Source organism: Thioclava litoralis (genome assembly GCF_045278885.1).
GTDB classification, from domain to species: Bacteria; Pseudomonadota; Alphaproteobacteria; order Rhodobacterales; family Rhodobacteraceae; genus Thioclava; species Thioclava litoralis.
Genome location: NZ_CP135443.1, coordinates 619,921 through 730,136, shown reverse-complemented (window position 1 = coordinate 730,136; position 110,216 = coordinate 619,921). Strand labels below are relative to the sequence as shown.

117 protein-coding genes, 3 tRNA genes and 3 pseudogenes (2 of these 123 only partly in view) are annotated in these 110,216 nt (G+C 59.9%); 89 read left to right on the top strand and 34 right to left on the bottom strand.

Translation table 11 applies throughout. The annotated features are described in order from the left end of the window. The 6 genes in view from RPE78_RS03550 to RPE78_RS03525 are tightly spaced (at most 45 nt apart) and all read left to right on the top strand, a layout consistent with a single transcriptional unit that may run on beyond the window. Positions 1-1,099, top strand: the 3' portion of a protein-coding gene (locus tag RPE78_RS03550; protein WP_406721244.1) for a sensor N-terminal transmembrane domain-containing protein. 608 nt of this gene lie to the left of the window's left edge; only the last 1,099 of its 1,707 coding nucleotides appear in the window; the start codon falls outside the window, past its left edge; the stop codon is at positions 1,097-1,099. 6 nt (positions 1,100-1,105) lie between these two features. Continuing rightward, positions 1,106-1,531, top strand: coding sequence for an HPr kinase/phosphorylase (locus RPE78_RS03545; protein WP_406721243.1), 426 nt, complete (start codon positions 1,106-1,108; stop codon positions 1,529-1,531). Then, a complete protein-coding gene (gene rapZ / locus RPE78_RS03540) occupies positions 1,528-2,451 on the top strand; it encodes an RNase adapter RapZ (protein WP_339108120.1) in 924 nt (307 codons plus the stop codon). The genes RPE78_RS03545 and rapZ overlap by 4 nt, the downstream gene beginning before the upstream one ends. After that, entirely contained in the window at positions 2,448-2,870 is a 423-nt protein-coding gene (locus RPE78_RS03535) for a PTS fructose transporter subunit IIA (RefSeq protein ID WP_339108119.1), read from the top strand. Before rapZ ends, RPE78_RS03535 begins: the two co-directional genes overlap by 4 nt. Beyond that, positions 2,851-3,120 carry an HPr family phosphocarrier protein gene (locus tag RPE78_RS03530; protein WP_339108118.1) on the top strand — a complete coding sequence of 90 codons (270 nt, stop codon included), beginning with the start codon at positions 2,851-2,853 and terminating at the stop codon, positions 3,118-3,120. The genes RPE78_RS03535 and RPE78_RS03530 overlap by 20 nt, the downstream gene beginning before the upstream one ends. 45 nt (positions 3,121-3,165) lie before the next feature. Beyond that, positions 3,166-4,095, top strand: coding sequence for a lysophospholipid acyltransferase family protein (locus RPE78_RS03525; protein WP_406721613.1), 930 nt, complete (start codon positions 3,166-3,168; stop codon positions 4,093-4,095). A 30-nt stretch (positions 4,096-4,125) separates the two neighbouring features. Here the strand turns inward: RPE78_RS03525 and RPE78_RS03520 are convergent, their stop codons facing one another. After that, a complete protein-coding gene (locus RPE78_RS03520; protein ID WP_406721242.1) occupies positions 4,126-5,001 on the bottom strand; it encodes a 3-hydroxybutyryl-CoA dehydrogenase in 876 nt (291 codons plus the stop codon). A 163-nt stretch (positions 5,002-5,164) separates the two neighbouring features. On the opposite strand from RPE78_RS03520, the gene RPE78_RS03515 reads away from it, so the two are divergent. After that, the gene (locus RPE78_RS03515) at positions 5,165-5,986 is read left to right on the top strand and encodes a DUF6473 family protein (protein ID WP_406721241.1); all 822 of its coding nucleotides are present in this window, start codon (positions 5,165-5,167) and stop codon (positions 5,984-5,986) included. Between the two features lie 53 nt (positions 5,987-6,039). Here RPE78_RS03515 and RPE78_RS03510 read toward each other — a convergent pair whose 3' ends face one another. From RPE78_RS03510 to RPE78_RS03490, 5 genes are all read right to left on the bottom strand, one after another. Continuing rightward, the gene (locus tag RPE78_RS03510) at positions 6,040-6,960 is read right to left on the bottom strand and encodes an electron transfer flavoprotein subunit alpha/FixB family protein (protein WP_406721240.1); all 921 of its coding nucleotides are present in this window, start codon (positions 6,958-6,960) and stop codon (positions 6,040-6,042) included. Beyond that, entirely contained in the window at positions 6,960-7,718 is a 759-nt protein-coding gene (locus tag RPE78_RS03505; protein WP_339108113.1) for an electron transfer flavoprotein subunit beta/FixA family protein, read from the bottom strand. The genes RPE78_RS03510 and RPE78_RS03505 overlap by 1 nt, the downstream gene beginning before the upstream one ends. Before the next feature lie 156 nt (positions 7,719-7,874). Then, complete coding sequence (locus RPE78_RS03500; RefSeq protein WP_406721239.1) at positions 7,875-8,447, bottom strand: cob(I)yrinic acid a,c-diamide adenosyltransferase; 573 nt, start codon at positions 8,445-8,447, stop codon at positions 7,875-7,877. A gap of 49 nt (positions 8,448-8,496) precedes the next feature. Then, positions 8,497-9,336 (bottom strand): SDR family NAD(P)-dependent oxidoreductase, encoded by an 840-nt coding sequence (locus RPE78_RS03495; RefSeq protein ID WP_339108110.1) that lies wholly within the window; start codon positions 9,334-9,336, stop codon positions 8,497-8,499. A gap of 112 nt (positions 9,337-9,448) precedes the next feature. Next, entirely contained in the window at positions 9,449-10,003 is a 555-nt protein-coding gene (locus tag RPE78_RS03490; protein WP_406721238.1) for an SH3 domain-containing protein, read from the bottom strand. A 158-nt stretch (positions 10,004-10,161) separates the two neighbouring features. Between RPE78_RS03490 and parC the strand changes: the two genes are divergently transcribed. After that, entirely contained in the window at positions 10,162-12,420 is a 2,259-nt protein-coding gene (gene parC / locus RPE78_RS03485) for a DNA topoisomerase IV subunit A (protein ID WP_406721237.1), read from the top strand. A gap of 89 nt (positions 12,421-12,509) precedes the next feature. Here parC and RPE78_RS03480 read toward each other — a convergent pair whose 3' ends face one another. Continuing rightward, on the bottom strand, positions 12,510-13,361 hold the full coding sequence (locus RPE78_RS03480) for a DUF533 domain-containing protein (protein ID WP_406721236.1): 852 nt from the start codon (positions 13,359-13,361) through the stop codon (positions 12,510-12,512). Positions 13,362-13,773: 412 nt separating this feature from the next. Here RPE78_RS03480 and tuf (RPE78_RS03475) point away from each other — a divergent pair, with 412 nt between their 5' ends. From tuf (RPE78_RS03475) to RPE78_RS03385, 19 genes are all read left to right on the top strand, one after another. Further along, positions 13,774-14,949 (top strand): elongation factor Tu, encoded by a 1,176-nt coding sequence (gene tuf / locus RPE78_RS03475; protein WP_339108092.1) that lies wholly within the window; start codon positions 13,774-13,776, stop codon positions 14,947-14,949. A gap of 249 nt (positions 14,950-15,198) precedes the next feature. Beyond that, a tRNA-Trp gene (locus tag RPE78_RS03470) sits at positions 15,199-15,274 on the top strand. Between the two features lie 117 nt (positions 15,275-15,391). Then, positions 15,392-15,574, top strand: coding sequence for a preprotein translocase subunit SecE (secE, locus tag RPE78_RS03465; protein WP_339108106.1), 183 nt, complete (start codon positions 15,392-15,394; stop codon positions 15,572-15,574). A 202-nt stretch (positions 15,575-15,776) separates the two neighbouring features. Beyond that, positions 15,777-16,319 (top strand): transcription termination/antitermination protein NusG, encoded by a 543-nt coding sequence (gene nusG, locus RPE78_RS03460; protein ID WP_339108105.1) that lies wholly within the window; start codon positions 15,777-15,779, stop codon positions 16,317-16,319. Between the two features lie 84 nt (positions 16,320-16,403). Further along, positions 16,404-16,856: a 50S ribosomal protein L11 gene (gene rplK, locus RPE78_RS03455; RefSeq protein ID WP_339108104.1), complete on the top strand. Its 453-nt coding sequence runs from the start codon at positions 16,404-16,406 to the stop codon at positions 16,854-16,856. Positions 16,857-16,859: 3 nt separating this feature from the next. Continuing rightward, positions 16,860-17,558: a 50S ribosomal protein L1 gene (gene rplA, locus RPE78_RS03450; RefSeq protein WP_339108103.1), complete on the top strand. Its 699-nt coding sequence runs from the start codon at positions 16,860-16,862 to the stop codon at positions 17,556-17,558. 337 nt (positions 17,559-17,895) lie between these two features. Continuing rightward, positions 17,896-18,408 (top strand): 50S ribosomal protein L10, encoded by a 513-nt coding sequence (rplJ, locus tag RPE78_RS03445; RefSeq protein WP_339108102.1) that lies wholly within the window; start codon positions 17,896-17,898, stop codon positions 18,406-18,408. A 72-nt stretch (positions 18,409-18,480) separates the two neighbouring features. After that, a complete protein-coding gene (gene rplL, locus RPE78_RS03440) occupies positions 18,481-18,852 on the top strand; it encodes a 50S ribosomal protein L7/L12 (protein ID WP_339108101.1) in 372 nt (123 codons plus the stop codon). A 240-nt stretch (positions 18,853-19,092) separates the two neighbouring features. After that, the gene (gene rpoB / locus RPE78_RS03435) at positions 19,093-23,229 is read left to right on the top strand and encodes a DNA-directed RNA polymerase subunit beta (protein WP_339108100.1); all 4,137 of its coding nucleotides are present in this window, start codon (positions 19,093-19,095) and stop codon (positions 23,227-23,229) included. 56 nt (positions 23,230-23,285) lie between these two features. After that, positions 23,286-27,518, top strand: coding sequence for a DNA-directed RNA polymerase subunit beta' (gene rpoC, locus RPE78_RS03430; protein WP_339108099.1), 4,233 nt, complete (start codon positions 23,286-23,288; stop codon positions 27,516-27,518). A gap of 181 nt (positions 27,519-27,699) precedes the next feature. Next, positions 27,700-28,434, top strand: a complete 735-nt coding sequence (locus RPE78_RS03425) for a glycosyltransferase family 2 protein (protein WP_339108098.1) — start codon at positions 27,700-27,702, stop codon at positions 28,432-28,434. Further along, complete coding sequence (locus tag RPE78_RS03420) at positions 28,431-28,739, top strand: lipid-A-disaccharide synthase N-terminal domain-containing protein (protein ID WP_339108097.1); 309 nt, start codon at positions 28,431-28,433, stop codon at positions 28,737-28,739. The genes RPE78_RS03425 and RPE78_RS03420 overlap by 4 nt, the downstream gene beginning before the upstream one ends. Then, complete coding sequence (locus RPE78_RS03415) at positions 28,729-30,135, top strand: ArnT family glycosyltransferase (RefSeq protein ID WP_406721235.1); 1,407 nt, start codon at positions 28,729-28,731, stop codon at positions 30,133-30,135. Before RPE78_RS03420 ends, RPE78_RS03415 begins: the two co-directional genes overlap by 11 nt. Continuing rightward, on the top strand, positions 30,125-30,877 hold the full coding sequence (locus RPE78_RS03410; protein ID WP_339108095.1) for a phosphatase PAP2 family protein: 753 nt from the start codon (positions 30,125-30,127) through the stop codon (positions 30,875-30,877). Before RPE78_RS03415 ends, RPE78_RS03410 begins: the two co-directional genes overlap by 11 nt. Before the next feature lie 208 nt (positions 30,878-31,085). Continuing rightward, positions 31,086-31,457, top strand: a complete 372-nt coding sequence (rpsL, locus tag RPE78_RS03405) for a 30S ribosomal protein S12 (protein WP_096433949.1) — start codon at positions 31,086-31,088, stop codon at positions 31,455-31,457. 21 nt (positions 31,458-31,478) lie between these two features. Continuing rightward, positions 31,479-31,949: a 30S ribosomal protein S7 gene (rpsG, locus tag RPE78_RS03400; RefSeq protein WP_339108094.1), complete on the top strand. Its 471-nt coding sequence runs from the start codon at positions 31,479-31,481 to the stop codon at positions 31,947-31,949. A gap of 20 nt (positions 31,950-31,969) precedes the next feature. Continuing rightward, a complete protein-coding gene (gene fusA / locus RPE78_RS03395) occupies positions 31,970-34,093 on the top strand; it encodes an elongation factor G (protein WP_339108093.1) in 2,124 nt (707 codons plus the stop codon). A gap of 68 nt (positions 34,094-34,161) precedes the next feature. Then, positions 34,162-35,337, top strand: coding sequence for an elongation factor Tu (gene tuf / locus RPE78_RS03390; protein ID WP_339108092.1), 1,176 nt, complete (start codon positions 34,162-34,164; stop codon positions 35,335-35,337). A gap of 171 nt (positions 35,338-35,508) precedes the next feature. Further along, a complete protein-coding gene (locus tag RPE78_RS03385; protein ID WP_339108091.1) occupies positions 35,509-36,501 on the top strand; it encodes a zinc transporter ZntB in 993 nt (330 codons plus the stop codon). 58 nt (positions 36,502-36,559) lie between these two features. Here RPE78_RS03385 and RPE78_RS03380 read toward each other — a convergent pair. Beyond that, positions 36,560-37,125 (bottom strand): annotated as a pseudogene (locus tag RPE78_RS03380) (type 1 glutamine amidotransferase domain-containing protein). A gap of 335 nt (positions 37,126-37,460) precedes the next feature. Between RPE78_RS03380 and rpsJ the strand changes: the two are divergent. The 30 genes from rpsJ to RPE78_RS03230 all read left to right on the top strand — a co-directional run bounded on the left by rpsJ (position 37,461) and on the right by RPE78_RS03230 (position 53,898). Beyond that, positions 37,461-37,769: a 30S ribosomal protein S10 gene (gene rpsJ / locus RPE78_RS03375; RefSeq protein ID WP_339108089.1), complete on the top strand. Its 309-nt coding sequence runs from the start codon at positions 37,461-37,463 to the stop codon at positions 37,767-37,769. A gap of 12 nt (positions 37,770-37,781) precedes the next feature. Then, the gene (rplC, locus tag RPE78_RS03370; protein ID WP_339108088.1) at positions 37,782-38,501 is read left to right on the top strand and encodes a 50S ribosomal protein L3; all 720 of its coding nucleotides are present in this window, start codon (positions 37,782-37,784) and stop codon (positions 38,499-38,501) included. Next, the gene (gene rplD / locus RPE78_RS03365; RefSeq protein ID WP_339108087.1) at positions 38,498-39,118 is read left to right on the top strand and encodes a 50S ribosomal protein L4; all 621 of its coding nucleotides are present in this window, start codon (positions 38,498-38,500) and stop codon (positions 39,116-39,118) included. Before rplC ends, rplD begins: the two co-directional genes overlap by 4 nt. Next, on the top strand, positions 39,115-39,411 hold the full coding sequence (locus RPE78_RS03360) for a 50S ribosomal protein L23 (RefSeq protein WP_339108086.1): 297 nt from the start codon (positions 39,115-39,117) through the stop codon (positions 39,409-39,411). Before rplD ends, RPE78_RS03360 begins: the two co-directional genes overlap by 4 nt. 305 nt (positions 39,412-39,716) lie before the next feature. Continuing rightward, positions 39,717-40,556 carry a 50S ribosomal protein L2 gene (gene rplB / locus RPE78_RS03355; RefSeq protein ID WP_339108085.1) on the top strand — a complete coding sequence of 280 codons (840 nt, stop codon included), beginning with the start codon at positions 39,717-39,719 and terminating at the stop codon, positions 40,554-40,556. 3 nt (positions 40,557-40,559) lie between these two features. Beyond that, entirely contained in the window at positions 40,560-40,838 is a 279-nt protein-coding gene (gene rpsS / locus RPE78_RS03350) for a 30S ribosomal protein S19 (protein WP_339108084.1), read from the top strand. A 5-nt stretch (positions 40,839-40,843) separates the two neighbouring features. After that, complete coding sequence (rplV, locus tag RPE78_RS03345) at positions 40,844-41,224, top strand: 50S ribosomal protein L22 (protein ID WP_339108083.1); 381 nt, start codon at positions 40,844-40,846, stop codon at positions 41,222-41,224. Beyond that, positions 41,224-41,937: a 30S ribosomal protein S3 gene (rpsC, locus tag RPE78_RS03340; RefSeq protein WP_339108082.1), complete on the top strand. Its 714-nt coding sequence runs from the start codon at positions 41,224-41,226 to the stop codon at positions 41,935-41,937. Before rplV ends, rpsC begins: the two co-directional genes overlap by 1 nt. A gap of 13 nt (positions 41,938-41,950) precedes the next feature. Beyond that, on the top strand, positions 41,951-42,364 hold the full coding sequence (rplP, locus tag RPE78_RS03335) for a 50S ribosomal protein L16 (protein WP_339108081.1): 414 nt from the start codon (positions 41,951-41,953) through the stop codon (positions 42,362-42,364). Positions 42,365-42,574: 210 nt separating this feature from the next. Next, positions 42,575-42,778, top strand: coding sequence for a 50S ribosomal protein L29 (gene rpmC / locus RPE78_RS03330; protein ID WP_339108080.1), 204 nt, complete (start codon positions 42,575-42,577; stop codon positions 42,776-42,778). Positions 42,779-42,789: 11 nt separating this feature from the next. Beyond that, complete coding sequence (rpsQ, locus tag RPE78_RS03325; protein ID WP_339108079.1) at positions 42,790-43,023, top strand: 30S ribosomal protein S17; 234 nt, start codon at positions 42,790-42,792, stop codon at positions 43,021-43,023. 96 nt (positions 43,024-43,119) lie between these two features. Continuing rightward, positions 43,120-43,488: a 50S ribosomal protein L14 gene (rplN, locus tag RPE78_RS03320; protein WP_406721234.1), complete on the top strand. Its 369-nt coding sequence runs from the start codon at positions 43,120-43,122 to the stop codon at positions 43,486-43,488. Next, positions 43,488-43,793 (top strand): 50S ribosomal protein L24, encoded by a 306-nt coding sequence (gene rplX / locus RPE78_RS03315; RefSeq protein ID WP_339108077.1) that lies wholly within the window; start codon positions 43,488-43,490, stop codon positions 43,791-43,793. Before rplN ends, rplX begins: the two co-directional genes overlap by 1 nt. After that, positions 43,793-44,350, top strand: coding sequence for a 50S ribosomal protein L5 (gene rplE / locus RPE78_RS03310; RefSeq protein ID WP_339108076.1), 558 nt, complete (start codon positions 43,793-43,795; stop codon positions 44,348-44,350). The genes rplX and rplE overlap by 1 nt, the downstream gene beginning before the upstream one ends. 18 nt (positions 44,351-44,368) lie before the next feature. Then, entirely contained in the window at positions 44,369-44,674 is a 306-nt protein-coding gene (rpsN, locus tag RPE78_RS03305; RefSeq protein ID WP_339108075.1) for a 30S ribosomal protein S14, read from the top strand. Between the two features lie 11 nt (positions 44,675-44,685). Next, positions 44,686-45,084 (top strand): 30S ribosomal protein S8, encoded by a 399-nt coding sequence (gene rpsH / locus RPE78_RS03300; RefSeq protein ID WP_339108074.1) that lies wholly within the window; start codon positions 44,686-44,688, stop codon positions 45,082-45,084. Between the two features lie 11 nt (positions 45,085-45,095). After that, positions 45,096-45,629: a 50S ribosomal protein L6 gene (gene rplF, locus RPE78_RS03295; RefSeq protein ID WP_339108073.1), complete on the top strand. Its 534-nt coding sequence runs from the start codon at positions 45,096-45,098 to the stop codon at positions 45,627-45,629. Positions 45,630-45,640: 11 nt separating this feature from the next. Then, on the top strand, positions 45,641-46,000 hold the full coding sequence (gene rplR, locus RPE78_RS03290; RefSeq protein ID WP_339108072.1) for a 50S ribosomal protein L18: 360 nt from the start codon (positions 45,641-45,643) through the stop codon (positions 45,998-46,000). Positions 46,001-46,155: 155 nt separating this feature from the next. After that, positions 46,156-46,710, top strand: a complete 555-nt coding sequence (gene rpsE, locus RPE78_RS03285) for a 30S ribosomal protein S5 (RefSeq protein WP_339108071.1) — start codon at positions 46,156-46,158, stop codon at positions 46,708-46,710. 12 nt (positions 46,711-46,722) lie between these two features. Continuing rightward, positions 46,723-46,908, top strand: coding sequence for a 50S ribosomal protein L30 (rpmD, locus tag RPE78_RS03280; protein ID WP_406721233.1), 186 nt, complete (start codon positions 46,723-46,725; stop codon positions 46,906-46,908). An 87-nt stretch (positions 46,909-46,995) separates the two neighbouring features. Continuing rightward, positions 46,996-47,322, top strand: coding sequence for a ribonuclease E inhibitor RraB (locus tag RPE78_RS03275; protein WP_339108069.1), 327 nt, complete (start codon positions 46,996-46,998; stop codon positions 47,320-47,322). Positions 47,323-47,325: 3 nt separating this feature from the next. Next, positions 47,326-47,718, top strand: coding sequence for a hypothetical protein (locus tag RPE78_RS03270; protein ID WP_406721232.1), 393 nt, complete (start codon positions 47,326-47,328; stop codon positions 47,716-47,718). 150 nt (positions 47,719-47,868) lie between these two features. Then, positions 47,869-48,339 carry a 50S ribosomal protein L15 gene (rplO, locus tag RPE78_RS03265; protein WP_339108067.1) on the top strand — a complete coding sequence of 157 codons (471 nt, stop codon included), beginning with the start codon at positions 47,869-47,871 and terminating at the stop codon, positions 48,337-48,339. Between the two features lie 112 nt (positions 48,340-48,451). Further along, a complete protein-coding gene (secY, locus tag RPE78_RS03260) occupies positions 48,452-49,813 on the top strand; it encodes a preprotein translocase subunit SecY (RefSeq protein WP_339108066.1) in 1,362 nt (453 codons plus the stop codon). A gap of 13 nt (positions 49,814-49,826) precedes the next feature. Next, complete coding sequence (locus RPE78_RS03255; protein ID WP_339108065.1) at positions 49,827-50,414, top strand: adenylate kinase; 588 nt, start codon at positions 49,827-49,829, stop codon at positions 50,412-50,414. A 181-nt stretch (positions 50,415-50,595) separates the two neighbouring features. Beyond that, a complete protein-coding gene (gene rpsM / locus RPE78_RS03250) occupies positions 50,596-50,964 on the top strand; it encodes a 30S ribosomal protein S13 (protein WP_339108064.1) in 369 nt (122 codons plus the stop codon). 15 nt (positions 50,965-50,979) lie between these two features. Continuing rightward, a complete protein-coding gene (gene rpsK / locus RPE78_RS03245) occupies positions 50,980-51,369 on the top strand; it encodes a 30S ribosomal protein S11 (protein ID WP_339108063.1) in 390 nt (129 codons plus the stop codon). A 117-nt stretch (positions 51,370-51,486) separates the two neighbouring features. Beyond that, positions 51,487-52,503, top strand: a complete 1,017-nt coding sequence (locus RPE78_RS03240) for a DNA-directed RNA polymerase subunit alpha (protein ID WP_339108062.1) — start codon at positions 51,487-51,489, stop codon at positions 52,501-52,503. A 156-nt stretch (positions 52,504-52,659) separates the two neighbouring features. After that, complete coding sequence (gene rplQ, locus RPE78_RS03235) at positions 52,660-53,079, top strand: 50S ribosomal protein L17 (RefSeq protein ID WP_339108061.1); 420 nt, start codon at positions 52,660-52,662, stop codon at positions 53,077-53,079. Between the two features lie 273 nt (positions 53,080-53,352). Continuing rightward, on the top strand, positions 53,353-53,898 hold the full coding sequence (locus tag RPE78_RS03230; protein WP_406721231.1) for an autoinducer binding domain-containing protein: 546 nt from the start codon (positions 53,353-53,355) through the stop codon (positions 53,896-53,898). Here RPE78_RS03230 and RPE78_RS03225 read toward each other — a convergent pair. Beyond that, positions 53,895-55,229, bottom strand: a complete 1,335-nt coding sequence (locus tag RPE78_RS03225) for a replication-associated recombination protein A (protein WP_406721230.1) — start codon at positions 55,227-55,229, stop codon at positions 53,895-53,897. The two genes, RPE78_RS03230 and RPE78_RS03225, sit on opposite strands and share 4 nt — an antisense overlap. Before the next feature lie 160 nt (positions 55,230-55,389). Between RPE78_RS03225 and crcB the strand changes: the two genes are divergently transcribed. The 8 genes from crcB to RPE78_RS03185 all read left to right on the top strand — a co-directional run bounded on the left by crcB (position 55,390) and on the right by RPE78_RS03185 (position 62,924). Continuing rightward, a complete protein-coding gene (crcB, locus tag RPE78_RS03220) occupies positions 55,390-55,764 on the top strand; it encodes a fluoride efflux transporter CrcB (RefSeq protein WP_339108059.1) in 375 nt (124 codons plus the stop codon). Next, positions 55,761-56,816 (top strand): RluA family pseudouridine synthase, encoded by a 1,056-nt coding sequence (locus tag RPE78_RS03215; RefSeq protein ID WP_339108058.1) that lies wholly within the window; start codon positions 55,761-55,763, stop codon positions 56,814-56,816. The genes crcB and RPE78_RS03215 overlap by 4 nt, the downstream gene beginning before the upstream one ends. Then, complete coding sequence (locus RPE78_RS03210; RefSeq protein WP_339108057.1) at positions 56,816-57,478, top strand: HAD-IA family hydrolase; 663 nt, start codon at positions 56,816-56,818, stop codon at positions 57,476-57,478. The genes RPE78_RS03215 and RPE78_RS03210 overlap by 1 nt, the downstream gene beginning before the upstream one ends. Further along, complete coding sequence (locus RPE78_RS03205) at positions 57,475-58,188, top strand: ATP12 family chaperone protein (RefSeq protein ID WP_406721229.1); 714 nt, start codon at positions 57,475-57,477, stop codon at positions 58,186-58,188. The genes RPE78_RS03210 and RPE78_RS03205 overlap by 4 nt, the downstream gene beginning before the upstream one ends. A 219-nt stretch (positions 58,189-58,407) precedes the next feature. After that, the gene (locus tag RPE78_RS03200; protein ID WP_406721228.1) at positions 58,408-59,424 is read left to right on the top strand and encodes an amino acid ABC transporter substrate-binding protein; all 1,017 of its coding nucleotides are present in this window, start codon (positions 58,408-58,410) and stop codon (positions 59,422-59,424) included. 130 nt (positions 59,425-59,554) lie between these two features. Further along, positions 59,555-60,808: an amino acid ABC transporter permease gene (locus tag RPE78_RS03195; protein WP_406721227.1), complete on the top strand. Its 1,254-nt coding sequence runs from the start codon at positions 59,555-59,557 to the stop codon at positions 60,806-60,808. Between the two features lies 1 nt (position 60,809). Then, entirely contained in the window at positions 60,810-62,126 is a 1,317-nt protein-coding gene (locus RPE78_RS03190) for an amino acid ABC transporter permease (protein WP_406721226.1), read from the top strand. A 15-nt stretch (positions 62,127-62,141) separates the two neighbouring features. Next, a complete protein-coding gene (locus RPE78_RS03185; protein WP_339108052.1) occupies positions 62,142-62,924 on the top strand; it encodes an amino acid ABC transporter ATP-binding protein in 783 nt (260 codons plus the stop codon). 297 nt (positions 62,925-63,221) lie between these two features. On the opposite strand, the gene RPE78_RS03180 is transcribed toward RPE78_RS03185, so the two are convergent. Beyond that, positions 63,222-63,743, bottom strand: coding sequence for a histidine phosphatase family protein (locus RPE78_RS03180; RefSeq protein ID WP_339108051.1), 522 nt, complete (start codon positions 63,741-63,743; stop codon positions 63,222-63,224). Positions 63,744-63,873: 130 nt separating this feature from the next. After that, positions 63,874-64,767, bottom strand: coding sequence for an acetylglutamate kinase (argB, locus tag RPE78_RS03175; protein WP_406721225.1), 894 nt, complete (start codon positions 64,765-64,767; stop codon positions 63,874-63,876). A gap of 134 nt (positions 64,768-64,901) precedes the next feature. Here argB and RPE78_RS03170 point away from each other — a divergent pair, with 134 nt between their 5' ends. Next, positions 64,902-65,630 (top strand): SDR family oxidoreductase, encoded by a 729-nt coding sequence (locus RPE78_RS03170; protein ID WP_339108050.1) that lies wholly within the window; start codon positions 64,902-64,904, stop codon positions 65,628-65,630. A gap of 87 nt (positions 65,631-65,717) precedes the next feature. Here RPE78_RS03170 and RPE78_RS03165 read toward each other — a convergent pair whose 3' ends face one another. Beyond that, a complete protein-coding gene (locus tag RPE78_RS03165; protein ID WP_339108049.1) occupies positions 65,718-65,921 on the bottom strand; it encodes a SlyX family protein in 204 nt (67 codons plus the stop codon). Positions 65,922-66,085: 164 nt separating this feature from the next. Here RPE78_RS03165 and hisS point away from each other — a divergent pair, with 164 nt between their 5' ends. From hisS to hisG, 3 genes are read left to right on the top strand one after another with little or no spacing between them, the layout of a single operon-like run. Next, positions 66,086-67,588: a histidine--tRNA ligase gene (gene hisS / locus RPE78_RS03160; RefSeq protein ID WP_406721224.1), complete on the top strand. Its 1,503-nt coding sequence runs from the start codon at positions 66,086-66,088 to the stop codon at positions 67,586-67,588. Then, positions 67,588-68,658, top strand: a complete 1,071-nt coding sequence (locus RPE78_RS03155) for an ATP phosphoribosyltransferase regulatory subunit (RefSeq protein WP_406721612.1) — start codon at positions 67,588-67,590, stop codon at positions 68,656-68,658. Before hisS ends, RPE78_RS03155 begins: the two co-directional genes overlap by 1 nt. Continuing rightward, positions 68,655-69,362, top strand: a complete 708-nt coding sequence (hisG, locus tag RPE78_RS03150) for an ATP phosphoribosyltransferase (protein ID WP_406721223.1) — start codon at positions 68,655-68,657, stop codon at positions 69,360-69,362. The genes RPE78_RS03155 and hisG overlap by 4 nt, the downstream gene beginning before the upstream one ends. A 27-nt stretch (positions 69,363-69,389) precedes the next feature. Here the strand turns inward: hisG and RPE78_RS03145 are convergent, their stop codons facing one another. From RPE78_RS03145 to RPE78_RS03120, 6 genes are all read right to left on the bottom strand, one after another. Continuing rightward, complete coding sequence (locus RPE78_RS03145; protein ID WP_406721222.1) at positions 69,390-70,331, bottom strand: 2-hydroxyacid dehydrogenase; 942 nt, start codon at positions 70,329-70,331, stop codon at positions 69,390-69,392. A gap of 9 nt (positions 70,332-70,340) precedes the next feature. Next, positions 70,341-71,480: a rod shape-determining protein RodA gene (gene rodA, locus RPE78_RS03140; RefSeq protein WP_339108044.1), complete on the bottom strand. Its 1,140-nt coding sequence runs from the start codon at positions 71,478-71,480 to the stop codon at positions 70,341-70,343. A 17-nt stretch (positions 71,481-71,497) separates the two neighbouring features. After that, on the bottom strand, positions 71,498-73,444 hold the full coding sequence (gene mrdA, locus RPE78_RS03135) for a penicillin-binding protein 2 (RefSeq protein WP_406721221.1): 1,947 nt from the start codon (positions 73,442-73,444) through the stop codon (positions 71,498-71,500). Positions 73,445-73,525: 81 nt separating this feature from the next. Further along, a complete protein-coding gene (locus RPE78_RS03130) occupies positions 73,526-74,065 on the bottom strand; it encodes a rod shape-determining protein MreD (RefSeq protein ID WP_339108042.1) in 540 nt (179 codons plus the stop codon). Then, positions 74,058-74,984 (bottom strand): rod shape-determining protein MreC, encoded by a 927-nt coding sequence (gene mreC, locus RPE78_RS03125; RefSeq protein WP_339108041.1) that lies wholly within the window; start codon positions 74,982-74,984, stop codon positions 74,058-74,060. Before mreC ends, RPE78_RS03130 begins: the two co-directional genes overlap by 8 nt. Before the next feature lie 130 nt (positions 74,985-75,114). Beyond that, entirely contained in the window at positions 75,115-76,152 is a 1,038-nt protein-coding gene (locus tag RPE78_RS03120; RefSeq protein WP_339108040.1) for a rod shape-determining protein, read from the bottom strand. A 285-nt stretch (positions 76,153-76,437) separates the two neighbouring features. On the opposite strand from RPE78_RS03120, the gene RPE78_RS03115 reads away from it, so the two are divergent. Beyond that, on the top strand, positions 76,438-77,436 hold the full coding sequence (locus RPE78_RS03115) for an acyltransferase family protein (protein WP_406721220.1): 999 nt from the start codon (positions 76,438-76,440) through the stop codon (positions 77,434-77,436). A 68-nt stretch (positions 77,437-77,504) separates the two neighbouring features. Here the strand turns inward: RPE78_RS03115 and RPE78_RS03110 are convergent, their stop codons facing one another. Beyond that, positions 77,505-79,064: a 2-isopropylmalate synthase gene (locus RPE78_RS03110; protein ID WP_339109537.1), complete on the bottom strand. Its 1,560-nt coding sequence runs from the start codon at positions 79,062-79,064 to the stop codon at positions 77,505-77,507. Positions 79,065-79,426: 362 nt separating this feature from the next. On the opposite strand from RPE78_RS03110, the gene RPE78_RS03105 reads away from it, so the two are divergent. Genes RPE78_RS03105 through RPE78_RS03095 form a run of 3 tightly spaced genes read left to right on the top strand, consistent with a single transcriptional unit; the run spans position 79,427 to position 82,302 of the window. Then, the gene (locus RPE78_RS03105) at positions 79,427-80,071 is read left to right on the top strand and encodes an SDR family NAD(P)-dependent oxidoreductase (RefSeq protein WP_339108038.1); all 645 of its coding nucleotides are present in this window, start codon (positions 79,427-79,429) and stop codon (positions 80,069-80,071) included. 4 nt (positions 80,072-80,075) lie between these two features. Continuing rightward, a complete protein-coding gene (locus RPE78_RS03100; RefSeq protein WP_339108037.1) occupies positions 80,076-80,780 on the top strand; it encodes an SDR family oxidoreductase in 705 nt (234 codons plus the stop codon). Continuing rightward, the gene (locus RPE78_RS03095; RefSeq protein ID WP_406721219.1) at positions 80,770-82,302 is read left to right on the top strand and encodes a cryptochrome/photolyase family protein; all 1,533 of its coding nucleotides are present in this window, start codon (positions 80,770-80,772) and stop codon (positions 82,300-82,302) included. Before RPE78_RS03100 ends, RPE78_RS03095 begins: the two co-directional genes overlap by 11 nt. On the opposite strand, the gene yihA is transcribed toward RPE78_RS03095, so the two are convergent. The 8 genes from yihA to rpmH all read right to left on the bottom strand — a co-directional run bounded on the left by yihA (position 82,299) and on the right by rpmH (position 89,133). Continuing rightward, a complete protein-coding gene (gene yihA, locus RPE78_RS03090; protein WP_406721218.1) occupies positions 82,299-82,949 on the bottom strand; it encodes a ribosome biogenesis GTP-binding protein YihA/YsxC in 651 nt (216 codons plus the stop codon). The genes RPE78_RS03095 and yihA overlap by 4 nt on opposite strands. Continuing rightward, positions 82,949-83,707 (bottom strand): MOSC domain-containing protein, encoded by a 759-nt coding sequence (locus RPE78_RS03085; RefSeq protein ID WP_406721217.1) that lies wholly within the window; start codon positions 83,705-83,707, stop codon positions 82,949-82,951. The genes yihA and RPE78_RS03085 overlap by 1 nt, the downstream gene beginning before the upstream one ends. Beyond that, positions 83,704-85,545, bottom strand: a complete 1,842-nt coding sequence (gene yidC / locus RPE78_RS03080) for a membrane protein insertase YidC (protein WP_339108033.1) — start codon at positions 85,543-85,545, stop codon at positions 83,704-83,706. The genes RPE78_RS03085 and yidC overlap by 4 nt, the downstream gene beginning before the upstream one ends. Before the next feature lie 125 nt (positions 85,546-85,670). After that, entirely contained in the window at positions 85,671-87,158 is a 1,488-nt protein-coding gene (locus tag RPE78_RS03075) for an EAL domain-containing protein (RefSeq protein ID WP_406721216.1), read from the bottom strand. Positions 87,159-87,277: 119 nt separating this feature from the next. Continuing rightward, a complete protein-coding gene (ttcA, locus tag RPE78_RS03070) occupies positions 87,278-88,159 on the bottom strand; it encodes a tRNA 2-thiocytidine(32) synthetase TtcA (RefSeq protein ID WP_339108031.1) in 882 nt (293 codons plus the stop codon). Beyond that, the gene (yidD, locus tag RPE78_RS03065) at positions 88,146-88,427 is read right to left on the bottom strand and encodes a membrane protein insertion efficiency factor YidD (RefSeq protein WP_339108030.1); all 282 of its coding nucleotides are present in this window, start codon (positions 88,425-88,427) and stop codon (positions 88,146-88,148) included. The genes ttcA and yidD overlap by 14 nt, the downstream gene beginning before the upstream one ends. Further along, a complete protein-coding gene (gene rnpA / locus RPE78_RS03060) occupies positions 88,424-88,948 on the bottom strand; it encodes a ribonuclease P protein component (RefSeq protein WP_406721215.1) in 525 nt (174 codons plus the stop codon). Before rnpA ends, yidD begins: the two co-directional genes overlap by 4 nt. Before the next feature lie 50 nt (positions 88,949-88,998). After that, entirely contained in the window at positions 88,999-89,133 is a 135-nt protein-coding gene (rpmH, locus tag RPE78_RS03055; protein WP_339108028.1) for a 50S ribosomal protein L34, read from the bottom strand. A 277-nt stretch (positions 89,134-89,410) separates the two neighbouring features. Here rpmH and RPE78_RS03050 point away from each other — a divergent pair, with 277 nt between their 5' ends. From RPE78_RS03050 to RPE78_RS03010, 9 genes and pseudogenes are all read left to right on the top strand, one after another. Next, entirely contained in the window at positions 89,411-90,802 is a 1,392-nt protein-coding gene (locus RPE78_RS03050; RefSeq protein ID WP_339108027.1) for a HAMP domain-containing sensor histidine kinase, read from the top strand. Between the two features lie 104 nt (positions 90,803-90,906). After that, positions 90,907-90,983, top strand: a tRNA-Arg gene (locus RPE78_RS03045). A gap of 56 nt (positions 90,984-91,039) precedes the next feature. Then, positions 91,040-91,116 (top strand) — tRNA-Arg (locus tag RPE78_RS03040). Positions 91,117-91,267: 151 nt separating this feature from the next. Beyond that, a pseudogene (locus tag RPE78_RS03035) lies at positions 91,268-91,609 on the top strand (TniQ family protein); the annotation flags it as partial. A gap of 38 nt (positions 91,610-91,647) precedes the next feature. Further along, positions 91,648-92,703, top strand: coding sequence for a TniQ family protein (locus RPE78_RS03030; RefSeq protein ID WP_406721214.1), 1,056 nt, complete (start codon positions 91,648-91,650; stop codon positions 92,701-92,703). Between the two features lie 29 nt (positions 92,704-92,732). Continuing rightward, positions 92,733-93,056 (top strand): hypothetical protein, encoded by a 324-nt coding sequence (locus RPE78_RS03025; RefSeq protein ID WP_406721213.1) that lies wholly within the window; start codon positions 92,733-92,735, stop codon positions 93,054-93,056. 259 nt (positions 93,057-93,315) lie between these two features. Next, positions 93,316-94,344, top strand: coding sequence for a DUF4123 domain-containing protein (locus RPE78_RS03020; RefSeq protein ID WP_406721212.1), 1,029 nt, complete (start codon positions 93,316-93,318; stop codon positions 94,342-94,344). Positions 94,345-94,357: 13 nt separating this feature from the next. Next, complete coding sequence (locus RPE78_RS03015; RefSeq protein WP_406721211.1) at positions 94,358-94,978, top strand: hypothetical protein; 621 nt, start codon at positions 94,358-94,360, stop codon at positions 94,976-94,978. Between the two features lie 11 nt (positions 94,979-94,989). Continuing rightward, positions 94,990-96,396 carry a phospholipase effector Tle1 domain-containing protein gene (locus tag RPE78_RS03010; protein ID WP_406721210.1) on the top strand — a complete coding sequence of 469 codons (1,407 nt, stop codon included), beginning with the start codon at positions 94,990-94,992 and terminating at the stop codon, positions 96,394-96,396. A gap of 594 nt (positions 96,397-96,990) precedes the next feature. Here the strand turns inward: RPE78_RS03010 and RPE78_RS03005 are convergent. Continuing rightward, positions 96,991-97,251 (bottom strand): integrase core domain-containing protein, encoded by a 261-nt coding sequence (locus tag RPE78_RS03005; RefSeq protein ID WP_406721209.1) that lies wholly within the window; start codon positions 97,249-97,251, stop codon positions 96,991-96,993. Positions 97,252-97,389: 138 nt separating this feature from the next. Between RPE78_RS03005 and RPE78_RS03000 the strand changes: the two are divergent. Further along, positions 97,390-97,560, top strand: a pseudogene (locus RPE78_RS03000) (IS110 family transposase); the annotation flags it as partial. Positions 97,561-97,909: 349 nt separating this feature from the next. On the opposite strand, the gene RPE78_RS02995 reads toward RPE78_RS03000, so the two are convergent. The 5 genes from RPE78_RS02995 to RPE78_RS02975 all read right to left on the bottom strand — a co-directional run bounded on the left by RPE78_RS02995 (position 97,910) and on the right by RPE78_RS02975 (position 102,717). Beyond that, positions 97,910-98,815, bottom strand: a complete 906-nt coding sequence (locus tag RPE78_RS02995; RefSeq protein ID WP_406721208.1) for a plasmid partitioning protein RepB C-terminal domain-containing protein — start codon at positions 98,813-98,815, stop codon at positions 97,910-97,912. Beyond that, the gene (locus RPE78_RS02990; RefSeq protein ID WP_406721207.1) at positions 98,812-99,717 is read right to left on the bottom strand and encodes a plasmid partitioning protein RepB C-terminal domain-containing protein; all 906 of its coding nucleotides are present in this window, start codon (positions 99,715-99,717) and stop codon (positions 98,812-98,814) included. The genes RPE78_RS02995 and RPE78_RS02990 overlap by 4 nt, the downstream gene beginning before the upstream one ends. Further along, positions 99,717-101,207 carry a recombinase family protein gene (locus RPE78_RS02985; RefSeq protein ID WP_406721611.1) on the bottom strand — a complete coding sequence of 497 codons (1,491 nt, stop codon included), beginning with the start codon at positions 101,205-101,207 and terminating at the stop codon, positions 99,717-99,719. The genes RPE78_RS02990 and RPE78_RS02985 overlap by 1 nt, the downstream gene beginning before the upstream one ends. Positions 101,208-101,458: 251 nt before the next feature. Then, positions 101,459-102,217, bottom strand: a complete 759-nt coding sequence (locus RPE78_RS02980; protein ID WP_406721206.1) for a hypothetical protein — start codon at positions 102,215-102,217, stop codon at positions 101,459-101,461. 221 nt (positions 102,218-102,438) lie between these two features. Further along, the gene (locus tag RPE78_RS02975) at positions 102,439-102,717 is read right to left on the bottom strand and encodes a YMGG-like glycine zipper-containing protein (protein ID WP_339108011.1); all 279 of its coding nucleotides are present in this window, start codon (positions 102,715-102,717) and stop codon (positions 102,439-102,441) included. Positions 102,718-102,917: 200 nt separating this feature from the next. Here RPE78_RS02975 and RPE78_RS02970 point away from each other — a divergent pair, with 200 nt between their 5' ends. The 4 genes from RPE78_RS02970 to RPE78_RS02955 are packed head-to-tail and all read left to right on the top strand — an operon-like array spanning position 102,918 to position 106,145. Beyond that, positions 102,918-103,733, top strand: coding sequence for a UDP-2,3-diacylglucosamine diphosphatase (locus RPE78_RS02970; RefSeq protein WP_339108010.1), 816 nt, complete (start codon positions 102,918-102,920; stop codon positions 103,731-103,733). Further along, on the top strand, positions 103,730-104,851 hold the full coding sequence (locus RPE78_RS02965) for a ceramide glucosyltransferase (RefSeq protein ID WP_406721205.1): 1,122 nt from the start codon (positions 103,730-103,732) through the stop codon (positions 104,849-104,851). The genes RPE78_RS02970 and RPE78_RS02965 overlap by 4 nt, the downstream gene beginning before the upstream one ends. 5 nt (positions 104,852-104,856) lie before the next feature. Beyond that, entirely contained in the window at positions 104,857-105,444 is a 588-nt protein-coding gene (locus tag RPE78_RS02960) for a VTT domain-containing protein (RefSeq protein ID WP_339108008.1), read from the top strand. Beyond that, positions 105,429-106,145 carry a glycosyltransferase family 2 protein gene (locus RPE78_RS02955; RefSeq protein WP_406721204.1) on the top strand — a complete coding sequence of 239 codons (717 nt, stop codon included), beginning with the start codon at positions 105,429-105,431 and terminating at the stop codon, positions 106,143-106,145. Before RPE78_RS02960 ends, RPE78_RS02955 begins: the two co-directional genes overlap by 16 nt. 85 nt (positions 106,146-106,230) lie before the next feature. On the opposite strand, the gene ccrA is transcribed toward RPE78_RS02955, so the two are convergent. Next, positions 106,231-107,523: a crotonyl-CoA carboxylase/reductase gene (ccrA, locus tag RPE78_RS02950; RefSeq protein ID WP_406721610.1), complete on the bottom strand. Its 1,293-nt coding sequence runs from the start codon at positions 107,521-107,523 to the stop codon at positions 106,231-106,233. Between the two features lie 443 nt (positions 107,524-107,966). Here ccrA and RPE78_RS02945 point away from each other — a divergent pair, with 443 nt between their 5' ends. Together RPE78_RS02945 and RPE78_RS02940 are read left to right on the top strand one after the other, a co-directional pair. Then, complete coding sequence (locus RPE78_RS02945; RefSeq protein ID WP_406721203.1) at positions 107,967-109,967, top strand: methylmalonyl-CoA mutase family protein; 2,001 nt, start codon at positions 107,967-107,969, stop codon at positions 109,965-109,967. A gap of 95 nt (positions 109,968-110,062) precedes the next feature. After that, a protein-coding gene (locus RPE78_RS02940) for an ATP-dependent RecD-like DNA helicase (RefSeq protein ID WP_406721202.1) crosses the window boundary here: on the top strand, positions 110,063-110,216 show its beginning. It continues 1,400 nt past the right edge of the window; 154 of the gene's 1,554 nt are visible here — the first part of the coding sequence; its start codon is at positions 110,063-110,065; the stop codon falls past the right edge of the window.

Genomic DNA, 110,216 nt, shown 5'->3' with positions numbered 1-110,216 from the left:
GAGCCCCGGTGTGACCCGCATGGATACCCGTCGTGATATCAGTGGCGCGACAATTTTCTCTGTGGCAACGGGGATCTATCAGGATAACCGCATTGTGGGGTCGATCGCGCTGACCTCGGCTGCGGGCGAAATCGACCATCTGGTGCGGGTCGAGCGCGAGCAGGTTCTGCAGATGTTCGTGATCGCGATCATCGTGTCGATCGGGTTGTCTCTGGTGCTTGCGTCAACGATTGCCAACCCGATTTCCGATCTTGCCGCCGCCGCCGAGATCGGCAGCGAGCGTCATGCCCGCAAGATGAGCCCGTCGCGCGTGCGCATCCCCGATCTGTCGGCCCGCCCCGATGAGATCGGTCGCCTTTCCGGTGCGTTGCGCGGCATGGTCACGGCACTTTACGACCGTATCGACGCCAATGAACAATTCGCCGCCGATGTCAGCCACGAGATCAAGAACCCGCTTGCCAGCCTGCGCTCTGCCGTGGCGTCGCTGCGCATGGTGAAAAAGGAAGAGCATCGCGAGAAGCTTCTGGATGTGATCGACCATGACGTGCGTCGTCTGGACCGGCTGGTTTCCGATATTTCCAATGCCTCGCGCCTCGATTCCGAATTGGTGAAAGAGGAAGAAGAAGCCTTCGACCTGATTCATACGGTCGATAACCTCGCGCAGTATCTCGGGGCTCAGGCGAAGGAAAAAGGGGTTGATTTCATCACCGACCTGCCGTCGGACCCGATCATTATTAATGGCCTCGAAGGGCGTCTGGCGCAAGTCTTCGTCAACCTGATCACCAATGCGATTTCCTTCAGCGAAGAGGGGGATGCCGTGCGGGTCTGGGCGCGCAAGCGTGATAACCGCGTGCTGGTGGTGGTTGAGGATACGGGGCCGGGTATTCCGGAAGAGGCGCTGTCGAAAGTGTTCAAGCGGTTCTATTCGCAGCGGCCCGAGGGGCAATTCGGCGACCATTCCGGTCTTGGGCTGGCGATCTCGAAGCAGATCGTGGAGGCGCATGGCGGTGTGATCTGGGCCGAGAATATCCGTCCCACCGATGCCGATGTTACCTCCGAGCCTCTGGGCGCGCGCTTCGTTGTCGGCCTGCCGTTCTAAGCCCAGATGAGTGTTCGCCACAATCTGCATGCAAGCTGTGTGGCCCTTGATGCGCAGCACGCTGTGCTGATTATGGGCGCGTCCGGCAGCGGGAAATCGACGCTCGCACTGCGGCTTATGGCCTTCGGGGCACATCTTGTCGCGGATGACAGAACCGACCTCCGATGCGAATCTGGACAGATACTGGCATCGGCGCCGTTGGCGATCCGCGGGCGCATAGAGGCGCGCGGCGTCGGGGTTCTATCTGCGGATGCGTTGAGTGATGCAATTCTCTCTCTGGTTGTGGACCTTGACCGGATCGAGACAGAAAGGCTTCCGCCGCAGCGCAATATCTCTCTCTACGGGGTCTCTCTGCCTCTTGTGCTGCAGGCGCAACATAGTCATCTTGATGCAGCGATCTGGCAATTTCTGAAAGCCGGGAGAGTGGCGTGACCGAAGCGGCCCATTGTGGAACAGACGAGCGAAGCCAGCGTGTTGTGCTGGTCACCGGCCCTTCGGGAGCGGGGCGCTCGACTGCGATTGCGGCGCTTGAGGATCTTGGTTACGAGACCATCGACAATCTTCCGCTTTCGATGGTGCCGCGTGTGCTGGACGGGCCGGTGCTCCAGCCGATTGCGTTGGGAATCGATGTCCGGAACCGCGAGTTCAGTGCAACCCGTCTGATCGAGCTGATCGACCGCCTGACGCGCGAACCCGAGATCCAGCTCGAAGTGCTTTACATGGATGCGGACGCAGCCGTTCTGCAGCGCCGTTACTCCGAGACGCGCCGCCGTCATCCGCTGTCGCCCGATGATGCGCCCGAAGAAGGCATCCTGCGCGAGATTGATCTGTTGGTGCCGATCCGTGTGCGGGCGGATATCCTGATCGACAGTTCCACGATGACGGTCCATGATGCCCGCGCCGAGATCAATCGCCTGTTCGATCAGCGCAAGACGGCAGGATTGGCGGTCTCGGTGCATAGTTTCAGCTATAAGCGTGGGGTGCCGCGCGGGCTTGATGTGATGTTCGATTGCCGCTTTCTGGCCAATCCGCATTGGCAACCGGAATTGCGGCCCAAGGACGGGCGTGACCCGTCTGTGGCCGCACATGTGGCCGCAGATCCACGCTATCGTGACTTCTTCGACAAGGTGATGGGGCTTCTTCTTTTCACTTTGCCTGCCCATGTTGAGGAAGGGAAAACACATTTGGCCGTAGGCTTTGGATGTACAGGGGGCAAACACCGCTCGGTTGCCCTGACGGAAGCTGTCTCTGGTGCTCTTGCAGAGGCGGGGTGGCACGTGTCTAAACGCCACAGAGAATTGGAACGGCGGGGGGTAGAGCTGCCCGCATCTGGAACGGGAAACGGCGCTTGATCGGGATCGTGATTGTCGCTCATGGTGGATTGGCCCGCGAGTATCTCGCGGCGGTGGAGCATGTCGTGGGGCCGCAGATGGGCATCCGCGCCATCACGATCGAGGATGGCCATGACCGCGCAGAAAAGCAGATCGAGATTCGGGCTGCGGCGGATTCTGTGGATAGCGGCGACGGAGTTGTCGTGGTGACCGATATGTTCGGCGCGTCCCCGTCCAATCTGAGCCTGAAAGCCTGCGAGAATTGCGAGCGCGAGATCATTTATGGTGCCAATTTGCCACTATTGATCAAGCTTGCGAAGTCCAGAAGCCTTGGTGTGCATGCCGCTGTCGAAGCGGCTCTTGATGCAGGGCGTAAATATATCAATAGTTACTCTGCCTATGGGAGCAGGGAAGGAATGCATGGCGCATCAGGAGCTTAAGATCATAAACGAGAAGGGGCTGCATGCGCGTGCCTCTGCCAAATTCGTTGAGGTCGTTGAAAGGTTCGACGCCCGTGCCGAGGTCTCGAAAGACGGGATGAGTGTTTCGGGGGATTCTATCATGGGGCTGTTGATGCTGGCTGCTTCACGTGGAACGTCCATCGAAGTTCAGACAAGCGGACCGGAAGCCGACGCGCTGATGCAGGCGCTTTCCGCCCTTGTGGGCGACTATTTCGGCGAGGGGTTCTAGCCCGCGCGTCGCGCAGTGCAAACCAAGAGGTCTGTCATGAACCAGATGCCGCAATCTGAGTTGAAAGGGGCCGGGGTGACGGGGCAGTCTTCTGTCTTGCAGCGCGACAGGACTGCCGAAGACATCCGGACGGACGAAGGGTTCCAGACGGTTCAGAAGCCCTATGACAAGCGCCGCCTGTCCTATGCGGGCACCTTCAGCAATCCGTTCAAACGTTTGGTGATCCGGCTTGTCGAGTGGGCCACAGCCAAGGTGCAGATCCTGCGTGTCATACGGCAGTTCGAAGCGCGCGGTATCCCTGCGGGGCAAGCCTTCTGGGCGCAGGCGTTGGAGATCATGGGGATTACGGTGACGACGCCCGCCGAGGAGATCGCGCGTATTCCGGCCACGGGGCCCTTGGTGATCGTGGCCAATCATCCGCATGGTCTGGTGGACGGGATGGTGCTGGCCGAGGTGATCGGGCGGGTGCGCGGGGATTACAAGATCCTGACACGCAATTTGCTGACCGGTCTTCCCGAGATCGCGCAATTCATGATCCCCGTGCCCTTCGCCCATGAACCGAATGCGCGCGAGGAGGGGTTGAAGATGCGGGCCGACGCCATGCTCCATCTCAAGCGTGGCGGCTGTATCGTGTTGTTTCCGGCAGGGTCTGTGGCGGCCTCCGACAGTTTCTTCGGCCCGGTGGTCGAGAAAGAGTGGAACCCCTTTACCGCGAAAATGGTGGCGCGTTCGAAAGCGCAGGTGCTGCCGGTCCGCTTCCCGACGCATAATTCGCGGCTTTACCAGATTGCCAATCAGCTTTCCGCGACGTTGCGTCAGTCTTTGCTGCTTTACGAGATCCGCGCGGCGTTTCACAAGCCGCAGCGCCCTATTATCGGGCATGTCAAACAGCCCGACGAGATGGCAGAGGCGCTTGGCAATCCGCGTCAATGGCTTGCGGATATGCGCGAGGAGACGCTGTCCCTGCGCGGGTAAAGGAAAGCCCGGCATGACCCGGGCTTCGTGTCAGCGTGTCGGGACCGGCGTTTCGCCGCGATAATCATAAAAACCGCGACCCGATTTGCGGCCCAGCCATCCGGCTTCGACATATTTCGTCAGCAGCGGGCAGGGGCGGTATTTGGTATCGGCCAGCCCGTCATGCAGCACGTTCATGATGGCGAGGCAGGTGTCGAGACCGATGAAATCCGCCAGCTCCAGCGGCCCCATCGGATGTGCCGCGCCCAGTTTCATCGACTGGTCGATCGAGATCACATTCCCCACGCCCTCGTAAAGCGCATAGACCGCCTCATTGATCATCGGGATCAGGATGCGGTTCACGATGAAGGCCGGGAAATCTTCGGCGCTTGCATGGGTTTTGCCAAGCTTCTCAACAACTTCCTTCAGCGCGCTGAAGGTGACATCATCGGTGGCGATGCCGCGGATCAGCTCGACAAGCTGCATCACCGGCACAGGGTTCATGAAATGGACCCCCATGAATTTCTCGGGCCGGTCGGTGCGCGAGGCGAGGCGCGTGATCGAGATCGACGAGGTGTTCGAAGCCAGAATCGTATGCGGCGCGAGATGCGGTAGCAGATCTTCGAAAATGGCGGATTTGACCGATTCGCGTTCGGTTGCGGCCTCGATGATCAGATCCATCGGCCCCAGATCGGTCAGGGTGAGCGTTGTCGAAATCTTGGACAGAGCCGCGTCGCGTTCTTCGGCCGTGATTTTTTCACGTGAAACCTGCCGGTCCAGATTCTTGCGAATCGTCGCAAGGCCCTTATCCAGCCCGTCTTGTGAAATATCGTTCAGCAGAACCTCAAACCCGGCAAGCGCGAAGACATGGGCTATCCCGTTGCCCATCTGCCCTGCACCTACGATGCCAACTGTCTGAATCGTCATGGCGATCCCCCTCTCATTTCTGCAACTGCACAGTAGGGTGCCAAAGGCTTTCGCCGCAAGGGGAAAGCTTATGGTCAATCCGGTGTGCCAAATTTTCACCTTAGTGGTTTGGTAAGGGGTTTGTAGCAGACTGCTCTCGGGTGATTAGAGACTGAGGTGGGAGATGGCCTTCGAATATCCGGGCGATGGAGCCCTTGATTACTTCCCGTGCAGATACGGAAAGTCCAAGTTGTTGTTTCGTGGGCCGCGGCGTCGGCTTGACGTTCCGTTCGTATCCGCGATTGGCGGGTCTGAAACCTATGGTAAGTTCGTAGAGACGTCTTGGCCGGAACTGGTCGAACAGAAGATCGGTATGCAGGTCGTGAATTTCGGCTACCTCAATGCTGGTATCGACGTATTTCTACACGAGCCGCAGATGACCGAAATTCTGCAAAAATCGCATGTCAGCGTGATCCAGCTGATGGGCGCGCAGAATATGTCGAACCGGTTCTACGCCGTGCATCCGCGCCGGAATGACCGTTTCTTGCGCGCTTCAAATCTGATGCGCGCGGTCTTCAACGATGTGGATTTCACCGAATTCAACTTTACGCGCCATATGCTGACAGCCCTGCAACGCCGCGCACCCGATCGGTTCGACTCGCTGGCGCAGGAACTGCAGATGGCGTGGGTCTCGCGGATGAACAAGCTGCTGGACCGCATTCCGGGACGCAAGGTACTGCTATCGCTGCATGATTACGGCGATCCGGCACAGAATGATCCGTTGGGGCCAGAGCCGTTGATGGTGACGAAAGATATGCTGGATCAGGTGCGTGCCCGCGCCGATGTCGTGGTCGAGATAGAGCCGTCGATGCAGGCGCGCCGCTCGGGGACCGAGGGGATGCATTTCGCCGCGATGGAAGAGCCCGCAGCTCTGACCATGCCGGGACCGCAGGTGCATGACGAAATCGCCGAGGCGCTTGCCCCGGTTCTGGCAAAGATGATCTGATGCAAAAAGGGGGGCGTAAGGCCCCCCTTTCTAGCTTTCGCTGATCTAGTGGGTCAGATTTTCGAGGTGAGTTCCGGAACAGCCGTGAAGAGATCCGCCACCAGACCGTAATCGGCCACTTGGAAGATCGGTGCTTCTTCGTCCTTGTTGATCGCGACGATCACCTTCGAATCCTTCATCCCCGCCAAGTGCTGGATCGCACCCGAAATGCCGCAGGCGATATAAAGATCGGGGGCAACGACCTTGCCGGTCTGACCCACTTGCCAATCATTCGGCGCAAATCCCGAGTCGACGGCGGCGCGCGATGCACCAACTGCCGCGCCCAGCTTGTCGGCCAATGCGGAGATAATCGCGAAATCCTCTTCCGACCCAACGCCGCGGCCACCCGAGACCACGATTTTGGCAGAGGTCAGTTCGGGACGGTCGCTTTCGGCAACGCGGTCCTCGACCCAAGCGGACAGGGCTTTGTCGCCCGTTGCCGCACCGGCTTCGATAGCAGCTCCTCCGCCTGCCGGAGCCGCTTCGAAAGATGCGGTGCGCACGGTCAGAACTTTGGTCGCATCCTTCGACTTCACGGTCTGGATGGCGTTTCCGGCATAGACGGGGCGTTCGAACGTATCGGCATCGATAATGGCCGTCACATCCGAGAGCACCATCACGTCCAGCAGGGCGGCCACGCGCGGCAGTACGTTTTTGGCCGAGGCTGTCGAGGGCGCAACGATATGGCTGAACCCGCCCGCCATCGCGACGATCAGATCGGCCAGCGGTTCGGCGAGACCGTGGGCATAGGCCGCATCATCGACATTCACGACCTTGCTGACACCCGACAGTCCGGCCACGGTGGAGGCATCCACACCTTCACCCGCGACCAGAACGGTCACGTCGCCCAAGGCCACAGCCGCCGAAAGCGCCTTTGCGGTGGCGTCCAGCGCGACCTCTTTGCCTGCGATTTCTGCAATCAGAAGAACAGCCATTACAGAGCCCCCGCTTCTTTGAGTTTCGTCACCAGCTCGTCGACCGACCCGACCTTCACGCCTGCGGCGCGGCCTGCGGGCTCGGCAGTTTTGACGATTTCGAGACGCGGCGCGACATCGACGCCGTAATCGGCCGCGGTTTTCGCTTCCAGCGGCTTTTTCTTTGCCTTCATGATGTTGGGCAGCGACGCATAGCGCGGCTCGTTCAGGCGCAGGTCGGCGGTAATGATCGCGGGAAGCTTGACCTTGATGGTCTGCAAGCCGCCATCGACCTCGCGCGTCACCTGTGCCTCGTCGCCGGTGATTTCCACCGAGGACGCGAAGGTGGCCTGCGACCAGCCCAGCAGGGCCGAAAGCATCTGGCCCGTAGCATTCATATCATTATCAATGGCTTGTTTGCCAGCAATCACCAGGCCGGGGGCCTCTTCGGCCACCACTTTGGCCAGAATTTTGGCGACAGCGAGCGGCTCGATATCGGTGTGAACATCCTCGGCGGCCTCAACAAGGATCGCACGATCCGCGCCCATGGCGAGTGCGGTGCGCAGCGTGTCCTGCGCCTGCTTGACGCCGATCGACACCACGACGATCTCCGTCGCCGCACCCTTTTCCTTCAGGCGGATCGCCTCTTCCACGGCGATTTCGTCGAATGGGTTCATCGACATTTTGACATTCGCCAGATCGACACCGCTCCCATCCGCTTTCACACGGACTTTCACGTTATAATCGATCACGCGCTTGACGGGTACGAGGACCTTCATATGCGTGGTGCTCCCTTAGTTTTCTGGCCCTTACGGGGCTTAAATTGGAGTTCGGGGTTATTGTTACAACGCGGCGCTGCAGAGAAACAGGGGAAAACCGACCCACCTTAGTCTCGCTGCGGCATGGAGTCGCGTCTGCTATACGGAATGTTCCTGCTACCGGTTCGCGCCGGGAACCCAGAGGATATCGCTGCGCCCTTGGTCATTGGCCATCCGCGCCGCGGCAAAGAGCCAATCCGATAGACGATTGAGATATTTGACAGAATGTGGGTTGACCTGTTCCACCTCCATCAGGGCCACGGCTTCGCGTTCCGCGCGGCGGGCCACGGTGCGGGCATGGTGGAGATGTGCCGCGCAGGCCGTGCCGCCGGGGAGGATGAAGCTGCGCAGGGGCTCCAGCACGGCGGTCATTGCGTCAATTTCGGTCTCCAGCCGGTCGGTCTGGCTTTGGAGGATACGCAAAACCTCGTAGCCCGCTTGCTCATCGCGCTCCGGATCGGGCCGCGCCAGATCGGCACCGAGGTCGAACAGGTCGTTCTGGATGCGCGCAATCTGGTCCTGCAGATCGCCTTGGGCATGGAGCCGCGCCAGCCCGAGCACGGCGTTCAGCTCATCGACCGTGCCATAGCTGTTCACGCGCGCAGAGGATTTCGCGACGCGTTGCCCGTCGACCAGCGCGGTTTGTCCGCCATCGCCGGTGCGGGTGTAAATCTTGTTCAAGACGACCATCTGGTTCCTCTTTCCGAACAGGGTGTTACGTCGGGCGCATCTTAGGGCGTCAACCTTTGCTTGCAAGCCAATCAAGGGCACGCACCGGCAAAAATCGGCGGGCAATGGCCATAATATGGGTCGGAACCGTGATCGCATAGCGTGCGCGTGGATGCTGCGCGGTAAGCGCGGTCAGGATTTTCCGTGTCACGGCAGAGGCCGGAAGCTCGAATCTATCGGGGCCCTGTTTGGGTTCATAAAGGCGTTTGAGCAGGCTCGCTTCGTATTGTGCGCGGCGCGGCGAGGCGCGCCAGTCGATCCAGCGTTCGAAATGCGGGATCGAATTGGCGCGGATGCGGGAGGTAATGGGGCCGGGTTCGATCAGCACGAACTTGATGCCGGTGTCCTTCATTTCCTGCCGCATCACATCGGTCAGCCCCTCAAGGGCGAATTTTGTTGACACATAGGCCGCCCGCCAGCGCACGCCCACTAGGCCAAGCACCGAGGAACATTGCAGAATACGCCCCTCGCCATTCTCGCCCTGCTGGCGCATCACCTTGATCGCGCGGCAGGTCAGATCATGCAGGCCGAAGAGGTTGGTCTCGAAGATCTCGCGCAGTGCGCCTGCGGGCAGGTCTTCGGCGGCACCGGGGCAGGCGAAGGCCGCATTGTTGTAAAGCGCATCCAGCCGCCCGCCGGTCAGCTCCAGGGCCTGTGCGAAACCGCGTGCGATAGAGGTGGGGTCGGCCATGTCGAGTTGCACGCATTGCAGCCCCTCGGCACGCAGCCTGTCGCAGTCTTCGGGTTTGCGGGCACTGGCGATCACGGTCCAGCCTGCCGCTTTCAGCCCATGCGCCGCATCATAGCCGATGCCGGAAGAGCAGCCTGTGATCAGGATCGTTTTGGCCATGCCGGTTCTCCTTGAAATGACGGAAACTGCGTAGGCACTCCTGCACAGGGGCGCAAGAAAAAGCCGCAGCCTGTGGGACTGCGGCCTTGTGCCTGCTGTCTGGAACGGCGGATTAATTGGCGGGCGAGAGGAAGCGTTTGGACACCCATCCCTCGATGCCATCGCCTTCGATGCGGATTTTTGCCCAGCCGCCGTTCTGGGCAATCATCTGGACTTCCTCGCCGCGTGTGACCCCGTCGACGCGCTGATACGAGGCCGCAGGCCCCGACCGCACATTGAGCGCGCCAGCCGTCACCCGCCAGACCTGCATATCGGCCGAAGTCTCCTGACCAAAGGTGCTGGCTGCCTCGGCGTGGAGGTCGCGATACTCGGGCGAGCTGCGCAGGGCAGGGCCGGGCATCGGTTTCGGAAAGGCGCGGGTAATGGCGGCGGATTTCGGCGTATGTACCGGCGCGGCGGCGTCTTGCGGGACCGTGGCTGCCGCCGCAGGGGTGACAAGCGCGGCATTCACTGTTTCATCGGTCAACACGGCGGCTTGGATCAGCCCGCTTGCAGCCTGCGCGCCTGTGGCCGGTGCCTGTGCGATCTGTGCCGGTTTATCCTCGCGGCCCGCAATCACCATGACTAAAAAAAGAGCGACTAACGTATTGAACGTCAATTTCAACATTTAACAATTCCCCCTGTCCGCGGGTCTGGCAGAACCCACGGATGATAACATGCCCGTGATTGCGCTTTCGGGGCTAACGCGTCAAGGCCGTTCGGGTTCCGCAGCAGTTTGAAATTGCGGCTGGACCGAAAGCCGCTGCCGCTTTAGAGATTTGGCCCATGAGCGAGCATGATGATGAGATTCCTTCGGCGCTGTCCTCCGAGCCGTTAAGCCGTGCAATCGGCGACCGGTATCTGACCTATGCGCTATCCACGATCATGCACCGGGCGCTGCCCGATGCACGAGACGGGCTGAAACCCGTGCATCGCCGCATTCTTTATGCGATGCGCGAATTGAAACTGTCCTCGACGGGGGGCTTCCGGAAGTCGGCCAAGATTTCCGGTGACGTGATGGGCAACTATCACCCTCACGGCGATGCGGCGATCTATGATGCGATGGCGCGTCTGGCGCAGGATTTCGCCATGCGCTATCCGCTGGTCGACGGTCAGGGCAACTTCGGCAATATCGACGGCGATAACCCCGCCGCCTCGCGCTATACCGAGGCGCGGATGGCCAAGCCCTCGGAAAGCCTGTTGGAAGGGCTGGCCGAGAACGCCGTTGATTTCCGCCCCAATTATGACGGCACGCTGGAAGAGCCGGTGGTTCTGCCCGCCGCCTTCCCGAACCTGCTGGCCAATGGGGCTTCGGGGATTGCCGTGGGGATGGCGACCAATATCCCGCCGCATAACCTTGACGAGCTGGTCGAGGCCTGTCTGGCGATGATTGCCAAGCCCGCGATCGAGGATGACGCGCTGATCGACTTTATCCCGGGCCCGGATTTCCCGACCGGCGGCGTGATCGTCGAGCCGCGCGAGAATATCCTGACCGCCTATCGCACGGGGCGCGGCGCGTTCCGTCTGCGGGCGAAATGGGAGATCGAGGACCTTGGTCGCGGCCAATGGCAGGTGATTGTCACCGAGATCCCCTATCAGGTGCAGAAATCCAAGCTGATCGAGCGTCTGGCCGAGGTCATCCAGACCAAGAAGGTGCCAGCGCTGGCCGATGTGCGCGATGAATCCGCCGAGGATGTGCGCATTGTGCTCGAGCCCAAGACCAAGACGGTCGCGCCCGAGATGCTGATGGGGATGCTGTTCAAGAATTCGGATCTCGAGGTCCGGTTCTCGATGAATATGAACGTGCTGATCGACGGGCGGGTGCCCAAGGTCTGCTCGCTCAAGGAGGTACTGCGGGCGTTTCTGGATCACCGCCGCGATGTGCTATGCCGTCGTTCGCAGCATCGTCTCGACAAGATCGCCCACCGCCTTGAGGTTCTGAACGGCTATATCATCGCCTATCTCAACCTTGACCGCGTGATCGAGATCATCCGCACCGAGGATGAGGCCAAGCCCGCCCTTATGCGCGAGAATTGGGCCGTGACCGATGGCGCGCCTGTCTTCCTGACGGAAGTGCAGGCCGAGGCGATCCTGAATATGCGCCTGCGGTCCTTGCGCCGCCTCGAAGAGATGGAGCTGCGGCAGGAACGCGATAACCTTCTGGCCGAACGGGCAGGTCTTGAAGAGCTTCTGGGCTCGGAGAAGCTGCAGTGGAAGGCCATCGGCACCGAGCTGAAGGATATGCGCAAGCAATTCGGCAAGGGGACTGCGATTGGTGCCCGCCGCACCAGCTTTGCCGATGCGGGCGAGGTCGAGGAGGTACCGATCGAAGCGATGATCGAGCGCGAGCCGATCACCGTGATCCTGTCGCAGATGGGCTGGATCCGCGCGATGCGGGGCCATAATGCGCTTGATGCCGAAGTGAAGTTCAAGGATGGCGATGGCCCGCGCTTTGCGCTGCATGCCGAGACGACCGACCGCATTGTGATGCTGGGCGCGAATGGTCGTGCCTATACCGTGCTGGGGGCCAATCTGCCCGGCGGGCGGGGTATGGGCGAGCCGGTCCGTCTGATGGCCGATATCCCGAACGAGGTGGAGATCACCCATGTTCTGGTGCCGAAAGAGGGCGAGAAATATCTGCTGGCCTCGACGGCGGGGGACGGGTTCATCTGTCCGGCAGAAGAGCTGATCGCCCAGACCAAGAGCGGCAAGCAGGTGCTGAATGTGAAAGCCCCTGACCAGACCGCGGCCTGTGTGCCGGTGTCTGGGGATATGGTGGCCGTGGTGGGCGAGAACCGCAAGGTGCTTGTCTTCCCGCTGGGCGAGCTGCCTGAAATGGCGAAGGGCAAGGGCGTGCGCCTACAGAAATACAAGGATGGCGGCCTGTCCGACATACGCACGTTCACAGCCGCCGAGGGCCTGAGCTGGAAGGATCCGGCAGGGCGCACCCGTACCGAGACAGATCTTTCGGAATGGGAAGCCAAGCGGGCGACGGCCGGGCGTATGGCCCCGCGCGGGTTCCCGCGCGACAATAAGTTCAACTGATCGGGGAGGAGGCGTCACGGTGCCCCTTTACCGCATGAGCCATAAAAAAGGCGGCCTTTCGGGCCGCCTTTTCGTTGATGTCGGGTGGATCAGGCGGCCACGGCCAGAGGGGCAACGCCCAGCTCGGTATGGACCTTTTCGATGACGGCCTCGGGCAGACCGAGCGCATTTGCGAATTCTTCGAGGTAAGCGGTGTCTTTCGCACAGTCAGGGTCTGCGGCCATTACCGACACGGCATAGGCCTGCGGCTCCAGACCCGACGGGATCTTCGAGGTCAGGCGCTCAATATCGATAGGGGCCTCCAGCACGTGTTTGACAAAGGCGCGTTCTTCGCCATGCATGCCGTCAAGCTTGGACAGAAGTCTTTCACGCTCGGTCTGGTCGATGACCTCATCGGCCTTGGCGGATTGCAGCAGTGCTTTCACCAGAACAGCGGCCGCGACATTCTGCGCGGGGGAGGGCTTTTTCCACGGTTCTGCACCGCTGGCGAAAGCCGAGTTCAGCTCTTCACCGAAGGACCGTTCCGAGGTGACGCGCTGCGCCGGTGTCTTGCCCAGACATTCACTGCTGGTCGCATCGGAGAGCTGTTCCAGCAGTTTGCCAAGCCCGCCACGCGCGCCGCACATATTGCGCGACAGTTGCGAGATCGCATCGCTCATTCCGCCACTGCCGGCAGAGCTGGAGCGATGGCGCACCAGCGAGGCGCTGCGGCCCAGACGTTCCAGCATGGCGCCCATGCTGTTGCCGCTGAACTGGCCAAGGTGATTCACTTTGCCGCCCAGCAGATTGGCAATGCGCTCTTCGCCGGTGCCGTCAACGTCACCATTCAAGAGACCACCAGAGCCACCAATCTCACCCCTGCCCGCACGGGCAAGATTGGAGCCGCCTTTTGCTTGGGACATTCCCAAGGCAACTTTGGCGAGTGTTCCGACGAATGACATGATGGCCTCCTGCAGTATCAGATATGACGAGTGTATGACGTAGCTTACGAAAAGTCAGGGGGAGGGGTTCCTCTCCTGTGGGACTGTGACTTGCGGGCTACGCAAGAATTCGCCACTCGAGCGTATGAAATGAACAATTTGCACAAATATCATGCCGGATTTCACATTTTGTGCAATCTTCCTGACGCAGGGTTCGGCCCTGCCGTGCGCTTTTGTCGCGCTTGGCCGATGATGGCGGACCCCGTTGGGAAGACGGCGCGGGAAGCTTCTGTATGCTCCGGCAGGAAAACTATGGCTGAAAGCCGCGCGAATGCACTTATCCCGCTTGATTTTTCTGCTGTGGGGAAATATCTAGCCCGCGATATTGTCACGGGCCTTCAGCCGGCCCCCCAAACCAGAGGCGTCCCGCGAGATGGCAAAGGAAAAGTTTGAACGTAACAAACCGCACGTCAACATCGGCACCATCGGCCACGTTGACCACGGTAAAACCACGCTGACCGCTGCAATCACCAAATATTTCGGTGACTTCAAAGCCTACGACCAGATCGACGGCGCACCGGAAGAAAAAGCACGCGGCATCACCATCTCGACCGCACACGTCGAGTACGAGTCGGAAACCCGCCACTACGCGCACGTCGACTGCCCCGGCCACGCTGACTATGTGAAAAACATGATCACCGGTGCGGCACAGATGGACGGCGCGATCCTGGTTGTGAACGCAGCTGACGGCCCGATGCCGCAGACCCGCGAGCACATCCTGCTGGGCCGTCAGGTTGGCATCCCGTACATGGTCGTTTACCTGAACAAGGTTGACCAGGTGGATGACGAAGAGCTGCTGGAACTGGTGGAAATGGAAGTTCGTGAACTTCTGTCGTCCTACGACTTCCCCGGCGACGATATTCCGATCATCAAGGGTTCGGCTCTGGCCGCTCTGGAAGGTCGCGATCCGGAAATCGGCGAGAACTCGATCCGTGAGCTGATCGCAGCTGTCGACGAATACATCCCGACCCCGGCACGTGCTGTTGACCAGCCCTTCCTGATGCCGATCGAAGACGTGTTCTCGATCTCGGGCCGTGGTACCGTTGTGACCGGTCGTGTCGAGCGCGGCGTGATCAACGTTGGCGACGAACTGGAAATCGTTGGTATCCGCGACACCAAGAAAACGACCTGCACCGGTGTGGAAATGTTCCGCAAGCTGCTGGATCGTGGTGAAGCAGGCGACAACATCGGCGCCCTGCTGCGCGGTATCGACCGTGAAGGCGTCGAGCGTGGTCAGGTTCTGTGTAAGCCGGGTTCGGTCAAGCCGCACACCAAGTTCGAAGCAGAAGCCTATATCCTCACCAAAGAGGAAGGTGGCCGTCACACGCCGTTCTTCGCGAACTACCGTCCGCAGTTCTACTTCCGCACCACGGACGTCACCGGGACCGTTACGCTGCCGGAAGGCACCGAGATGGTTATGCCGGGCGACAACCTGAAGTTCGAAGTCGAACTGATCGCACCGATCGCAATGGAAGACGGTCTGCGCTTCGCAATCCGCGAAGGCGGTCGTACCGTTGGCGCAGGCGTTGTGTCGAAAATCCTCGCATAATCCTTCGGGAGAATGCGCGATACGGAAGGGCGGCCTTTGGGCCGCCCTTTTGCTTTGCGCCCCTTGTGGTCTGGCGGGGGAGGGGCGCTGCCCCTCTTGGGGCCGGGGCGGCCCCAATTCACCCCGGGATATTTCAAGCAGCTGGAAAGGGTTGACCTGTGGCGGGGAAGAAAATGACACCGAGGAGCGATTCCTTGAAAATGTCTCTTGATTTCCCTCTTGGGGGTCTGTATCTCCCGCTCACGGCCTAGGGGTATAGCTCAGTTGGTAGAGCATCGGTCTCCAAAACCGAGGGTCGCGGGTTCGAGTCCCTCTGCCCCTGCCAGTCCTTTCCTTCGATGAAGTGCTCATGTTGGCGGGCTGGTGACGGTCGGCGCTACAGGAGTGTAGCGGCGCGTGAATGTAGCCAGCCTGTTTCGGGCGACTAGAGGAAGATGGCATAATGGCAAATCCCCTTCGGTTCTTGCAGCAGGTGCGTTCGGAAACCGGCAAGATTTCTTGGCCGTCGCGTCGCGAGGTGGTGCTGACCTCGGTTATGGTTCTCGTCTTGACGGCGCTGACGGCGTTGTTCTTCTCGGGGGTCGATTTCGTAATTCGACTGGGAGTCGGCCAGCTGATCGGCTGATCTTCCAATAGGGTGGAGCGGGCTTGAAAAAGCCCTGCGACGTCTGTATGGGAGCATGACTCTCCGGAAAAGGGCGTGCATCGATTCGGATCGTGCGCGCTCGTTTTGTTTCGGTGTCGGGGTCGGGCCGCAGGGCAACGGCGCGACAAAATGGGAATTCGCGGCGTCTTGGGCGTCGAATGAGGAAAAGGCAGGCTCGAGCATGGCGAAGCGTTGGTATTCGGTGATGGTTCTCTCGAATTTCGAGAAGAAGGTTGCCGAGCAGATCCGGCAGTCCGTTGCCGAGAAGGGCCTTGAGGACGAGATCGAGGAAGTTCTCGTTCCGACCGAAGAAGTGATCGAAGTGCGCCGTGGCAAGAAAGTCACCTCGGAGCGCCGCTTCATGCCGGGCTATGTGCTGGTGCGGATGGATATGACCGATCAGGGCTATCACCTGATCAACTCGACCAACCGCGTGACGGGCTTCCTTGGCCATCAGGGCAAGCCGATGCCGATGTCGGATGCGGAAGTGAACCGCATGCTGAACCGCGGTGGGAGTGCTTCGGCCGAGAAGGCCGAGCCGCGCAGCCTGATCACCTTCGAGGTGGGCGAGAATGTGAATGTGACCGACGGGCCCTTCGAAGGCTTCTCGGGTATGGTCGAGGAAGTTGACGACGTTGCGAGCCGCCTGAAAGTGACGGTATCGATCTTCGGTCGTCCGACCCCGGTCGAGTTGGAATTCACTCAGGTGCAGAAAATCGCCTGAGCGAGTGTGGGAGGTGTCGGGAATGAGCCCGCGCCGTGACCACTAAACTTGCCCTTCGGGGCAGAGTGATGAAGGAGCAGCCAAATGGCTAAGAAAGTGGTTGGGCAGCTGAAGCTGCAAATCGCAGCGGGTTCCGCGAACCCGTCCCCGCCCGTCGGTCCCGCACTGGGTCAACGCGGCATCAACATCATGGAATTCTGCAAGGCGTTCAACGCCAAGACGCAGGAGATGGACAAGCAGGCGAAGATCCCGACGGTCATCACCTACTATGCCGACAAGTCGTTCACTTTCGAAGTGAAGCAACCGACCGCGTCGTTCTTCATCAAGCAAGCTGCTGGCCTGAAGCCGGTTGGCAAGCGTAACCGCCCGAAGGGGTCGGTTGCACCGGGTCGTGAAGTTGCAGGCACCATCACCGCAGCCCAAGTCCGTCAGATCGCGGAAGCGAAAATGTCGGACCTGAACGCCAACGACATCGAAGGCGCGATGAACATCATCCTCGGCTCCGCGAAGTCGATCGGTATCGAGGTGAAAGGCTAAGTCATGGCAAAGCTCGGTAAACGCACCAAAGCCGCACGCGAAGCATTCGCAGGCAAAGAACTGATCACCGTCGAGGACGCAGTTGCACTGGTGAAAACCAATGCAAAAGCAAAATTCGACGAGACGCTCGAAATCGCAATGAACCTTGGCGTTGATCCGCGTTACGCAGACCAGATGGTCCGTGGCGTTGTGACCCTGCCGAACGGCACCGGTAAAACGGTTCGTGTTGCTGTTTTCGCACGTGGCCCGAAAGCTGACGAAGCCAAGGCTGCAGGCGCGGACATCGTTGGCGCAGAAGACCTGATGGAAACCATCCAGTCGGGCAAGATCGAATTCGATCGCTGCATCGCGACCCCGGACATGATGCCGATCGTCGGCCGTCTGGGTAAGATCCTCGGCCCGCGCAACCTGATGCCGAACCCCAAAGTCGGCACCGTGACCATGGACGTGAAAGCGGCCGTGGAAGCTGCCAAAGGTGGTGAAGTCCAGTTCAAAGTCGAAAAAGCCGGTGTGATCCACGGCGGCATCGGCAAAGTGTCCTTCTCGGAAGAGCAGCTGGCACAGAACGTTCGCGCGTTCGTGGAAGCTGTTGCAAAAGCCAAACCGGCTGGTGCAAAAGGCAACTACCTGAAAAAGGTCTCGATCTCCTCGACCATGGGTCCGGGCGTGTCGATCGACCTGACTTCGGCAACCGGCAACTAAGCACGGTCCGGAAAGATAGGGGAGGGGCGGTCTTCGGGCCGCCCTTTCTTTTTATATGTTGAGCGAAAATTAAAGCTTCACAAGTGTTGCGTGACGGTGTAGGAACGCAGCCTGTTGCACCTCTGGCCTGATGGTCATGGTGGAACGATTCGTCCGAGACGGTGGGTGGGGTGCAAGCCTTATAAATCCTGCCTGAGACGGGAAGGACCAGATTTCCAAGGTGCTTTGCATGAAGCCCCAAAGGTGATCTTGGACGGACCGTTGCGGACCCCGAGTCGGGGCAGCTGCCCCGGCAAAATGAGCCGGAGGGTCAAACCTCCCAACTTGGAGTGTAACTGTGGATAGAGCCCAGAAAGAGAAAGTGGTCGACGAGCTCGGCCAGATCTTCGAAAGCTCTGGCGTCGTGGTGGTTGCCCACTACGAAGGCCTGACGGTTGCTGAAATGCAGGACCTGCGCGCGAAAATGCGTGAAGCGGGCGGGTCTGTGCGCGTTGCCAAGAACAAGCTCGCCAAGATCGCCCTTGCGGACAAGCCGTGCGAAAGCATCGCTCAGTACCTCACGGGCATGACTGTGCTTTCCTATTCCGAAGATCCGGTCGCAGCTGCGAAAGTGATCGTGGAATACGCCAAAGGGAACGAGAAACTCTCGATCCTCGGCGGCGCTATGGGGAATGATGCACTTGACGTCGCCGGTGTTAAAGCCGTTGCAGCTATGCCGTCGCGTGAAGAGCTTATCGCTCAGATCGTGTCGTGCCTGGGTGCACCCGCTTCGAACATCGCCGGTGCCATTGGCGCGCCTGCTTCGAACATCGCGGGCATTCTCTCGACCATCGAAGAGAAAGCTGCGTAAGCAAACTGTTATGGCCTTCGTTGTGGCTTGAAGCCCGACGTTGGAAAACCCAAATCTTAGGAACTGAGTAAAATGGCTGATCTGAAAAAACTCGCCGAAGAAATCGTTGCTCTGACGCTGCTGGAAGCGCAAGAGCTGAAAACCATCCTGAAAGACGAGTACGGCATCGAGCCGGCAGCCGGTGGCGCCGTCATGATGGCTGGCCCGGCAGCAGCTGCTGAAGCGGCTGAAGAAAAAGACGAATTCGACGTCGTTCTGGTTGACGCTGGTGACAAGAAAATCAACGTCATCAAAGAAGTTCGCGGCATCACCGGTCTTGGCCTGAAAGAAGCCAAAGAACTCGTTGAAGGCGGCGGCAAAGTCAAAGAAGGCGCCAACAAAGCGGAAGCCGAAGAAATCAAGAAAAAGCTCGAAGAAGCAGGCGCAAAAGTCGAACTCAAGTAATTGGGTTCGGTGCGTATGCATCGAGTTTGACACTAGGCTGGGTCCGGAGTTTCCGGGCCCAGCCGAACCTGTCTCGGAGAGTGCTTTTGCTGAAAAGTGTTCTCCAAGGCGGCGTTCGCGGCTCGGGAGCTGACCGGTGGGACGGTTGGCAGGTATGGAGCCGCCCCCCTTATCGCCAGGCGTTGCGCAATGGGCCCCGACATTGCGCCGCACGCGAAAAGACGAAAGGTGACGACGAGCATGGCTCAAGCTTACGTTGGTCAAAAGCGCATTCGCCGCTACTACGGTAAGATCCGCGAAGTCCTCGAAATGCCGAACCTCATCGAGGTTCAAAAAGCATCCTATGATCTGTTCCTGCGCTCCGGCGAAGGGGAGGGGCATCTGGATGGCGAAGGCATCAAGGGTGTTTTCCAGTCGGTTTTCCCGATCAAAGATTTCAATGATAATGCGATTTTGGAGTTCGTGAAATACGAGCTCGAAAAGCCGAAATACGACGTTGAGGAATGCCAGCAGCGCGACATGACCTACAGCGCCCCGCTGAAGGTCACCCTGCGCCTCATCGTATTCGATGTCGACGAGAACACCGGTGCGCGTTCCGTGAAGGACATCAAGGAACAAGACGTGTTCATGGGCGACATGCCCCTGATGACCAAAAACGGGACCTTCGTCGTGAACGGGACCGAGCGGGTTATCGTCAGCCAGATGCACCGTAGCCCGGGCGTGTTCTTCGACCATGACCGCGGCAAGACCCATTCCTCGGGCAAGCTGCTGTTCGCATGCCGGATCATTCCGTATCGCGGGTCGTGGCTCGATTTCGAATTCGACGCCAAAGACCTCGTGTTCGCACGGATCGACCGCCGCCGGAAACTGCCGGTGACGACGCTGCTCTATGCGCTTGGTATGGATCAGGAAGGCATCATGGATGCCTATTATGACACTGTAACCTACACCTCCAAAGGGCGTCAGGGCTGGGTCACCAAATTCTTCCCCGATCGTGTGCGTGGCACCCGTCCGACCTATGATCTGGTCGATGCGGATTCGGGCGAAGTGATCTGCAAAGCGGGCGACAAGATGACCCCGCGTATGGTCAAGAAGATCAAGGACGAAGGTCAGATCACCGATCTTCTTGTGCCCTTCGACCATATTCTGGGTCGCTTCTGCGCCAAGGATATCGTCAACGACCAGACCGGCTTCATCTATATCGAAGCAGGCGACGAGCTGACCGCGGAATATGACCGCGATGGCGATCTGGTGGGTGGTTCGGTCAAGACCCTGATCGATAATGGCATCACCGAGATTCCGGTGCTGGACATCGACAACGTCAATGTCGGTCCCTATATCCGTAACACGCTGGCCGCCGATAAGAACATGAACCGCGATGGCGCGCTCATGGATATCTACCGCGTTATGCGTCCGGGCGAGCCGCCGACCGTCGAGGCCGCGTCGAATCTGTTCGATTCGATGTTCTTCGACAGCGAGCGTTACGATCTTTCCGCTGTTGGCCGCGTGAAGATGAATATGCGTCTGGATCTGGATGCCCCCGATACCCAACGGACGCTGCGTCCGGCAGATATCGTGGCCTGCATCAAGGGTCTGGTGGAGCTGCGCGACGGCAAGGGCGAGATCGACGATATCGACCACCTCGGCAACCGTCGTGTCCGTTCGGTCGGCGAGCTGATGGAAAACCAGTATCGCGTCGGTCTGCTGCGCATGGAGCGTGCGATCAAGGAACGTATGTCCTCGGTCGAGATCGACACCGTGATGCCGCAGGATCTGATCAACGCGAAACCGGCAGCGGCGGCTGTGCGTGAATTCTTCGGCTCCTCGCAGCTGTCGCAGTTCATGGACCAGACCAACCCGCTTTCGGAAGTCACGCATAAGCGTCGTCTCTCGGCCCTCGGCCCGGGCGGTCTGACGCGTGAACGTGCAGGCTTCGAGGTGCGCGACGTTCACCCGACCCATTATGGCCGGATGTGTCCCATTGAGACGCCGGAAGGTCAGAACATCGGTCTGATCAACTCGCTGGCAACCTTCGCCCGTGTGAACAAATACGGTTTCATCGAAACCCCGTATCGCAAGGTTGAAGACGGCAAGGTCACGGATGACGTGGTCTATATGTCGGCTACCGAAGAGATGCGCCACACCGTGGCTCAGGCAAACGCTGACCTCGACGAGGAAGGCCGCTTCAAGAACGAACTCGTCTCGACCCGTCAGGGCGGCGAATTCATGCTCAACCCGAACGAAGCGGTCGATCTGATCGACGTTTCGCCGAAGCAGCTTGTTTCGGTCGGTGCGGCACTGATTCCGTTCCTTGAAAACGACGACGCGAACCGCGCCCTGATGGGGGCGAACATGCAACGTCAGGCCGTGCCGCTGATCCGTGCCGAAGCGCCCTTCGTGGGTACCGGTATGGAAGCGACCGTGGCACGCGACTCGGGGGCTGCGATCTCGGCGGACCGTTCGGGCATCATCGACCAGGTCGATGCGGCACGTATCGTTATCCGTGCGACCGAAGACCTCGAGCCGGGCGATCCGGGCGTCGACATCTACCGTCTGCGCAAGTTTAAACGTTCGAACCAATCCTCCACCATCAACCAGCGCCCGCTGGTGAAAGTGGGCGAGTCGGTCGTGAAGGGTCAGGTTATCGCTGACGGTCCCTCCACCGATCACGGCGATCTGGCCATCGGCCGGAACGTGGTCGTGGCCTTCATGCCGTGGAATGGCTACAACTACGAAGACTCGATCCTGATCTCCGAGCGTATCCACAAAGACGACGTGTTCACCTCGATCCATATCGACGAATACGAAGTTGCGGCCCGCGATACGAAGCTTGGTCCGGAAGAGATCACCCGCGATATCCCGAACGTCGGTGAGGAAGCCCTGCGCAACCTCGACGAAGCCGGCATCGTCTATATCGGTGCCGAAGTCGGCCCGGGTGACATTCTTGTCGGTAAGATCACGCCGAAGGGTGAAAGCCCGATGACGCCGGAAGAAAAACTTCTGCGCGCCATCTTCGGTGAGAAAGCGTCCGACGTGCGCGATACCTCGCTGCGTCTGCCGCCGGGTGCCTATGGGACCATCGTGGAAGTCCGCGTCTTCAACCGTCATGGTGTGGACAAGGACGAACGTGCGCTGCAGATCGAGCGTGAGGAAGTCGAACGTCTGGGTCGCGACCGCGATGACGAGCTCGCCATTCTCGAGCGCAACATCTACGCCCGTCTGCGTTCGATGATCATCGGCAAGACTGCGGTCAAGGGCCCCAAAGGCATCAAGCCGGGTTCCGAGATCACGGTTGACCTGCTGGCAACCCTGTCGCGCGGCCAATACTGGCAGCTCGCACTGGAAGACGAAGCCGACGCGAAAGAAGTCGAGGCTCTGAACGACCAGTACGAGGCGCAGAAGAAGGCGCTGGATCTGCGTTTCGAAGACAAGGTCGAGAAAGTCCGTCAGGGCGACGATCTGCCTCCGGGCGTGATGAAGATGGTCAAGGTCTTCGTGGCTGTGAAGCGCAAGCTTCAGGCAGGCGACAAGATGGCAGGCCGCCACGGGAACAAGGGTGTTGTGTCGAAAGTCGTTCCGGCTGAAGACATGCCGTTCCTGGCCGATGGTACGCCGGTCGACCTCGTTCTGAACCCGCTGGGCGTGCCTTCGCGGATGAACGTCGGTCAGATCCTTGAAACCCATATGGGTTGGGCCTCGCGCGGTCTGGGCCTTCGCATCGACGAGGCGTTGAAAGACTATCGCAAGTCGGGCGATCTGACGCCGGTGCGCGAAGCGATGCGCTATGGCTATGGCGACGAGACCTACGAGGACGCCTTTGCCGAGATGGAAGACGAGCGTTTCGTGGAAGCGGCAGAGACCGTACGCACGGGGGTTCCGATTGCCACGCCGGTCTTCGACGGTGCGAAGGAAGAAGACATCAATGACGCGCTGCGTCGTGCGGGCTTCGACACTTCGGGTCAGTCGGTGGTCTTCGACGGTCGGACCGGTGAGCAATTCGCTCGTAAGGTCACCGTGGGCGTGAAGTACTTCCTGAAGCTTCACCACCTCGTCGACGACAAGATGCACGCGCGTTCGACCGGTCCGTACTCGCTTGTTACCCAGCAGCCGCTGGGTGGTAAGGCGCAGTTCGGTGGTCAGCGTCTCGGGGAGATGGAGGTCTGGGCTCTGGAAGCTTATGGCGCCGCCTACACCCTGCAAGAGATGCTCACCGTCAAGTCGGATGACGTGGCAGGCCGGACGAAGGTCTATGAATCGATCGTCAAGGGCGAGGACAACTTTGAAGCCGGCGTGCCGGAATCCTTCAACGTTCTCGTCAAAGAGGTCCGGGGCCTTGGCCTCAACATGGAACTCCTGGATGCGGAGGATGACGAGTAAGGGGGCCTCCCCCTTACTTTCCCCCGCCTCTGCTGCCCCCTAACAAGGATTTTCAGATGAACCAGGAAATCACGACCAATCCGTTCAACCCGCTGGCACAGCCCAAGCAGTTTGACGAGATCAAGGTGTCGCTGGCATCGCCGGAACGGATCCTCTCGTGGTCCTACGGCGAGATCAAAAAGCCGGAAACCATCAACTACCGCACGTTCAAACCCGAGCGTGACGGTCTGTTCTGCGCCCGTATCTTTGGCCCGATCAAAGACTACGAATGCCTTTGCGGCAAATATAAGCGCATGAAATATCGCGGCGTTGTCTGCGAGAAATGCGGTGTGGAAGTCACACTGCAAAAGGTCCGTCGCGAGCGTATGGGCCATATCGAACTGGCCGCGCCCTGCGCCCATATCTGGTTCCTCAAGTCGCTGCCCTCGCGCATCGGCCTGATGCTGGACATGACGCTGCGCGACCTCGAGCGTATTCTCTACTTCGAAAACTATGTCGTCATCGAGCCGGGTCTGACCGACCTGATGTATGGCCAGTTGATGACCGAAGACGAATATCTCGACGCGCAGGACCAGTATGGCGCAGATGCTTTCACCGCCAATATCGGTGCTGAAGCGATCCGCGAGATGCTGGCAGGGATCGATCTGGAAGCGACCGCAGAAACCCTGCGCGAAGAGCTGAAAGAAGCGACCGGCGAGCTGAAGCCGAAGAAGATCATCAAGCGTCTGAAGATCGTCGAGAATTTCCTCGAGTCGGGCAACCGTCCCGAGTGGATGGTGCTGACCGTTCTTCCGGTGATCCCGCCGGAACTGCGTCCGCTTGTGCCGTTGGATGGTGGCCGCTTCGCGACCTCGGATCTGAACGATCTCTACCGTCGTGTGATCAACCGGAACAACCGTCTGAAGCGCCTGATCGAACTGCGTGCGCCCGATATCATCGTGCGTAACGAAAAGCGTATGCTGCAGGAATCGGTCGATGCGCTGTTCGACAACGGCCGTCGTGGCCGCGTGATCACGGGCACCAACCGTCGCCCGCTGAAATCGCTGTCGGATATGCTCAAAGGTAAGCAGGGCCGCTTCCGTCAGAACTTGCTCGGTAAGCGCGTCGACTTCTCGGGTCGTTCGGTTATTGTGACCGGTCCGGAACTCAAGCTGCACCAGTGTGGTCTGCCGAAGAAGATGGCTTTGGAACTCTTCAAGCCCTTCATCTATTCGCGCCTCGAGGCCAAGGGCCTGTCGAGCACCGTGAAACAGGCGAAGAAGCTTGTCGAAAAAGAGCGTCCGGAAGTTTGGGATATCCTCGACGAGGTCATCCGCGAACACCCCGTCTTCCTGAACCGCGCACCGACGCTGCACCGTCTTGGCTTCCAGGCGTTCGAACCGACGCTGATCGAAGGCAAGGCCATCCAGCTGCACCCGCTCGTCTGCTCGGCGTTCAACGCGGACTTCGACGGTGACCAGATGGCTGTGCACGTCCCGCTGAGCCTTGAAGCCCAGCTGGAAGCGCGCGTCCTGATGATGTCGACGAACAACGTTCTGTCGCCCGCAAACGGCGCGCCGATCATCGTTCCGTCGCAGGATATGATCCTTGGTCTTTACTACCTGACCATGGAGCGCAAAGGCATGAAGGGCGAAGGCATGGTCTTCGGCTCGATCGAAGAGATGGAGCACGCGCTGAACGCGGGTGAGCTGCATCTGCATGCCAAGATCCACGCCCGCGTGAAGCAGATCGACGAGACCGGCAACGAAGTGTTCATCCGCTTCGAGACCACTCCGGGCCGTCTGCGCCTTGGGTCGCTCTTGCCGCTGAACGCGAAAGCACCCTTCGATCTGGTGAACCGTCTTCTGCGGAAGAAAGACGTGCAGAATGTCATCGACACCGTCTACCGTTATTGCGGCCAGAAAGAGTCGGTGATCTTCTGTGACCAGATCATGTCGATGGGCTTCAAGGAAGCGTTCAAGGCAGGGATCTCGTTCGGTAAGGACGATATGGTGATTCCGGATACCAAGTGGACCATCGTCAATGATGTCCGCGATCAGGTGAAGGATTTCGAACAGCAGTATATGGACGGCCTGATCACTCAGGGCGAGAAGTATAACAAGGTTGTCGATGCATGGTCGAAATGTAACGATCAGGTCACCGAAGCCATGATGTCGACCATTTCGGCTGCGAAATATGACGAGAACGGTGCCGAGATGGAACCGAACTCGGTCTATATGATGGCCCACTCCGGTGCACGGGGCTCGGTCACGCAGATGAAGCAGCTGGGCGGTATGCGCGGTCTTATGGCCAAGCCGAACGGCGAGATCATCGAGACGCCGATCATCTCGAACTTCAAGGAAGGTCTGACCGTTCTTGAATACTTCAACTCGACCCACGGTGCCCGTAAGGGTCTGTCGGATACGGCACTGAAGACGGCAAACTCGGGTTACCTGACCCGTCGTCTGGTGGACGTGGCGCAGGACTGCATCGTGCGTGCGCATGATTGCGGCACCGATAAGGGGATCACGGCTTCGGCAGCGATCAACGATGGTGAAGTGGTTGCGCCGCTGTCCGAGCGTGTTCTGGGCCGTGTGGCTGCAGATGACGTTCTGGTTCCGGGCTCGGACGAGGTGCTGGTGCGCCGCAACGAACTGATCGACGAGCGTAAAGCCGATCAGATCGAGGCGGCCGGCGTGCAGTCGATCCGTATCCGTTCGGCGCTGACCTGTGAGGCGGAAGAGGGCGTTTGCGCACTCTGCTATGGTCGTGACCTTGCGCGCGGGACCATGGTCAACCAGGGCGAGGCCGTCGGTATCATCGCGGCACAGTCCATCGGTGAACCCGGGACCCAGCTGACGATGCGGACCTTCCACATCGGCGGTGTGGCTCAGGGTGGCTCGCAATCCTTCCTCGAGGCAAGCCAAGAGGGTAAGATCGAGTTCCGCAATCCGTCGCTCTTGGAAAACGCCAATGGTGAGCAGATCATCATGGGCCGGAACATGCAGATCGTGATCGTCAATGACCACGGCGAGGAACTGGCAAGCCACAAGGTCGGCTATGGTACCCATGTCTTTGTGAAAGAAGGCGATGTGGTCAAGCGCGGCACCAAGCTGTTCGAATGGGACCCCTATACCCTGCCGATCATCGCCGAGAAGGCCGGTAAAGCGAAGCTCGTGGACCTCATCGCGGGTCTGTCGCTGCGCGAGGACACGGACGAAGCAACCGGTATGACGCAGAAGATCGTGTCCGACTGGCGTTCGTCGTCGCGTGCAAAAGACCTCAAGCCGGAGATCTTCATCGTTGATCAGGATGGCGAGCCGGTCCGCAATGATGCGGGTCACCCGGTGATCTATCCGATGTCGGTCGATGCGATCCTTTCGGTTGACGAGGGGCAGGACATCCGTGCCGGTGACGTGGTCGCCCGTATCCCGCGCGAAGGCGCGAAGACGAAGGACATTACCGGTGGTCTGCCGCGTGTGGCCGAACTCTTCGAAGCCCGTCGTCCGAAGGATCACGCGATCATCGCCGAGATCGATGGCTATGTGCGCTTTGGGAAAGACTACAAGAACAAGCGCCGCATCGCGATCGAACCGCGTGAAGAAGGTCTGGATGCCGTCGAATACATGGTGCCGAAAGGCAAGCACATCCCGGTGCAGGAAGGCGACTTCGTGCAGAAGGGTGACTACATCATGGACGGTAACCCGGCACCGCATGACATTCTGCGCATCATGGGGATCGAGGCTCTGGCCGGATACCTCATCAACGAAGTGCAGGACGTCTATCGTCTGCAAGGTGTGAAGATCAACGATAAGCATATCGAAGTGATCGTGCGCCAGATGCTGCAGAAGATCGAGGTGCTGGATTCCGGCGACACCACGCTTCTCAAGGGCGAGCATGTCGACAAGGTCGAGTTCGACGAGGTCAATGCCAAGGCAGAGGCCCGTGGGGTTCGTCCGGCGCATGGCGAGCCGGTTCTGCTGGGGATTACCAAAGCCTCGCTGCAGACCCGTTCGTTCATCTCGGCGGCGTCCTTCCAGGAAACCACCCGCGTTCTCACCGAGGCATCCGTCCAAGGTAAGCGCGACAAGCTGGTTGGCCTGAAAGAAAACGTCATCGTGGGTCGTCTGATCCCGGCAGGGACGGGCGGGGCCACCAGCCAGGTCCGTCGTGTGGCAAGCGAGCGCGACAGTGTCGTGATCGAGGCCAAGCGCGCCGAGGCAGAGCAGGCGGTTGCGCTTGCTGCACCGTCGAACACCGATAGCGGTGCCGATTTCGGTGTTGTCGAAACGCCGGAAAGCCGCGACTGAGACCGGTCTGACTGAACTGGCATGGGGCCTCGCTGCATCAGCGGGGCCCTTTGTCGTGAACGTGTATAGCGGTCGGGCTGCGTCCCCGTTAGAGACAGCGCAAGATATACATGACATGGCTGTCACCCCAGTGTTACAGGGGAATGGCAAGAGCGCGATCAAGAAACGAATGCTGCGGTAGATGACAGAGCTGACGATAATAATTCCCGCCAAGAACGAAGCCGAGAATATTGCGGCGCTGGTCGATGAGATCCATAGCGTGTGTGAGGCACGGTATGACTACGAGGTGATCGTCATTGATGACGGTTCTACCGATGCGACCGGGCAGATCCTCGCGGAGCGCCTGCAAAGCGATGCGCGGTTGCGGCTGTTGTCCAACCGGCAGTCTGGTGGGCAAAGTGCGGCCGTCCATAGCGGTGTGCTTGCTGCGCGCGGGCGGATCTGCTGCACGCTGGATGGCGACGGGCAGAACCCGCCCCCCGACATTCCGAAACTCGTCGATGCGCTGCTGGCCGATCCCGAGGCGGGGCTTGTTGCGGGCCAGCGGGTCGGGCGGCAGGACACATGGTCGAAGCGGTATGCTTCGAAATTTGCCAATGCGCTGCGGGCGCGGGTTTTGCAGGATGGCACGCGCGACACGGGCTGTGGCCTCAAGGCGTTCCGCCGCGATGCGTTTTTGCTGATGCCTTTCTTCAACCATATGCACCGCTATCTGCCCGCGCTCTTCGCGCGCGAAGGGCTACGGGTGCTTCTGGTCGATGTCAGCCATCGCCCGCGTCTTGGCGGGCAGTCCAACTATAACAATTTCCAGCGTGCGATGGTCGGGATTGTCGATCTGTGCGGTGTGGCATGGTTGCTGCGCCGGAAAAAGACCGCCCGCCCGACCGAGATTCTGGTCAAGGAGACCGGCCTATGATCGACCATCTGTTGAAGCTGTTCCATGTCGAGAATGGCACAGAGCTGGCGTGGGTGCTGTTCGGCCTGTCGGCACAGCTGATGTTTACCGCGCGCTTTCTGGTGCAATGGATCGCGTCTGAAAAGGCACAGGATTCGGTGATGCCGGTGGCATTTTGGTATTTCTCGCTTCTGGGCGGGGTGATGCTGCTGTCTTACGCGCTTTATCGCCATGATCCGGTCTTCGTGCTCGGGCAGGCGCTTGGGGTGGTGATCTATTCACGCAATCTATGGCTGATCCATGCAAAACGCCGTCGTGACAGCTGAGAAGGCATGGTGGCCGCGCGCGCTGGCGGTTGTCGCGCTCATTACGGCGCTGCGACTGCTGGCGTTGGCCTTCAACAAGGCAGAGCTCTTTGTTGACGAGACCCAATATTGGTTCTGGGGCCAGAATTTCGATTTCGGGTACTATTCCAAGCCGCCGCTGATCGGCTGGCTGATCCGTGCGGTAACCGATCTGGCGGGCAGTTCCAGCCCGTTCTGGGTGCGGATGCCGGGAGCGGTCCTGCATGGCGTGACAGCACTGGTTCTGGGCCTGACCGCCGCGCGGCTCTTCGATGCGCGCACGGCCTTCTGGACCGCGCTGACCTATGTGACCCTGCCATTCGTGGCGCTCGGGTCGTTGCTGATATCGACCGATACCGTCATGGCGCCGTTTTTTGCCGGCGCGATCCTGTTCTTTGTCCGGACCTGCCAGACGCGCGGGGCAGGGAGCGCGGTGCTGACGGGGCTCTGTGCCGGTGCGGGCTTCATGGCGAAATATGCCGCGATCTATCTGATCCCCGGCGCGCTACTGGCGGCGCTTGTCCTGCGCGACTTCCGCCCCGGCTGGCGCAACAGTCTGTTGATGGTCGTAGCCTTCGGGGGGGTGATTGCGCCCAATGTGCTCTGGAACCTGACCCATGACCTGACGACCGTCGAACATACGATGGATAATGCGGGCTGGGTGCGAACGGGGGCCCATCTGAACTGGGGGTCGCTGGGGGAATTCTTTGCCAGCCAGTTCGGGGTGTTCGGGCCGGTGTCCATGCTGGCCCTGCTATGGGGCTATCTGCGTCCGGCCAATGGCCCGCAGAAGGCGCTGGCGCTGCTGTCGATCCCTGCCTTGGCGGTGGTTCTGGTGCAGGCGTTGCTGGACCGTGCCTATGCGAATTGGGCGGTCGGTGCCTATTTCGCGGGGACCATTCTGGCGGTTTCGGTGCTGGCACCGCGCTGGCGCAGGATCGCCGTTGCCGTCAATCTGGTGCCCTGTGTGCTGCTGCCTGTCCTGACATTGCTGGCCCCCTGGCCGGAGGTTGGCGGCAAGCCGCTTCTGCAGCGCTATCTTGGCCGCGCCGAATTGAGCAAGGCGGCATTATCGCTGGCCCATAGCGCCGGTCTGCCACTGGTGTCGGACAATCGCGATGTTCTGGCCGATCTGTTCTATCAGGGGCGCGATGGTCAGGTGCCGATCTATGCCGTGCCGCCCGAGGGACGTCCGCGCAGCTATTACGAACAGATGCGCGCCATGCCCGAGGGGTTAGGGCCAGTGCTTCTGATCGCTACGCAAGCACCCGCAGCCTGTCAGGGGGGCGAAAGCGCGGCACTTCCGCGCAGCGGCTACTGGGCGCGCTATGATATGCGGGCGTGGTATGTTGAGGCGGAGTGTCTGTATGCGCGCTGATACCTATCGCCGGACCGGTCTTTGGCTTTTGATCATGTGGACGGTGGCGGTCTGTCTGTTCGAAGCCTTTCCGCAGATCGATCTCTGGGTGACGGCGTTATTCTACACGCCAAAGCTCGGGTTTACGGCGGGGTGGCTGGATCCGGTGCTGGAATATCTGCGGCAACGGATCTGGGATCTTTCGGTCCTTCTGGCCGTGGTCTCGCTGGTCATGGTCGGGCTCTGCGCCGTCTTGCGCCGCCCGCTGCTGCGCCTGACCTTGCGCGATTGGGCATGGATCATGCTCAGCTATCTCATCGGGCCGGTGATCTTGGTCAATGGCCTGTTCAAAGCCTATTCGGGGCGCGCCAGACCTGCCGAGATCCTGCCTTTCGGCGGCGAACACCTGTTTACACGGGCGTGGCAATTCGCGGATCAATGCACAAGCAACTGCTCCTTCGTTTCGGGCGAGGGGGCGGCGGTCGTGATTCTGTCCTTGGGGCTCTGGCTGGTCGGGCGGCGCTGGTGTGGCGCGCGCGGTCAGGCCCGCGCGACAGGCTGGGCGTGGGGGCTTTCGGTCTTTGTGCTGCTACAACGCCTTGTTACAGGGCGACATTTCCTGTCGGATCTGACATTTGCGGCGCTGATATCGCTGACAATCGCCTGGGCGCTCTGGGGGCTTTTGCAGAACGGCGGCAAACGCCGTGCAGAGTTGACAAAGGCGGGGCAAGAGCCTATACGCCGCCCATCCCCACGGGCCTGAAAACCGTGTGGGAGACTGAAACATCGGTGGTATCACTCCGGACCCATGTCCGTCCTCCCGTGTTTCGCACGCAGTCTTCCGAAGCGACATGCGGACGGAGATTGCGATTTGGCGTTTGTGCGAATGGGCGCATGACGCTGTCGAGAAGTGGCGCCATCATCCCGGTGGCGAGTATTGACAACCTGATAGAAAGCGAACGGGGAACCGAATGCCGACAATCCAGCAGCTGATCCGCAAACCGCGTCAGCCGAAAGTGCAGCGCTCTAAGTCGCAGCACCTCCAGCAGTGCCCGCAAAAACGTGGCGTCTGCACGCGTGTGTACACCACCACGCCGAAGAAACCGAACTCCGCTATGCGTAAAGTCGCCAAAGTGCGTCTGACGAATGGCTTCGAGGTCATTTCCTACATCCCGGGCGAAAAGCACAACCTGCAAGAGCACTCTGTTGTTCTGATCCGCGGCGGCCGTGTGAAAGACCTTCCGGGTGTCCGTTACCACATCCTGCGCGGTGTGCTGGATACCCAAGGTGTTAAAGATCGTCGTCAACGTCGCTCCAAATACGGCGCGAAGCGTCCGAAGTGATCGTAGGAAAGGGATACACATATGTCTCGTCGTCACGCCGCTGAGAAGCGCGAAGTTCTCCCGGACGCCAAATTTGGTGACCGCGTTCTGACCAAGTTCATGAATAACCTGATGATCGACGGTAAGAAATCTACCGCCGAACGCATCGTCTACAACGCACTGGATCGCGTCGAAGGCAAGCTCAAGCGCGAGCCGATCGAAGTGTTCCACGAAGCCCTCGACAACGTGAAGCCGGCTGTTGAAGTCCGTTCGCGTCGTGTGGGTGGTGCAACCTACCAAGTTCCGGTCGAAGTTCGTCCGGCACGCCGCGAGGCGCTGGCAATCCGCTGGCTGATCTCGGCTGCACGTGGTCGCAATGAAAACACCATGGAAGAGCGTCTTGCAGGCGAACTTCTGGACGCGGTGAATTCGCGCGGTACGGCAGTTAAGAAACGCGAAGACACGCATAAAATGGCCGACGCGAACAAAGCGTTCAGCCATTATCGCTGGTAAACCCAACGGAAGGACGCCCTATGGCACGCGACTATCCCCTTCAGCGGTACCGCAACTTCGGGATCATGGCCCACATCGATGCGGGCAAGACCACCACGACGGAGCGGATCCTCTACTACACCGGCAAGTCCCACAAAATCGGCGAAGTCCACGACGGCGCCGCAACCATGGACTGGATGGAGCAGGAGCAGGAACGCGGCATCACGATCACGTCTGCTGCGACCACGACTTTCTGGCAGCGTCAGGAAGATCCGACCGCAGAAGGCACCTCGGACACCAAGTACCGCTTCAACATCATCGACACCCCCGGCCACGTGGACTTCACCATCGAGGTGGAACGTTCGCTGGCCGTGCTTGACGGCGCAGTTTGCCTTCTCGACGCCAACGCAGGCGTTGAACCGCAGACCGAAACCGTTTGGCGTCAGGCTGACCGCTACAAGGTTCCGCGGATCGTGTTCGTCAACAAGATGGACAAGATCGGTGCGGATTACTTCAACTGCGTCAAAATGATCAAGGACCGCACCGGTGCCACCCCGGCACCCGTCTGTCTGCCGATCGGCGCAGAAGATAAGCTTGAAGGCATCATCGACCTGATCAAGATGGAAGAATGGGTCTGGAAAGGTGAAGACCTCGGCGCAAGCTGGGCTCGTGAACCGATCCGTGCCGATCTTCAGGACATGGCAGACGAGTGGCGCGCCAACCTCATCGAGATTGCTGTAGAGCAAGACGATGATGCGATGGAAGCCTATCTCGAAGGCAACGAGCCCGACGAGGACACCCTGCGGAAACTGATCCGTAAGGGCACCCTGTCGCTTTCGTTCGTGCCGGTTTTCGCCGGTTCGGCCTTCAAGAACAAGGGCGTCCAACCGCTGCTGAACGCGGTTATCGACTTCCTTCCCTCGCCGCTCGACGTGCCCGCCTATACCGGCTTCGCACCCGATGACGAGACCGAAACGCGTAACATCGAACGTCATGCGTCCGATGAGGAACCCTTCTCGGGTCTCGCGTTCAAAATCATGAACGACCCCTTCGTGGGCTCGCTGACCTTCACCCGTATCTACTCGGGCGTGCTGAAGAAGGGCGATTCCGTCCTGAACTCCACGAAGGGCAAGAAAGAGCGCATCGGTCGTATGATGATGATGCACGCGATCAACCGTGAAGAGATCGAAGAAGCATTCGCAGGCGACATCATCGCGCTGGCTGGCCTCAAAGAGACCACCACCGGTGACACCCTCTGTGATGCATCCAAGCCCGTCGTTCTCGAAACGATGACCTTCCCGGAGCCGGTGATCGAGATCGCCGTGGAACCGAAGTCCAAAGCCGACCAAGAGAAAATGGGCATCGCCCTGGCTCGCCTGGCAGCAGAAGACCCGTCCTTCCGCGTCGAGACCAACTTCGAATCCGGTCAGACCATCATGAAGGGCATGGGCGAACTTCACCTCGACATCCTTGTTGACCGCATGAAGCGCGAATTCAAGGTCGAGGCGAATATCGGTGCTCCGCAGGTGGCGTATCGCGAGACCATCTCGATGCCGGCAGAGATCGACTACACGCACAAGAAACAAACCGGTGGTACCGGTCAGTTCGCGCGCGTGAAACTGGCGATCACTCCGACCGAGCCGGGCGAAGGTTACTCGTTCGAATCGAAAATCGTTGGTGGTGCTGTTCCGAAGGAATACATCCCGGGCGTCGAGAAGGGCATCCAGTCGGTTATGGACTCCGGTCCGCTGGCAGGCTTCCCGGTTATCGACTTCAAGGTCGCACTGCTTGACGGCGCGTTCCACGATGTCGACTCGAGCGTTCTGGCCTTCGAAATCGCAACCCGTGCCGCAATGCGCGAAGGTCTTCGTAAGGCCGGTGCAAAGCTGCTCGAGCCGATGATGAAAGTGGAAGTCGTGACGCCGGAAGAATATACCGGTTCGATCATCGGCGACCTGACCTCGCGTCGTGGTATGGTTCAAGGGCAAGACACCCGCGGCAACGCGAATGTCATCAACGCCTTCGTTCCGCTCGCCAATATGTTCGGCTACATCAACAACCTGCGCTCCATGTCTTCGGGCCGCGCAGTGTTCACGATGATCTTCGCGCATTACGAAGCCGTTCCGCAGAACATCTCGGACGAAATCCAGAAACAATACGCCTGATCTATATGCGTCCGCGGTAGCCCCGCGGGCGCACCCCTTAGATCAGTACCCTGTGACAGGAGGCCATTATGGCAAAGGAAAAGTTTGAACGTAACAAACCGCACGTCAACATCGGCACCATCGGCCACGTTGACCACGGTAAAACCACGCTGACCGCTGCAATCACCAAATATTTCGGTGACTTCAAAGCCTACGACCAGATCGACGGCGCACCGGAAGAAAAAGCACGCGGCATCACCATCTCGACCGCACACGTCGAGTACGAGTCGGAAACCCGCCACTACGCGCACGTCGACTGCCCCGGCCACGCTGACTATGTGAAAAACATGATCACCGGTGCGGCACAGATGGACGGCGCGATCCTGGTTGTGAACGCAGCTGACGGCCCGATGCCGCAGACCCGCGAGCACATCCTGCTGGGCCGTCAGGTTGGCATCCCCTATATGGTCGTTTACCTGAACAAGGTTGATCAGGTGGATGACGAAGAGCTGCTGGAACTGGTGGAAATGGAAGTTCGTGAACTTCTGTCGTCCTACGACTTCCCCGGCGACGATATTCCGATCATCAAGGGTTCGGCTCTGGCCGCTCTGGAAGGTCGCGATCCGGAAATCGGCGAGAACTCGATCCGTGAGCTGATCGCAGCTGTCGACGAATACATCCCGACCCCGGCACGTGCTGTTGACCAGCCCTTCCTGATGCCGATCGAAGACGTGTTCTCGATCTCGGGCCGTGGTACCGTTGTGACCGGTCGTGTCGAGCGCGGCGTGATCAACGTTGGCGACGAACTGGAAATCGTTGGTATCCGCGACACCAAGAAAACGACCTGCACCGGTGTGGAAATGTTCCGCAAGCTGCTGGATCGTGGTGAAGCAGGCGACAACATCGGCGCCCTGCTGCGCGGTATCGACCGTGAAGGCGTTGAGCGTGGTCAGGTTCTGTGTAAGCCGGGTTCGGTCAAGCCGCACACCAAGTTCGAAGCAGAAGCCTATATCCTCACCAAAGAGGAAGGTGGCCGTCACACGCCGTTCTTCGCGAACTACCGTCCGCAGTTCTACTTCCGCACCACGGACGTCACCGGGACCGTTACGCTGCCGGAAGGCACCGAGATGGTTATGCCGGGCGACAACCTGAAGTTCGAAGTCGAACTGATCGCACCGATCGCTATGGAAGACGGTCTGCGCTTCGCAATCCGCGAAGGCGGTCGTACCGTTGGCGCAGGCGTTGTGTCGAAAATCCTCGCATAATCCTTCGGGAGAATGCGCGATACGGAAGGGCGGCCTTTGGGCCGCCCTTTTGCTTTGCGCCCCTTGTGGTCTGGCGGGGGAGGGGCGCTGCTTTTGGTCGATGCCCTTCTGAGCGTTGTTCCTGCCCGCGACGCGCGCTAGATAGAGGGCAGTCACCGAAGGAGCGCGCCGATGCCTGCCAGCCCGATCAAACTCTCGCATATCCTGACCGGTCCTGCGGCGGCCACTGATCTGCAAGGGGCGGATGAGGCACAGATCGTTGAAGCCCTGCGCGACGAGCGCCTGGCCTGGGTGCATCTGGATGGCACCCATCCCGAAGCGCAGGACTGGATCCGGCAGGAGTTGGACTATCTTGAACCGCAAGCGGTGGAGGCCCTGCTTGACCGAGATACGCGTCCGCGCACCACGGTGATCGGCGAGGGCATTTTGCTTATCCTGCGTGGGATCAACTTCAATGACGGGGAAGATCCCGAGGACATGGTGTCGGTCCGTATCTATGCCGATGCACGGCGGATCGTGACCATTGCGCGCAAGCGGGTCCGCGCGATCGAGCGGATGGATGATGCGATCAGGGCGGGGCGGGTGCCTGGTGATGCAGGGCTGTTCGTTGTGCGCCTGACCGAGGATATCGTCGAACGGATCGGCACGTTCCAGAGCGAGTTGGACGAACATGCCGAGGCGCTGGAGGATAAGGTCTACGGACAGGGCGGGGACCATTTGCGGCGCGATGTGCTGGATCTGCGGCTACAGGTCATCGCGATCCGGCGCTATCTCGGGCCGCAACGCGATGCGCTGTTGAAAGCGGCGCAGTCGAACTGCCCCCTGGTGACATCCGAGGTCCGGCGGGAACTGGAAGAAGAAGCCGTGAAAATGACGCGGATTTCGGAAGATATGGACGAGCTCCGCGATCAGGCGCAGGTGCTGCGCGAAGAGCTTTCGACCCAGCTTTCGGATCGGGTGAACCGCAATACGTTCGTGCTGTCCGTGGTGTCGGTAATTTTCCTGCCGCTCGGGTTTCTGACGGGGCTTTTCGGGGTGAATATCGGCGGAATGCCGGGGTTGAATGACGATAATGCCTTCATGTGGCTTTGCCTGTGGTGCATCGGGCTGGTGCTGGTGCAGCTGGTCTTCATGTGGCGGCTGTTCACGCTGGGCCGTCAATAGGCGGGCCATCAATAGGAGGGAGGGTCGGCCGTTGCCCGTTGGGGCAACGGCGATTGGCTCAGGCGGCTTCGGCGCGACGGTGATGGGGGCCTTCCTCCACCTCTTCGATAATCTTGCCCACGAAAGCCTTCAGATCACCGGGGTTGCGCGAGGTGATCAGCCCCAGATCATTCACCACCTCCGCATCGCGCCACTGCGCACCGGCATTGAGAAGGTCTGTCTTGATTGACGGGTAGGAGGTGACGTGGCGCCCCGCAACAACCCCCGCCTCGATCAGGAGCCAAGGTCCGTGACAGATGGCGGCGACGATTTTCTTGGCGTTAAAAAGTTGCGGATCAGATTTACCGCCTCCGGCTTCGTTCGGAGAATATCGGGGTTGATCTGCCCGCCCGGCAGCACAATCGCATCAAACTCTTCCAGTTTGACATCGCTGATCGCAAGATCGCTGGCAACGGTTTCGCCCCAATCCTTTTCGTCCCAACTGCGGATCGCGGCCCCGTCGGGCGAGGCCACCACCACCTGCGCGCCTGCCTCGCGGAGCGCATCCCGTGGAACCATCAGTTCGGACTTCTCGAACCCGTCCGTCGCGATGATAAGGATTTTGCTGTCGGTGATCTCGGGCATGGTCTATTCCTTTTGCGATGGGTGTTGCGATGGGTGGGCCGTTTTGCAACGGGTGCTGCGCGGGCCCTGATTGCCGACCCAACGCAAGGGCGCGAGGCTTGTTCCGCTGGGCCTCACGCGCGATGGAGGTGGACGGCCCTTCGCGCGCCCCTTCCGGCCCGTGGCACGAAGGAGCCAAGAAAAAATACGGCAACGGGCCAGCACGGGTTGACAGAATCCTTTATCGGGCCTATTGGCGCAGCCTGATCTATCCATAAGATCTAAAGGTTCGAAGCAGGCACCACATACGGTGCTGTCTGCCTCTCAACCTTCACGCCATGCGAGAGGCATGACATATGAACGGTCAAAACATCCGCATCCGGCTGAAGGCGTTCGATTACCGCGTACTGGATGCCAGCACGCAGGAAATCGTTAACACCGCAAAGCGCACGGGTGCACAGGTTCGCGGCCCGATTCCGCTGCCGAACAAAGTTGAGAAATTCACGGTTCTCCGTGGTCCGCACATCGACAAGAAGTCGCGCGACCAGTGGGAAATCCGTACGCATAAGCGTATGCTCGACATCGTCGACCCGACCCCGCAAACCGTTGACGCACTGATGAAGCTCGACCTCGCCGCTGGCGTGGATGTCGAGATCAAGGTCTAAGGGAGAGTCACGATGCGGACTGGTGTTATCGCCAAGAAGCTGGGCATGACCCGGCTTTTCCTTGAAGACGGCAAGCAGGTTCCTGTTACCGTTCTTCAACTCGACAACCTGCAAGTCGTTGCTCAACGTACCACCGATCGCGATGGTTACGTTGCTGTGCAGCTGGGTGCAGGCGACGCAAAAGCAAAGCGCGTAAGCGCAGCTGAGCGTGGTCACTTCGCGAAAGCTTCCGTTGCGCCCAAGCGCAAGGTTGCTGAATTCCGCGTATCCGAAGAAAACCTGATCGAAGTCGGTTCGGAAATCGCTGCAAACCACTACAATGAAGGCCAGTTCGTGGATATCGCGGGCACCTCCATCGGTAAAGGTTTTGCGGGTGCGATGAAGCGCCACAACTTCGGCGGTCTGCGTGCATCGCACGGTGTGTCGATTTCGCACCGTTCGCACGGTTCGACCGGTCAATGTCAGGATCCGGGTAAGGTCTTCAAAGGCAAGAAGATGGCTGGCCATCTTGGTGCCGTTCGTGTGACCACCCAGAACCTGCAAGTCGTTCGCACCGATGCAGAGCGCGGCCTGATCCTTGTTAAAGGTTCGGTTCCGGGTTCCAAAGGCGGTTGGGTCACGATCAAGGACGCGGTCAAGAAACCGCTGCCCGAGAACGTTCCGATGCCGGCGGCTCTGAAAGGCGCGGCTGCTCCTGCCGAAGAAGCTCCGGCAGAAGGGGGTGAAGCATGAAACTTGATGTGATCAAGCTCGACGCTGGCAAAGCTGGCGATATCGAACTGGCAGACGACATCTTCGGTCTTGAGCCGCGCGCAGACATTCTGCACCGCGTTGTTCGCTGGCAGCGTGCGAAAGCACAAGCCGGTACGCACTCGACGCTCGGCAAGTCGGACGTGTCCTACTCGACCAAGAAGATCTACCGCCAAAAAGGCACCGGTGGCGCACGTCACGGTTCCAAGAAGGCTCCGATCTTCCGTCACGGTGGTGTGTACAAGGGCCCGACCCCGCGTTCGCACGCGCACGATCTGACGAAGAAGTTCCGCGCTCTGGGTCTGAAGCATGCTCTGTCGTCCAAAGCGGCAACCGGCAATCTGGTGGTTCTCGAGGATATCAACCTCGGCGAATCGAAAACCAAAGCGCTGGCTAAAGCGGCTAAGGAACTGGGCTGGAAAAAGGTCCTGATCATCGACGGTGCTGACGTGAACGACAACTTCGCGAAAGCAGCTCGTAACATCGAAGGTATCGATGTTCTGCCGTCGATGGGCGCCAACGTTTATGACATCCTCAAGCGTGAGACCCTGGTCCTCACCAAAGCGGGCGTCGAAGCACTGGAGGCTCGCCTGAAATGAGCGCGAAACCCGAACATTACGACGTGATCGTCAAGCCGATCATCACCGAAAAAGCGACGCTGGCGTCGGAAAACGGTGCGGTTGTCTTCGAAGTCGCCAAAGACTCCTCGAAGCCCGAGATCAAGGCAGCGGTCGAGACCCTCTTCAATGTCAAGGTGAAAGCCGTCAACACGACGATCACCAAAGGCAAGAACAAGCGTTTCCGCGGTATCGCGGGCAAGCGCTCGGACGTGAAGAAGGCCTATGTGACCCTCGAAGAAGGCAACACGATCGACGTGACCACCGGTCTGTGATCTGTTGATCCTTATGACTTCGGAGAGCCCCTGCATTTGCGGGGGCTTTTCTTTTGGGCGATAGGGCAGGGGGCTAGAGAATAGCGTCTTGCATCAAGGGCTTGGCTTGTGGCCTTAAATATAAGGTCACAAAGCGCCAAATGGGCCAATTCAGCAGTAGACGGATTGGCTTCTTTTTGGTAGCTACGCGCATCGCCAGAGGCTTCGGATTCGTCCGGGGCCGGTTGGCGTTGTTATCTGGGGACCTTAGGGGCCCTTCACATAAGGCGGTACAACCCGCCTTCAGCTAACGGAAGACAGAAAGCATGGCACTTAAGTCGTATAAACCGACTACGCCGGGCCAGCGTGGGCTGGTTCTGATCGACCGTTCGGAGCTTTGGAAAGGCCGTCCGGTCAAAGCCCTCACCGAGGGTTTGACGAAGACTGGTGGCCGGAACAACACCGGACGCGTCACGATGTGGCACAAGGGTGGCGGCGCGAAGCGTCTCTACCGTATCGTTGACTTCAAGCGTCGCAAATTTGACGTTCCGGCTATCGTCGAGCGCATCGAATACGACCCGAACCGGACCGCGTTCATCGCGCTGATCCGCTACGAAGATGGCGAAGCCGCTTATATCCTCGCACCGCAACGTCTCGCTCTCGGCGATAAAGTTGTGTCGGGCGAGAAGGTCGATATCAAGCCGGGTAACGCAATGCCGTTCTCGGGTATGCCGATCGGTACCATCGTTCACAACATCGAACTGAAGCCGGGTAAAGGCGGTCAGATCGCACGCGCAGCTGGCACCTATGCCCAGTTCGTGGGTCGTGATGGTGGCTACGCTCAGATCCGTCTTTCCTCGGGCGAGCTGCGTCTTGTGCGTCAGGAATGCATGGCCACCATCGGTGCCGTGTCGAACCATGACCACTCGAACCAGAACCTCGGTAAAGCAGGTCGTAAGCGTCACATGGGCGTCCGCCCGACCGTTCGCGGCGTTGCAATGAACCCGATCGACCACCCGCATGGTGGTGGTGAAGGCCGGACCTCCGGTGGCCGTCACCCGGTTACCCCGTGGGGCAAGCCGACCAAGGGCAAACGCACCCGTACGAACAAGTCGACGGATAAATATATCCTGCGCTCGCGTCACGCGAAGAAGAAGGGTCGTTAAGATATGTCTCGTTCTGTTTGGAAAGGCCCCTTCGTCGATGCCTATCTGCTGAAAAAAGCAGAGAAAGCGCGCGAGTCGGGCAAAAGCGAAGTGATCAAGATCTGGTCGCGTCGCTCGACCATCCTGCCGCAATTCGTTGGCCTCACCTTCGGGGTCTACAATGGTCAGAAGCACATCCCGGTCGCTGTGACCGAGGAAATGATCGGTCAGAAGTTCGGTGAATATTCGCCGACCCGTACCTATTACGGTCACGCTGCTGACAAGAAAGCCAAGAGGAAGTAATCGTCATGGGTAAGGAAAAGAATCCGCGCCGCGTGGCGGATAACGAAGCAATGGCAAAATCGCGCATGCTTCGCACCTCGCCGCAGAAACTGAATCTCGTTGCAGCGATGATCCGCGGCAAGAAGGTCGACAAGGCTCTGGCCGATCTGACCTTCTCGAAGAAGCGTATCGCGATCGACGTGAAGAAGTGCCTGCAATCGGCTATCGCCAATGCGGAAAACAACCACGGTCTGGACGTTGACGAGCTGGTCGTCGCGGAAGCATGGGTTGGTAAGAACCTGGTCATGAAGCGCGGTCGCCCGCGTGCCCGTGGTCGCTTCGGCAAGATCATGAAGCCGTTTTCGGAGCTCACCATCAAGGTGCGTCAGGTTGAGGAGCAAGCATAATGGGTCATAAGGTAAATCCGATCGGTATGCGTCTCCAGGTCAACCGCACCTGGGACAGCCGCTGGTTCGCTGAAAGCAAGGATTTCGGTGATCTTCTTCTGGAAGACATCAAGATCCGCGAGTTCATCAAGGACGAAGCGAAACAAGCTGGCATCTCGCGCGTGATCATCGAGCGCCCGCACAAAAAGTGCCGTGTGACCATTCACGCAGCACGTCCGGGTGTGATCATCGGCAAAAAAGGCGCCGATATCGAAGCTCTGCGCAAGAAGCTTGCAAACTTCACCGACAGCGAACTTCACCTGAACATCGTTGAAGTCCGTAAGCCGGAAATCGACGCGCAACTGGCCGCAGAGTCCATCTGCCAACAGCTCGAGCGTCGTGTGTCCTTCCGTCGTGCGATGAAGCGTACCGTTCAGAACGCGATGCGCATGGGTGCTCTTGGTATCCGTGTAAACGTTGCCGGCCGTCTGGGCGGTGCCGAGATCGCGCGTACCGAATGGTATCGTGAAGGTCGCGTTCCGCTGCACACGCTGCGTGCGGATATCGACTATGCACATTGCGAGGCAATGACCCCCTACGGGATCATCGGCGTCAAAGTGTGGATCTTCAAAGGCGAGATCATGGAACATGATCCGCAGGCACGTGAGCGCAAAGCTGCTGAAGCCCAAGAGGGTCCGGCACCGCGCGGTCCGCGCCGTGAGCGCGAGCGCTGAGGGGTATTAGACCATGTTGCAACCGAAACGGACGAAGTTCCGCAAACAGCACAAAGGCCGGATCCACGGTGAAGCCAAAGGCGGCACCGATCTGAACTTTGGTCACTTTGGTCTGAAGGCGATTGAGCCCGAGCGTGTTACTGCGCGCCAGATCGAAGCTGCCCGTCGTGCAATCAACCGTCACATGAAGCGCCAGGGCCGCGTTTGGATCCGGATCTTCCCGGATACCCCGGTCACCGCGAAACCGACCGAAGTCCGTATGGGTAAAGGTAAAGGTTCCGTGGATTTCTGGGCAGCGAAAGTGAAGCCCGGCCGCGTGATGTTCGAAATCGACGGCGTGAACGAGACCATCGCACGTGAGGCCCTGCGCCTTGGTGCTGCGAAGCTCCCGGTCGCGACCCGCATCGTCGAGCGTCAGGACTGGTAAGTCAGGTCCACCTAAATTGAAGCAAGGCGCGGGGGATTTCTCTCCCGCGCCTTGTTTTATTCCAACACCCCTTGCCAGATTGGCTCGATGATGGTAGTTGGCCGGTGTTCCTGGCAACAGGATCGACATAACCCACCAGAATCAGGGTCACCCCAAGCGTGTATACGCACCCAAGCGGGGCCCTCTGGTGCCATTTAAAGGACCAAAGGCATGAAAGCCCAAGAACTCAAGGCCAAGACGGCCGATGAGCTCCGTGACGAGCTTGTCGCGCTGAAAAAGGAAGCGTTTAACCTCCGCTTTCAGGCAGCCACCAACCAGCTGGAAAACACCGCTCGCATGCGCGCCGTCCGTCGTGACGTTGCTCGCGTGAAAACCGTGTTGACCCAAAAAGCTGCTGAAGCTGCTGCGAACTGAGGAATCTTCCCATGCCCAAACGTATCCTTCAAGGCGTCGTGACCTCGGACAAGAACGAACAGACGATCACCGTCTCTGTCGAGCGCCGTTTCACGCACCCCGTTCTGAAAAAGACCATTCGTAAATCCAAGAAGTATCGTGCGCATGACGCGAACAATGCTTTCAAGGTGGGTGACACTGTTCGTATCGAAGAGTGCGCGCCGATTTCGAAGACCAAGCGCTGGACGGTCGTCGTCGAAGCCTGATTTCCGCAAGGAATTCAGGCCCGGCGATAAACACCAGTTTATCGAAACCCTGGGGCGCCAACTGCATGGTCGTCTCCAAAGGTCGGGAGTAACCCTATGATCCAGATGCAGAGCAATCTGGATGTTGCTGACAATTCCGGTGCTCGGAAAGTTCAGTGCATCAAGGTTCTGGGTGGTTCGCACCGTCGCTATGCGTCGGTCGGCGACATTATCGTCGTCTCCGTCAAGGAAGCCATTCCGCGTGGCCGTGTGAAAAAAGGGGACGTGCGTAAAGCCGTCGTCGTTCGCACCGCCAAAGAAGTTCGTCGTGAAGATGGCACCGCCATCCGTTTCGACTCGAACGCAGCAGTTATCCTGAACAACAACGGCGAGCCCGTTGGTACCCGTATCTTCGGACCGGTTGTTCGCGAACTGCGCGCCAAGAACTTCATGAAAATCATCTCGCTTGCTCCGGAGGTGCTGTAATGGCTGCTAAACTCCGCAAAGGTGATAAGGTTGTTGTTCTGTCCGGTAAGGACAAAGGCAAACAGGGTGAGATCACCTCGGTTATGCCGGCTTCGAACAAAGCCGTGGTCGATGGCGTGAACGTCGCGATCCGTCACACGCGCCAAACCCAAACGAGCCAAGGTGGCCGTCAGCCGAAGGCAATGCCGATCGACCTGTCGAACCTCGCTCTGCTGGATGCAAACGGTAAAGCAACCCGCGTCGGCTTCCGCATGGAAGACGGCAAAAAGGTTCGTTTCGCCAAGACCACGGGGGACGTTATCTGATGCTCGACCTCGCAACTTACACTCCGCGCCTGAAAGGCGAGTACGAATCCAAGATCCGTGCTGCCATGAAGGAAGAGTTCGGTCTGAAAAACGACATGATGATCCCGAAGATCGAAAAGATCGTGATCAACATGGGCGTTGGCGAAGCCACGAAAGACACCAAAAAAGTCAAGCAAGCCGCTGAAGAGCTGACGCTCATCGCCGGTCAGAAGGCTGTCATGACGAAAGCGAAGAAGTCCATCGCAGGCTTCCGCGTTCGTGAAGAGATGCCGCTTGGCTGCAAGGTGACCCTGCGCGGCACCCGTATGTACGAATTCCTCGACCGCCTGATCAACGTGGCACTGCCGCGCGTCCGCGACTTCCGCGGCGTGAAGCCGTCCTTCGATGGTCGTGGTAACTTCGCAATGGGTCTCAAAGAACAGATCGTGTTCCCCGAGATCGATTTCGACAAAGTCGACGAAGTTCTGGGTATGGACATCATCATCGTGACCACGACCAATGATGACGCGCAGGCGAAGTCGCTTCTGAAGCACTTCAACATGCCGTTCTCGGCCTGATCGCGAGGAGAGTGAACAATGGCTAAGAAATCCATGGTTGCGCGCGAAGTGAAGCGTGAGCGTCTTGTTAAACAATACGCCGCGAAACGCGCCGCACTGAAAGAAGTCATCGCCGATCAGGATCGTCCGATGGAAGAGCGCTTCAAAGCTTCCCTGAAGCTGGCAGAACTGCCGCGCAACTCCTCGGCTGTCCGCTTGCACAACCGTTGCCAGCTGACCGGTCGTCCCCACGCTTACTACCGTAAGCTCAAAGTCTCGCGTATCAAGCTGCGTGACCTGGCCTCCTTCGGTCAGATCCCCGGCATGGTCAAGTCGAGCTGGTAAGGAGGTCTCGTATGTCTATGAACGATCCTCTCGGCGATATGCTGACCCGCATCCGCAACGCGCAAATGCGCGGCAAGTCCACCGTCAAAACCCCCGCGTCGAAACTGCGCGCATGGGTTCTCGACGTGCTTGCAGCGGAAGGCTATATCCGCGGCTACGAGTCGACCACCGACTCGCGCGGTCTGCCTGAAATCACCATCAGCCTGAAATACTACGAAGGCACCCCGGTCATCCGCGAACTCAAGCGCGTTTCGACCCCGGGCCGTCGTGTGTACATGGCTGCGAAAGACGTCCCGTCGGTCCGTCAGGGCCTCGGCGTTTCCATCGTCTCCACGTCCAAGGGCGTGATGTCGGATGCAGATGCTCGCAACGCCAATGTTGGCGGCGAAGTCCTCTGCACCGTCTTCTAAGGAGGTAGCCGATGTCTCGTATTGGTAAGAAGGCAGTGGAACTTCCGAGCGGTGTGACCGCTTCGGTGTCCGGCCAGACCATCGAAGTGAAAGGCCCGAAAGGGACCCGTCACTTCACCGCCACCGACGATGTCAGCCTTTCGGTTGAAGGTTCTTCGGTTTCCGTGACCCCGCGTGGCCTGTCCAAGCGTGCGCGTCAGCAGTGGGGTATGGCCCGCTCGATGATCGCGAACCTTGTGACCGGCGTCACCGTTGGCTTCAAGAAAGAGCTCGAAATTCAGGGTGTGGGTTACCGCGCCACGATGCAGGGCAACACTCTGAAGCTGGCACTGGGCTATTCGCATGATGTGGACTTCGCTGTTCCGGCTGGTGTGACCATCACCTCGCCGAAAAACACCGAGATCGTCATCGAAGGCATCGACCAACAGCTCGTTGGTCAGGTTGCTGCGAATATCCGCGAGTGGCGTGCGCCCGAGCCCTATAAAGGCAAAGGCATCCGCTACAAGGGTGAGTATGTCTTCCGTAAGGAAGGCAAGAAGAAGTAAGGGGCGCGAAAATGGCGAACAAGAAAAGAGAACTGTTCCTGAAGCGCCGCCTGCGCGTGCGGAACAAACTGCGCAAAATGGCCAATGGCCGTGCGCGTCTGTCGGTTCACCGCTCGTCGAAAAACATCAGCGTCCAGCTGATCGACGATCTGAACGGTGTGACCCTTGCAGCGGCTTCGACCCTCGAGAAGGATCTGGGCCTTGTTGGCAAAAACAACGTGGAAGCAGCGACCAAGATCGGTGCAACCATCGCGGAACGTGCCAAGGCTGCAGGCGTCGAAGAGTGCTATTTCGACCGTGGCGGTTTCCTGTTCCACGGGAAAATCAAGGCACTGGCCGATGCAGCTCGCGAAGGCGGTCTGAAGTTCTGATCCTCTCTGCCGCAAGGCAGGGTGATCGAAATCTTGCGAAGGGCGCGGCAATGCGCCCTTCGATTTTAGAGCAGGGGGCAACCCCTCGATGATCCAGGGATGCAAATCCACTTGGATTGGGAAAAGGACTTCGGTCCATATCAGGAGATGTTTTCATGGCAGAACGTGAAAACCGCCGGGATCGCCGCGAGCGCGAAGAGACCCCGGAATTCGCAGATCGTCTTGTCGCGATCAACCGCGTGTCGAAAACCGTCAAAGGCGGTAAACGTTTCGGCTTCGCAGCACTCGTCGTCGTTGGCGACCAGCGCGGCCGCGTCGGTTTCGGCAAAGGCAAAGCGAAAGAGGTGCCGGAGGCAATCCGTAAGGCGACCGAGCAAGCAAAGCGCAACATGTTCCGTGTTCCGCTGCGTGATGCGCGTACCCTGCACCACGATATCGAAGGCCGTCACGGCGCTGGCCGCGTGATCATGCGCACCGCACCTGCCGGTACCGGTATCATCGCGGGTGGTCCGATGCGTGCCGTCTTCGAAATGCTGGGCGTTCAGGACGTGGTTGCCAAGTCGACCGGTTCGCAGAACCCCTACAACATGATCCGTGCGACGCTTGATGCGCTTCGTCAGGAACAAAGCCCCCGTAACGTCGCGGCTCGCCGTGGCAAGAAAGTGGCTGACATCCTGAAGAAGCCGGAAGCCGAATCGGCTGACGCGTAAGGAGATCAGGACATGGCTATTATCGTTGTGAAACAAATCGGTTCGCCGATCCGCCGTCCCGCTTCTCAGCGCGCTACGCTGAAAGGCCTCGGTCTGAACAAGATGAACCGCACCCGCGAGCTCGAAGACACCCCCGCCGTCCGCGGCATGGTGAACTCGATCCCGCACCTCGTTGCGATCATCGAAGAAAAAGCCTGATTTTATTCAGAGTTTTTGACAAAGCGCCCCGGCATCGTCCGGGGCGTTTTTGTACCTGTCTCCCTTTCCAGAGGTATGAAGATGGATATGAAAGACCAGAAGGCCGAGACCTTCCAGATTTTCGCCGAGATTGCCAAGATGGATGCTGTGCCCGCCGAAGGCGTCGTGGCGTTCCAGTTTGTCATGGATGATGACGGGGCGAATTGGGACGACCTGTCCGATGCGGCCGAGGCCCTTGGGTATGGCGTCGAGTTCTACGAGGCGCAGGATGACGAGGATGAGGCCGTGGCCGAGATCACGACGCCGGTTATCACGCTGGATGCTGAGACCCTCTGGGCACATGAGGAAAAGCTGACGCTTCTGGCGTCGATTCATGGTTTCGCGCCGGATGGCTGGGCCTTTTCGGGACGCTGACAGATGAGGGCATTCCTTACCGGTTTGGCGGCGGCAGTTCTGCTTGGTGGCTGTATGGCATCGCAGGCACCCGAGACCTACACACGCGACACCTATGCTGTCAGCGCGGTGCCTGCGTGGTCGTCCGCACCTACGTCGGCGGTGCCTGCGTCGGCGGCGCCTGTCTCGGCGGTTCCTGTCTTGGCGGGCGGTGCGGTGCATCGGGTGAGCGTCTCCAAAGGGTCGAGCCCGCTTTGGGATCAGGACGCGGTGATGGAGCGGCAGATTGCGCGAAGGGCTACAAAGAGCTGTGGCTCTGCGGGCTATCGCGAAATCGGTCGCGTGCTGGCCAGTGTCTACCAGATCGGGGGCGGGACCCAGTTCAATTACGACGTGACAATTCAGTGTCGCACGTGATGCAAAGCGGTTGCTTGCAGGGCAGGGCCTCTGCTATAGCGACCCGTGGCTCCTTCGGGGGCCTCGAATCAATTGCGTAAGCAAAACAAGAAATGCCGAGTCTGGCCCAGCTACGCTTCTGGGGTCATGTCCGGCGAGAGGAGAAGCGATATGAAACTTCACGAACTCCGCGATAACGCGGGCGCAGCCCAGAAGAAAAAACGCGTTGCACGCGGTCCGGGCTCGGGCAAAGGTAAAACCGCTGGTCGCGGTATCAAAGGTCAGAAGTCGCGTTCGGGCGTTGCACTGAACGGCTACGAGGGTGGCCAAATGCCGCTGTACCGTCGTCTGCCGAAGCGTGGCTTCACCAAGCCGAACGCCAAGCATTTCGCGGTTGTGAACCTCGGCCTGATCGAGAAATTCATCGAAGCGGGCAAGATCGATGCGAAAGCAGAGATCAATGAAGACGTGCTGGTTGCTTCGGGTCTCGTGCGTCGTAAACTGGACGGCGTGCGCGTTCTGGCAAAAGGCGAAGTCAAATCCGCTCTGACCCTGAACGTCACCGGTGCTTCGAAATCGGCTGTTGAGGCTGTCGAAAAAGCAGGCGGTAAACTCACCGTTGCGGCTGCCGCTGCCGAGTAAGGCTGAATAAGCTGTTGTGAGCGGGCGCGTGCCCGCTTACATAGGCATAGGTTTTCTGGCGCCGCCGATCGGGAACCCGGTCTGGCGGCGCTGACATGAAAGAGACAGGCATATGGCATCTGCTGCAGAGCAAATGGCGGCGAACCTCTCTTGGGGCGCCCTGGGCAAGGCCACCGAGCTTCGCCAACGGATTTTCTTCACCATCGGTCTGCTGATCATCTACCGGTTGGGGACCTATATCCCTGTACCGGGGATCGACGCACAGGCCCTGCGCGACTTTATGGAGAACGCAGGCTCGGGTCTCGGGGGCATCCTGTCGATGTTCACCGGCGGTGCGCTTGGCCGCATGGGTATTTTTGCTCTGGGCATCATGCCGTATATCTCGGCCTCCATCATCGTTCAGTTGCTGGCCGCTATGGTTCCGGCGCTGGAGCAGATGAAGAAAGAGGGCGAACAGGGCCGCAAGAAGATCAACCAGATCACCCGCTATGGCACCGTGGCCCTTGCGACCTTCCAGGCCTTCGGTCTTGCAAAATCGCTGGAAGCCGGTGGGTTGGCGCATGATCCGGGCATGTATTTCCAAGCGGCTGTGGTGATCACGCTGGTTGGTGGCACCATGTTCCTGATGTGGGTCGGCGAACAGATCACGTCGCGCGGTATCGGTAACGGCATCTCGCTGATCATCTTCGTCGGCATCGTGGCCGAGATTCCTGCGCATTTCGCAAGCTTCCTTGCGCAAGGCCGTGCGGGGGCGATCTCGCTTCCGGCAACCATTGCCGTGATCGTCATGATCATTGCGGTCATCGGTTTCGTGGTCTTCATGGAACGCGCTCTGCGCAAGATCCACATCCAATATCCGCGCCGTCAGGTGGGGATGAAAATCTATGATGGCGGCTCGTCGCACCTGCCGATCAAGGTGAACCCCGCAGGTGTTATCCCTGCGATCTTCGCCTCGTCGCTTCTGCTGCTGCCGACCACCATTGCGACATTCTCGGGCGGGAATACCGGCCCCGTGATGTCGACCATTCTGGCTTATTTCGGGCCGGGTCAGCCGCTTTATCTGCTGTTCTACGTGGCGATGATCGTGTTCTTCGCATATTTCTACACGGCGAACGTTTCTTTCAAATCGGATGAAGTCGCGGACAATCTCAAGAACCAAGGCGGTTTTATTCCGGGCATCCGTCCCGGCAAGAAAACCGAAGATTACCTTGATTACGTGGTTTCGCGCGTGCTGGTGATCGGTTCGGCATATCTGGCGGCGGTCTGCCTGCTGCCGGAAATCCTCCGCTCTTCGCTTTCGATCCCGTTCTATTTTGGCGGCACCTCGGTTCTGATCATCGTTTCTGTGACGATGGACACGATCAATCAGGTGCAGTCGCATCTTCTTGCGCACCAATACGAAGGTCTGATCGAAAAATCTCAACTTCGTGGTAAGCGCAAGAAGTCCGGTCGTAAGGCCCCCGCGCGCCGCTGAAAGGAAAGACATCATGACCAATATCATCTTGCTTGGCCCGCCCGGGGCCGGCAAAGGCACCCAGGCAGGTAAGCTTGTCGCAGATCGCGGGATGGTCCAGCTGTCCACTGGCGATATGCTGCGCGAGGCCAAGACCTCCGGCACCGAGATGGGCAACAAGGTTGCCGAGGTGATGGATCGTGGCGAGCTGGTCACCGATGATATCGTGATCGGCCTGATCGAAGAGAAGCTATCCTCGGATGAGGGCAACGGGTTCATCTTCGACGGCTTCCCGCGCACGTTGGGGCAGGCGGATGCGCTGAACGCGCTTCTGGCGCGTATGGGGCAGAAGCTGGATGCCGTGATCGAGCTGGTTGTCGATGATGCCGTTCTGGTGAACCGCATTGTCGGGCGCGCCGAAGAGGCCCGTGCGGCAGGTCAGCCGGTCCGTAAGGATGACAATGCCGAAGTCTTCGGCGACCGCCTGCGCGAGTATTACAAAAAGACCTCGCCGCTGATCGGTTATTATTATCACGCGGGCGATCTGTTCCGCGTTGATGGTCTGGCTGAAATCGGCACGGTCTCGGCGCAGATCGCGGCGATCCTTGATCAGCAAGAATAATGCATAGAGAGGCTTGACCTGAAGGAGGATACCTCGTAGGTGCAAGTCTCTCTTATGAGAATCAATTTTTCGATGGGTCAGTCGGTCTGTCGGAATCAGGGTCCGGAACATGAGGTTTCGGGCCATCTGTTGTGAAAAAAGGTTCTGGTACTACGGAACCGCAACGTGAAGGAAGAACGCTTTGGCACGTATTGCTGGCGTCAACATTCCGACCGGGAAACGCGTCCCGATCGCATTGACCTACATCACCGGTATCGGCAACGACACCGCCCGTAAAATCTGCGAAGCCGTCAACATCGACGTGACCCGTCGTGTGAACGAGCTGTCGGATGCGGAAGTCCTTTCGATCCGCGAATATATCGACGCAAACCTCACCGTTGAAGGTGACCTGCGCCGTGAAGTTCAAATGAACGTCAAACGTCTGATGGACCTGGGCTGCTACCGCGGTCTGCGTCACCGCCGGAACCTGCCGGTTCGCGGTCAGCGTACCCATACCAATGCTCGTACCCGTAAGGGCCCGGCAAAAGCCATCGCTGGCAAGAAGAAGTAAGGGGAGGCTTGACACATGGCACGTGATAAGGTCCGCACGAAGCGTAAAGAGCGCAAGAACATCGCCGCTGGTGTTGTTCATGTGAACTCGTCGTTCAACAACACCAAGATCCTGATCTCTGACGTTCAGGGCAACGCCATCTCGTGGTCGTCCTCGGGCACCATGGGCTTCAAGGGTTCGCGTAAATCGACCCCCTACGCCGCTCAGATGGCTGCAGAAGATGCTGCACGCAAAGCACAAGAGCACGGTCTGCGCACCGTAGACGTCGAAGTTCAAGGCCCCGGTTCGGGTCGTGAATCGGCTCTGCGCGCACTGGCTGCTGTCGGTCTGGCTGTCACCTCGATCCGTGACGTCACCCCGATCGCGCATAACGGCTGCCGTCCGCCGAAGCGCCGCCGCGTCTGATTTCTGAATTCCGGTTGGGCCGTGTGGGATTTCCCGCGCGGCCCAATCGTGTCCGCATTCTATCCTCGGGCGTTCCCTGCTTAGGACATGGGCTGGGAACAGGTATGGAGGCACTGCATGATCCACAAGAATTGGGCCGAGCTGATCAAGCCGACGCAGCTGGAAGTAAAACCGGGTAACGATCCGGAGCGTCAGGCTTCGCTCGTTGCAGAACCGCTTGAGCGTGGTTTTGGTCTCACCCTGGGGAACGCGCTGCGCCGCGTTCTGCTGTCCTCGCTGCAAGGCGCGGCCATCACCAGCGTACAAATCGACAATGTGCTCCACGAGTTCTCCAGCGTGGCCGGTGTGCGTGAAGACGTCACCGACATCGTGCTGAACCTCAAGGGCGTGTCGCTGCGTATGGATGTCGAAGGCCCCAAACGCGTGTCGATCTCGGCCAAAGGTCCGGGCGTTGTGACCGCTGGCGACATCTCCGAGACCGCAGGCATCGAAGTTCTGAACAAAGAGCATGTCATCTGCCACCTTGATGATGGTGCCGACCTGTTCATGGAGCTGACCGTCAATACCGGCAAAGGCTATGTCGCTGCCGATAAGAACCGTCCGGAAGACGCGCCCATCGGTCTGATCCCGATCGACGCGATCTATTCGCCGGTGAAAAAGGTCGCCTACGAAGTCACCCCGACCCGTGAAGGTCAGGTGCTGGACTATGACAAGCTGACCATGAAGATCGAAACCGATGGCTCGATCACGCCGGAAGACGCCGTGGCATTTGCTGCGCGCATCCTGCAAGACCAGCTGTCGATCTTCGTCAACTTCGAAGAGCCCGAATCGGCCTCGAAGCAGGACGCGGAAGACGGCCTCGAGTTCAACCCGCTCCTTCTCAAGAAGGTCGACGAGCTGGAACTCTCGGTCCGTTCGGCAAACTGCCTCAAGAACGACAATATCGTCTATATCGGCGACCTCATCCAGAAAACCGAAGCCGAGATGCTCCGCACCCCGAACTTCGGCCGCAAGTCGCTGAACGAGATCAAGGAAGTGCTTTCGGGCATGGGGCTGCATCTCGGGATGGAAGTCGAAGACTGGCCGCCGGAAAATATCGAAGATCTGGCCAAGCGTTTCGAAGATCAGTTCTGATCTTCCGCTTACAGGCTTGACGGATAGGGGGGCGTGGGCTACACGCCCCCCCATTCAATGCCAGCGCAGGCTGGGAATATCGGGCTCCGCCCCAACTGAGGCACCGGCACGCATCGGTCGCCCTGACAAAGCAAAACGCAATTACGGAGAATTCACATGCGTCACGCTCGCGGTTACCGCCGTCTCAACCGTACCCATGAACACCGCAAGGCGCTGTTCTCGAACATGGCTGGCTCGCTCATCGAGCACGAGCAAATCAAAACCACCCTGCCGAAAGCAAAAGAGCTTCGTCCGGTGATCGAAAAGCTGATCACGCTGGCAAAGCGCGGCGACCTGCACGCACGTCGTCAGGCAGCAGCCCAGCTGAAGCAGGACAAAGACGTGGCCAAACTCTTCGAAGTTCTCGGCCCGCGTTTCAAAGACCGTCAAGGTGGCTATGTTCGCGTTCTGAAAGCCGGCTTCCGTTATGGCGATATGGCTCCGATGGCGATCATCGAGTTCGTCGAGCGCGATTCCTCGGCAAAAGGTGCGGCAGACCGTGCGCGCCTCGAAGCTGAAGAAGCAGCGGCAGAATAATCGGACCTTTCGGTCTGATAAGATCAAACCCCGCCCGTTTGGGCGGGGTTTTTCAATGGTTTATTTAAGATTTTAGTGGAAAGGTGAAATAGGGGGCGCCGCAACTGGTGAAGTGGCGCATTATTTGGTGCGCTGTTTGATTTCTTGGCAGACCGGTAGGCCTTTGGCTTGGGCTGGCTGCTTCTTTTAGTTAAACGTTAGGCTGCCATGTCTTTTGATTCTAAAACGCAAGGTCTGCTTGATGAGCTCAACGAGCTCGCGCCAGCCGGATTTATGGTTGGTTTGCACGTCCGTTTTGCGCAGGCACGCATTTATCATACGAGTTATGATCCCAAATGGATCCAGCTTTACAACGAGCGGTCCTATTATCTGCGCGATCCCGTGGTCTTCTGGGGGATTTCCCATACGGGGCGGGTCCGCTGGAGCGAGATCCGGTTTCCCGATCCTTTCGGCATCTTCGAGCAGGCGCGCCGTTTCGGGCTGAATTACGGTGCGGTTGCGGGGGTCGGGCCGATGTCGTCGCGTTCGATCGTCGGGATTTCCCATACCGGGCGTGAATTTACCGATGACGAGCTGGCCACGCTAGAGCGCATCACCCATATCCTGCACGAGCATCACGAGGAAAGTCTTTCGCTGACCGATGCGCAGGCAGAGGCGCTGCGCCTTCTGGCCGCAGGGGACCGGCATACAGCGGCGGCGGCGCGTCTGGGCATTACCGAAAGCGCGTTCAAGGCGCGGCTCAAATCGGCGCGTATCCGGTTGAGTGCCCGCACCACGTCAGAGGCGATCCGCAAGGCGCGTGAACACCGCCTGATCTAGGGGGTCCTTTTGGCGCGTAGCTTGGCGAACCAGTCGATCCGTTTGCGCATCTCGCGTTCGAACCCGCGGTCGGGCGGGTCGTAAAGCTGCGTTCGCGGGACGTTGTCGGGGAAGTAGTTCTGGCCGGAGAACCCGTCTTCGGCATCATGGTCATAGGCATAGCCCTCGCCATAGCCTTGCTCTTTCATCAGGCTGGTCGGCGCATTGAGGATATGTTTCGGCGGCGGGGCCGACCCCGTCTGCTTCGCCAGCGCCCGCGCCCCTTTATAGGCCACATAGCCCGCATTGGATTTCGGGGCCAAGGCCAGATAGATCACTGTCTGCGCCAGCGCCAATTCGCCTTCAGGCGAACCGATACGCTCGTAGATTTCCCATGCATGCAGCGCGTGGCTTTGCGCCTGCGGGTCGGCCAGCCCGATATCTTCCACCGCCATGCGCACGAACCGCCGCGCCAGATAGCGCGGGTCTTCGCCGCCCTCCAGCATCCGCGCATACCAGTAGAGCGCGGCGTCAGGGTCGGAGCCGCGCACCGATTTATGCAGCGCCGAGATCAGGTTGTAATGCTCGTCTCCCGTCTTGTCATATTGAGCCGCGCGGCGTTGCAGGCGTTGGGCCAGCTCTTTGGCATCCATCGGCTGGCTGGTGCGGATGGCGGCCACCTGTTCGACAAGGTTCAGCATCGCGCGCCCGTCGCCATCGGCCATAGCCACCAGCGTGGCACGCGCCTCCTCGGTCAGGGGCAGGGGCGTCCCGCGGGCGGCTTCGGCGCGGGTCAGCAGCTCGCCCAACGCGGCTGCGTCCAGCCGGTGCAGCACCATCACCTGCGCGCGGGACAGAAGGGCGCGGTTCAGCTCGAAGCTGGGGTTCTCGGTGGTCGCTCCCACGAGCACGATGGTGCCATCCTCCATATGTGGCAGGAAGCCGTCCTGCTGGGCCTTGTTGAAACGGTGGATCTCGTCCACGAATAGCAGCGTGCCCTGACCCGCGCGCTGGCGGGTCTTGGCGGCGTCAAACACCTTGCGCAATTCGGGCACACCCGAAAAGATCGCGCTGATCTGGACGAAGTGGCGGTCGGAGGCATCCGCCAGCAGCCGCGCGATGGTTGTCTTGCCCACCCCCGGCGGCCCCCAGAGGATCATCGAGGACAGTTTGCCAGTGGCCAGCATCCGCCCCAGAGGCGCATCGGGGGCAAGAATATGCGTCTGGCCGATCACCTCGCTCAGGTCTTTCGGGCGCAGGCTATCCGCCAAAGGCCGGTCGCGCGATTCGCTGGCGCGGGCGGGCGGCGTGGAGGCGGGCATCTCGGGGCTATTGTCGAACAGATCATTCATATCGGCACAGTAATCCCGATATTGCACGAGATGAATACGGGATTTGCGGTGCATTGACGGTTTGAATATGGCACAAGCGCGCAGGCAAGGCGCGGGCCGACCGGTTGACATCGGCCCGTATGCGGGGTTTGAGCGCCCACGACAGGAGACGCGGATGTTGATGACGGTAGTACAAGTGGCGCTGGGTGGCGCGATCGGGGCATCGGGGCGCTATCTGTCCGGCGTGGCGATCTTGCGGCTGATCGGGCCGCAACAGATCCCGTTGGGGGTGATCTTCGTCAATATCGTCGGCTCGTTTCTGATGGGCGCGCTGATCACCTTTCTGGGGCAGAAGGAACTGACCCACTGGAACGCCTTTCTGGCGACCGGTATTCTGGGCGGGTTCACCACCTTCTCCTCTTTCTCGCTGGAGACCTGGACGCTGATCGAGCGCGGAGAGACCGGTCTGGCGGGTGTCTATGTCGCGATTTCGCTGATCGCGTCTCTTCTTGGATTGATTTTCGGAGTGCATGTAATGCGCTGGGTGCTGGCATGAGCAAGGTTCAAAACATCAAAGTCGACGCGGATGGGGCAGAGATGCGGCTGGACCGCTTTCTCAAGAAGCGCTTCCCGCAGATCACACAGATCATGGTCGAAAAGCTCTGCCGCAAGGGGCAGATCCGCGTGGATGGCGGGCGGGTGAAACCGGCCCATCGTCTGGAAGAAGGGCAAGAGGTGCGCGTGCCGCCGCTGCCCGAGGAACGTCCCGAGCCGAAGATCGATGGCGCCGCGCGCGGGCCAATCACGCCCGAGCAGGAGAAGATGATCCAGTCCTGTGTGATCTGGAAAGACGAGCATATCATCGCTCTCAACAAGCCGCCGGGGCTGCCGTCGCAGGGTGGCTCGGGGCAGGGGCATGTCCATGTGGACGGCCTCGCTGAGGCGCTGATGTTCGGCTACAAGGAGCGCCCCAAGCTGGTGCACCGTCTGGATAAGGATACCTCGGGGGTGCTGCTGCTGGCGCGCACCGACCGCGTGGCGCGCCGCTTGTCCGAGGCCTTCCGCCGCAAGACCACCCGCAAGATCTACTGGGCTGCCGTGGCCGGTGCGCCGCAGCCGAAATTCGGCACCATCCGCTATGGTCTGGAAAAGCAGGGCGGGCACGGGCCGCATGGTGCGGGCGAGAAGATGATCTGCGTGCATCCGGCCAAGATGAACGAACATCCCGAGGCCAAGCGCGCCACCACCGATTATTTCACGCTGCATATCCTTGGGCAGCGCCTGTCATGGGTCGCGCTGGTGCCGATCACGGGGCGCACCCACCAGTTGCGTGCGCATATGGCCGAGCTGGGCAACCCGATCGTGGGGGATGGCAAATATGGCGGCTCGGGGCAGGACAATATGGGCGATGGCTGGGGGGCGCAGCTGGGCGGCGAAGTGTCGCGCAAACTGCATCTGCATGCCCGCCAGATCAGTTTCGACCACCCCATCACCGGCAAGCGCATCACCCTTCAGGCACCTCTGCCCGAGCATATGAAGCGGACATGGAAGCTCTTGGACTGGCACGAGAATGACGTGCCCGCCGATCCCTTCGAGGATATGATGTGATGCTGGCCATTTTCGACGTCGATGGCACGATATCGGACAGTCAGCACCATATCACCCATGCGATGGCGATGGGGTTCGAAGCCGTTGGGCTGACGCCGCTGCCGACATCCGAAGTGCTGTCGATCGTCGGGCTGTCCCTGCCCGAGGCGCTGGTGCGGCTGTTGCCCGAGGCCTCGCAGGAGATCCGCGATGCGGTGGTTGCGGGCTATAAAGCCAGTTACAAATCCGCCCGTGCCGCCAGTCCGGCCCCGCTTTATCCGGGCGCGCGGGAGCTGCTGGACCGTCTCCACCGGCGCGAGGATACCGTTCTGGCAGTGGCCACCGGAAAGTCGCGTCGCGGGTTGCGGGCGCTGGTGGAATATCACGGGCTGGAGACGCATTTCCAGTCGCTGCAATGCGCCGATGACCACCCGTCGAAGCCGCATCCCTCGATGGTCGAGGCGGCATTGCTCGAGACGGGGATGAGGGCGGATCAGGCGGTGATGATCGGCGATACCAGCTATGACATCCAGATGGGGCGGGCAGCGGGCGTCCGGACCATCGGTGTGTCCTGGGGCTATCATCCTGTCGAGGCGCTGCGCGAGGTGGGGGCCGACCGTATCGTGACGGATTTTGACGAGCTTGAGGAGCTTCTGGGCAATATGGCGGAGGCGCAAAAATGAGCACCTGGACTGCGAAACGTTTCTGGAAAGAGACCACCGTTACGGCGCAGGATAACGGCTTCGGCGTGGCGCTGGATGAGCGTGCGGTGAAAACCCCCGCCAAGGCACCGTTTGCCGTGCCAAGCCGCGCATTGGCGCAGGCGATCGCTGCGGAATGGGAGGCGCAGGAGGGCGAGATCCGGCCCGAAACCATGCCGCTGACCCGTGCTGCCAATGCCGCAATCGACAAGGTTGCCAGCCAGCATGCCGAAGTTGCGGCCTATATCGCCGAATATGGCGGCACCGATCTGCTGTGTTATCGTGCGACGACGCCCGCCGTTCTGGCCGAGCGTCAGGCGCAGGGCTGGGACCCGCTTCTGGCATGGGCCAAAGACCGTTTTGGGGTCGTGCTGAACGTGACACAGGGGCTTTTGCCGGTGGCGCAACCGGAGGCGGATCTGCAGGTTCTGCGTGCCCATGTGGCGGCTCTGACGCCTTTCCAGCTTTCGGCGCTGCATGATCTGGTCGGAATCACGGGGTCGTTGATTCTCGGGCTGGCGGTCATCGAGGGCCATCTGCAGGCAGAATCTGCCTTCACGCTTTCGCGGATCGACGAAAGCTTTCAGGCCGAAGAGTGGGGGCAGGACGAAGAGGCCCATCTTGCAGATATGGTCAAAAAACAGGCGCTACTGGATGCCGAGCGGTTTTGGCTTTTATTACATGGTAAATAAGCCTGTCTAAATGGCTAGGTTTTCGATTTCTTCCTGAGCATTTGCCTATTCGCTGAGCGATTTTCTTGGTTGAAAGTGGATTGGTCCCTTGACCTCCGCGCGGTAACTCGCTCACAATTCTGGCACTGGGGATAACCTCACAGTCTCTTGCGGAGACATGACCGGAAGAGAACCGCTTAAGAACCGCTCAAAAGAGTGGCAACTCAGGAAGAGGTAATAATGACTAAACTTGCACTTCTCGGCGCATTGGCCGCGACCGGTCTGACCGCCGGCATCGCGTCCGCTTCGACGCTGGATGATGTGAAGGCGCGCGGCACGCTCAACTGTGGCGTGAACTCGGGTCTGGTGGGCTTTGCAACGCCGGATGCGAATGGCAACTGGACCGGCTTCGACGTCGCGATCTGTAAAGCCGTTGCTGCCGCCGTTCTGGGCGATGCCAGCAAGGTCACCTATGTGCCGGTATCCAGCCAGAACCGTTTCACGGCGCTGAGCTCGGGCGAAATCGACCTGCTGTCGCGCAATACCACCTGGACCTTCTCGCGCGATGTCGACCTGAAACTCGATTTTGCGGGCGTGAACTATTATGACGGTCAGGGCTTCATGGTCCGCAAGGATCTGGGCGTGACCTCGGCCAAGGAACTTGATGGTGCGACCGTCTGTATCCAGACCGGCACCACCACCGAGCTGAACCTTGCCGATTATTTCAAAGCCAATGGCATGACCTATAATCCGGTTTCGGTCGACACCAACTCGGAAGGCGAACAGCAATTCCTCGCGGGGGCCTGTGACGCTTATACCACCGACGCGTCGGGTCTGGCTGCCACCCGTGCCGCTTTCGCCAATCCGGGCGATTACATCATCCTGCCGGAAATCATCTCCAAAGAGCCGCTTGGCCCGTCGGTGCGTCATGGCGATAACCAGTGGGGCGACATCGTCCGCTGGACGCTGAACGCGCTGATCGCCGCCGAGGAATACGGCATCACCTCGACCAATGCCGACGAGCTGGCCAGCTCGAGCGAGAATCCGGAAATCCGCCGGATTCTGGGTACCGAGGGCGATCTGGGCAAGATGTTCGGTCTGGACGCGGAATGGGCCAAGCGCGCCATCAAGGCGGGCGGCAACTATGGCGAGATCTTCGCGGCCACTATCGGTGAATCCACGCCGATCGGTCTGGCGCGCGGGCTGAACGCACAGTGGACCCAAGGCGGTCTGCTTTACGCGCCGCCCTTCCGCTAAGCACAACGCGAGAAGGGGCGCAGGGCAACCGTGCGCCCCTTTTCCATTCCAATAAAAACAAGCCTGCAGGCGAGGCAACGACCTCATTGGCGACCAATCCGCCGCTCTGCCGGATACAGGGGTATAACTCATGTCAAATGCGCATGATGGGCCGGAGCGTGGCTTCCGGCTCAGCGATCTCATATACGATACGCGCTACCGGTCTCTGACCATCCAGATCGTCACGTTGATCCTCGTGATGCTTGGCGTGCTCTGGCTCGTCGATAACGTGATCGCGAATTTCGCGCTGCTGGGCAAGGATTTCAATTTCAGCTTTCTGGGGCAGCGGGCGGGCTATGACATCGCCCAGACCCTGATCCCCTACAGCAATGACGACACCCATGCCCGCGCGGCGCTGGTGGGGCTGCTGAACACGCTCTGGGTCTCGTTCCTTGGCTGTGTGGCGGCCACCATCCTCGGCGTGGTCGTGGGGATCCTGCGGCTGTCGAAAAACTGGCTGATCTCGCGCCTGATGACGATCTATGTCGAAGCGTTCCGCAATGTGCCGGTGCTGCTCTGGATTCTGGTGGCTGTGGCCGTACTGACCGAATTGACGCCGTCGCCTGCGGCCTATCGCGGCGAGCATCCTGCGGCCTCGATGTTGCTGTTTGATACGGTGGCCTTCACCAATCGCGGCACCCATATTCCGGGGGTCGAATTTTCCCGCGGTCTGGGCGTGATCGATACACCGCTTGCGCCGATCTCTTTGAACTTCCTCGCCTTCGCCGCTGTGGTCTTGCTGTCGCTCTGGGCCAATCGCAAGCTGCGCGCCCATGCGGCCCGCGTGCAAAGCGCCACGGGTCTGCGTCCTGCGACATGGTGGAAATCGGCTCTGATCCTGTTCGTGCCTGCCATCGTCCTGCTGGCGGCGCTCGGCATGACACTGAACCCGCCTGTGCTCGAGCGGTTCAACTTTACCGGCGGGGTGGATGTGTCGAACGCGCTGGTCGCGCTGTGGCTGGGTCTGACGCTTTACACCGGTGCCTTCATCGCGGAAATCGTCCGTGCGGGCATCATGTCGGTGTCGCGCGGGCAGTCCGAGGCGGCATTTGCCCTCGGGCTGCGTCCGAGCCGCACGATGAAGCTGGTGATCCTGCCGCAGGCGCTGCGGGTGATCGTGCCGCCGCTGATCTCGCAATATCTCAACCTGACCAAGAACTCCTCGCTGGCGATTGCCGTGGGCTATATGGACCTGCGCGGAACGCTGGGCGGGATCACGATGAACCAGACCGGTCGCGAGATCGAGGCCATCCTGTTGATGATGCTGATCTATCTTGCTGTCTCGCTGGCCATTTCCGGCGTGATGAACCTCTATAACCGGTCTGTAAAGCTGAAGGAGCGGTGAGATGAGCGATACACATGCACAAACCGTGGCCTATGTGCGCGACACCATGTTGCCGCAGCAAGAGCCGCCTTCGGCCCAGTCCGGCGCGGTGAAATGGCTGCGCGAGAACCTGTTCTCCGGCTGGAGCAACACCGTCCTGACCCTTCTGGGGCTGGCCGTCGTCTATATGTTTGTCATGCATTTCTATGCGTGGTTTCTGCATGGCGTCTGGAATGCCGATAGCCTGTCGCAATGTCGCAAGATCATTGCCGATACATGGGGCGAGGGCGCGAACGGTGCCTGCTGGGCGGTGATCAAGCATCGCTGGAACCAGATCATCTTCGGCTTCTATCCGAGCGATCTCTACTGGCGTCCGACCCTGACCTTCGTGCTGCTTTTCGTCGCGATTGCGCCGGTGCTGTTCTCGCAGTTGCCGCGGATGCTGCTGGCCTTCTCGGCGGCCTATCCGCTGCTGGCCCTATGGCTGCTGTGGGGCGGCTCTCTCTGGCCGGTGATCATGATCGCCGTGGGCTTTGCGCTGGGGTTTGCCGCGCTGCGTCTGGTGACGCCGCTGAACAAGGTCTTGGCGGTGGCGGCGGCCATTGTGCTGCCGGTGCTGTTCTGGCTCTATGCCACCGATCCGGTCGATGCCGCGCTGTCCGCAGTGCTGCCCGTCGCCATCACGCCGGTAGGCTCGAACCAGTTCGGGGGCTTCCTGCTGGCCATCGTGATCGGGGCAGGGGGCATCGGCCTGTCGCTGCCCTTGGGGATCATGCTGGCGCTTGGCCGCCAGTCGAATATGTTCCTGATCAAGACGCTCTCGGTGATCTTCATCGAGTTCATCCGTGGCGTTCCGCTGATCACGCTGCTGTTCGTGGCCTCGACCCTGCTGAACTACTTCCTGCCGCCGGGCACCAGCTTCGACATCATCCTGCGGGTGATGATTCTGGTGACGCTCTTCTCTGCGGCCTATATTGCAGAGGTGATCCGTGGTGGTCTGGCAGCCTTGCCGCGTGGCCAATATGAGGCCGCCGATGCGCTGGGTCTGGATTACTGGAAAGCGCAACGGCTGATCATCCTGCCGCAGGCGCTGAAGATCTCGATCCCGGGTATCGTGTCGACCTTCATTGGCATGTTCAAGGATACGACGCTGGTGACCTTCGTGGGCCTCTATGATCCGCTGAAATCCATCCCCGATGCAATCCGCAACAACTTCGAATGGAAGGGCATCTACTGGGAACCCTTCATCTTCGTGGGGGTGATTTTCTTCCTCTTCAACTTCGGCATGTCGCGCTACTCGATGTATCTCGAGCGCAAGCTGAAACGTGACCACCGATAAGGAGGCCAGAGACAAATGGCTGATATGACTATGGCACCTGCTGCTAATCCGAAGGCTTCCGACGAGGTCGCAATCCGTATCGAGGGCATGAACAAGTGGTACGGCCAGTTCCACGTTCTGCGCGACATCAATCTGACCGTCACCCGTGGCGAGCGGATCGTGATCGCGGGGCCTTCGGGGTCGGGGAAATCCACCATGATCCGCTGCATCAACCGTCTGGAAGAACACCAGTCGGGCAAGATCATCGTGGATGGCACCGAGCTGACCAACGACCTCAAGAACATCGACAAGGTGCGCTCGGAAGTCGGGATGGTGTTCCAGCACTTCAATCTTTTCCCGCATCTGACGATTCTGGAAAACTGCACGCTGGCACCGATCTGGGTCCGCAAGATCCCGAAGAAGCAGGCGGAAGAAACCGCGATGCATTTCCTTGAAAAGGTGAAGATCCCCGATCAGGCCCATAAATATCCGGGCATGCTTTCGGGCGGCCAGCAGCAGCGTGTGGCGATTGCCCGCTCGCTGTGCATGATGCCGAAGATCATGCTGTTCGACGAGCCGACCTCGGCGCTTGACCCCGAGATGATCAAGGAGGTGCTCGACACCATGATCGAACTGGCGGAAGAGGGCATGACCATGCTCTGCGTGACCCACGAGATGGGCTTCGCGCAATCCGTGGCTGACCGCGTGATCTTCATGGCCGATGGTCAGATCGTGGAGCAGAATAACCCGCATGACTTCTTCCACAACCCGCAGTCGGAACGCACCAAGCAGTTCCTGAGCCAGATCCTCAATCACTGAGACTGGCGTCGGTTAGGGCGCGGAGGGGGCATCGCCCCCGACCGGATCGGCTTGGGGTTCAATGCCCCAGGCCGATCCGGCCCCCATTGTCGGATACCCTCAGGGCCGTGGGGCGCGTTCCCATCGGCCCTTTTCCATGCCCTTGCTCATGGCAGCAGGCGGCAGGCGCCGCGGGTAAATCCATCTCGGTCGGGCAACCGCCTGAAAGAAAAGCGCCCCGAAACCTGCCGAAGCCGCCAGCGACAGAGGCTTCGGCCTGCAGGCCCGAAGAGGTCACCGCAGAGTTGATATGGCAGCTTAGCCGCGGCGGCTGGGGGTGAAGAAATCGATCACCGACCCGCTGCCCGGTTTCAGCTCGGCCCAGCTATCGATCTGGAAATCCACCACCAGCGTTGCACAGGTCACATAGCGGCGGAAATCCGAGGAGAGCGGCACCCGCGCGGGCAGGCTCGCAGCAAAATCCGCGATGCCGGGATTATGTGCCAGCATCATGACCGTCGGCATATGTGCCTGCCGGAGCGTGGCCAGTAGCTGTGCGGCATTGGCCTGATAGAGTTCGGGGATGAAATGTTCGGCTGGCAGGCTCTCCAGAACCGCGCCTTTGACCCGCGCCCATGTCTCTTTTGTGCGCGCCGCAGGCGAACAAAGCACTTCTTCCGGCTCCAACCCGCGCGAGGCCAGAAAATCCCCCAGCTCGGTTGCCGCAAAGCGGCCTCGCTGATTGAGGGGCCGGTCAAAATCATCTTGGGTCGGGTCGTCCCAGCTGGACTTGGCATGTCGCGTCAGGATCAGGCGGCGATACCCGGCAGGAGTCGTCATAAGGCAAGCCCTTCTGTCTAAGGTGAAATTGTGATCACTTGGCAGTCCGGATCACAGGCTCACTGTGCCAAGCCTGCCCTGATGCGGCAAGCCCCCTCGGAAGGGAGCTTGCGATTTCCGTCGCGGCGCGTCAGGCCGTTTGCGGCTTTACGCGCGGCGTGCTGGAGCGGATCATCGATCCGGCGCCGCCTTCGGTAAACAGCTCCAGCAGGCAGGCATTGTCCACACGTCCGTCAAGGATCACCACCGCGCGCACGCCCGCCTCGACCGCCGCAAGCGCGGTTTCGGTCTTGGGGATCATCCCGCCCGCGATCGTGCCATCGGCGATCATGGCCCGCACTTCCTCGGGGGTCATCTGCGTGACGACCTCACCGGCCTTGTTTTTCACGCCTTTCACATCGGTCAGCAGAAGCAGGCGGTCGGCCTTCAGCGCGCCAGCAATGGCACCGGCTGCGGTATCGCCATTCACGTTGAAGGTCTCGTTATCCTTCATGCCGGTGGCAACAGGGGCGATCACCGGAATGATGCCCGCATTATACAGATCGCGGATCACCTGCACATTCATCTCGACGGGGCGGCCCACAAACCCCAACTCGGGGTCATCGGCCTCGCAGACCATCAGGTCGTCATCCTTGCCGGAGATCCCTACGGCACGGCCGCCCTCATCCATGATCGCCTGAACGATGCGCTTGTTCACAAGGCCGGTCAGCACCATCTCGACCACTTCGACCGTGGCCTTGTCGGTGACACGCTTGCCGCGCAGCCAATCGGATTTGATGCCCAGCTTGTCGAGCATCTCGTTGATCATCGGACCACCGCCATGCACCACCACGGGGTTCACGCCGACCTGTCGCATCAGCACGATGTCGCGGGCGAATTGCGCCATGGCGTCATCATCGCCCATGGCGTTGCCGCCAAATTTCACAACGACGACGGCTCCGGAATAGCGCTGCAGATAGGGCAGGGCTTCGGAAAGGGTGCGGGCGGCGGCGGGCCAGTCTTGTTTCATGGTCTGGGGTCTCATGCGCTGTCTCCGTGAAGATGAACCTTGTTAGGACGTTCTGCGCGAAGTGTGAAGAGCATGCGACAGAACGTGAGGCCTTGCGGTTCCCGACAGAACTACTAGGTCTTGTCTGTATCTATCAGGAGAGTCGTATCATGGACGAACGCAAGGTGATCCTACTGACCGGAGCCAGCCGCGGGATCGGCCATGCCACCGTGAAACGGTTCGACCGCGAAGGCTGGCGGGTGCTGACCTGCTCGCGGCAGCCTTTCGACCCGCGTTGTCCCTGGGGCGGCGAGGATGACCATATCCAGCTGGATCTGGCCGACCCCCAGCAGACGATGAATGCCATTGCCGAAATCCATAACCGTCTCGATGGCAAGCTACATGCGCTGGTCAATAATGCGGGGATCTCACCCAAAACCAAAGAGGGCGGGCGGCTTTCCGCGCTGGAAACCGATCTGCGGACATGGGGGCAGGTGTTCCATGTGAATTTCTTCGCCTCCATCGTGCTGGCACGCGGGCTGAAGGAGGAACTCTGCGCGGCGAAAGGCTCGGTGGTCAATGTGACCTCGATCGTGGGTTCGCGGGTGCATCCTTTTGCGGGGGCGGCCTATGCCACGTCCAAAGCAGCCCTCAAGGCGCTGACCCGTGAAATGGCCCATGATTTCGGGCCTCTAGGGGTGCGTGTCAATGCCATCGCCCCGGGCGAGATCGAGACCTCGATCCTGTCGCCCGGCACCGAGAAAATCGTCGAGAATATCCCGATGCGCCGTCTGGGCCAGCCTTCCGAAGTGGCCGATCTGATCTATTATCTCTGTTCGGATGCCTCAAGCTATGTCACCGGTACCGAGATCGAGGTCAATGGCGGCCAACACGTCTGAACAGGGTGCCCGAAGCCGCCCAAAGGGGCGGTCTTCGCGAGGCGCAAGGGGCTCGATGCCCCGATGCGCCGAGGCCCCCAGAAACAATCACCAATGCGGGGGGCGCTGGTCGGCCAGAGGAATCGCGCTGCTGTCGTCATATTCGCGCTGCGCCTCGCGCTCCAGAAGCATCGACACCCGATGCTCCAGCTTGGTGATCTGCCCGTCCTGACGCGCCACCACATCCGACAGGTCCTCGACCATGCGGGTCAGATGGGCCAGTTTCTCTTCCAGTTGCGTGCTGCGATCCATTCCGCTCTCCACTGCCAAGGGTGGCCGAGCCACCCGAAAGGTCTGGCGCGCTTATGCCATGCTTGCGCTCAAAGGGAAATCATCATTCCAACCGCCCCCCAAAGCCTTGCCCCCTTTGGCGCAAGCCGCTATTGCCTTGGCCACAACCAGTATTGGGAAAGACCATGGCCAAGCAGAAGAAACAGCCCCGCCCCAAGGCCGAAGCGCCGAAAGGCTTCCGCGATTACTTCGGTTCGGAAGTGACCGAGCGTCAGGAAATGCTCGCAACCATTGCCGAGGTCTATCGTTCTCATGGGTTCGACCCGCTGGAAACCTCGGCTGTGGAAACCGTCGAGGCGCTTGGCAAATTCCTTCCCGATGTGGACCGCCCCAATGCCGGTGTTTTCGCGTGGCAGGAAGAAGACGACGGCAAATGGCTGGCGCTGCGCTATGATATGACCGCCCCCTTGGCGCGGGTCGCGGCGCAGTTCCGCAATGACCTGCCCAGCCCCTATCGCCGCTATACGATGGGCCCCGTCTGGCGCAATGAAAAACCCGGTCCGGGCCGGTTCCGCCAGTTCTATCAATGCGATGCCGATACGGTTGGTTCGGGCACCGTGGCCGCCGATGCCGAGATCTGCGGCATGCTCTCCACCGCGCTCGAGGCCGTGGGCATCCCGCGCGGCGACTACCTTGTGCGCGTGAATAACCGCAAGGTGCTGAATGGCGTGATGGAGGTCGCGGGCGTGCTGGACCCGTCTGATCCGACCCGTTTCGAGGAAGAGCGCGGCACCGTCCTGCGCGCCATCGACAAATTCGACAAATTCGGCGAAGAGGGCGTGCGCCTTCTGATGGGGCCGGGGCGTCTGGACGAGTCGGGCGATTTCACCAAAGGCGCAGGCCTGACCCCCGAGCAATGCGATATCGTGATGGGCTTCATGTCCGCCAAACGCGCGACCGGCACGGCCACGGCGGCGCGTCTGCGCGAATTGGTCGGCGGCTCGCTGATCGGGGCCGAAGGGGTGAATGAACTCGAACAGATCGCGGAACTGCTGGATATTCAGGGCTTTGGCTCGGACCGCATCGAGATTGATCCGTCCGTCGTGCGTGGTCTTGGCTATTACACCGGCCCCGTTTTTGAAGCCGAACTGACCTTTGAAATTCTTGACGAAAAGGGCCGCAAGCGCCAGTTCGGCTCGGTCTCGGGCGGCGGACGCTATGATGATCTGGTGAAACGCTTCACCGGCCAAGAGGTGCCTGCGACGGGTGTCTCGATTGGCGTGGACCGTCTGCTGGCCGCGCTGCGAGCCAAGGGCCGGATCGGTGCCAGCCACCAAGGCCCCGTGGTCATCACCGTGATGGACCGCGACCGGATGGGCGAATACCAGCTGATGGCCGCCGAGCTGCGCGCCGCCGGTATCCGCGCCGAGGTCTATCTGGGTAATCCCAAAAACTTTGGTAACCAGCTGAAATACGCAGATAAACGCGAAAGCCCTGTGGCGGTGATCCAAGGCTCGGATGAGGCGGATCGCGGCGTGCTGCAGCTTAAGGATCTGGTTCTGGGCGCGAAGCTTGCGCAGGAAGCCAGCCTTGAGGAATGGAAATCGCAACCCGCTCAGGTCGAGGTCTCGCGCGCCGATCTGGTGGCCGAGACGCGTAAGATGCTGGCCCGCTACGAGGTGAAATGATGGCGACCAAGACCGAGGCCCGCGCCACCGGCCAGCGCATCCTGCAATCTTTCCTCTCGGCAGGGGCGCAAGAGATCCAGCCCGATATCCTGCAACCCGCCGAAGTGCTTCTGGACCTTTACGGCGAGGATATCCGCGCCCGCGCCTATGTCACCCATGATCCGGGTCAGGGCGAGATGATGCTGCGCCCCGATTTCACCGTGCCCGTGGTGCAGGCGCATATGGCAGGCGGTGCCGAGCCTGCGCGCTATTGCTATCTGGGAGAGGTTTTCCGCCGTCAGGATCATCTTGGCTCCGCCCGTGCGGTGGAATACCAGCAGGTGGGCTATGAGGTCTTCGACCGCGAGGACCCCGAGACCGCCGATGCCGAGGTGTTTGCGCTGTTCAACGGGCTTCTGTCGCGGCTGGGTCTGACCGCCACCATCGGTGATTTCGGGATTCTGCGCGCGGCGGTGGATGGGCTTGATACGATGCCCGCCCGCAAGGCGGCGCTTTCGCGTCATATCTGGCGGCCCGCGCGGTTCCAGAAACTGCTTCAGCGTTATGCGGGGCTTGTGCCCGTGCCCGAGACGCGTCGCGAGACGCTGGGTGGCATGCGCTCGGAAGCGCCGTGGATCGGCTTGCGGTCTTCGGGCGAGATGGAGCTGCGGATTTCCGTGCTGAAGGAAGAGGCCGAGGCCGCGCCGATTTCGCGGTCCGATGTGGAGAAGCTCGATGCGCTGTTTGCGCTGAACTGCGCCGCCGCGGATGCGCCTGCCGCACTGCGGGCTTTGGACATTCCGGCGATTGCTCCGGCGATCGAGCGGTTGGAGAACCGTCTGGCCGCCCTCAAGGCCCGCCGGATTGATCTGGGTGCCTTGCGCTTTGACGCAAGCCACGGGCGTTCCACGATGGAATATTACGACGGCTTCGTGTTCAGCTTTGCCACCGAGAACCCCGATATGCCGCCTGTAGCCACCGGCGGGCGCTATGATGCGCTGACCCGCATTCTGGGGCAGGGTGCCGAGATTCCGGCCGTGGGCGGCGTCATCCGTCCGGGCGTATTGGCAGATCTGGAGGCAGGCCGATGAGCATGATCAAGCTGGGTGTGCCGTCCAAGGGGCGGCTGATGGAAAAGACCTTTGCGTGGTTCGCGGAACGCGGCGTAACGCTGAAGCGCACGGGGTCCGACCGTGAGTATGCGGGTGCTGTGGAAGGGGCCGAGGGCGTGGAGCTGGTGCTGCTGTCGGCCTCCGAGATCCCGCGTGAACTGGCGGCAGGGCGCATCCATCTGGGCGTCACGGGGTCCGATCTGGTGCGTGACAAGCTGGTCGATTGGAACAAGCAGGTGGTCGATCTGGCACCGATGGGCTTTGGCCATGCCGATCTGATCATCGCTGTGCCCGATTGCTGGGCCGATGTCGATACGCTGGAAGACCTTGATGCGGTGGCCCATGCTTTCCGCGTGACCCACGGCATGCGGCTGCGGATTGCCACCAAATATCACCGTCTGGTGCGCGAATTCCTGACCCGTGAGGGCGTGGCGGATTATCAGCTCGTCGATAGCCAAGGCGCGACCGAGGGCACGGTGAAGAACCTCACCGCCGAGGCGATCGCCGATATCACCTCCTCGGGCGAAACGCTGCGGGCCAATCACCTGAAGATCCTGTCGGACGGCATGATCCATCAGTCGCAGGCGACGCTCTTTGCCTCCCGCTCGGCGGACTGGGGTTCGGTTTCTGACAATTTCGCCCGCTTTGCGGCGCAGCTACAGGTCGAGACGCAGGATCTGTGACAGGAAAGGCGCCCTAGGGCGCCTTTTTCAATAGCCGCGTGTCCGGTTGACCTGATGCAGCAGGGGCTGTCCTGCCTCGGCCCGTGCGATGTTCTCGGCCACCATTTTTGACGCCGTCTCTGGGCGGGTAGCAGCGGCGATATGCGGGGTCACGGTCACGCGGGGATGCGCCCAGAAGGGATGCGCCTCGGGCAGGGGTTCTTGCCGGAAGACATCCAGCACCGCATGGCCGATCTGCCCTGCATCCAGCGCGGCCAGAAGGGCGTCGTCCACCAGCACCGTGCCGCGTCCGGGGTTCAGGATCACCGCCCCCTCGGGCAGAAGTGCCAGACGCGCGGCATCCAGCAGATTGGTGGTCTCGGGCGTTTGCGGCAGGATCGTCACCAGCACCTCGGCGCTGGAGAGCGCCTGCGTCAGACCCGCCTCGCCATGCAGGCAGGTGAGGCCGTCAAGGGCCCTGGCACTGCGGCTCCAGCCGGTCACATCAAAGCCCACCTGCGCCAGCATTCTTGCACAGGCCTGCCCCAAAGCCCCCAAGCCCAGAACGGTCACTTTGCGGTCTGATGCCAGAGGGGCCGCACGGTCATTGCGCCAGACGCCATCCTGATGGGCACCAAAGAAGCCCAAGCCCAGATGGTGGTGCATCACATGGCCCAGCACCCATTCCACCATACCCTTTTCCAGCCCCTCATCGACCATCCGGCACAAGGGCTGGGTAAGAGTGGTATTGCCCACGATCTTCTCGACCCCCGCCCAAAGCGATAGCACGGCGCGGGCCTTGGTATAGGGGCTGAAGTCCTGCAAAGGGCCTGCGGGCGCATAGACGATATACTCCACCAGCGCAGGGTCCAGCCCTTCGTGATAGGGGATGAGCTCGGCGTGGAGGCCCTTGTCCTGCAAGGCTTTCGGAAGGCAGTGGCGGTAATCGTGCCAGTCGTCTTCGGTGGCGGCAAAGAGGATACGGGGCATGAAAGGCTCCTATCGGGGGCGATGGATATGGGCGCTTTGCACAAGGCCGAAGGCGGCAAGCAGGATCATCATCGCGGTTCCGCCATAAGATACAAGCGGAAGCGGCACACCCACCACCGGCATCAGCCCCATCACCATCGCCATATTGATGGCGAAGAACAGGAAGAAGGTGCCTGCGATCCCCAATGTCAGCAAGGAGGAGAACCTGTCCTTGTTCCGCAAGGCCGAATGCACCGAAAAACCGATGATCCCCGCATAAAGGCATAGCAGGGAGAAAGCACCGACAAAGCCGAATTCCTCGGCCAGTGTGGTGAAGATAAAGTCGGTATGTTTCTCGGGCAGGAAGTTCAGCCGCGATTGCGTGCCCTGCATATAGCCGCGCCCGTGCAGCCCGCCCGACCCCAGCGCGATCTGGGCCTGCATGATATTATAGCCCGCCCCCAGAGGGTCGGCACCCGGATCAAGGAAGGTGTCGATGCGTTTATACTGGTAGTCATGCAGAAGCTGCCAGTCGGTGCCGCGGCTTTCCATGACGGTAAAGACAAGAGCGCAGACAAGGGCGATAACCGTGCCGAAATACCAAAGGCTGACACCGGCGCAGAACATCACCAGCCCGCCCCCCGCAACCAGCAGGACGGCGGTGCCCAGATCGGGTTGGGTCAGCACCAGAAAGGTGGGCAACAGGATCAGGATCACGGGGATCAGCACCCAGATCGGGCGCGACACCTTCTTGACGTCCAACCAGTCATAATAGGCCGCCAACAGCATCACAGCGGCGATCTTCATCAACTCGGAAGGCTGGATACGGACCGGCCCGATTTCCAGCCAGCGCTGCGCCCCCATGCCGATCGCCCCGAACAGCTCCACCGCCAGAAGCAGCAGCAGTGCCACCAGATAGATCAGCGCCGAGACATTGCGCCAGAACCAGATCGGCGTGAAGCCCACGATGAACATCGCCGCGATGCCGATGCCGAAACGTTCCATCTGCGGCTCGGCCCATGTGTGGATATCCCCGCCCGCCACGGAATAAAGCATCAGAAAGCCCACCGAAGCGACCGCCGAAAGCAGGATCACCAGCGGCCAGTTGATGAACAGGATCTTGCGCAGACCCGTGGGGACGGTTTTGAGATTGGATTCAAGATAGCTCATGCAATGGTCCTCGCATCTCAGGCGCGGCTGGTGCCGGAGGGTTTGGCCAGATCGGGATCAACCAGATTCAGCTTCGAGAACCGCTCTTCGATCTGGGCGCGCTGGCTTTTGGGGTAGGCATCCAGCGGCGGCAGGCCACCTGCCAGTGCAAACAGCATGACATCGCGTGCAATCGGGGCTGCCGCGGTCGAGCCGCCCATCCCGTGTTCGACCACCACCGAGACCGCATAGCGCGGATTATCGACCGGTGCGTAGCATACGAACAGCCCGTGATCGCGGCGCTTCCACGGCAGCTGGTCATTGCGGATCACCCCGCGCGCCCGTTCGGCGGCGGTGATGTTCCGCACCTGACTGGTGCCGGTTTTGCCCGCCATACGCCATTCGGCCTTGACCACTTTGGATTTGGCCGCCGTGGCATGGACACCATTGACCACCGCGTCCATCCCGCGCCGGACATTATTGAGCATGGCGTCCGGCATGTTCAGATGTGCGGGCTCGGGGCGGGGCACTTCGATGCCGTTCTTGGACTTGATGATATGGGGCGTGATTTCCTTGCCCGAGGCGATCCGCGCCGCCATGATGGCCAGTTGCATCGGCGAGACAAGCACATAGCCCTGACCGATCGAGGCGTTGACAGAATCGCCCACCTGCCAGTCCTTGCCGTAGCGCTCGCGTTTCCAAGCGCGGGTGGGGGCGATCCCGTCTTTCACCGCCGACATCGGCAGGTCCGGTTTCTGCCCGAAGCCAAGCCGTTCGGCCATGGCCGACATCCGGTCGATCCCGACCCGCTGGGCCAGTTCGTAATAATAGCAGTCGCAGGACTGTTCGAGGCTCTGCATCATGTTCAGATAGCCGTGGCCCGCATGTTTCCAGCAGTGGAAACGGCGACCGGAAATTTCGGTAAAGCCGCGGCAATAGATTTTCTCGTCCGGCGTCACCAGACCGGCCTCCAGCGCGGCCAGCGCCGTGACCATCTTGTAGGTGGAGCCCGGCGGGTAGAGGCCCTGCACGGTCTTGTCGGCCAGAGGGCGGTGGTCATCTTGGGTCAGGGTCTTGTAATCATTGACAGAGATGCCACGCACAAAGAGGTTGGCATCGAAAGACGGGGCCGAGGCGCAGGCCAGCACATCGCCATTGGTTACGTCGATCACCACGCAGGCGGCGGATTCATCGCCCATCCGTTGCAGGGCGAAATTCTGCAATTTGTAATCCAGCGTCAGTTGCACATTCTCGCCCGGCGTGCCCTCGCGGCGGCCAAGCTCGCGCATTTCGCGGCCCGCGCTATTGACCTCGACCTGACGCTGACCGGCTTTGCCGCGCAATTCGTCTTCCAGTTTGGCTTCAACGCCCAGTTTGCCAAGCTGGAAGCCCGGCAGCATCAGAACGGGGTCGGGGTTCTCGATCTTGGACAGGTCATAGTCGGAAACCGGCCCGACATAGCCCAGAATATGTGCGAAATCCTCGTGGCGGGGGTAAATGCGCGACAGCCCCACCTCGGGGGTGACACCCGACAGGGCCGGCGCATTGACCGCCACGCGCGAAAACTCCTGCCAGCTGACACGGTCGGCCACGGTCACCGGCACGGTGCGCGGACGTTTGCGCAATTCGGCCAGCATATCCGTGACCTGTTCATCGGTCATCGGGATCAGCTCGCGCAGATCTGCCATCACCCGATCAAGGTCATCGACATCCTCGCGCGTGATCGAGATTCGGTAAAGCTGTTCATTTCCGGCAATCAGCAGGCCATTCCGTTCGTAGATCAGACCGCGCGTGGGGGGGATCAGCCGGAACTTGACCGAGTTGCCCTCGGCCAGCATCCGGTAATTCTCGGAATCCTCCAGCTGCATCTTGCGCATCCGCATGGTGAGAATGCCCATCACACCAAGCTGGATGCCGCCCAGCATGAGACCGCGCCGTGTGATGCGGCCCTGACTTTCCCGGATCGTCTTTTCGGTCTGTTTCATGCGCTGTCCTTTTCAGAAAATCCTGACAGGAATATCGGTGCGGGCACGGGGCGCGTGCCCGGGGGAAGGCGGCCTTGCGGGCTAGACACTATGGCCCAGATCATCAACCTCGCCCGGAACCGCCCGCTTGAGCCCGAAGGCCAGCCGCGACAGTCCGATCACGACCGGATAGGCGATCAACGTGGTCAGGGCCTGCAGCAGGACACGCCCGAGCGGCGGTTGGTCAAGCATCAACACGGTCATGACCAGACGTTCCAGCAAGACCATCGCCACAAGAATAACCGCAGTCATCGCGATTTCGACGGCAAAGGGCATCTCGCGCAGGCGCAATTCGCGCTTGCGCAGCCATTCGGTGGCCAGAAGCACGATCAGGGTCCACAGCCCCGGCACCCGCCAGAACACCAGATCCTGCACGAAAAACACCGCGATGATCAGCAGGGCGGGCACATAATCGGGGCGGCGCTGAACCCATGCCAGAGCGAAGGCAAGGGTCAGGTCGGGGCCGGGAATGCCGTGATAGGTGGGCGAAACGGGCAGCAGCCGGATGAAGATGATGGCCGAGGCGATCACCAGAAACAGGCATCGGTGCATCCATATCCGCGAGGTCAGCGGGTCAACCATTGCTTTGCCCGTTCTGTGCCTGCGGGGCTGGTGGCAGCGCCTGCTGTTCGCTGTCGATCTTGCCGATCGGGGGCGGGATCAGCGCCCCGACGCCTTTCAGCTGCTCTGCCGGATGCGACCGCAGCACCTTGAGATATTCGAGGCGCTCGTAATCGGCAGACAGCCGGACGCGCAGCCGACCGTTGCGCTCGACAACCTGTCCGACCAGCAGACCGGCAGGGAACACACCGCCATCGCCCGAGCTGACCACGCGGTCACCGGCCTGAATACGGTCGGGATGTTCAAGGAAATCAAGCGGCGGGAAAGGCGAGTTGTCGCCCGACATGATCGCTCTCTGGCCCGAAGGCTGCAAGGTCACCGGAATGCGCGAGGAGGAATCGGTCAGCAGCACCACCCGCGAGGTGGTCTTGCCGACGCCCGAGATACGCCCCACAAGCCCCAGACCATCCATCGTCGCCCAGCCATCCACGATCCCGTCGCGCGAGCCGATATTCAGCAGCACCGACTGCCGGAAGGGCGAGCCGCTATCGGCCAGCACCACGCCCGACACCGAGGTCAGCTTTGGATCAAGCCGGACATTGTTCTGTGCCAGAAGTTTGTCGTTTTCCTGCCGGAGCTGGACGGCGGCCTCTTTCCACGCCTTCATCTGCTGCAACTCGCGGCGCAGTTCCTGATTCTGGTCGTAAAGCCGTGCGTAGGACTGGAAGCCCTCGACCATATCCAGAAACTTGGTCACCGGCACCATCGCCCAGTCAAAGGTCGGAACGTATCTGTCGATGAAGGCCGAACGCAGCCGCTCGACACGCGGGTTATCCACGCGCCACAGAATGACCGTCGCCACAAGGGCGAGTGCGAGAATGGCAATGACAATCCGGCGCAGCGGGCCGAGATAGTCCTCTTCGTCGCGGTGTCTTGCCACGTCCTTCTCCGGAAGCTGGGTGAGCCTTGGCCGTATCTCATGCCGATCAGGCGAGGTATATAACGAAAACGGGCGCCCCGCTCAACGCAGCAGACGCCCGCCCATGATCACATTCGCACGCGAGGCAGCCTTAGCTGTCGAAGTCGATCACGTGACGCAGTTGTTTTTCATATTCCAGCGCCTTGCCGGTGCCCAGGGCCACACAGTTCAGCGACTGGTCGGCAATCGAGATCGACAGGCCGGTCTGTTCCCGCAGCGCCAGATCCAGTTCGCCCAGCAGCGCGCCGCCCCCCGTGAGCATGACGCCACGGTCCACGATATCGGCTGCCAGATCCGGCGGGGTGGTCTCCAGCGCCTGCATCACGGCATCACAGATCTGCTGCACCGGCTCGGCCAGTGCTTCGGCGATCTGGGCCTGGGTGATCTCTACCTCTTTCGGCACGCCGTTCAGGATGTCGCGCCCGCGCACCGAAAGCGATGCGCCACGCCCGTCATCGGGCATGCGGGCCGACCCGATGGTGGTCTTGATCCGCTCTGCGGTGGCTTCCCCGACAAGCAGGTTCATATTGCGACGCAGATAGGCGATGACCGCCTCATCCATCCGGTCGCCGCCCACACGCACCGAGCGGGCATAGACGATATCGCCCAGCGAGAGCACTGCGACTTCGGTCGTGCCGCCGCCGATATCGACCACCATCGAGCCGGTGGGATCGGTGATCGGCATGCCCGCGCCGATGGCCGCCGCAATCGGTTCGGCAATCAGACCGGCGCGGCGGGCACCGGCGGAGATCAGCGACTGACGGATGGCGCGTTTTTCAACGGGGGTTGCACCTTGGGGCACACAGCAGATGATTTTCGGTTTGGACAGGGTCGAGCGGCGGTGCACCTTGCGGATGAAGTACTTGATCATCTCTTCGGCGCTGTCGAAATCGGCAATGACGCCTTCGCGCATCGGCCGGATGGCTTCAATGGACCCCGGCGTCCGGCCCAGCATCAGCTTGGCATCCTCGCCCACGGCCAGAACCTGCTTTTTGCCGTCCTTGACGTGATAGGCTACAACGGAGGGCTCGTTCAGTACGATGCCACGCCCTTTCACGTAGACAAGCGTATTCGCCGTCCCGAGGTCGATCGCCATGTCCGATGAAAAGATTCCGCCCAAGCTAACCATGTTTCGTCCTGCACTGCCCTGTAAATGCCTTGGCGACTCAGGTGGTCGCCCCCAAGCCCGTATAGTCAAGGATGACGAGGGCGGAAAGTCTAATTGCCCTCACGACATTGCAATGATGCACCTATCCGCCCATCACATGGTTGCGAGTGGCCTATACGCGATATTCAGCCGGTAAAAGGGCGGGATTCCGCGCGAAAACTGTCACTTTCCGAACATGCCTGAAAATCACGCGATGGTGTCGGACCTCGGGCTTTTGCTGCGGGTTGGGGTCGGGCAGGAGGGGACATGACCAATAGCATGATCTGGACAGGGACCGCGCAGATCCGGCCCGCCACCGCCACCACCGGACGTATCGCTGCGATCGAATGGGCGAAAATCGCTTTCGCACTGTCGATTGTCTGCCTGCATACGGGGATATTTGCCGACCTGTCCCGCCCGCTGAATATCCTGATCGGGAATAATTTCGCACGGCTGGGTGTGCCCTTTTTCTTCTTCGTAACGGGGTTCTATTTCCAGACGCAGGTTGCACGCGGGATCACGGGATTGCTGCGCCGGATGGCGGGGCTTTATGTGATCTGGACGCTGGTCTATATGCCGTTCTGGTTGCCGCAGGCCAATATGCAGCTTTTCGTCACCAATCTTGTGGTGGGCTACTGGCAGCTCTGGTATCTGTTGGCCGCCCTGATCAGCGCGGTCATGCTGTCTCTTGTGCGGGGGCTTTCCGCCCGTATGCTGCTGGCGCTGGCCTTGGCGATTTTGGCGCTGGGGGCGGTGCTGCAATATGGGCAGCGGGTGGACCAAAGCCCCGCCTTTGGCAGCTTGCCCATTTCGGCAGACGGGGCGCTGGCGCGTAACTTCCTGTTTTTCGCGTTTCCGTTCATGGCATTGGGAGATGTGACCGCGCGTTTTTCGGGCGCTTGGGCCCGATTGGGAAAGACAAGAAAACGCGTGATTTTCTGGGCGGCTGCGGGTTTGTTCGTGCTGGAAGTCGGGGTAAACGACTTTTTGTTCAATGCCGTTGGTCCGTTCGATATCTTCCTGTCCAGCGCGGCCTTCATCTCGTTCCTGTTCCTGACGCTGCAAAGCCGGAATTGGGGCGGAAGGGGGCAGGTATCCTCCGCGTGGTCCACGGGGATCTATCTGGTGCATGTGCTGTGGATCGATATTCTGGCGCTGATCGTGCCGGATCTGCCCTATCTGGCCAAGGGGGTGGCGGTGATCGCGCTATCTCTGGCCTCTGTGCCGCTGTTGCGCCGGATCAATCGGGCGGTGCCCGTGCTTTAGAGGGCTAGGGCGCAAGACAAACGGCGCGGAAAACTCCGCGCCGTCATCCGTTGTTGTAATCGGTCAGGTCACTCTTTGAACGACACTGTTTTCATATCGGCATCCGGTGCTGTCTTGGTGCGGCGCACGATCAGACGGTTGAGCGCGCCGACATAGGCTTTGACCGAGGCCAGAATGGTGTCGGTATCGGCGGCCGAGCCGGTCACGATGCGGCCATCCTCTTCGAGACGCACCGAAACGGTGGCCTGTGCATCGGTGCCATCGGTCACGGCCTGCACCTGATAGAGCTTCAGGCGCGCGCCATGCGGGAAGATCTGCTTGACCGCGTTGAAGCAGGCATCTACGGGGCCGTCGCCTTGGCAATGCGCGGTTTTCTCAACGCCATTCACGGTCATCACCAGATCGGCCTCTTGGCCGTCCGACCCGCAGATCACGCGCAGTTTCTTCACTTGCAGATGGTCTTCGCCGGTATTGGCGGCGCTATCGGTCATCAGCGCGATCAGATCCTCGTCATAGACCTCTTTCTTGCGGTCGGCCAAAGCCTTGAAGCGCACGAAAACGTCCTGCAACTGGTTATCGGCCAGATCGTAACCCAGTTCCTTCAGCTTCGAGCGCAGCGCGGCACGGCCCGAATGCTTGCCCATCGCGATATTGGTTTCGGTGATGCCGATATCGGCGGGCTTCATGATCTCGAAAGTCTCGACGTTTTTCAGCACGCCATCCTGGTGGATGCCCGATTCATGCAAGAAGGCGTTCTTGCCGACGATCGCCTTGTTGAACTGCACCGCAAAGCCCGAAACCTGACTCACACGACGCGAGAGGTTCATGATCTTGGTGGTGTCGATCTTGGTCTGATAGGGCATCAGGTCGCGGCGGACGCGCAGCGCCATGACGACCTCTTCCAGCGCGGTATTGCCCGCACGTTCGCCCAAGCCGTTGATCGTACATTCGATCTGGCGGGCCCCTGCCGAGACAGCGGCCAAGCTGTTCGCCGTCGCCATGCCGAGGTCATTGTGGCAATGGGTCGCAAAGATCACATCCGACGCGCCCGGAACCTTTTCCAGGAGCATGCGGATGATCTCTGCCGATTCGTCGGGCAGGGTGTAGCCCACGGTATCGGGGATGTTGATCGTGGTGGCGCCCGCCTTGATCGCGGTTTCGACCACGCGGCAGAGATAGTCCCGCTCGGTGCGGATCGCATCCATCGCCGACCATTGCACGTCCTCGCAGAGGTTGCGGGCATGGGTGACGGTCTCGAAGATCCGCTCGACCATCTCGTCCTGATTGAGCTTGGTGATCTCGCGGTGGCTGGGCGAGGTGCCGATGAAGGTATGGATACGGGGGCGGGCGGCGTGTTTCACGGCCTCCCAGCAGCGGTCGATATCCTTGTAATTGGCGCGGCTGAGGCCACAGATCACCGAATTCTTGGCGTTTTTCGCAATGTCGCTGACAGCGGCGAAATCGCCTTCGGACGCGATCGGGAAGCCTGCCTCGATAATATCCACGCCCATTTCATCGAGCAAACCGGCGATTTCGAGCTTTTCGTTATGGCTCATCGTCGCACCCGGCGATTGCTCGCCGTCGCGCAGGGTGGTGTCAAAGATCAGAACTTGGGAATTATCGGTCATGTTCGCAGCCATGGTTGTCTCCTCGTAAACGGCTCTTAACGCGATTGGACCCCGATGGCCAGCAATCCGCTTGGGCATCGGGTGGCTTGGGCGCTGGCTACCTCCGAGCGGTCGCGCCCAAGGGCACGCTCAGAGGCGCGTAAGAAGAAGGAGAAGGCCGCGCAGCGCGCCGGCACCAACCGTCGGGCCACGCCCTTGGGCGGCCTGCGAGGTGAAAGTATTTGCGCTGCATGTCATCATGGGCTGGACTATAGGCATCAGATCCGTATTGAAAAGCGAAAAATGGCCGTATCGGTCCTTTTTTAGGGTTGAATTCATGCTGCACTGCGGCAATTTCAGGTAGGGAGCAGTAGGGGGCAGCGATGCGCGCATTGATCATCGGCGATACGGGCGGGATAGGCGAGGCCCTGCGGGACCGTCTGGAGCGGGGCGGGCACGAGGTCTTGGGCCTTTCGCGCGCCCGTGACGGTTTCGACATCTCGGAAGAGGCCAAGATCGAGGCGGTCATATCGGGGCTGGATGGCACGTTCGATATGGTGGTCATCGCGTCGGGCATTCTGGGCACACCGGAAAAGTCGCTTGCGACGCTGAAAGCCGACGAGATGATGCGCCTTTTCGCGGTGAATGCGATGGGGCCTGCCTTGGTGATGAAACATGTCACCCGCCTCTTGCCGAAAGACAGCCGCGCCCATCTGGCAGTCCTGTCGGCGCGGGTCGGCTCGATTGGCGATAACTATCTGGGCGGGTGGTATTCCTATCGTGCCTCCAAAGCGGCGCTTAACCAGCTTGTGCGCACGGCCTCTATCGAATTGCGGCGCAAATTTCCCGAACTCGTGGTGGCGGCGCTGCATCCCGGTACGGTCGCCACGGCCTTCACCAGCAATTACACGATGGATAAGGTTTCGCCGGATGAGGCGGCAGAACGGCTGCTTTCGGTGCTTCAGGGTTTGACGCCGGAACAAAGCGGTGGTTTCTGGGATTATTCCGGCAAATCAGTAGAGTGGTGAACATATGAAGACGGCGATCGTGACAGGGGCGGCCTCGGGGATCGGACGGGCGATTGCGCTGCGTCTGGTCAAGGAGGGGTGGCAGGTTGCGGCGCTGGATATCGACGAGGCCGCGCTTGCGACCTTACCACATGAGATGGCGCTTTGGGATTTTGCCTGCGATCTGGCCGATGAGGCGTCGGTGAAATCGGCGGTGGAGCAGGCGGGGTTCGACCGGCTGGATCTGCTGGTGAATAATGGTGGTCCCGCCGATCCGTTTTCCGGCCCGATCGAAACTATGACGCTGGCCGATTGGGATCACTGGATCGAACCGCATCTGACAGGCACCTTCCTGATGGTGCGCGAATGTGCGCCCGCCTTGCGCGCGGCGCGGGGGGCTGTGGTGAATATGGCCTCCACCCGTGCCATCCAGTCGCAGCCGCAGACCTATGGTTATGCTGCCGCCAAAGGGGGCGTTGTGGCGCTGACCCATGCGCTGGCGGTCGGCATGGGGCCGGATGTGCGGGTGAATGCCATCGCACCGGGCTGGATCGATACGGTGGGCGAGCCGCTGTCCGCGCGCGATCATCTGCAGCATCCGGCGGGCCGTGTGGGCACGCCCGACGATATCGCCGAGGCGGTGCTCTATCTGGCGGGGGCGGGTTTTGTGACAGGGCAGGTTCTGCCGGTCGATGGTGGTATGACGCGTCGGATGATCTATGAAGAATAACCCGCGTCTGGTTCTGGTGCTGGGGGACCAGTTGACGCTTGAGGGCGCGGCCTTGCGTGCCGCCGACAAGGCGCGCGATGTTGTCGTCATGGCCGAGGTTCGCGCCGAGACCGATTATGTCGGCCACCACAAACAGAAGATCGCGCTGGTCTTTTCTGCCATGCGCCATTTTGCCGAAACCCTGCGGGCGGAGGGCTGGCAGGTCGCCTATACGGCGCTGGAGGATGCGGGCAATTCCGGCTCGATCACGGGCGAGCTTCTGCGCCGCGCCGAGGAGTTTGGCGCAAAATCGGCGGTGACGATTGCGCCCGGAGAATGGCGTTTGCGGCAGGCGCTGGAAGACTGCCCGATCCCTGTGGTGCAGCTGCCCGATGACCGCTTCCTCTGTTCCGAAGCCGAGTTCGCTGATTGGGCCAAGGGTCGCAAGTCCCTGCGGATGGAGTATTTCTACCGCGAGATGCGCCGCAAGACGGGCCTCTTGATGGAAGGCGATGCCCCCGAGGGCGGTAAGTGGAATTACGACGCCGAGAACCGCAAGCCCGCACAGGCCGATCTGTTCCGGGTGAAGGCGCCGCAGTTTGCCTCCGATGAGGTCACGCGGGAGGTGCTTGATCTGGTGGCGCGGGAGTTTGCGGATAACTTCGGCGGGCTGGAAGGCTTCAACTGGGCGGTAGATCGGGCAGGGGCGCTTGAGGCGCTGGATCATTTCATCGCGCATAATCTGGCGGATTTCGGGACCTATCAGGATGCGATGCTGGAAGATGATCCGCTGCTGTATCACTCGCTTCTGTCGCCCTATCTGAACCTCGGGCTTTTGGGACCGCTGGAGGTCTGTCAGGCGGCGGCCCGCGCCTATGCGGCGGGGGATGTGCCGCTGAATTCGGCGGAAGGGTTCATCCGGCAGATCATCGGCTGGCGCGAATATGTGCGGGGCATTTATTTCCATGAGGGGCCCGATTATACCTCGCGCAACCATCTGGACCAGCACCGCAAGCTGCCTTGGGCCTATTGGGGCGGCGAAACCAAGATGAACTGCCTGTCCCATGCCGTGGCCCAGACCCGCGATCTGGCCTATGCCCATCATATCCAGCGGCTGATGGTCACCGGAAACTTCGCGCTTCTGGCAGGGGTGGACCCCGCGCAGGTGCAGGAGTGGTATCTGGCGGTCTATATTGATGCGTTCGAATGGGTCGAGGCGCCCAATACCGCAGGCATGAGCCAGTTTGCCGATGGTGGCGTGATTGCCTCCAAACCCTATGTATCCTCGGGCGCCTATATCGACCGGATGTCGGATTATTGCGGGTCTTGCGCCTATTCGGTGAAGGCAAAAACGGGCGAGGGGGCTTGCCCGTTCAATCTGCTCTATTGGCACTTTCTCGACAGAAACCGAGAGAAATTTGCCAATAACCCCCGTATGGCTGTCATTTATCGATCATGGGACAAACGAAAGCCCGAAGATCGTGAAACGATCCTCGGGCAGGCGGAAGTCATGCTGAACAAGATCGCGCAGGACGCGTTTTAATCCAGACCCGCGATGATCGCGCGCAGGGTCTCGATGCCCACGCCTTTGTCAGACGATGTCAGGATGATCTCGGGGTGAGCCGCCGGATGTTTGGCCAGAGCGTTCGAGACCTGTTGGAACAGGGCCTCATGATCCTTGGCGTTGATCTTATCGGCCTTGGTCAGCACCACTTGGAAGGTGACGGCGGATCTGTCCAGAAGCGACAGGATCTCTTCATCCACAGCCTTCACCCCATGGCGCGAATCAATCAGCACGAAGACGCGGCGCAGGGTGGGGCGGCCCGCCAGATAGGCGCGCAGCAGCTCTTGCCATTTCTTCACGACCGGCACGGGCGCTTGCGCAAACCCATAGCCGGGAAGGTCGACCAGATAGGGGCCGTCCTGCGTGGTGAAGAAGTTGATTTCTTGCGTCCGGCCCGGCGTGTTCGAGGCGCGCGCAAGGTTCTTACGACCCGTTAGCGCGTTGATCAAAGACGATTTCCCGACGTTGGAACGCCCTGCAAAACAGACCTCGATCCGGTCGGCAGGTGGCATGCCCGACATTGCCACAACGCCTTTGAGAAATTCGACAGGCGCAGCAAACATCAACCGGCCACGTTCGGCCGCGAATTGCTCGGGGGCGGGGGCTTCCTTGAATTGGATTTGCATCAGATCACCTCGATTGTGCTGCCGGTCGCGATTTCACCGGATTTCGTGACACGCACGAAAACCCCTAGATTGGTATGCCCATACTGGTCTTTGAGCAATTTGAGAAGATCCTGGTCGCGTTCTCCGGTTGCAGGATTGCCGTCGGGGGCACGGCAGCGGCCCACAGGCTCGACCACTTCCAGCTCTGCTTCGCCCATGCGCAGCCGTTGGCCGATCAGGGTTTGCTCATACATCGGGGCCCAGTTTGACACCCAGAGATTGGCGCGGAAACGACGCATATCCAGATCGCAGCCACAGGCCTCCGAGACCTCCCTGAGCGACGCGGTCCCGATCAGCGAGAGCACGGGCGTGCTCTGGTCGGTCAGCGGCTGGTCTTTGGCCTTGGCCAGAACGGTCGGGCGGGGACGGTGCTCGGGCCAGAGATCCGAAATCCACGCCAGAAACTCGGCCTGTCCTTCGGGTGTTTCCGGATTGAAACATATCTCTGGCTTTGCCGGATGGCGCAGGCAGAACTGGTTTTCAAGGGTCTCATGTGTGACGGCCATCAGATCGGGAGCGGAAACCCCGACGAGGAAGTTCATCTTCCGCGCCCAATCCGTCCGGCCCGCATGGGCCTCGATCTTTGAGCCTTCATGCAGCACGCCCCAGACCCTGTCCAAAGGCAGAGCGCGCCCCTCGGTGAGGGACGCGCTGCTGATGGCTTCCGCCCCGATCGATTTGATCGGATGGCGGAATATGTTGCTTAGAGTGCCGATCATTTGGCCTTTCCGCCGGACTTCTTCGCGAAGCTCGACTTGATATTGCCGAAGATATCGGGGCGTTTCCCGTGCATCGACATGATCGTGTATTGCTGGATGAAGGTGATCGTGTTGTTCGCGATCCAGTAGAGCACGAGGCCCGAGGCAAAGCTGCCCAGCATGAACATGAAGATCCACGGCATCCACGCGAAGATCATCGCCTGGCTCTTGTCGGCGGGGGCGGGGTTAAGCTTTTGCTGGAACCACATCGACACGCCCAAGAGGATCGGCAGGATGCCGAGGCTGAGGATGAAGAGGAAGTTACCCGGCTCTGGCGTGCCCCACGGCAGAAGGCCGAAGAGGTTCAGTATCGAGGTCGGATCGGGGGCCGAGAGGTCATGGATCCAGCCGATCCACGGCGCGTGATACAGCTCGATCGTGACATAGATCACCTTATAGAGCGAGAAGAAGATCGGGATCTGCAGCAGGATCGGCAGACAGCCCGCAGCGGGATTGACCTTGTTCTTCTTGTAAAGCTCCATCATGCCCTGTTGCAGCTTCTGGCGGTCATCGCCTGCGCGCTCTTTCAGGGCTTCCATCTCGGGTTGCAGTTCCTTCATCTTCGCCATCGAGATGTAGGATTTGCGCGCCAGCGGGAAGACGATCAGCTTGATGATACAGGTCAGTGCGATGATCGCCCAGCCCATATTGCCGATCGCGGCATGCAGCCAGTGCAGCAGCCAGAAGATCGGTTTGGTCAGGAAGTAGAACCAGCCCCAATCGATGGAGTCGATGAACTTCACGATCCCCAGATCGTCCTGATAATGCTTGATGACCTCATATTCCTTTGCGCCCGCAAAGAGATAGGTATCTGCCGACTGGGTGGCCCCGGCGGCAACCGTCATGACCGGCAAGCGGGTTTCGGTCTGGTAGATGTCGGACTGCTCGCCGGAATATTTCACGACCGAGGTGAAAGGACCGGTTTTCGGCGCAAGCGTCGTCATCCAGTATTTGTCGGTAAAGCCGGTCCAGCCGTTATCGGCGACCGAGATCAGCTCCGCCTGACCTTCACCGGCGCTCTGTTCGAGATCCTTGAACTTCTTGTATTTGATCTCTTCCAGCTTGCCATCGCTCATCCGCACGGCACCTTCATGCAGCACATAGGTCGATTTCGACGGCGGCAGACCGTGGCGGGCAATGATGCCATAGGGCGCCAGACGCACCTCCTGATCGGTGGTGTTCTCGACCGATTGCTGGATGGTGAACAGGTAATCCTTGTCGACCGAGATCGTGCGATGGAAGACAAGACCGGCTCCGTTATCCCATGTCAGGGTCACAGGCGTTTCGGGGGTCAGCTTGGCTCCGTCCGGAGCGGACCATACCGTGCGCGGGCCGGGCACCTTATCTGCGGAATAGCCGCCAGCGGGAAGCCAGCCATAGACCACGTAATAGGGTTTGGCAGCATTGGTGTCGTCGCCGCCAACCGGTGCAAGAAGACGCACATCGGGCGAATTCTTGTCGAGTGTTTCTTTATACTTTTCAAGCGAGAGATCGTCGAAACGACCACCCAGCAGCGAGATCGAGCCCTTCAGGTCGGGGGTCTCGATGGCGATCCGCGGGATCTGGGCCAGCTGGTCGCTGGTGGCGGTGGCCACGGCATTGGCATCCTGCGTCGCTTGCGCCAGTGCCTCCGGCGTGGGGGCGATGCTCGGTGCGGTGGCCGAGGCGGCCTGATCCGAGACGGTTTCACCACCCTCCGGATTTGTCGTCTGCTCCGGTGGGAAGAAGACTGTCCAGCCGATCAGCACGAGCGCAGAAAGCACGGCTGCGATGATGAGGTTCTTGTTCTGGTTTTCCATGGGCGATGGGATCCGTCTGCCTTTCGGGAAGTCGCTCCGGTTCAACAGAAGGGGGGGCAAAAGGTCAAGCCCTTTCCCCCCGTTCCGTGACTTCCAGACGGAATTCGTGATGACGACACCGGTTTTTAGCTGCCGCGCCGGGTATTCAGGCGCGGCGTCTGTTCCAGCTTGGCCATGTGACGACTGATCCAGTCATGGGTGTCTTCCAGCGGCATGGGGGTGGCAATGCCGCGGCCCTGCACATGGTTGCAGCCCAGTTGCGAGAGCATCGCATGTTCGCCGATCGAACTGACACCCTCGGCAATCGTCTGGATGCCCAGACCCTCGGCCAGCGAAATGATGGCGGCGACAAGGCGTTGCTGTTCGGCGTCGTGATCCACATGGGCGACGAAGCTGCGATGGATGCGGATCCGGCCCGCGCAGGCATTGCGTACCGAATTGATCGAGGCGGGGCCATTCCCAAATCCGGCCAGTTCGATCTTGCACCCCATTTTGCGACAGGCGCTGAGCGTATGCGAGATCATGTCGTCATTGAGCTTCGAGACGATGTCCTGTTCTAGCACCAGACGGATCTGGTCGGCGGGCAGTTCGAAACGGTCGAATTCCCATTGCAGGCGTTCGGGCATTTTCGGATTGGTCAGCAGCTCTTCATTGATCGGCAGGGAGATGATGCCCACCAGTTCCTCGCGGGCATTCCATTCTTTCAGGGCATGGAACACCTGAAACATCATCACCTCGTAAAAGCGCGTGCGCAGATTGGCGGCGATGACGGCGGGCATGATGTCGGTCTCACCCAGCACGCCTCGTTCGCGGTGCAGCCAGCGCGGCATGGCCTGCATCCCGGAGATCAGGCCGGTATCCGTGCAGATCTGCGGCTGGAAATAGGCAACGATCTCACCGTTCTCGAGCGCATCCCCGACCTCTGCCGACAAAGCCGTGCGGATTTCTGCCGTGCGACGGATCTCGTTCGAATAGGCACGGATTGCCGAAGGCCCGTTGCGCGAGGCTTCCTCTGCAGCGGTTTCGGCCGCTTCCAGGATCGACACGGCATCGGATCCGGGACTACGGTTCATCTGGCAAAAGCCCAGATGGAATGTCGGTGACAGGCTGCGACCGGCAATCGACAGGGGTTCTTCGAGCGTGCTTTGCAGGCGCACCGAAAGCTGGATCATGCTTTCCAGATCCGGATTGGGCGTGGGTTTCAGCATCACCATGAAACGCGCACCGCCAAGGCGGGCGATGTAATCCGAATCCCGCAAGACCGAGCGCAAACGCTCTGCTGAGCGGCGCATCACATCGTCGAATTCACGGGTGCTGGTATTGGCAACCAGATTTTGCGGTTCGTCCACGCAGATCACGAAGCAGGTCGACAGCCGGTTGCTCTGCCGCGCTTCGGTCATGATCTTGTCCATCATCGGCAGGGCCAGTTCGCGGAGCGGCAGGCCGGTGGCCGGATCGAGCGTGTTCATCTCGATCTCTTCGCCGGGCGTGATGGGGCGGGTCATCCAGCCCACAGCCAGAGCGGTGACGCCAAGCAGGACCATCGCTTCAAGCCCGATCCAGTAGCCTGCGAGAAGGATAGCCGGAGCAAAGGCTATCATTTCCCGTCGCATGAGAATCGGGCCACCTTTGGGGGCGGACTTGCGATTCTGTTCCTTCGACATCACCATACCTCGTCAAACGGCGCATAAATTAATGGCCATAGTCTTAGGTCGGTTTTGTCAGTGTTCGGTTAATCGTGGTGGCGTAAATCGGGGATGTTATCGTTCAAATTTGAACCATCCTGCGGTTTGAGGGCCAATCCGGCAAAGTCGAAAAGCCCCGTGTCCAGCAGGTGGGAAGGGCGCGCATTCATCAACGACCGGAACATCACCTGACGCCGTCCGGGCCTGTTTTTCTCCCAGCTATCAAGGAGTTGCTTGACCTGCTGGCGTTGCAGCCCGTCCTGACTTCCGCAGAGGTCGCACGGGATGATCGGGTAATTCATATCGCGGGCGAATTTCTCGCAATCCTCTTCGGCGACAAAGGCCAGAGGGCGATAGACGAACAGATCACCTTCTTCGTTTACCAGCTTGGGCGGCATGGTCGCCAAGCGTCCACCATGAAAGAGGTTCATGAAGAAGGTTTCCAGAATATCGTCGCGGTGGTGGCCCAGCACAACGGCCGAACAGCCTTCCTCGCGCGCGATGCGGTACAGGTTCCCGCGACGCAGGCGCGAGCACAGGGCGCAATAGGTCTTGCCTTGCGGCACCTTGTCCATCACCACGGAATAGGTGTCCTGATATTCGATCCGGTGCGGAACCCCCATTTTTTCAAGGAATTCCGGCAGAACCGTCGCAGGAAAGCCCGGCTGTCCCTGATCGAGGTTGCAGGCAAGGATCTCGACCGGCAGAAGCCCGCGCCATTGCAGCTCGTGCAGCACGGCCAGCAGGGTGTAACTGTCCTTGCCGCCCGACAGGCAGACCAGCCAGCGCGCGCCGCGTTCGATCATCCCGTACTGCTCGATCGCCTCGCGGGTCTGGCGCACGATACGCTTGCGCAGCTTCTTGAAGGCCGTCGTCGAAGGGGCGTCGGCAAAGAGCGGATGGATCGGGGCGTCGTCATCGTCCAGCATGGTCATGCTCCTTTGCACAATGGCATTTTGCGTCATGGTCGGGGTCGGCGCCCGGCACGGGGTCATAGCCGAAGCCGCCCCACGGATGGCAGCGCAGGATACGCCTGATGCCCAGATAGCTGCCCTTGAACGCGCCATGCAGGGCGAGGGCGTCCAGCATATAGGCGGAACAGGTCGGCTGATACCGGCAGCCATTACCGACCCACGGGCTGGCCACCAGCCGATAGGCCCGTACCGGCAGCGCCACGAGATGGGCCAGAGGGCTCATCCGTCCGAACCGGTCGTCGACGGGCCGGAGGCGGATCTGCCTTTGCCGCGGCGCGGGCCGCGCGGGATATCGGGCTTCGGGCCACGCGGCTTGGGTGGGCGGTAATCTTCGGCATGGACCCGTGCGAGGGCGCGGATCAGGTCGTCCTGCATCGCTTGGAAATCATGGGTTGCCGTGGCGTCTGCACGCCCGATCAGCACATAATCCCAGCCGGGCTTGCCATGCACCGGCAGCACCAGTCGGGCAATCTCGCGCAGCCTGCGCTTGGCGCGGTTGCGTGCAACCGAATTGCCGACCTTTTTGGAGCAGGTAAATCCGACGCGCGCCAACAGGGGGGAGACGGGCTCCTCCGCACGCTCGCGCGCCTGAAGCAGGCCTGCGGCCATGCCCTGCCGCCGTGCGGACGCCGCACGCAGGAAATCCGCCCGTTTGCGCAGGATCGCCACAGGGGTAAGCGCATCGGCTGCGCATGAAGAAACCGCCGGAGCTGTGCCCGCGCGCTGACCTGAGGGGTCTGTCACGGAAGCGTCCGACGGTGTCATAGGATTAGCCTGTTACCAGTCGCTGCGGCTTATGCCGACAGCGACTTCCGGCCTTTTGCACGGCGTGCATTCAGGACCTTGCGGCCACCTTTGGTTGCCATGCGGGCACGGAACCCGTGGCGACGGGCGCGAACGAGGTTCGAGGGCTGAAAAGTGCGTTTCATCGCTTAACTCCGGGTTCTGATACGGTAGGGCAACACGACGCCAAACGGATTCGGCTGCCGCTCATATTCGAGGCCCGGTCTTTAGTCAGGATAGGACCACAAGTCAATTCACCCGGGGCAGTTTTTTGCCGATAGCAGCGAAGTTGATGACGAAATCACGAGATTTCGGGGCTTGGTCTCTTTTGTCTTTGGCAATCACGCCCTATTTATCGCAAGAAAGCAACAATATTTGCAGACGTTTCCTGGTGTAATCGTCGCGGAGTCACCCGAGACAGGTATGAAGATCAACTCGCTTTCTGGCCGATTTCTTATCCTGACGACGATCTTCGTTGTCCTGGCAGAGTTGTTGATTCTCTTGCCGGGGATTGCCACCTATCGGGAAAACTATCTTTTGACACGGCTGGAGCGCGCCCAGATCGCGTCCCTGTCGCTGCTGGCGACCGACCAGTCGACCATCGATCCGGATCTGGAAAACGAACTTCTGGCGAATGCGGGCGTCTATAACGTCGTTTTGCGCCGCGATGCGGTGCGGCAGCTGGTGCTGTCCTCGCCGCTGCCCGAGGCCATCTCGGGCACCTACGACATTCGTGATGCGTCGCATTGGACGCGGATCAGGGATGCGCTGAAGATTCTGATCGACCCCGAGAACCATATCATCCGCGTGGTGGGCGAGCCGGTGCAGCAGGGGGGGCAGGTGATCGAGATCACGCTCGATACGCGTCCGATCCGGATCGGAATGATCGAATATGGTCTGCGTCTTTTGACGTTGTCTGCTGTGATTTCGGGCATCACGGCGGTGCTTCTGTTCGCTTTGGTGCAGCGTTTGATGGTCGCCCCGATCAAGCGGCTGGTGGCGCATATGGCGTCTTACTCCGAGGCTCCCGAAGACAATCGCCGTATCATTGCCCCCAATGCCCGCATCCAAGAGCTTCGCGTGGCGGAGGATGCCTTGGCGGATATGCAGACCCAGCTGACTGCCGCCCTGCGCCAGAAAGAGCGGCTGGCCCAGCTTGGGCAGGCCGTGGCCAAGATCAGCCATGATTTGCGCAATATCCTGACGACGGCGCAGCTCTTTGCCGACCGTATGGAATTTTCCGAGGATCCGGTTGTAAAGCGCGCCGCGCCGAAGCTGATCAATTCCATCGGGCGGGCGGTCAATCTTTGCGAGACGACGCTGGCGTTCGGGAAGGCCGAAGAGCCGCCGCCTTCGCTGTCGCGCTTCATGCTGGCGCCGCTGGTGGCCGAGGTGGTGGAAAGCGAGCAGTCGCTGGAAGGGGCGGGGCTTGTCGATTTTATCGTGGATATCGCGCCGAATCTGACGATCCGCGCCGACCGCGAACAGCTCTACCGTGTGATCTCCAATCTTGTGCGCAATGCGCGGCAGGCGCTGGAGGCCACGGGCGAACATGGCACGATCGAGGTGGGGGCCGGGGAGACCCGTGATGAGTGGTGGATCCGCGTGCAGGATACCGGTCCGGGCCTGCCTGCGAAAACCCGCGAGCATCTGTTCCAGCCCTTTACGGGCGGCTCGCGAAAAGGCGGCACCGGTCTGGGGCTGGCGATTTCTGCCGAGTTGATTCGTGGTCATGGCGGGCGGCTGGAGCTGATGCGCAGCGACGAAACCGGAACGCAATTCCTGCTGCATCTGCCGCAGGAGCTTTCCATGTAAGGCATTTGGGGCGTTCGTCGCGTAGGGAATCGCGGGCGGAATGAAAAACTTTCATTTTCCCTCTTGCGCCCCCCCGACATACCCAATAGATAGCCCCCCACGACGGACCCGTAGCTCAGCTGGATAGAGCACTTGACTACGAATCAAGGGGCCGGGCGTTCGAATCGCTCCGGGTCCGCCACTACTTCTGGCTCTGCCAGATACGACATAGCCTGATCATTCAGGTGCAGATATTGCGGACCCGTAGCTCAGCTGGATAGAGCACTTGACTACGAATCAAGGGGCCGGGCGTTCGAATCGCTCCGGGTCCGCCATTTCTGAAGTTGTCGACTGTCAGATGAAACTGGCTTTTCTTTCACATAGATGTCCACGAATGTGTTTTGGGCCTATGCTTGGTATGTTGGTCGATTGATTGGGCTGGCGTAGGATCAGGGCGAATCTAATGCCCAATCCTGAAAGACATGCGTGGCAAAAAGTCGATCTGTAGATCCTGAAGCGGATTTCGCGCCGCTGCCGCTGACCGTGCAGCACGAACGCTTTGAGCCGGCCTCGTCTCTGCTAACGCGGTTGGCCGCGCGAAATGGTGCGCCCTCTGTCTACCAGTTCTGCGCCGATCTGGCCTTTCCGGTCGATCCTCTGTTCCGCGGAGAGCCTCTGGCAATCGCCCAGCTTGCGCAACTTGCAGGTTGTGATGCTGCTGCGCTGGCGCGGGTCTCCATCCGTCATCTCGGTCATAGCCGCTTTCGCCTGCGCGATGAGATCGCGACGACGCATAGCCTGCAGCGCACGCGCATACACATCTGCCCCGAATGCCTGCGCCAAGAGGTGCCATCTGCAGAGGAGGCATGGCGGATGCCCGCGGCGACGAGCAGGCCGTTAGGCGCCTTTGCGAAAAGGCGGGGCATGATCCTGCGGCGGTCCTGCGCAATACGATCTCCGCTGTTGGCCTGCGGCGCTACCGGTTGCGCGGGCTCGACTTCGCCGGTGCGTTCGCCTGCGGTCCCGTCACCCGCGTCTGTCCCGCCTGTCTCAACGAGGATATGGCCGAGGCGCGATATCCCAATGCCGCAGTGCGTCATCGCCTCCTCTGGAAACTGGCTCCGGTCAGGACCTGTGCGGTTCATGGGATCGCGCTCCGTGACCTCTGCGTGGGGACGTGGGATAATCTCGCAGGCGCGCTTCAGGCCGTGGCGGCCCCGGACGTTGCCGGGCGGCAGGTGCGCGATGTGGTGCGCACGGTCTCCCCGCTGCAGGACTACGCTACCGCGCGCCTTGAGCATATCGCGGGGCCCGAATGGCTGGATGGTCAGGATATCGATCAGGCGGTACGGGCGACGGAAATGCTGGGTGCTCTCGAGCTCTTCGGCCCGAAGATGAAAGCCTCGGAGATGAGCCATGATATGTGGGATGCAGCCGGGCGTGCAGGTTGGCCCATTGTCTCGACAGGCGGCGCGGCGATCCGTCAGTATCTTCTGGCGCGCGTCACGTCGTCCAGAGGCAAGCGCGCAGCACCTCGCGCGGCCTTTGGTATGCTGCACACCTGGCTGTCCAGCCACCGACCGACCCAAAATCCGGAGCCTATTCGGGATATTCTTCGCGATGTGATCGTCGAGACCACCCCGCTCAGCAAGGGGCAGATGCTTCTGGGTAAGCCGGTAACAGATCCCCACCTGAGCAGCATCGCGTCGATCGCAAGGGCGGAAGGTGTTGATGCCGGGACGATGCGCGACGTCCTGCTGATGGCGGGGCTATTGGACGCCGAGGACGTCGCGCGCCGCAGCAATCGGCTGGTGATCGACTGCACGGTCGCGCGCGATTTGATCGACATCGTGAAGCATGCCGTCCCGTCTCGTGCCTGCCGACCATTCTGGGGGCTTCCCACGCGCTCGTCGAGCTGCTGATCGAAATCGGCCAGTTGCACCGCGTTCGGGTGGAACATTCGCTCGCAAGCAAGATCGGCAAAGCCGTCAACGGCCAAAGCGTGAAGCCGATCCTTCGGTTTCTAGAGGAGAGTTTTCCGCTCGTCGAGAAGGCGCCGGAAGGCTTCGCCTATCTCTCTAAGGCGGCTGGGAAATCCCGCGCCGAGGCGAAGTTTATCCTCGAAGTGACGTTCCTCGGCCATCTGAAGCGGGGCTATCGGGTGTCCGGCGCACACGGGTTTGCAGCGCTGGTGTTCGATCCGGAGGAGATCCAGGCGCTGGCCGAATCCCCTCCGCCCGGTCTCTCCGAAGCCTCGTACTTCCTGATTAGCTGACCCACAGAAACAAAGGTTCCTTTGAAACCCAGATCATGCCGCCTTCGGGCGGCATTTTTTTATGAACTTTCGATGGCCATTTTCTCTGTGTGAAATGGACAAATGGTGGCCTCAGTGCGGAATCCGGCATTTTAGGGTGTGTATTTTCGATAGCTTATGACGTATCAAAAAGTCTCAATGGACAACAATTAATGGGTCCAACAAAGAATAATTATATGATACTGTGATGGCCGGTTTATTAATTTTTGAGATTTAACCTTTGGATGAAGCTGACTTTTGGCTAACGTTCGGCTCTGAGACGTGTGCCTTGAATCCGTTGCCCAGATCTGACGTTGTGAAGGTAAACCTACCTAAAGTGCGCCCTCTGGATGCACAATTCGGTGTTTGGCCGCGGAAAAACCTGCCTGAATCCGTCTCTGAATATCTCTTCGAAGATAGTATTGTAGAAAATTCTGAAACACTGCGGCAGACGTTTGCTATCTTGGATGCGGCCAAGACATCCGCTTTACCAAGCATGCTTCAGGAAAGTGGTCTAGCTAACGTAAGCCTTTTTAACGGAAAAGCCGCCGAGGATTTGGCGGAGGTCGCGCCTTATTTGGTCCAGCTTGATGTGAACAACGACTTTGTTCGCAGGCTTTTTACGGATACAGATTCCAGAGTTGGTTTATGGCGGTGCCAACTTGGTATCTTTATAAAAAGTGACGCCACACTCGAAAAGCTGCAACGCGTTTTTCGCAAATTTACTCGCGTACGTGACCAAGAAGGAAAATGGAGCTTCTTTCGCTTTTGGGAGCCAGAGGTAGCGAGTGTTCATTTTGAATATCTTTTGAGGCACAGCGAGCTGGCACAGCGTTGGTTTCATACCGCAGATGGCCATTCGATCAATTATACAATCTTTCTACTCGACGGATGTGCTGCACAATACTCGATGAAAAAATCAACATCACCAGATGTTTCACCCCCGTTTCAGCTGCAGAATGCGGAAAAGCAAGCCTTCAAAGCGAGACGAATGGAGAAAAGCCTTGAACTGATTCGACATCGGCTAGCAAGACTTTTCCCCGACAAAAGTACGAGCCAAATCCATGATACGGTGCAAATGATTACCGCACGTTTTGTTCCTTACGGGTTTCGTAATACCGGTTCGCTTTTTGCGCTGAGTTGGTTCGAGCTTCAGCATGGACCTAACTTCGACCAGAAAATGCCGCTAAAAATGTTACGAGATTTGCGAGAGGTCAACACACCAGAGGATTTGCGTATCGCGAAAATCCGTGCGTGTTTGAATTTTTAATGTGAGTTGATTCATGAGAAAACCCGCGACATTCATGCTGTTGAGCCTCTTTCTGCTCCTCCTGCCAGCTTGCTGGTCAGACGCTGAGGTGCTTGATAATCTCAAATACGAGCTTGCATCAACAGCAGGTTGGCCGATTGTTGCTGTGATCGACTCGCCGTTATTCATCAGTTCTCAGGGTAATCTTGAGCCTGCTCCGATTTATCGAAGCGGAGGATATGAGGGAACGATTGCAAGCCTCCCAATTAAAAATGTTTTGAAAGATAGCTCTGTTACGACGCAAGTAACTTTTAAGGTGACTTGGTATGAGGTGGTGACGGGCAATATATATTCCGCATCGCTCGACATAGATATGCGGGAGCTAAAACCCGATCCTATCACGCCGGACTATGGGGCTCTTATTTTTCGAATTTCCGCGGATGGGATACTGCAGGCGGTTACCTATGATGAGACCTACCCGCCAAGCGCCACGCCAAGCCCGCCGATAATTCTTGACCAGAGTTGTGGCAAGGCAGCTGATTTTGAACGCGGATTGAAGGTTTCGGATTTTCAGGAAAATCTCGATCATCCAATCGTCAAGAACGCTTTTCAATATCAGATTCCCACCAAAAACATTCCAGCCCATTGCAATTAAGAGACAACGACATGGACGGTTCTTCTTTTCCCACGGATGAATTCGACGATCTACAAAAAAAGGGAGCTATCGATTCTGTAACAACAACTTGCCCGCTCATCGAAGTCGAGATTGCAATGTTTTTCGACGGCACTGGTAACAATCTGGCAAACGTCGAGGAAGGTGATAAGATACGCGCCGCCGGCGGCGAAGTTACCGAAGCAAGCTACGCGAATGATCTGAGCAACGTCGCAAAGCTATACAGAAGTTATTCCGGAAATGTCCCTAGAGAAGAGCGCAATGATGACGGAGGGATAAAGACCTTGCGTTCTTCAGCGATTATAGACGGCATCGGCACGACCTCCGGGCAGGAAGATAGCGTCTTGGGTTTTGCGGTTGGATGGGGTCGCACCGGTGTAGATGAACGTGTAAAAGATGGTTTTCTGGAGTTTTTACGTTTTGTAAATGCAGCCAAAGCCAGAGGCGATATTAAGTCCATCAAGCTTGACGTCTTTGGCTTCAGTCGCGGCTCGGCTGCTGCGCGGCATTTCGTCAATTGCGTAAAACGTGGGAATGCTGGCCATGACTATGGCGGACCGTATTATGAGTTGCAAGACGAGGAAAAAGCCAAGCTGGAAATCAGGTTTCTTGGCATCTTCGATACGGTTGTCTCGTGGGGGCTAGTCGCAAATGATAGCGGCTGGGGCAATCTGATGATTACACTACCCGACGATATAGCAACAAAAATCGTCCATATCACTGCGCTAGATGAATGTCGGGAGAACTTCCCCCTGACCGAAGCGCCCAACAGCGCCGAGACTATTCGCATGCCGGGCGCACATTCCGATATCGGAGGCGGCTACGCGGATTTCTTCACTGAACGGGTTGAGATTACCCGCCCCCAATCAGATTTTGACAACTTTAAGCGCCGCCCGAGCGAAACTAGCCGGGTTTATAATTTCAATGACTTTACCCCTGATGATCTTGCATTGTTTAATCGGCTCGTCGCCGAAGGCTGGATTAACGAGACAGACCATGATGCGGTGACGCGAGAGTATACCCCAGTCGGATCCAATCCCTACGATCCTTACTGGAACCGTCGGTTTATGTCGCGCAAATGGCTGAAAGACCCACGCCTCGCGCATGTCGCACTGCACGTGATGTTTCAGAAAGCTGTGGATGCAGGTGTTCCCTTCACGACCCTGATCAAAGGAGCTAACTACGATCTGCCTGAAGGGGAGGAGGTTTTAAAAGAACTCACGGAGCAATTGATAGCTGGAAGGGTTTTCACCCCAGGGGAGAGTGTCAGATACCGTCGCAACTATGTGCATCACTCTTCGAGTTGGGCTCCGATGGGGCCGTTTTATCCTATGCAACCCCATGAGGGGGCTGGCCGCCGTACTGTCTACAACAACGATGGTTCAACCAAGCAAGATTAACTGTTCTGCCCCGGGGTATCAATTGAACGGCAAAGGCTATGCGGGTGACTTGAACGTGTAGGTGCTAAGCATCAACATGCGCAAATAGATCGCTATCCTGAGCAGTACGACTTTGCTACACGATGGCGTTCTCGGGCCTGACGAGAAGAATGCCGATATCTTTGTCTTCTTGCGCTGAGTTATGACGCATTAGTTTAAGAAAAGCGCACTGCTGGGTAAGGCAAATTTAGGTTCGTGTGTCATACATGTTATCTGATTTTGTTAGAATTTCTAGACGGCTGCTCGGTGGACAAAAATCACGAGCATGCCCCATCACTACTGTTTCTTCCCTACCTACATTTCGGCTTATTCGGTTCGCTGAACTAGGGTCTGTTGACGTTCACCATATAGCCGCATTCAATCGGGTATTATGTCGCCTAGTTGACTTGCGGCCGATACTGCACCCACAAGCTGATACGGCTATCTAGGGATTGGGTCCAAAATGCTTGAGGTTTGGGCGAGAACCGAATGGCGCGTGCAGTTGAAAAGACTCACGAAATTTTCTCGATTGGGCTGCTATGTATCGACCCCGCGGAATCTGCTCAGGTTAAGCCGCTAATTTGAATGCCTCAGTAGGCTGCGCATGGCAAGGGCCTGATGAGGGCGGCGGTTGTTGTAGAAAGCGATCCAGTCGGCGATGACACGCATTGCGTGTTGGATTGTCTCGAAACGGTGGCGCTGCACACATTGCTCCGTCAGCGTCCTGATGAAGCGTTCAACCATGCCGTTCTGTTGCGGGCAGTGCGGGGTTATGAACTCCTGCTTCAGCCCGTAACTACGGACAATTTTTGTGAAGTGGTGGCTGGTGAAGACCAAGCCGTAACACCTTCGGAACGCATCGGTCGGAGATGCTATGATCGCCTGCGCAGCCCTCAAATCGCGCAGCAGGTGATCATAGCCGGCGTCAGGTCCCTACAGTGGTTTGTACGAACCACACTACGAGGGAGACCGACTATGACCACGATGAGTACTACACACACGAAGACTGTTTTGGCCGCAATCGACATCGCCAAGTCGCGCCGCAGAAGATTGACGGTTCTCAATCGGCAGGAAGATTTTGACCGTCTCATACAGGCTCTGACAGGATACGGTCTACCTGTCCCGGTCGCATTCGAGGCTACCGGATGCGTACTGACGCGCTTCCTGCGCTCAACCCGTTTGTCGCGGAAGATTCCCCCAATCTCCACCAGCAAAGAACTGCGTCTCATGTCACGATTGCATACCGTAGTATGGGGGCGAGATCTTTATGCTTGAGGCCGCTTTCATACGATGCCCTGTCTTTCGGTCTGGTTTGCGGGCGAGGCGTTCGCTTCCGTGCATTGGAAAAGCGGCGCCTCTTCTCGAGAGACTGCCAAAGTCACAGGGGCCACATGTTCGATTCGGGCTGGGTCCGGTGGCATCCACAGACCCTTGTACCGCCATTCCTCAATGCCGGGACCGGAGAGGGCTGTCCGGCGTGGCGGGCGGGCTATGTTTACGAGATGCGGTCCGCGTCGAGAAGGGTGCGGAATTCGCTTAGATATTCTTTTCGGTTCTGTGCCAGCCACTGCACGATCTCGGGCGTGGCCAGCAGCTTGCGCAGATATCCGCGGGCGAGGGTCAGATGCAGGGTGTCCATGCCGAAACTGTCTTCGAATGTCCGGATTTTCGTTTGCAGATTAAGCAGTTCGCGTTCCATATGGGCAAGCGCCGTTGCCGTGATGGCCTGCCCGTCGGAGCCCGCAGGCTTGCGGCGGCGCTGGGCCAGATGATGGTCAGGCGTCGCTGCAAGCAGGGCCTTGGCAAATCCCGAGCTGAAATTGTTTTGCCCCAGCATCAGTTCAGCCGCCTCGATCTGGCGAAGGGGCACCATCTTGCGCAGGATATCGAAACTTGCCATCGGACAGGACGCGGCACGTAGCAGCTCGGCTGCCTCTGTGCAGATCCCCTCAAGCAGGCGGGAACGGCGCAGGATCGACTTGATATCCAACCCCAGTGCTGTGGCAATGGCCGCCTCGGGGACACCGCGCGCGATGGCCCGTTTGATCATCTTATGCTCCTGTATTGGGGGCAGACGATTGATGCGCTTGTTATAGGTATAGGTTTCGTCATCGGTGCTGATCAGGCATTCAACGCGGGTCTGTCCCAGATCTTTCAGGGCTTCGATACGCAGGGCACCGTCCAGCAGGAAAAAGCGGTTTCCATCCTTGGGGTGGCGCGCCACAACGGGGGCCTCGACTAGCCCTACAGCCTTCACAGACCCCAGAATCTGTTTGTATTTGCTGCTCTCCTTGGTCTCGGGCCGCAGCGGCTTCAGGGTCAGTATCTGGTCCAGACGCAGCAGAAGGGTCTCCGGCTCGAAGCCGAGTTTGACGGTCGGAGGGGGTAGGGTGTCTGTCATGGTGCGGAGGCCGGTTGCAGCCGCTCGGCCAGCGCCTTGGGCAGGTCATGCAGGCCCTTCTGGCGCAAAAGCGCATGGAAGGCCGTTTCGGACAGGAGGTCGCGCAGGGCCTGCATCACGAAAAGCAGTCGCGCCTGTGTCATGTCGGATTTGCGCACCAGAACCCGCTGGCGGTCCGCCTCGCGCTGGTAGAGTTTCAGCAGGTCGCTCTGGGTAAGCTGCCTTTTGCGGCTTTTCGCGTCAGGGGCGGGGCCGGCCCCCGGCGATTTGGCGGCTTTTGTCTGGGCGCTGCGTTGGGCAAGGAGACGACGGATCTGTGCAAGTTTCTTCCCCTTGAGATGCCCCTCGGCATAGGCATCCATCAGGAGGTTCTGCACATTGTCCCCTTCGGCCTGCGCGATTTCGGCGGCCAGCGTGACCGGAATGAGCCCGGTCTCGACGGCGGCCACAAGACGGTCTTCGCCTTTCTCCAGCATGGCGCAGACCAGATGTACCCAGCTCGGGGCGCAGCCGATTTTGGCGGCGATCACCGCCTCGGACATGCCCCGCTGCCGCAGCGCGCCGATTTCGTTCATCAGCTCGATGGGGCGGTGCTGGCGGCGCGCGATATTCTCGACGAGGCTCATGATCATGCATTCGGCGTCACCGGCTTCGATAATGACCGCAGGGATCGTTGTCTGGCCCAGCATCCGGAACGCCTCCAGACGCCCCTCGCCGCAGACCAGCTCGAAGCGGTCGCTTTGCGTTGCGGCACGCCGTAGCGTGATGGGGCGCTTCAACCCGATCATATCGATATTCTCGACGATCTCCTGATGGATCTGGCGGTTTCTGGCCCGCGGGTTCATGACCTCGATCTGTGCGATCGGGATGATCTGCACGCGCTGTGCGGGGGCGGCGTCCATCAGGCGATCTCCTCTAGCGGCTGTCTTCGGGCAAGCTGGAAGAGCGGGGCGGGTGTGTCGCTGCGAAAAGCCTCCAGAGCGAGGCCGTTTTCTTCCTCCAGCCGGAGCTGGGCGGTACCGATCTCGATCAGGGGAAGCAGGAAGTAATCCAGAGCGCGGCGGTTGCGTGGATCCATCCGGATCACAAGGGTCAGGTCGGGTATCCGGCTGGTGTCAAGCCGTATCCGCCAACGCAACCGGCCACTGGGCAGGGCATGGCAGCGCGCGATCACCAGTGACAGCGTCAGTTCATGGTTCAGGCGCAGCTCTCCGGCGGCGGTTTCATGGATCTGCCCACCGGCGTCGCGGATGCCCTGGACGATCGCGTCGACGAGCGCGGGATACATCGCGCGCAGGCGTTTGTTGATCTCGATATAGCGATAATCCCTGCGCGGGTGATAGCCGACAAGGCGATACGCCCTGAGCAGGCTGCCGAACCGGCTAGCATAGGCATGGCTGGAGGGCAGCCCTTCGGCCTCGTCAATGATCAGGCCGGACAGCGCGCCTTGTGCCGTAAGCAACCGCTCCAGCGCCTGTAGCATGTCCTGATCGGACAGGCGCGCGCTGCGCGCGGCGATCCGGTGCGCGGCAGCCGCAAACTGGGAGGGCTCAACAAGCGCGGGAAAACTGTTCGGGGCACGGACCCACTGCTGTGGATCGTTACGGATGCGGGTTTTCTTCAGCTTGAACGACACGCGGTTCCAGACATTCGTGCCGATATATTTCTCGTTGATCAACAGTTGGTGGATGGTCCCGCGTGTCCATGCCCGCCCCAGATCCGTCTTGAGGCCCTGACGGTTGAGGGCGGTGGCGATATCGGTCTCGCTCTGGCCATTTTCAACGAAATCGCGATAGATGCGGCGCACCGTTTCGACCTCTGCCGCAGGGCCGGGCACAAGAATGACACGGTCAGTCTGGAGGCACTTATGCTCGCCGCGCGCCAAAGGGCCCTTGGGTGGGCCGTGCTCGTCGATCAGCAGACGGCGCAGGCCGAATCCGGCAGGGCCACCTTGCCGGAACCCCTTTTCGATCAGGCGGCATTGTCCGGTGAAGACCTTGTTGGACAATTCGCGGCTATATTCGCCCGCCATCGCGCGTTTCACGCTTTTGACAATGGTGGCGATGGGGCCGCCGTCATTCTCGAAGGGCTCGGCGCAGTAGTGGATGGACACGCCGGACCGACGGCAGATATATTCGTAATAGGCGCTTTCATCCGCATCCTGAAAGCGTCCCCAGCGGCTGACATCATAAACCAGCAGGGCCGTGAAATCCGCCTGACCGGTGGTGATGGTCTCGATCAGGGCTTTCAGCGCATCCCGTCCTTCAAGGCGCAGGCCGCTTTTGCCCGCATCCGTATAGCTGCGCACGATGTCCATCCCGCGCCGCGCTGCATAGGCCTGAAGCGCCTCGCTCTGGTTTTCTGTCGAATACCGCTGATGGTCCGTGGACATGCGGACATATTGCGCCGCGCGGATCAGAGGGGCAGCGGATGCTGGGCTGTCGCACGGCTGGGGCATGCCTTGTCTCCTTGCGCATTGCCAAGACCGTCTTGGGGATGCGCCGATGATAGTGCGAAACCCTTTTGCTTTTGTGACAGGCGGTCGGGCCGGCAGGGGCGGCCGGTTGTTCGTGGCTGGCACTGGGCTGGCACTGGGCTGGGGCTGGAGTAGGGCTGGGACGGATGGCAGGCACGGGCGTGCCGTCACGCGGCGGGTGGGGCGATGTCTTCCGTCTTGCGGCGCAGGCCACCTGCCGCTTGCAGGATCCGCAGCAGGCGGCGTCTGTCTCCGGCAATCAATGCGGTGACAAGGCCTGCAAGGCATCCCCGTGCCTTGAGATGGGGCACAAGGGAGGCATGGCTTTGGGTGGGAAACAGCAGGTGGTCGCAAGAGCTGTGCAGACCGAAGCCACGCGCCTGCACAAGGTCGTCTTCCAGACCATGCGCCAACACCGTGTGACATGTCGCAGGGGGCTGCGGAGCGACCGGCCAGCGCGGGTCTTTCAGTGGCGCAATCCAGTCCCGCCAGCGGGCGCAGCCGGTTGCGGCCTGTTGGAGCGAGCTTTGCGGGCCGAAGGCCAGCACGGCCTGCACCGGCAGGATCTGCGTCGCGATCAGCGCGCAATAGGCCCCCATCGACAGCCCCATCGCCGTAACATGCCGCACCGGTCCCTGTGTCTGCGCATAGGCAAAGGCATCGCGCAGGCTGGTGGAGAACTCGGGCGCGTTGCCCCATCTGCGATGGTGGTCCATGACAAACAGCGCAGGGCGGGGGGTGCCTTGCGCCCTGTGTCCTGTGGCGCTGGCCACAAATTCCGGCGCGGGCAGGCGGGAGGGATCATGCCCGATCGAGGAGAAGGAGATCACCAGATCGGCCCCTTGCCCCGCGCAATAGTCGATCGCAAGGCCGTCCCTTTCGAGAATGCGATGCAGCTTGGGCGGGCGGGGCGACACTATGGGCACGGGGGCTCTCCTTCGGATGGTCCCAATAGCGTCCGGCGGGCCGTATCCGCAAGCCTTCGCCAGATTTGGCCTTCGCCGGATTTGGCCTTCGCCGGATTTGGTCAAGTGGTCACGGGGGGCTGCGCCATATGGCCGTGCAGATAGGACGCATGGTTCGGCCAATGCATCAAGGCCGCCCCGGAAGGACGGCCTTGGCTGATACCGGCAGTGCTGCGCAGAGCTCAGCGTGCGGGGCAGGCGGCCGTATAGGAGCGGCCGTAGCGGTCCGTATAGCGGCAGGTTTTGGCATCGGGATTGGTGCGTTGGGCCACGACCTCACCGGCAATCAGGCCTACGGCTGCCCCTGCTGCTGCCCCCGAGATTGCATTCGTGTCGTTGTTATCCGCGATATTCGCCCCGAGGGCCGCACCGGTCAGCGCGCCAGCCGTGCGGGTCTGGTTGGCGGTCTGGCAGGCCGCAAGGGCAGCAACCATCGGCAGGACAAGAAGAACTTTTTTCATCATGGGCTCCAGTTACAGATACATAGCGGGGCCGGTTCGGGACCCGTCATCAAAGGCCTAACGCCCGTGCGCCCGAACAAGTTCCCGCGTTTGTTATCGTGGCGCACTTGTCCGCTGTTACGAATGCTTCATCTATGTGTCACTGGAACTTCGTATCCGCTTGGCACCAAAGACGATAAGAGATGTATGAGGATCAGGGTATGACCGAAAGCTTCGCCCCGCCTGTCCGGCAACGGCGCGTCAGAACGCTTTTCGTATCGGATTTGCATCTTGGGGCTTGGGGCAGTCAGGCGGGACGGTTTCTTGAATTCCTGAAGAAAACCGATGCCGAGACCATCTATCTGGTCGGCGATATTCTCGACATCTGGCATGGCGGCACGCCGTTCTGGTCGCCGGCGCATGATGCGGTGATGGACGAGCTGCGCCGCCGGATCCGTGCCGGTGTGCGGGTGGTCTATCTGCCCGGCAATCATGATGCGGAGTTGCGCAAACGGCTGGGCCGCCGCTTTCAGGGCATGGAACTGGTGGACGAGCTGGTCCACCGTGCCGCCGACGGGCGGCAGTTTCTTGTGCTGCATGGCGATCAATGCGATGCGCGGCTGTTCCGGTTCCATTTCATGACGCGGCTCGGGTCGCGTTGTGATGCGGGGCTGCGGCAGGTGGATGCATGGGCGCGGCGGGTTCTGCTGCGGTCGTTCCACCGCCTCCCCGAGCGCAATCTCGTCGAGATGATGATCGCCGGAACCAATATGCTGATGACGGCGGGCAATAAGTTCGAGGCGCGCCTGATCGAGCTGGCCCGTTCGCGCGGGGTGGATGGCGTCATTTGCGGCCATTTCCACAAGCCGGCCTTGCGCACCATCGAAGGAGTGGTTTACGCCAACTGTGGGGATTGGATTGACAGCCATACCGCCATGATTGAGACCGAAGACGGGCGGCTCGAACTGCTTGAACTGCGCCCCGCTGCGCAGCGCAAGGGCCGCAAGCTTCCGCAGGGGGCCGAGGTACAGGCGTGACGACATTGGACTTTTTGCTGCTTGCCCTTGTGGCAGTGCTGCTGGGCATAGAGCTTGTGACGGTGGCGCTTTGTCTGTGGCGCTATCGAAGCACAGAGGTTTCGGCCCCTGTGTCGCAGCCGAAATTCACCCTTCTGCGTCCGGTTTGCGGGCTGGACCGTTTTGACGCAGAAACGCTGGAAAGCAGCTTTTTGCTGGACTATTCCGATTACGAGGTGATTTTCTGTGCCGCGCAGCACGAGGACCCCGCCGTGGCTGTCTTGCGGGGGCTGGTGGCGAAATATCCCCATGTTCCGGCACAGATCCTGATCGGCGATGACCGGATTACCGGCAATCCCAAGCTCAACAATCTTGAGAAGGGCGTGCAGCGCGCCGTTGGAGAGTGGCTGGCGATGGCGGATGCCAACCTGCTGCTGCCTGCCGATTATTTCACCCGTATTCTCGAGGTGGTGCAGGCCGATACCGGCCTTGTGACCAGCCCGCCCATCGGCACGCGTGCGGAAAATCTCTGGGGCGCGGTCGAGGCGGCCTTCCTCAACAGTTTTCAGGCGCGCTGGCAGATTTCGGCGGATATGCTGGGCAACGGTTTCGCGCAGGGCAAGACCTTGTGCTGGCGGCGCGATGTTCTGGCTGCGGCAGGCGGGCTGGTGGCCTTGGGGCAGGATCTGGCCGAAGATGTGGCCTCGACCAAGGCGGTGCGGGCGCAGGGCCTGAAGGTGCGTCTTGTGCGCCACCCCTTCACTCAGCCTGTGGGGCGGCGCAGCTTTCGCGCGGTCTGGGACCGCCAGCTGCGATGGGCGCGGGTGCGCCGTGACGGGTTTCTGGCCATTTTTGCCGCCGAGATCCTGTTGGGCCCGTGGCTTCCGGCGCTGCTTCTGCTTGGCATGGGGCAGGGGGCGCTGGTGCCTGTCCTCTGGGGGCTGTGGTATCTTGCGGAATGGGGGCTGGCGCGCGTTGCAGGCTGGCCGCACGGCCCGCGCGACGTGGCGGCGATGGTGCTGCGCGATATCCTGATGCCCGCGCTATGGGCGGTCACATGGACGCGGCGCGGCTTTGAATGGCGCGGTTCTGCTATGGATCGCGGTGGTTCCCTAACCCCACCGAAAGCCGTAAAGTAAAGATCATGTTCGGACTGGATCAAATCATTTCCCTGCTGGCCGCTCACGGGCTGGTTCTTGTTGGCGCACTCTCCATTCTCGAAGGGCCGATTGTGACGGTGCTGGCCTCATGGCTGGCCTCTAACGGTCTGTTCGATCTGCTGCCGCTGTTTTTCGTACTGCTGGCGGGCGATCTTATCGGCGATCTGGGGTTTTATTATCTTGGGCGGCGCGGGCTGGGGATTATCCCTGCGAAATGGCGCCATCGTCTCGGACTGGATGGCAAGCGCCTGCGCAAGATGCTGCGCCATTTCCGCGCCAAGGGCGGGCGCACGCTTCTGGTTGGCAAGATCACCCATTCCGCAGGGGCCGCAATTCTGGTGGCCGCGGGCATCTCGCGGATGCCGGTGCTGCCGTTCCTGCTGTATAATCTGCTGGCATCCATTCCCAAAACCCTTGCCCTGATGGCTTTGGGCTATTTCATGGGCTCGGCCTATACCCGCATTGATGGCTGGATCTCGAAAGGTTCCATCATCCTGCTGGGGGTGCTGATCCTTGCCGGCATCGGCTGGTATATCCATCACAAGAGGCAATCGTCATGTCCGCAGGACTAAGCGTCAGTTGTGTGATCCCCGCCTATAACGAGGCACCGCGCATTCGCAATGTGCTCGAGGCGGTGCTCTGCCATCCGGCGGTGGAGGAGGTCATCGTGGTGGATGACGGGTCGACGGATGGCACGCCCGAAATTGTCGGGGCGCTGCCATCGGTCCAGCTGGTCCGACAGACGCAGAACGGCGGTAAAACGGCGGCGGTCGCACGTGGGATCCGCGAGGCGCGGGGCAGCCATGTCATGCTGCTCGATAGCGATCTTCTGGGGCTTACGGGGCTGCATGTCTCGCAATTACTCGACCCCGTGCGCTCGGGGGCGGCCGATGTGGCGATCAGCCTGCGGCGCAATGCGCCTGCGCTGTGGCATATGATCGGGCTGGATTACATTTCGGGCGAGCGGGTATTGCCGCGCGCGTGGCTGCTGGACGGGCTGGAGGCGCTGCCGCATTTCGGGCTGGAGGTGCATATGAACCGCCTGCTGATCCGCAAAGGGGCCCGTCTGGCGGTGGTCGAATGGCCCGATGTCGACAGCCCCTGTAAACATGCCAAACTGGGCAGTTGGGCGGCGGGTCTGCGCGCCGATGCCGCCATGCTGGCCGATATGTTCCGCGTGGTCTCGCCGCTGGAGGCGGGGGGGCAGATCTGGTCGATGCGCAAGATGCGTGTCGCACCGCGCCAGCTTGCAGGGCATCCGCCGCAGCCCTGACAGGGGGGCAGAGAGGGCCAGTCACGCGTAAAAAAGGCCGCCTTCTGGCGGCCTTTTCCGTTCAGCCCCTGCCTCGGGGCGGTTTTCAGGCCTGACCGCTGGCTTCCAGCGTATCGGCAAAGGTGCGCAGACCCGTTTTAGGCGCTTGCACCAGAACAGCCATATTACCCGGTTTATGCTGGTTATGCAGCATTTTGGTATGGGCTTGCGGGATTTCTTCCCACGGGAAAACTTCCGACATGCAGGGGTCCAAACGCCGCTCGATCATCAGACGGTTGGCCGAGGCTGCCTGTTTGAGGTTTGCAAAATGCGACCCTTGCAGGCGCTTCTGGTGCATCCACATATAGCGCACGTCGAAGGTGCAGTTGAACCCCGAGGTGCCCGCGCAGATCACCACCATGCCGCCTTTTTTCACCACGAGGGTGGAGACGGGGAAGGTGCTTTCGCCCGGGTGTTCGAAGACCATATCGACATTCACGCCCTTGCCGGTGATGTCCCAGATCGCCTTGCCGAACTTACGGGCCTCTTTGAGCCAGTCGTTATATTCGGGGCTGTTCACGGTGGGCAGTTGGCCCCAGCATTTGAATTCCTTGCGGTTGATCACGCCCTTGGCCCCCTGAGCCATGACGAATTCCCGCTTGGATTCATCCGAGATCACGCCAATGGCATTGGCACCTGCCGTATTGGCCAGCTGGATCGCATAGGACCCGAGGCCACCAGACGCGCCCCAGACCAGCACGTTCTGGCCCGGCTTCAGCTCATGCGGGTGATGCCCGAACAGCATCCGGTAGGCGGTGGCCAGCGTCAGCGTGTAGCAGGCGCTTTCTTCCCAGGTCAGATGCTGCGGACGCGGCATCAACTGCTGCGCCTGCACACGGGTGAATTGCGCGAAGGAGCCGTCATGGGTCTCGTAGCCCCAGATCCGCTGGCTGGGCGAGAACATCGGGTCGCCGCCGTTGCATTCCTCGTCATTGCCATCATCCTGGTTACAGTGGATCACGACCTCGTCGCCCACTTTCCAGTTTTTGACCTTGTCGCCCACGGCCCAGACGATGCCTGCGGCATCGGAGCCCGCGATATGATAGGGGGCCTTGTGCACGTCGAAGGGGCTGATCGGAACGCCGAGGCCCGCCCAGACGCCGTTATAGTTGACGCCCGCCGCCATCACGAGAACCAGAACCTCGTTGCTGTCGATGGCCCAAGTGTCCACGACCTCTTTCTGGAACGACTCCTCGGGGGCACCATGCCGCTCCCGACGGATTGCCCATGCGTACATTTTCGGCGGAACAAAGCCCAAGGGCGGGATTTCCCCGATCTCGTAGAGCTCTTTCTCTTCTGCCGTATAGGGCACCATGTTGCTGTCGCTGTCCAATGCCATCCCCATCTTCCTCCTCCTAAGATGCCGCGCCGCAGAATCACGCGGCTATAGGGTATGATTACAATCGGTCGCGCAACAATGCAACCATTGTGATTTATTTTTTGTAATTATGTGTCGCGTTGAATTTTCAAGCATTCGTCTTCCTGCGGGCAGAAGATCTGTCTTCTGCGCGGAAGATTTTATCATAATGTGCAGGCGGGCCTTGCAGGGCTGACTTTTCCTGAAAGTCTTATATCATGATTTGCGGCGGGCGCGGTAACTTTCCGGTAAAATGCAAGAAGAGCTTAACCGTCAGTATGCATCCTGTGATTGCGTGGCGAAGGCGCGGCAGTCACAAGAAATCTCTGCGATGCAGAATTTTCTTGTTATTATAATATTACGTGTTGTATTTATTTTTGAGAATTATGTTGCTGTTCCGTGGATTCGTGGAGGGGAGGCCACCCATGACCGAGACCGTATCGAAATCTGATCTGCCCATAACTGCTCAGCCCGCGCGTGATAAGCCGTGGCTGTTTCGGACCTATGCTGGCCACTCGACCGCCAAAAAGTCGAACGAACTGTATCGCACCAACCTGTCCAAGGGGCAGACGGGGCTTTCCGTGGCCTTCGACCTGCCGACCCAGACGGGCTATGACAGCGACCATATTCTGGCGCGCGGCGAGGTCGGCAAGGTCGGCGTGCCGGTCTGTCACTTGGGCGATATGCGCGCGCTGTTTGACGAAATCCCGCTCGAGCAGATGAATACCTCGATGACGATCAATGCCACCGCACCTTGGTTGCTGTCTTTGTATATCGCGGTGGCCGAAGAGCAGGGCGCCGATGTCTCGCGGCTGCAGGGTACCGTGCAGAATGATCTGGTGAAGGAATATCTCTCGCGCGGGACCTATATCTGCCCGCCGAAGCCCAGCCTTGCGATGATCACCGATGTGGCGGCCTATACCCGCGAGCATCTGCCCAAATGGAACCCGATGAATGTCTGTTCCTACCACCTGCAAGAGGCAGGGGCGACACCGGAGCAGGAGCTGGCCTTCGCTTTGGCCACAGCCATTGCCGTGCTGGACGACCTGAAAAACAAGGTGCCCGAAGCGGCCTTCCCCGCGATGGTCGGGCGGATTTCCTTCTTTGTGAATGCCGGCATCCGCTTTGTGACCGAGCTATGCAAGATGCGCGCCTTCACCGAGCTTTGGGACGAGATCTGCCGCGACCGTTATGGCATCGAAGAGGCCAAATACCGCCGCTTCCGCTATGGGGTGCAGGTCAATAGCCTCGGCCTGACCGAGCAGCAGCCGGAAAACAACGTCTATCGCATCCTGATCGAGATGCTGGCCGTGACCCTGTCGAAGAACGCGCGCGCCCGTGCGGTGCAGCTGCCCGCATGGAACGAGGCTTTGGGCCTGCCGCGCCCGTGGGATCAGCAATGGTCGCTCAGGATGCAGCAGATCATGGCCTACGAGACCGATCTTCTGGAATATGGCGATCTGTTTGACGGCAACCCCGCAGTGGCCGCCAAGGTCGAGGCGCTGAAGGAAGGCGCGCGTTCGGAACTGGCGCAGATCGATACGATGGGCGGGGCGATTGCCTCTATCGACTATATGAAATCCCGTCTGGTCGAGGCCAATGCCGCGCGGATCGGCCGCATCGAGGCGGAAGAGACCATCGTGGTGGGGGTGAACCGCTGGCAACAGGGCGAACCCTCGCCGCTGACGGCGGGCGATGGCGGCATCATGGTCGTCGATCCGGCGGTGGAGGCCGATCAGGTGGCGCGTCTCAACGAATGGCGCAGCAGCCGTGACGAGGCGCGGGTGAGCGCGGCGCTTGAGGCTTTGCGGCAAGCCGCCTCCAAAGGGGAAAACGTCATGCCCGCCTCGATCGAGGCCGCCAAGGCCGGTGTCACCACAGGCGAATGGGCGGGCGTCATGCGCGCCGTTCATGGCGAATACCGTGGCCCGACGGGGGTGGCTGCCAACCCCTCCAACAGGACCGAGGGGCTGGATGATATCCGCGAGGCGGTGGATCAGGCTTCGCGCAAACTCGGGCGGCGGCTCAAGTTTGTCGTGGGCAAGCCGGGTTTGGATGGCCATTCCAATGGTGCCGAACAGATTGCCTTCCGCGCCCGCGATTGCGGCATGGATATCACCTATGAGGGTATCCGCCTGACGCCCGAGCAGATCGTGTCCCGCGCGCTGGAAGAAAGCGCGCATGTGGTGGGCGTCTCGATCCTGTCGGGCAGCCATATTCCTCTGGTCGAGGAGCTGATGGAGCGGATGCGGGCTGCAGGGCTTGCCGATGTGCCGGTGCTCGTGGGCGGGATCATCCCCGATGATGATGCCAAGCGGCTGCTGGGCTATGGGGTTGCGCGGGTCTATACGCCCAAGGACTTCGAACTCAATCGCATCATGATGGATATCGTGGGCCTTGCCGCCCCCGATGATGCGGCGGCATGACCCGATGCCGCTGTGACTCCAGATTGGGGTGAATAAATGCTGGCGGGAGGCTTTCGCTCTTCCGCCAGACAGCGCGCTTCTTTATGGTCGCGCGCATGACTGATACGCCCGCAATCCAGTTTTCCGAAGATCAGGCCGAGGCCTGGGATGCCGTAGCCGAGGCCCTGCGTAAAGCGGGGGTCGATGTTGATGACGGTATGGTCATGCCCGAAACCAGCACCGCTCAAGTGCATTCGGTGATCGGCAAGG

Excerpts from the sequence above, each read along its gene's own strand:
- RPE78_RS03085 (WP_406721217.1), bottom strand. The coding sequence starts at position 83,707 with ATGATCGGCACTCTAAGCAACATATTCCGCCATCCGATCAAATCGATC.
- RPE78_RS03210 (WP_339108057.1), top strand. The coding sequence starts at position 56,816 with ATGCTGGCCATTTTCGACGTCGATGGCACGATATCGGACAGTCAGCAC.
- rplV (WP_339108083.1), top strand. The coding sequence starts at position 40,844 with ATGGGTAAGGAAAAGAATCCGCGCCGCGTGGCGGATAACGAAGCAATG.
- rpsC (WP_339108082.1), top strand. The coding sequence starts at position 41,224 with ATGGGTCATAAGGTAAATCCGATCGGTATGCGTCTCCAGGTCAACCGC.
- RPE78_RS03490 (WP_406721238.1), bottom strand. The coding sequence starts at position 10,003 with ATGTTGAAATTGACGTTCAATACGTTAGTCGCTCTTTTTTTAGTCATG.
- secE (WP_339108106.1), top strand. The coding sequence starts at position 15,392 with ATGGCAAATCCCCTTCGGTTCTTGCAGCAGGTGCGTTCGGAAACCGGC.
- tuf (WP_339108092.1), top strand. The coding sequence starts at position 13,774 with ATGGCAAAGGAAAAGTTTGAACGTAACAAACCGCACGTCAACATCGGC.
- rpmC (WP_339108080.1), top strand. The coding sequence starts at position 42,575 with ATGAAAGCCCAAGAACTCAAGGCCAAGACGGCCGATGAGCTCCGTGAC.
- hisG (WP_406721223.1), top strand. The coding sequence starts at position 68,655 with ATGAGCATGATCAAGCTGGGTGTGCCGTCCAAGGGGCGGCTGATGGAA.
- rpsG (WP_339108094.1), top strand. The coding sequence starts at position 31,479 with ATGTCTCGTCGTCACGCCGCTGAGAAGCGCGAAGTTCTCCCGGACGCC.
- RPE78_RS03015 (WP_406721211.1), top strand. The coding sequence starts at position 94,358 with ATGAGAAAACCCGCGACATTCATGCTGTTGAGCCTCTTTCTGCTCCTC.
- RPE78_RS02960 (WP_339108008.1), top strand. The coding sequence starts at position 104,857 with ATGTTCGGACTGGATCAAATCATTTCCCTGCTGGCCGCTCACGGGCTG.
- secY (WP_339108066.1), top strand. The coding sequence starts at position 48,452 with ATGGCATCTGCTGCAGAGCAAATGGCGGCGAACCTCTCTTGGGGCGCC.
- RPE78_RS03170 (WP_339108050.1), top strand. The coding sequence starts at position 64,902 with ATGGACGAACGCAAGGTGATCCTACTGACCGGAGCCAGCCGCGGGATC.
- nusG (WP_339108105.1), top strand. The coding sequence starts at position 15,777 with ATGGCGAAGCGTTGGTATTCGGTGATGGTTCTCTCGAATTTCGAGAAG.
- RPE78_RS03520 (WP_406721242.1), bottom strand. The coding sequence starts at position 5,001 with ATGACGATTCAGACAGTTGGCATCGTAGGTGCAGGGCAGATGGGCAAC.
- rpsJ (WP_339108089.1), top strand. The coding sequence starts at position 37,461 with ATGAACGGTCAAAACATCCGCATCCGGCTGAAGGCGTTCGATTACCGC.
- rpoB (WP_339108100.1), top strand. The coding sequence starts at position 19,093 with ATGGCTCAAGCTTACGTTGGTCAAAAGCGCATTCGCCGCTACTACGGT.
- RPE78_RS03230 (WP_406721231.1), top strand. The coding sequence starts at position 53,353 with ATGGTTGGTTTGCACGTCCGTTTTGCGCAGGCACGCATTTATCATACG.
- RPE78_RS03120 (WP_339108040.1), bottom strand. The coding sequence starts at position 76,152 with ATGGTTAGCTTGGGCGGAATCTTTTCATCGGACATGGCGATCGACCTC.
- RPE78_RS03530 (WP_339108118.1), top strand. The coding sequence starts at position 2,851 with ATGGCGCATCAGGAGCTTAAGATCATAAACGAGAAGGGGCTGCATGCG.
- rplA (WP_339108103.1), top strand. The coding sequence starts at position 16,860 with ATGGCAAAGCTCGGTAAACGCACCAAAGCCGCACGCGAAGCATTCGCA.
- RPE78_RS03200 (WP_406721228.1), top strand. The coding sequence starts at position 58,408 with ATGACTAAACTTGCACTTCTCGGCGCATTGGCCGCGACCGGTCTGACC.
- rpsL (WP_096433949.1), top strand. The coding sequence starts at position 31,086 with ATGCCGACAATCCAGCAGCTGATCCGCAAACCGCGTCAGCCGAAAGTG.
- RPE78_RS03180 (WP_339108051.1), bottom strand. The coding sequence starts at position 63,743 with ATGACGACTCCTGCCGGGTATCGCCGCCTGATCCTGACGCGACATGCC.
- RPE78_RS03270 (WP_406721232.1), top strand. The coding sequence starts at position 47,326 with ATGAGGGCATTCCTTACCGGTTTGGCGGCGGCAGTTCTGCTTGGTGGC.
- RPE78_RS03360 (WP_339108086.1), top strand. The coding sequence starts at position 39,115 with ATGAGCGCGAAACCCGAACATTACGACGTGATCGTCAAGCCGATCATC.
- RPE78_RS03410 (WP_339108095.1), top strand. The coding sequence starts at position 30,125 with ATGCGCGCTGATACCTATCGCCGGACCGGTCTTTGGCTTTTGATCATG.
- argB (WP_406721225.1), bottom strand. The coding sequence starts at position 64,767 with ATGAGACCCCAGACCATGAAACAAGACTGGCCCGCCGCCGCCCGCACC.
- RPE78_RS03145 (WP_406721222.1), bottom strand. The coding sequence starts at position 70,331 with ATGCCCCGTATCCTCTTTGCCGCCACCGAAGACGACTGGCACGATTAC.
- RPE78_RS03185 (WP_339108052.1), top strand. The coding sequence starts at position 62,142 with ATGGCTGATATGACTATGGCACCTGCTGCTAATCCGAAGGCTTCCGAC.
- RPE78_RS03030 (WP_406721214.1), top strand. The coding sequence starts at position 91,648 with ATGGCGGATGCCCGCGGCGACGAGCAGGCCGTTAGGCGCCTTTGCGAA.
- RPE78_RS03525 (WP_406721613.1), top strand. The coding sequence starts at position 3,166 with ATGCCGCAATCTGAGTTGAAAGGGGCCGGGGTGACGGGGCAGTCTTCT.
- RPE78_RS03240 (WP_339108062.1), top strand. The coding sequence starts at position 51,487 with ATGATCCACAAGAATTGGGCCGAGCTGATCAAGCCGACGCAGCTGGAA.
- RPE78_RS03480 (WP_406721236.1), bottom strand. The coding sequence starts at position 13,361 with ATGTCATTCGTCGGAACACTCGCCAAAGTTGCCTTGGGAATGTCCCAA.
- RPE78_RS03115 (WP_406721220.1), top strand. The coding sequence starts at position 76,438 with ATGACCAATAGCATGATCTGGACAGGGACCGCGCAGATCCGGCCCGCC.
- rpsQ (WP_339108079.1), top strand. The coding sequence starts at position 42,790 with ATGCCCAAACGTATCCTTCAAGGCGTCGTGACCTCGGACAAGAACGAA.
- RPE78_RS02985 (WP_406721611.1), bottom strand. The coding sequence starts at position 101,207 with ATGTCCACGGACCATCAGCGGTATTCGACAGAAAACCAGAGCGAGGCG.
- RPE78_RS02955 (WP_406721204.1), top strand. The coding sequence starts at position 105,429 with ATGTCCGCAGGACTAAGCGTCAGTTGTGTGATCCCCGCCTATAACGAG.
- yidC (WP_339108033.1), bottom strand. The coding sequence starts at position 85,545 with ATGGAAAACCAGAACAAGAACCTCATCATCGCAGCCGTGCTTTCTGCG.
- tuf (WP_339108092.1), top strand. The coding sequence starts at position 34,162 with ATGGCAAAGGAAAAGTTTGAACGTAACAAACCGCACGTCAACATCGGC.
- RPE78_RS03510 (WP_406721240.1), bottom strand. The coding sequence starts at position 6,960 with ATGGCTGTTCTTCTGATTGCAGAAATCGCAGGCAAAGAGGTCGCGCTG.
- RPE78_RS03095 (WP_406721219.1), top strand. The coding sequence starts at position 80,770 with ATGAAGAATAACCCGCGTCTGGTTCTGGTGCTGGGGGACCAGTTGACG.
- rplK (WP_339108104.1), top strand. The coding sequence starts at position 16,404 with ATGGCTAAGAAAGTGGTTGGGCAGCTGAAGCTGCAAATCGCAGCGGGT.
- RPE78_RS03050 (WP_339108027.1), top strand. The coding sequence starts at position 89,411 with ATGAAGATCAACTCGCTTTCTGGCCGATTTCTTATCCTGACGACGATC.
- rpsN (WP_339108075.1), top strand. The coding sequence starts at position 44,369 with ATGGCTAAGAAATCCATGGTTGCGCGCGAAGTGAAGCGTGAGCGTCTT.
- rpsH (WP_339108074.1), top strand. The coding sequence starts at position 44,686 with ATGTCTATGAACGATCCTCTCGGCGATATGCTGACCCGCATCCGCAAC.
- rpsS (WP_339108084.1), top strand. The coding sequence starts at position 40,560 with ATGTCTCGTTCTGTTTGGAAAGGCCCCTTCGTCGATGCCTATCTGCTG.
- rpsK (WP_339108063.1), top strand. The coding sequence starts at position 50,980 with ATGGCACGTGATAAGGTCCGCACGAAGCGTAAAGAGCGCAAGAACATC.
- rplP (WP_339108081.1), top strand. The coding sequence starts at position 41,951 with ATGTTGCAACCGAAACGGACGAAGTTCCGCAAACAGCACAAAGGCCGG.
- RPE78_RS03420 (WP_339108097.1), top strand. The coding sequence starts at position 28,431 with ATGATCGACCATCTGTTGAAGCTGTTCCATGTCGAGAATGGCACAGAG.
- ccrA (WP_406721610.1), bottom strand. The coding sequence starts at position 107,523 with ATGGCATTGGACAGCGACAGCAACATGGTGCCCTATACGGCAGAAGAG.
- RPE78_RS03190 (WP_406721226.1), top strand. The coding sequence starts at position 60,810 with ATGAGCGATACACATGCACAAACCGTGGCCTATGTGCGCGACACCATG.
- RPE78_RS03505 (WP_339108113.1), bottom strand. The coding sequence starts at position 7,718 with ATGAAGGTCCTCGTACCCGTCAAGCGCGTGATCGATTATAACGTGAAA.
- RPE78_RS02975 (WP_339108011.1), bottom strand. The coding sequence starts at position 102,717 with ATGAAAAAAGTTCTTCTTGTCCTGCCGATGGTTGCTGCCCTTGCGGCC.
- rplL (WP_339108101.1), top strand. The coding sequence starts at position 18,481 with ATGGCTGATCTGAAAAAACTCGCCGAAGAAATCGTTGCTCTGACGCTG.
- ttcA (WP_339108031.1), bottom strand. The coding sequence starts at position 88,159 with ATGCTGGACGATGACGACGCCCCGATCCATCCGCTCTTTGCCGACGCC.
- rpsE (WP_339108071.1), top strand. The coding sequence starts at position 46,156 with ATGGCAGAACGTGAAAACCGCCGGGATCGCCGCGAGCGCGAAGAGACC.
- RPE78_RS03425 (WP_339108098.1), top strand. The coding sequence starts at position 27,700 with ATGACAGAGCTGACGATAATAATTCCCGCCAAGAACGAAGCCGAGAAT.
- rplO (WP_339108067.1), top strand. The coding sequence starts at position 47,869 with ATGAAACTTCACGAACTCCGCGATAACGCGGGCGCAGCCCAGAAGAAA.
- RPE78_RS02995 (WP_406721208.1), bottom strand. The coding sequence starts at position 98,815 with ATGACAGACACCCTACCCCCTCCGACCGTCAAACTCGGCTTCGAGCCG.
- rplC (WP_339108088.1), top strand. The coding sequence starts at position 37,782 with ATGCGGACTGGTGTTATCGCCAAGAAGCTGGGCATGACCCGGCTTTTC.
- RPE78_RS03225 (WP_406721230.1), bottom strand. The coding sequence starts at position 55,229 with ATGAATGATCTGTTCGACAATAGCCCCGAGATGCCCGCCTCCACGCCG.
- rpmD (WP_406721233.1), top strand. The coding sequence starts at position 46,723 with ATGGCTATTATCGTTGTGAAACAAATCGGTTCGCCGATCCGCCGTCCC.
- yidD (WP_339108030.1), bottom strand. The coding sequence starts at position 88,427 with ATGAGCCCTCTGGCCCATCTCGTGGCGCTGCCGGTACGGGCCTATCGG.
- RPE78_RS03110 (WP_339109537.1), bottom strand. The coding sequence starts at position 79,064 with ATGACCGATAATTCCCAAGTTCTGATCTTTGACACCACCCTGCGCGAC.
- RPE78_RS03105 (WP_339108038.1), top strand. The coding sequence starts at position 79,427 with ATGCGCGCATTGATCATCGGCGATACGGGCGGGATAGGCGAGGCCCTG.
- rplR (WP_339108072.1), top strand. The coding sequence starts at position 45,641 with ATGGCGAACAAGAAAAGAGAACTGTTCCTGAAGCGCCGCCTGCGCGTG.
- RPE78_RS03165 (WP_339108049.1), bottom strand. The coding sequence starts at position 65,921 with ATGGATCGCAGCACGCAACTGGAAGAGAAACTGGCCCATCTGACCCGC.
- RPE78_RS03255 (WP_339108065.1), top strand. The coding sequence starts at position 49,827 with ATGACCAATATCATCTTGCTTGGCCCGCCCGGGGCCGGCAAAGGCACC.
- rplX (WP_339108077.1), top strand. The coding sequence starts at position 43,488 with ATGGCTGCTAAACTCCGCAAAGGTGATAAGGTTGTTGTTCTGTCCGGT.
- rpoC (WP_339108099.1), top strand. The coding sequence starts at position 23,286 with ATGAACCAGGAAATCACGACCAATCCGTTCAACCCGCTGGCACAGCCC.
- crcB (WP_339108059.1), top strand. The coding sequence starts at position 55,390 with ATGACGGTAGTACAAGTGGCGCTGGGTGGCGCGATCGGGGCATCGGGG.
- RPE78_RS03130 (WP_339108042.1), bottom strand. The coding sequence starts at position 74,065 with ATGGTTGACCCGCTGACCTCGCGGATATGGATGCACCGATGCCTGTTT.
- rplB (WP_339108085.1), top strand. The coding sequence starts at position 39,717 with ATGGCACTTAAGTCGTATAAACCGACTACGCCGGGCCAGCGTGGGCTG.
- RPE78_RS03215 (WP_339108058.1), top strand. The coding sequence starts at position 55,761 with ATGAGCAAGGTTCAAAACATCAAAGTCGACGCGGATGGGGCAGAGATG.
- RPE78_RS02970 (WP_339108010.1), top strand. The coding sequence starts at position 102,918 with ATGACCGAAAGCTTCGCCCCGCCTGTCCGGCAACGGCGCGTCAGAACG.
- RPE78_RS03500 (WP_406721239.1), bottom strand. The coding sequence starts at position 8,447 with ATGGTCGTCTTGAACAAGATTTACACCCGCACCGGCGATGGCGGACAA.
- RPE78_RS02945 (WP_406721203.1), top strand. The coding sequence starts at position 107,967 with ATGACCGAGACCGTATCGAAATCTGATCTGCCCATAACTGCTCAGCCC.
- rpmH (WP_339108028.1), bottom strand. The coding sequence starts at position 89,133 with ATGAAACGCACTTTTCAGCCCTCGAACCTCGTTCGCGCCCGTCGCCAC.
- RPE78_RS03195 (WP_406721227.1), top strand. The coding sequence starts at position 59,555 with ATGTCAAATGCGCATGATGGGCCGGAGCGTGGCTTCCGGCTCAGCGAT.
- RPE78_RS03075 (WP_406721216.1), bottom strand. The coding sequence starts at position 87,158 with ATGCGACGGGAAATGATAGCCTTTGCTCCGGCTATCCTTCTCGCAGGC.
- RPE78_RS03545 (WP_406721243.1), top strand. The coding sequence starts at position 1,106 with ATGAGTGTTCGCCACAATCTGCATGCAAGCTGTGTGGCCCTTGATGCG.
- RPE78_RS02990 (WP_406721207.1), bottom strand. The coding sequence starts at position 99,717 with ATGGACGCCGCCCCCGCACAGCGCGTGCAGATCATCCCGATCGCACAG.
- RPE78_RS03010 (WP_406721210.1), top strand. The coding sequence starts at position 94,990 with ATGGACGGTTCTTCTTTTCCCACGGATGAATTCGACGATCTACAAAAA.
- RPE78_RS03155 (WP_406721612.1), top strand. The coding sequence starts at position 67,588 with ATGGCGACCAAGACCGAGGCCCGCGCCACCGGCCAGCGCATCCTGCAA.
- yihA (WP_406721218.1), bottom strand. The coding sequence starts at position 82,949 with ATGCAAATCCAATTCAAGGAAGCCCCCGCCCCCGAGCAATTCGCGGCC.
- mrdA (WP_406721221.1), bottom strand. The coding sequence starts at position 73,444 with ATGAAACAGACCGAAAAGACGATCCGGGAAAGTCAGGGCCGCATCACA.
- parC (WP_406721237.1), top strand. The coding sequence starts at position 10,162 with ATGAGCGAGCATGATGATGAGATTCCTTCGGCGCTGTCCTCCGAGCCG.
- RPE78_RS03495 (WP_339108110.1), bottom strand. The coding sequence starts at position 9,336 with ATGGCCAAAACGATCCTGATCACAGGCTGCTCTTCCGGCATCGGCTAT.
- rplE (WP_339108076.1), top strand. The coding sequence starts at position 43,793 with ATGCTCGACCTCGCAACTTACACTCCGCGCCTGAAAGGCGAGTACGAA.
- rodA (WP_339108044.1), bottom strand. The coding sequence starts at position 71,480 with ATGAGCTATCTTGAATCCAATCTCAAAACCGTCCCCACGGGTCTGCGC.
- rplD (WP_339108087.1), top strand. The coding sequence starts at position 38,498 with ATGAAACTTGATGTGATCAAGCTCGACGCTGGCAAAGCTGGCGATATC.
- rplN (WP_406721234.1), top strand. The coding sequence starts at position 43,120 with ATGATCCAGATGCAGAGCAATCTGGATGTTGCTGACAATTCCGGTGCT.
- RPE78_RS03100 (WP_339108037.1), top strand. The coding sequence starts at position 80,076 with ATGAAGACGGCGATCGTGACAGGGGCGGCCTCGGGGATCGGACGGGCG.
- RPE78_RS03205 (WP_406721229.1), top strand. The coding sequence starts at position 57,475 with ATGAGCACCTGGACTGCGAAACGTTTCTGGAAAGAGACCACCGTTACG.
- rplQ (WP_339108061.1), top strand. The coding sequence starts at position 52,660 with ATGCGTCACGCTCGCGGTTACCGCCGTCTCAACCGTACCCATGAACAC.
- RPE78_RS03515 (WP_406721241.1), top strand. The coding sequence starts at position 5,165 with ATGGCCTTCGAATATCCGGGCGATGGAGCCCTTGATTACTTCCCGTGC.
- fusA (WP_339108093.1), top strand. The coding sequence starts at position 31,970 with ATGGCACGCGACTATCCCCTTCAGCGGTACCGCAACTTCGGGATCATG.
- hisS (WP_406721224.1), top strand. The coding sequence starts at position 66,086 with ATGGCCAAGCAGAAGAAACAGCCCCGCCCCAAGGCCGAAGCGCCGAAA.
- RPE78_RS03385 (WP_339108091.1), top strand. The coding sequence starts at position 35,509 with ATGCCTGCCAGCCCGATCAAACTCTCGCATATCCTGACCGGTCCTGCG.
- rplF (WP_339108073.1), top strand. The coding sequence starts at position 45,096 with ATGTCTCGTATTGGTAAGAAGGCAGTGGAACTTCCGAGCGGTGTGACC.
- RPE78_RS03275 (WP_339108069.1), top strand. The coding sequence starts at position 46,996 with ATGAAAGACCAGAAGGCCGAGACCTTCCAGATTTTCGCCGAGATTGCC.